At 67.8% G+C, this 95,170-nt stretch carries 86 protein-coding genes and 1 pseudogene; 43 read left to right on the forward strand and 44 right to left on the reverse strand.

What is annotated here, in order from left to right; all coding sequences use genetic code 11:
• Positions 1–120 precede the first annotated feature (120 nt).
• Positions 121–1,284 (reverse strand): alpha/beta hydrolase, encoded by a 1,164-nt coding sequence (locus SLNSH_RS15980; RefSeq protein WP_106338014.1) that lies wholly within the window; start codon positions 1,282–1,284, stop codon positions 121–123.
• A 277-nt stretch (positions 1,285–1,561) separates the two neighbouring features.
• Positions 1,562–2,779, reverse strand: a complete 1,218-nt coding sequence (locus SLNSH_RS15985; RefSeq protein WP_106338015.1) for an alpha/beta hydrolase — start codon at positions 2,777–2,779, stop codon at positions 1,562–1,564.
• A gap of 160 nt (positions 2,780–2,939) precedes the next feature.
• Here SLNSH_RS15985 and meaB point away from each other — a divergent pair, with 160 nt between their 5' ends.
• On the forward strand, positions 2,940–3,938 hold the full coding sequence (gene meaB / locus SLNSH_RS15990) for a methylmalonyl Co-A mutase-associated GTPase MeaB (protein WP_106338016.1): 999 nt from the start codon (positions 2,940–2,942) through the stop codon (positions 3,936–3,938).
• Between the two features lie 302 nt (positions 3,939–4,240).
• Positions 4,241–6,046, forward strand: a complete 1,806-nt coding sequence (locus SLNSH_RS15995; protein WP_158266777.1) for a multicopper oxidase family protein — start codon at positions 4,241–4,243, stop codon at positions 6,044–6,046.
• Between the two features lie 379 nt (positions 6,047–6,425).
• Here SLNSH_RS15995 and SLNSH_RS16000 read toward each other — a convergent pair whose 3' ends face one another.
• Together SLNSH_RS16000 and SLNSH_RS16005 are read right to left on the reverse strand one after the other, a co-directional pair.
• Positions 6,426–6,746, reverse strand: a complete 321-nt coding sequence (locus SLNSH_RS16000; RefSeq protein WP_106338087.1) for a c-type cytochrome — start codon at positions 6,744–6,746, stop codon at positions 6,426–6,428.
• Between the two features lie 180 nt (positions 6,747–6,926).
• Positions 6,927–8,180 (reverse strand): PQQ-dependent sugar dehydrogenase, encoded by a 1,254-nt coding sequence (locus SLNSH_RS16005; protein WP_210202524.1) that lies wholly within the window; start codon positions 8,178–8,180, stop codon positions 6,927–6,929.
• A gap of 192 nt (positions 8,181–8,372) precedes the next feature.
• Here SLNSH_RS16005 and SLNSH_RS16010 point away from each other — a divergent pair, with 192 nt between their 5' ends.
• Positions 8,373–9,707: a TIGR03808 family TAT-translocated repetitive protein gene (locus SLNSH_RS16010; protein WP_106338019.1), complete on the forward strand. Its 1,335-nt coding sequence runs from the start codon at positions 8,373–8,375 to the stop codon at positions 9,705–9,707.
• A gap of 239 nt (positions 9,708–9,946) precedes the next feature.
• On the opposite strand, the gene SLNSH_RS16015 is transcribed toward SLNSH_RS16010, so the two are convergent.
• Positions 9,947–10,951, reverse strand: a complete 1,005-nt coding sequence (locus SLNSH_RS16015; RefSeq protein WP_106338020.1) for an asparaginase — start codon at positions 10,949–10,951, stop codon at positions 9,947–9,949.
• A 141-nt stretch (positions 10,952–11,092) separates the two neighbouring features.
• Here SLNSH_RS16015 and SLNSH_RS16020 point away from each other — a divergent pair, with 141 nt between their 5' ends.
• The 3 genes from SLNSH_RS16020 to SLNSH_RS16030 all read left to right on the forward strand — a co-directional run bounded on the left by SLNSH_RS16020 (position 11,093) and on the right by SLNSH_RS16030 (position 13,626).
• Positions 11,093–12,406, forward strand: a complete 1,314-nt coding sequence (locus tag SLNSH_RS16020; RefSeq protein WP_106338021.1) for a UDP-glucose dehydrogenase family protein — start codon at positions 11,093–11,095, stop codon at positions 12,404–12,406.
• A gap of 90 nt (positions 12,407–12,496) precedes the next feature.
• A complete protein-coding gene (locus tag SLNSH_RS16025) occupies positions 12,497–13,324 on the forward strand; it encodes an alpha/beta hydrolase (RefSeq protein WP_106338022.1) in 828 nt (275 codons plus the stop codon).
• 65 nt (positions 13,325–13,389) lie between these two features.
• Positions 13,390–13,626 carry an Lrp/AsnC ligand binding domain-containing protein gene (locus SLNSH_RS16030; protein WP_106338023.1) on the forward strand — a complete coding sequence of 79 codons (237 nt, stop codon included), beginning with the start codon at positions 13,390–13,392 and terminating at the stop codon, positions 13,624–13,626.
• Between the two features lie 57 nt (positions 13,627–13,683).
• On the opposite strand, the gene SLNSH_RS16035 is transcribed toward SLNSH_RS16030, so the two are convergent.
• The 8 genes from SLNSH_RS16035 to mog form a co-directional block, all read right to left on the reverse strand.
• Entirely contained in the window at positions 13,684–14,007 is a 324-nt protein-coding gene (locus tag SLNSH_RS16035; protein ID WP_106338088.1) for a YnfA family protein, read from the reverse strand.
• A 57-nt stretch (positions 14,008–14,064) separates the two neighbouring features.
• Positions 14,065–14,736 carry a GntR family transcriptional regulator gene (locus SLNSH_RS16040; protein ID WP_106338024.1) on the reverse strand — a complete coding sequence of 224 codons (672 nt, stop codon included), beginning with the start codon at positions 14,734–14,736 and terminating at the stop codon, positions 14,065–14,067.
• 130 nt (positions 14,737–14,866) lie between these two features.
• Positions 14,867–15,757 (reverse strand): dihydrodipicolinate synthase family protein, encoded by an 891-nt coding sequence (locus tag SLNSH_RS16045; protein ID WP_106338025.1) that lies wholly within the window; start codon positions 15,755–15,757, stop codon positions 14,867–14,869.
• A gap of 100 nt (positions 15,758–15,857) precedes the next feature.
• A complete protein-coding gene (locus SLNSH_RS16050; RefSeq protein ID WP_106338026.1) occupies positions 15,858–16,709 on the reverse strand; it encodes a carbohydrate ABC transporter permease in 852 nt (283 codons plus the stop codon).
• A 211-nt stretch (positions 16,710–16,920) separates the two neighbouring features.
• Complete coding sequence (locus tag SLNSH_RS16055; RefSeq protein ID WP_106338027.1) at positions 16,921–17,865, reverse strand: carbohydrate ABC transporter permease; 945 nt, start codon at positions 17,863–17,865, stop codon at positions 16,921–16,923.
• A 161-nt stretch (positions 17,866–18,026) separates the two neighbouring features.
• Positions 18,027–19,379 carry an ABC transporter substrate-binding protein gene (locus SLNSH_RS16060; protein WP_106338028.1) on the reverse strand — a complete coding sequence of 451 codons (1,353 nt, stop codon included), beginning with the start codon at positions 19,377–19,379 and terminating at the stop codon, positions 18,027–18,029.
• A gap of 204 nt (positions 19,380–19,583) precedes the next feature.
• Positions 19,584–21,200 (reverse strand): DEAD/DEAH box helicase, encoded by a 1,617-nt coding sequence (locus SLNSH_RS16065; protein ID WP_106338029.1) that lies wholly within the window; start codon positions 21,198–21,200, stop codon positions 19,584–19,586.
• A 266-nt stretch (positions 21,201–21,466) separates the two neighbouring features.
• A complete protein-coding gene (mog, locus tag SLNSH_RS16070; RefSeq protein WP_106338030.1) occupies positions 21,467–22,015 on the reverse strand; it encodes a molybdopterin adenylyltransferase in 549 nt (182 codons plus the stop codon).
• Positions 22,016–22,358: 343 nt separating this feature from the next.
• On the opposite strand from mog, the gene SLNSH_RS16075 reads away from it, so the two are divergent.
• Together SLNSH_RS16075 and cysQ are read left to right on the forward strand one after the other, a co-directional pair.
• Positions 22,359–23,063: a helix-turn-helix domain-containing protein gene (locus SLNSH_RS16075; protein ID WP_106338031.1), complete on the forward strand. Its 705-nt coding sequence runs from the start codon at positions 22,359–22,361 to the stop codon at positions 23,061–23,063.
• Between the two features lie 135 nt (positions 23,064–23,198).
• The gene (gene cysQ, locus SLNSH_RS16080; protein WP_106338032.1) at positions 23,199–24,050 is read left to right on the forward strand and encodes a 3'(2'),5'-bisphosphate nucleotidase CysQ; all 852 of its coding nucleotides are present in this window, start codon (positions 23,199–23,201) and stop codon (positions 24,048–24,050) included.
• Positions 24,051–24,072: 22 nt separating this feature from the next.
• On the opposite strand, the gene SLNSH_RS16085 is transcribed toward cysQ, so the two are convergent.
• On the reverse strand, positions 24,073–24,741 hold the full coding sequence (locus SLNSH_RS16085) for a dienelactone hydrolase family protein (RefSeq protein WP_106338033.1): 669 nt from the start codon (positions 24,739–24,741) through the stop codon (positions 24,073–24,075).
• A gap of 159 nt (positions 24,742–24,900) precedes the next feature.
• Here SLNSH_RS16085 and SLNSH_RS16090 point away from each other — a divergent pair, with 159 nt between their 5' ends.
• Together SLNSH_RS16090 and SLNSH_RS16095 are read left to right on the forward strand one after the other, a co-directional pair.
• Positions 24,901–25,398, forward strand: a complete 498-nt coding sequence (locus SLNSH_RS16090) for a pyridoxamine 5'-phosphate oxidase family protein (protein ID WP_106338034.1) — start codon at positions 24,901–24,903, stop codon at positions 25,396–25,398.
• A gap of 13 nt (positions 25,399–25,411) precedes the next feature.
• Positions 25,412–25,693 (forward strand): helix-turn-helix domain-containing protein, encoded by a 282-nt coding sequence (locus SLNSH_RS16095; protein ID WP_106338035.1) that lies wholly within the window; start codon positions 25,412–25,414, stop codon positions 25,691–25,693.
• An 83-nt stretch (positions 25,694–25,776) separates the two neighbouring features.
• Here SLNSH_RS16095 and SLNSH_RS16100 read toward each other — a convergent pair whose 3' ends face one another.
• The 5 genes from SLNSH_RS16100 to SLNSH_RS16120 form a co-directional block, all read right to left on the reverse strand.
• Positions 25,777–25,998, reverse strand: coding sequence for a hypothetical protein (locus tag SLNSH_RS16100; RefSeq protein ID WP_106338036.1), 222 nt, complete (start codon positions 25,996–25,998; stop codon positions 25,777–25,779).
• A 114-nt stretch (positions 25,999–26,112) separates the two neighbouring features.
• Entirely contained in the window at positions 26,113–26,580 is a 468-nt protein-coding gene (locus tag SLNSH_RS16105) for a hypothetical protein (RefSeq protein ID WP_196240269.1), read from the reverse strand.
• A 255-nt stretch (positions 26,581–26,835) separates the two neighbouring features.
• Positions 26,836–28,383 (reverse strand): SpoVR family protein, encoded by a 1,548-nt coding sequence (locus SLNSH_RS16110; protein ID WP_106338037.1) that lies wholly within the window; start codon positions 28,381–28,383, stop codon positions 26,836–26,838.
• A complete protein-coding gene (locus SLNSH_RS16115; protein ID WP_106338038.1) occupies positions 28,383–29,702 on the reverse strand; it encodes a YeaH/YhbH family protein in 1,320 nt (439 codons plus the stop codon). Before SLNSH_RS16115 ends, SLNSH_RS16110 begins: the two co-directional genes overlap by 1 nt.
• Before the next feature lie 38 nt (positions 29,703–29,740).
• Positions 29,741–31,687 (reverse strand): PrkA family serine protein kinase, encoded by a 1,947-nt coding sequence (locus SLNSH_RS16120; RefSeq protein ID WP_106338039.1) that lies wholly within the window; start codon positions 31,685–31,687, stop codon positions 29,741–29,743.
• 417 nt (positions 31,688–32,104) lie between these two features.
• Here SLNSH_RS16120 and SLNSH_RS16125 point away from each other — a divergent pair, with 417 nt between their 5' ends.
• Together SLNSH_RS16125 and SLNSH_RS16130 are read left to right on the forward strand one after the other, a co-directional pair.
• On the forward strand, positions 32,105–32,377 hold the full coding sequence (locus SLNSH_RS16125; RefSeq protein ID WP_106338040.1) for a DMT family transporter: 273 nt from the start codon (positions 32,105–32,107) through the stop codon (positions 32,375–32,377).
• Positions 32,374–32,853 (forward strand): annotated as a pseudogene (locus SLNSH_RS16130) (cation:dicarboxylate symporter family transporter); the annotation flags it as partial. The gene SLNSH_RS16125 and the pseudogene SLNSH_RS16130, both read left to right, overlap by 4 nt.
• Here SLNSH_RS16130 and SLNSH_RS16135 read toward each other — a convergent pair.
• Positions 32,850–33,770 carry a lipid kinase gene (locus tag SLNSH_RS16135; RefSeq protein WP_106338089.1) on the reverse strand — a complete coding sequence of 307 codons (921 nt, stop codon included), beginning with the start codon at positions 33,768–33,770 and terminating at the stop codon, positions 32,850–32,852. The pseudogene SLNSH_RS16130 and the gene SLNSH_RS16135 overlap by 4 nt on opposite strands.
• A 130-nt stretch (positions 33,771–33,900) precedes the next feature.
• Here SLNSH_RS16135 and SLNSH_RS16140 point away from each other — a divergent pair, with 130 nt between their 5' ends.
• From SLNSH_RS16140 to SLNSH_RS16165, 6 genes are all read left to right on the forward strand, one after another.
• Positions 33,901–34,329, forward strand: a complete 429-nt coding sequence (locus SLNSH_RS16140) for an NUDIX hydrolase (RefSeq protein WP_245422377.1) — start codon at positions 33,901–33,903, stop codon at positions 34,327–34,329.
• A 242-nt stretch (positions 34,330–34,571) separates the two neighbouring features.
• Positions 34,572–35,771 (forward strand): ABC transporter substrate-binding protein, encoded by a 1,200-nt coding sequence (locus SLNSH_RS16145; RefSeq protein ID WP_106338090.1) that lies wholly within the window; start codon positions 34,572–34,574, stop codon positions 35,769–35,771.
• 156 nt (positions 35,772–35,927) lie between these two features.
• Positions 35,928–36,686, forward strand: a complete 759-nt coding sequence (locus tag SLNSH_RS16150; protein WP_106338042.1) for an ABC transporter ATP-binding protein — start codon at positions 35,928–35,930, stop codon at positions 36,684–36,686.
• A gap of 1 nt (position 36,687) precedes the next feature.
• Positions 36,688–37,398 carry an ABC transporter ATP-binding protein gene (locus SLNSH_RS16155; RefSeq protein ID WP_106338043.1) on the forward strand — a complete coding sequence of 237 codons (711 nt, stop codon included), beginning with the start codon at positions 36,688–36,690 and terminating at the stop codon, positions 37,396–37,398.
• A gap of 4 nt (positions 37,399–37,402) precedes the next feature.
• Entirely contained in the window at positions 37,403–38,290 is an 888-nt protein-coding gene (locus tag SLNSH_RS16160; RefSeq protein ID WP_106338044.1) for a branched-chain amino acid ABC transporter permease, read from the forward strand.
• A 1-nt stretch (position 38,291) separates the two neighbouring features.
• A complete protein-coding gene (locus SLNSH_RS16165; protein ID WP_106338045.1) occupies positions 38,292–39,263 on the forward strand; it encodes a branched-chain amino acid ABC transporter permease in 972 nt (323 codons plus the stop codon).
• 79 nt (positions 39,264–39,342) lie between these two features.
• Here SLNSH_RS16165 and SLNSH_RS16170 read toward each other — a convergent pair whose 3' ends face one another.
• The 3 genes from SLNSH_RS16170 to SLNSH_RS16175 all read right to left on the reverse strand — a co-directional run bounded on the left by SLNSH_RS16170 (position 39,343) and on the right by SLNSH_RS16175 (position 42,557).
• Entirely contained in the window at positions 39,343–41,274 is a 1,932-nt protein-coding gene (locus SLNSH_RS16170) for a methyl-accepting chemotaxis protein (protein ID WP_158266778.1), read from the reverse strand.
• The gene (locus SLNSH_RS24920; protein WP_158266779.1) at positions 41,199–41,972 is read right to left on the reverse strand and encodes a hypothetical protein; all 774 of its coding nucleotides are present in this window, start codon (positions 41,970–41,972) and stop codon (positions 41,199–41,201) included. The genes SLNSH_RS16170 and SLNSH_RS24920 overlap by 76 nt, the downstream gene beginning before the upstream one ends.
• Positions 41,973–42,059: 87 nt before the next feature.
• Positions 42,060–42,557 (reverse strand): chemotaxis protein CheW, encoded by a 498-nt coding sequence (locus SLNSH_RS16175; RefSeq protein ID WP_106338047.1) that lies wholly within the window; start codon positions 42,555–42,557, stop codon positions 42,060–42,062.
• Between the two features lie 312 nt (positions 42,558–42,869).
• Here SLNSH_RS16175 and SLNSH_RS16180 point away from each other — a divergent pair, with 312 nt between their 5' ends.
• From SLNSH_RS16180 to SLNSH_RS16215, 8 genes are all read left to right on the forward strand, one after another.
• The gene (locus SLNSH_RS16180) at positions 42,870–43,148 is read left to right on the forward strand and encodes an STAS domain-containing protein (RefSeq protein ID WP_106338048.1); all 279 of its coding nucleotides are present in this window, start codon (positions 42,870–42,872) and stop codon (positions 43,146–43,148) included.
• Positions 43,149–43,151: 3 nt separating this feature from the next.
• On the forward strand, positions 43,152–43,511 hold the full coding sequence (locus tag SLNSH_RS16185; RefSeq protein WP_106338049.1) for a response regulator: 360 nt from the start codon (positions 43,152–43,154) through the stop codon (positions 43,509–43,511).
• Between the two features lie 7 nt (positions 43,512–43,518).
• Positions 43,519–45,663, forward strand: coding sequence for a chemotaxis protein CheA (locus SLNSH_RS16190; protein ID WP_106338050.1), 2,145 nt, complete (start codon positions 43,519–43,521; stop codon positions 45,661–45,663).
• An 82-nt stretch (positions 45,664–45,745) separates the two neighbouring features.
• Positions 45,746–46,588: a CheR family methyltransferase gene (locus tag SLNSH_RS16195; RefSeq protein ID WP_245422378.1), complete on the forward strand. Its 843-nt coding sequence runs from the start codon at positions 45,746–45,748 to the stop codon at positions 46,586–46,588.
• 68 nt (positions 46,589–46,656) lie between these two features.
• Entirely contained in the window at positions 46,657–47,202 is a 546-nt protein-coding gene (locus tag SLNSH_RS16200) for a chemoreceptor glutamine deamidase CheD (RefSeq protein ID WP_158266780.1), read from the forward strand.
• Positions 47,202–48,311 carry a chemotaxis-specific protein-glutamate methyltransferase CheB gene (cheB, locus tag SLNSH_RS16205; protein WP_106338053.1) on the forward strand — a complete coding sequence of 370 codons (1,110 nt, stop codon included), beginning with the start codon at positions 47,202–47,204 and terminating at the stop codon, positions 48,309–48,311. The genes SLNSH_RS16200 and cheB overlap by 1 nt, the downstream gene beginning before the upstream one ends.
• Before the next feature lie 4 nt (positions 48,312–48,315).
• Positions 48,316–48,702: a response regulator gene (locus SLNSH_RS16210; RefSeq protein WP_106338054.1), complete on the forward strand. Its 387-nt coding sequence runs from the start codon at positions 48,316–48,318 to the stop codon at positions 48,700–48,702.
• Between the two features lie 342 nt (positions 48,703–49,044).
• Entirely contained in the window at positions 49,045–50,379 is a 1,335-nt protein-coding gene (locus SLNSH_RS16215) for a TadE/TadG family type IV pilus assembly protein (protein WP_106338055.1), read from the forward strand.
• A gap of 11 nt (positions 50,380–50,390) precedes the next feature.
• Here SLNSH_RS16215 and SLNSH_RS16220 read toward each other — a convergent pair whose 3' ends face one another.
• From SLNSH_RS16220 to SLNSH_RS16245, 6 genes are all read right to left on the reverse strand, one after another.
• Positions 50,391–50,780, reverse strand: coding sequence for a response regulator (locus SLNSH_RS16220; RefSeq protein WP_106338056.1), 390 nt, complete (start codon positions 50,778–50,780; stop codon positions 50,391–50,393).
• Positions 50,777–51,382: a hypothetical protein gene (locus SLNSH_RS16225; RefSeq protein WP_106338057.1), complete on the reverse strand. Its 606-nt coding sequence runs from the start codon at positions 51,380–51,382 to the stop codon at positions 50,777–50,779. The genes SLNSH_RS16220 and SLNSH_RS16225 overlap by 4 nt, the downstream gene beginning before the upstream one ends.
• Positions 51,375–51,920 carry a response regulator gene (locus tag SLNSH_RS16230; protein WP_106338058.1) on the reverse strand — a complete coding sequence of 182 codons (546 nt, stop codon included), beginning with the start codon at positions 51,918–51,920 and terminating at the stop codon, positions 51,375–51,377. The genes SLNSH_RS16225 and SLNSH_RS16230 overlap by 8 nt, the downstream gene beginning before the upstream one ends.
• Positions 51,921–52,047: 127 nt before the next feature.
• Positions 52,048–53,070 carry a flagellar motor switch protein FliG gene (gene fliG / locus SLNSH_RS16235; protein ID WP_245422379.1) on the reverse strand — a complete coding sequence of 341 codons (1,023 nt, stop codon included), beginning with the start codon at positions 53,068–53,070 and terminating at the stop codon, positions 52,048–52,050.
• 122 nt (positions 53,071–53,192) lie between these two features.
• On the reverse strand, positions 53,193–55,061 hold the full coding sequence (locus SLNSH_RS16240; protein WP_146140285.1) for a DUF4214 domain-containing protein: 1,869 nt from the start codon (positions 55,059–55,061) through the stop codon (positions 53,193–53,195).
• Positions 55,062–55,546: 485 nt separating this feature from the next.
• Positions 55,547–55,789 carry a hypothetical protein gene (locus SLNSH_RS16245; protein WP_146140286.1) on the reverse strand — a complete coding sequence of 81 codons (243 nt, stop codon included), beginning with the start codon at positions 55,787–55,789 and terminating at the stop codon, positions 55,547–55,549.
• 194 nt (positions 55,790–55,983) lie between these two features.
• Between SLNSH_RS16245 and SLNSH_RS16250 the strand changes: the two genes are divergently transcribed.
• Positions 55,984–57,252 (forward strand): glycosyltransferase, encoded by a 1,269-nt coding sequence (locus tag SLNSH_RS16250; protein ID WP_106338062.1) that lies wholly within the window; start codon positions 55,984–55,986, stop codon positions 57,250–57,252.
• On the opposite strand, the gene SLNSH_RS16255 is transcribed toward SLNSH_RS16250, so the two are convergent.
• Positions 57,217–57,732: a hypothetical protein gene (locus tag SLNSH_RS16255; protein WP_106338063.1), complete on the reverse strand. Its 516-nt coding sequence runs from the start codon at positions 57,730–57,732 to the stop codon at positions 57,217–57,219. The two genes, SLNSH_RS16250 and SLNSH_RS16255, sit on opposite strands and share 36 nt — an antisense overlap.
• Before the next feature lie 554 nt (positions 57,733–58,286).
• Between SLNSH_RS16255 and SLNSH_RS16260 the strand changes: the two genes are divergently transcribed.
• Positions 58,287–58,907: a response regulator transcription factor gene (locus SLNSH_RS16260; RefSeq protein ID WP_158266781.1), complete on the forward strand. Its 621-nt coding sequence runs from the start codon at positions 58,287–58,289 to the stop codon at positions 58,905–58,907.
• Positions 58,908–58,985: 78 nt separating this feature from the next.
• Here SLNSH_RS16260 and SLNSH_RS16265 read toward each other — a convergent pair whose 3' ends face one another.
• From SLNSH_RS16265 to SLNSH_RS16275, 3 genes are read right to left on the reverse strand one after another with little or no spacing between them, the layout of a single operon-like run.
• Entirely contained in the window at positions 58,986–59,639 is a 654-nt protein-coding gene (locus SLNSH_RS16265) for a PIG-L deacetylase family protein (RefSeq protein ID WP_106338065.1), read from the reverse strand.
• On the reverse strand, positions 59,636–60,481 hold the full coding sequence (locus SLNSH_RS16270; protein ID WP_106338066.1) for a sugar phosphate nucleotidyltransferase: 846 nt from the start codon (positions 60,479–60,481) through the stop codon (positions 59,636–59,638). The genes SLNSH_RS16265 and SLNSH_RS16270 overlap by 4 nt, the downstream gene beginning before the upstream one ends.
• Positions 60,482–60,505: 24 nt before the next feature.
• Entirely contained in the window at positions 60,506–61,795 is a 1,290-nt protein-coding gene (locus tag SLNSH_RS16275) for a class I SAM-dependent methyltransferase (RefSeq protein WP_106338067.1), read from the reverse strand.
• Between the two features lie 177 nt (positions 61,796–61,972).
• Between SLNSH_RS16275 and SLNSH_RS16280 the strand changes: the two genes are divergently transcribed.
• Entirely contained in the window at positions 61,973–63,004 is a 1,032-nt protein-coding gene (locus tag SLNSH_RS16280; RefSeq protein WP_245422380.1) for a glycosyltransferase family 2 protein, read from the forward strand.
• Between the two features lie 28 nt (positions 63,005–63,032).
• On the opposite strand, the gene SLNSH_RS16285 is transcribed toward SLNSH_RS16280, so the two are convergent.
• Positions 63,033–64,514, reverse strand: coding sequence for an oligosaccharide flippase family protein (locus SLNSH_RS16285; RefSeq protein WP_158266783.1), 1,482 nt, complete (start codon positions 64,512–64,514; stop codon positions 63,033–63,035).
• A 342-nt stretch (positions 64,515–64,856) separates the two neighbouring features.
• On the opposite strand from SLNSH_RS16285, the gene SLNSH_RS16290 reads away from it, so the two are divergent.
• From SLNSH_RS16290 to rfbC, 3 genes are all read left to right on the forward strand, one after another.
• Entirely contained in the window at positions 64,857–66,302 is a 1,446-nt protein-coding gene (locus SLNSH_RS16290; protein ID WP_158266784.1) for a glycoside hydrolase family 140 protein, read from the forward strand.
• On the forward strand, positions 66,299–67,510 hold the full coding sequence (locus SLNSH_RS16295; protein ID WP_106338071.1) for a polysaccharide pyruvyl transferase family protein: 1,212 nt from the start codon (positions 66,299–66,301) through the stop codon (positions 67,508–67,510). The genes SLNSH_RS16290 and SLNSH_RS16295 overlap by 4 nt, the downstream gene beginning before the upstream one ends.
• A gap of 122 nt (positions 67,511–67,632) precedes the next feature.
• Entirely contained in the window at positions 67,633–68,172 is a 540-nt protein-coding gene (gene rfbC, locus SLNSH_RS16300) for a dTDP-4-dehydrorhamnose 3,5-epimerase (protein WP_106338072.1), read from the forward strand.
• A gap of 7 nt (positions 68,173–68,179) precedes the next feature.
• Here the strand turns inward: rfbC and SLNSH_RS16305 are convergent, their stop codons facing one another.
• From SLNSH_RS16305 to SLNSH_RS16315, 3 genes are all read right to left on the reverse strand, one after another.
• Positions 68,180–69,499 carry a DUF4910 domain-containing protein gene (locus tag SLNSH_RS16305; RefSeq protein WP_106338073.1) on the reverse strand — a complete coding sequence of 440 codons (1,320 nt, stop codon included), beginning with the start codon at positions 69,497–69,499 and terminating at the stop codon, positions 68,180–68,182.
• A 19-nt stretch (positions 69,500–69,518) separates the two neighbouring features.
• Positions 69,519–70,571, reverse strand: a complete 1,053-nt coding sequence (locus tag SLNSH_RS16310) for an NAD-dependent epimerase/dehydratase family protein (protein WP_106338074.1) — start codon at positions 70,569–70,571, stop codon at positions 69,519–69,521.
• 208 nt (positions 70,572–70,779) lie between these two features.
• Complete coding sequence (locus SLNSH_RS16315; RefSeq protein ID WP_106338091.1) at positions 70,780–72,174, reverse strand: glutamate-1-semialdehyde 2,1-aminomutase; 1,395 nt, start codon at positions 72,172–72,174, stop codon at positions 70,780–70,782.
• 334 nt (positions 72,175–72,508) lie between these two features.
• Here SLNSH_RS16315 and SLNSH_RS16320 point away from each other — a divergent pair, with 334 nt between their 5' ends.
• From SLNSH_RS16320 to SLNSH_RS16335, 5 genes are all read left to right on the forward strand, one after another.
• Positions 72,509–73,594 (forward strand): glycosyltransferase, encoded by a 1,086-nt coding sequence (locus SLNSH_RS16320; RefSeq protein WP_106338075.1) that lies wholly within the window; start codon positions 72,509–72,511, stop codon positions 73,592–73,594.
• Between the two features lie 143 nt (positions 73,595–73,737).
• Entirely contained in the window at positions 73,738–74,700 is a 963-nt protein-coding gene (locus tag SLNSH_RS24925) for a hypothetical protein (protein ID WP_158266785.1), read from the forward strand.
• Positions 74,693–75,757, forward strand: coding sequence for a GumC family protein (locus SLNSH_RS16325; RefSeq protein WP_158266786.1), 1,065 nt, complete (start codon positions 74,693–74,695; stop codon positions 75,755–75,757). Before SLNSH_RS24925 ends, SLNSH_RS16325 begins: the two co-directional genes overlap by 8 nt.
• A 41-nt stretch (positions 75,758–75,798) precedes the next feature.
• The gene (locus SLNSH_RS16330; RefSeq protein ID WP_106338077.1) at positions 75,799–77,232 is read left to right on the forward strand and encodes a hypothetical protein; all 1,434 of its coding nucleotides are present in this window, start codon (positions 75,799–75,801) and stop codon (positions 77,230–77,232) included.
• A 239-nt stretch (positions 77,233–77,471) separates the two neighbouring features.
• Complete coding sequence (locus tag SLNSH_RS16335) at positions 77,472–78,263, forward strand: sugar transferase (protein WP_106338092.1); 792 nt, start codon at positions 77,472–77,474, stop codon at positions 78,261–78,263.
• A 7-nt stretch (positions 78,264–78,270) separates the two neighbouring features.
• Here the strand turns inward: SLNSH_RS16335 and SLNSH_RS16340 are convergent, their stop codons facing one another.
• Positions 78,271–78,561, reverse strand: coding sequence for a hypothetical protein (locus SLNSH_RS16340; RefSeq protein ID WP_106338078.1), 291 nt, complete (start codon positions 78,559–78,561; stop codon positions 78,271–78,273).
• Positions 78,562–78,575: 14 nt separating this feature from the next.
• Positions 78,576–78,737 (reverse strand): hypothetical protein, encoded by a 162-nt coding sequence (locus SLNSH_RS24930; RefSeq protein WP_158266787.1) that lies wholly within the window; start codon positions 78,735–78,737, stop codon positions 78,576–78,578.
• Between the two features lie 192 nt (positions 78,738–78,929).
• Between SLNSH_RS24930 and SLNSH_RS16345 the strand changes: the two genes are divergently transcribed.
• The gene (locus SLNSH_RS16345) at positions 78,930–80,090 is read left to right on the forward strand and encodes a glycosyltransferase (RefSeq protein ID WP_106338079.1); all 1,161 of its coding nucleotides are present in this window, start codon (positions 78,930–78,932) and stop codon (positions 80,088–80,090) included.
• 96 nt (positions 80,091–80,186) lie between these two features.
• Positions 80,187–81,407 carry a glycosyltransferase family 4 protein gene (locus tag SLNSH_RS16350; RefSeq protein ID WP_342587867.1) on the forward strand — a complete coding sequence of 407 codons (1,221 nt, stop codon included), beginning with the start codon at positions 80,187–80,189 and terminating at the stop codon, positions 81,405–81,407.
• Between the two features lie 41 nt (positions 81,408–81,448).
• Here SLNSH_RS16350 and SLNSH_RS16355 read toward each other — a convergent pair whose 3' ends face one another.
• Positions 81,449–82,630, reverse strand: a complete 1,182-nt coding sequence (locus SLNSH_RS16355; RefSeq protein ID WP_106338094.1) for a glycosyltransferase — start codon at positions 82,628–82,630, stop codon at positions 81,449–81,451.
• Between the two features lie 325 nt (positions 82,631–82,955).
• On the opposite strand from SLNSH_RS16355, the gene SLNSH_RS16360 reads away from it, so the two are divergent.
• On the forward strand, positions 82,956–83,825 hold the full coding sequence (locus SLNSH_RS16360) for a glycosyltransferase family 2 protein (RefSeq protein WP_106338080.1): 870 nt from the start codon (positions 82,956–82,958) through the stop codon (positions 83,823–83,825).
• A gap of 10 nt (positions 83,826–83,835) precedes the next feature.
• The gene (locus SLNSH_RS16365) at positions 83,836–85,203 is read left to right on the forward strand and encodes a polysaccharide biosynthesis/export family protein (protein ID WP_158266788.1); all 1,368 of its coding nucleotides are present in this window, start codon (positions 83,836–83,838) and stop codon (positions 85,201–85,203) included.
• Between the two features lie 38 nt (positions 85,204–85,241).
• Here the strand turns inward: SLNSH_RS16365 and SLNSH_RS16370 are convergent, their stop codons facing one another.
• Both SLNSH_RS16370 and SLNSH_RS16375 read right to left on the reverse strand, forming a co-directional pair.
• Positions 85,242–86,630 (reverse strand): HlyD family type I secretion periplasmic adaptor subunit, encoded by a 1,389-nt coding sequence (locus SLNSH_RS16370; RefSeq protein WP_106338082.1) that lies wholly within the window; start codon positions 86,628–86,630, stop codon positions 85,242–85,244.
• Positions 86,631–86,648: 18 nt separating this feature from the next.
• On the reverse strand, positions 86,649–88,481 hold the full coding sequence (locus SLNSH_RS16375; RefSeq protein WP_106338083.1) for a type I secretion system permease/ATPase: 1,833 nt from the start codon (positions 88,479–88,481) through the stop codon (positions 86,649–86,651).
• Between the two features lie 316 nt (positions 88,482–88,797).
• On the opposite strand from SLNSH_RS16375, the gene SLNSH_RS16380 reads away from it, so the two are divergent.
• Positions 88,798–89,505, forward strand: a complete 708-nt coding sequence (locus SLNSH_RS16380) for a LuxR C-terminal-related transcriptional regulator (protein ID WP_106338084.1) — start codon at positions 88,798–88,800, stop codon at positions 89,503–89,505.
• Between the two features lie 186 nt (positions 89,506–89,691).
• Here SLNSH_RS16380 and SLNSH_RS16385 read toward each other — a convergent pair whose 3' ends face one another.
• Together SLNSH_RS16385 and SLNSH_RS16390 are read right to left on the reverse strand one after the other, a co-directional pair.
• Entirely contained in the window at positions 89,692–90,423 is a 732-nt protein-coding gene (locus SLNSH_RS16385) for a Crp/Fnr family transcriptional regulator (RefSeq protein WP_158266789.1), read from the reverse strand.
• Positions 90,424–90,739: 316 nt separating this feature from the next.
• On the reverse strand, positions 90,740–94,618 hold the full coding sequence (locus SLNSH_RS16390; RefSeq protein WP_146140287.1) for a calcium-binding protein: 3,879 nt from the start codon (positions 94,616–94,618) through the stop codon (positions 90,740–90,742).
• Positions 94,619–95,072: 454 nt separating this feature from the next.
• On the opposite strand from SLNSH_RS16390, the gene SLNSH_RS24625 reads away from it, so the two are divergent.
• On the forward strand, positions 95,073–95,170 hold a 98-nt coding region (locus SLNSH_RS24625; RefSeq protein WP_146140288.1), incomplete at its 3' end, for a sugar phosphate nucleotidyltransferase.

A 95,170-nucleotide genomic window follows, 5' to 3' on the forward strand; every position in this document is an offset into this window, starting at 1 on the left:
GATGGCCGGGTCGAGCCCGGCCATGACGGATGTTGGATCGCATCAATCCAGAGCCTCGGCGGCTCCTGGATTGCTTCGTCGCTTCGCTCCTCGCAATGACGAGGAGAGCGGGAGACCGGCTCAGCGGATCGCGGTGGCGGGCGCCGGGGCTGCTCCCGGCGCGGCCAGGGGTGCGGAGCTGACGGCCGCAGGCATGGCGGGCGGCAGGCCGTCGCCGGAGACCGGGGCCGGCGCGCCCGCCTGCGGGTCCACGTAGGACTGCGCCTGCTTGTCCTCCAGGCCCTTGTCCTCCACCCGCACGGTGGCGAGCTGGGCGCCGATGGACTGCACCACCGTGGGAGCCTCCGCGAAGGTGACGTGGCGGAACATGTCCGACGCGCCCTTGGCCTTGGTAAGGTCATAGACCCGGACGTTGAGGCCCTTCAGCTCCTCGACGTGCTGGGGGTTGTTGAGGTCGAGCGCGCCGAGCCGGGTGCGGTCGCCCGCGAGCGTGCTGGACACGGAAAGCGCGCGGTCGTCCGCGGCGGCGAAAACCGAGACCCGCGCGACGTCGCCCAGCCTGCTCATCTGGGCCCGGAAGACTTCCAGGTCGATGTCGGGCGCGGCGAGCATCACCTCGCCCAGGTGGCCGCCGAGGCTGGCCTTGCCGCCGATCGCGGCCTGGCGAAGGGCCTCCATGGCGAGCCAGGTTCCCATGGAGTGGGCCATGATGTGCACGCGCCCGACGCCGGGCGCCTGGCCGAGGTCCTCGATCAGCTTCTCGAGATGGTCGCGGGAGGCGGTGGCGCTCTCCTTGTCGGAACCGTAGGCGAGAATCTGGGCGCGCGAGGGCCAGGTGAAGAGCACCGGCACGCCGGTGAAGCCCGAGTCGTTGACGATCTGCGCGAGACGGAAACGCGCTTCGTCATAATTGGTGTTGAAGCCGTGCACGAAGACGAGCACGTCACGGCTGACGCCGACGCGGCCGGAGAGCTGGGTCGCGATCTCCTGCTGGAAGGCGTCCGCCCCCATCTTGCGCTCGCCCGCGATGGTGAAATGCCGGCTGCGGCTTTGCGGGGTGAAGCTGGGTCGCTCGATGACGCCGGGGGCGTGGCCCGGCGGGATGGTGACCGTCGAGACGTTGTAGCGGGGCACGCGCGCGGATTCGCCACTCTCGGGCTTGCGGGTGGACACCACGAACAGGCGCTCGACGCGCCCCTGCTCCGTCTGGGACGAGCCCAGCATGGCGGACACGCCGGCGAGGCCGCCGGCATTGGCGCCGCAACCGGCCACCGCCAGAGCCATCCCGAGCGCCACGGTGGCGCGCAGCGCGCGGCGGCGCCTCGAAACGGCTAATCCCTTCGTGCAAGACGGCACGGCAACCCCTTCCCGGATCTCACGAAAGGGCCGCGCTGCCTTCGACGGCCCCCGCCCAGTTCGCTCCCCTGCGCTTAACCGAGCGTTAACGGCGCGGGACGCAGCTCCACGGTTCCGCTTTCGCAGCCCACCGTGTCGCAAATGGGACGGGGCGCCCTTTCGCCGTTGTTTGTGGTGGGGTGAGGCGGCTTGGCCACACCCTCCTTCAGCGAGCCACGTTCTCCAGGACCGACGTGGGCGACTCGCCCGCCAGAATGCTGGCCGGGGCGCCCACCACCGTTCCGGCCGCGCCGCCGATGGTGGAGCCGAGCTTCGTGCCCAGCATCATGACGCCCTCGCCCAGCCCCGGGCCGCGCGTTGCGATCCCGTTGTCGCTGGCGAGGCGGCGGCCGATCAGCTGGACCACCTGCGGCGAGGAGGCGAACTTGCCGTGATTGAGGTCGTCGCTCGTCTTGATGTCGGAGAGGTCATAGACGGTGATGTTGCTGGCGCGGAGCCGCTCGGCCATCTCGGGATCCGACACCACGAAGGCGCCAGCGCGCTGACCGCCCCAGACGAATTGCGAGACCTTCAGGGCCTTGTCGTCCCGGCTCACGAAGACGGTGATGGGCAGCTTGAGGGGGGCGATGACGCTCAGCTGCTTGCGGAAGACGTCGATGTCAATGTCCGGGGCGGCGAGCATGACCTGGCCCAGCTTGCCGCCGAAGCGGCCATCGCCCCGAATGGCGGCCTGCCGCATGGTCTCCATGGTCAGCATGTTGCCCATGCTGTGGGCCAGGAGATCGACCTGGGTGGCGCCGGACTGCCGGGCGAGCTGGCGCAGGGTGGCCTCGAGGTCGTCGCGCGAATAGACGGCGCTTTCCCGGTCGTAGGGATAGTCCAGCAGCGCGCCCTTGGAGGGCCAGGTGAACAGGACGGGGACGCCCTTGAAGCCGGAGTCGTGCACGATCTGGGCGAGGCGGTAGACCGCCTCGTCGAAGGTGGTGTTGTAGCCGTGGATGAAGACCAGGATGGTGCGCTGCCCGGGCGGCCGGGCCTGCACCGCCTTGCGGACGCCAGCCATGAACCCGGCGTCGTTGACGAAATTGCGCTCCAGGGTGGCGAAGCTGACGTTCGGGTCACCCTTGGCGCTGGCCGGCCATTCCAGCTCGCCCGGCTTGTGATTGGGCGGGACCGACACCACGAGGTGCGCGTAATCCAGCGACGGCGCGCGGGCGCCGCCGAACATCTCGGCCGGCGTGGCGTCCCGGCGCTGGCGGGTGGTGGCGACGAAGATGGTTTCGGGGCTAGCCCCCGGGACGAGGGCCGCCACAGGCTCGAGCACGCCGACCCGCGGGCCGCCGCCGCACCCGGCGAGCGCGAGGGCGAGCGCGGCGCAAGCCAGCGCCTGCCTCACCGCCGTCCCGAATGCGCCTGCCCGCATCGCCAAGCCCCCGCCCAAAAAGGATCAAGAGTCGTACAAGCGACAACCTGAGCGCGCAATCCGGCGGAGAGGCGAATCCGCGCGAGCGCGGCGCCGGGGCCACAGCCCCGACTTCCGCAGCGGTTGAACGGGTCCGGGCGCCGTCGTAAGCCTGCTGGCGATGACGCCCGCCGCGAATCCGCCCGACATCGACGACCTCGCCGCCCGGATCGCCGCGGGCGAGCGCGCGGCGCTGGCGCGGGGCATCACGCTGATCGAGTCCCGCCGGGCGGACCACCAGGCCGCCGCGCGGGCGCTCGTACAGCGGCTGCTGCCGCGCTGCGGCCGGGCGATCCGCGTCGGGATCACGGGCGTGCCCGGGGTCGGCAAGTCCACCACCATCGACAAGCTGGGCTCGAACCTGACCGCCGCGGGCCACAAGGTGGCCGTGCTGGCGGTGGACCCCTCCTCCACGCGCACCGGCGGCTCCATCCTGGGCGACAAGACCCGCATGCAGCGGCTGGCGGTCGACCCGCACGCCTTCATCCGCCCCTCCCCGTCCTCCGGCACGCTGGGCGGCGTGGCGGCGAAGACGCGCGAGACCATGCTGCTGTGCGAGGCGGCCGGGTTCGACGTTATCCTGGTGGAGACCGTCGGCATCGGGCAGTCCGAGACCACCGTCGCGGATATGACGGACTTCTTCCTGGTGCTGATGTTGCCGGGCGCGGGCGACGAGCTGCAGGGCATCAAGAAGGGCGTGATCGAGATCGCCGACATGATCGCGGTGAACAAGGCCGAGGGCGAGGGCAAGACCCGCGCCCGGGCCGCGGCCGCGGAATACCGGGCCGCCCTGCATATCCTGGCGCCGAAGTCGGCCACCTGGACGCCGCCTGTCGTCACGATCTCGGGGCTCGACAACATCGGGCTCGACGACCTCTGGGCGAAGATCGAGGACCACCGCACGCGCCTGACGGCGACGGGCGAGCTGGCGACGCGCCGCCGCGCCCAGCAGGTGAAGTGGATGTGGGCGATGGTGGAGGACCGCCTGTTCGCCCGGCTTCGCAACGACCCGCAGGTGAAGGCCCGCTTGCCGGACCTGGAGTCCGGCGTGGCTGACGGACTCGTCTCGGCCACGGTGGCGGCGGAGGAGATCGCCGTGCTGGTGGGCCTGGGCGGGTAGCGTAGCCCAGTCAGCCCCGCTTGGCCGTTGACGGCTGGCCTTCCCTATGTTTGCCTGATCATTGTTTTTTAATAATTCACTGAGAGGCGCCCATGATCGTGCGTCGGAGCTGTTTCGCTCACCGCCTCAAGCTGGTCCTCGCTTTCTTTGCTTACATGGCGCCTTCCGGGCTCGCAGCCCAGGTTGAGCTGGCGGATCCGCCGATCTGCACGAGTCGAGAAGGCGATTTCGCGAATGGCGCCCCGAAGCAGCCTGCCATCTGCAGCGCTCCGCCGATCGGCGGCTCCCATCCGGAGCTCAGGGTGAAGCTGACGGCCGCCGAACGGCCGGTGGTCATCCCTCGGGTCTCCCAGGGCGGCGCGGGCGTCGAGCTCATCCGCGTGTCGAACGCCTACACGTATCTCGACGACCCCGCGAAGCCCGGCCAGGGCACGCTGCTCCCGCCGGTGCTGCGGCCCAATGTTGGCGACACCCTCAAGGTCCACCTCGAGAACCGGCTGCCGGACGTCCTCGACCCCCACACGGGCAAGACGGGACCGCAGGTCACCAACCTTCACACGCACGGGATGGTGGTCTCGCCGCTCGGCAATGGCGACAACGTCTTCGTGCGTGTTTTTCCCGTGGCGACTCCGCCCCAGCCCGCCATGCCGGGCGTCACGGACGCCTATGGCGCCTTCGACTACGCGATCCGCATCCCTGGCGGCCCGATCGAGATGCCGGGGGGCAAGCCAATCTCGCGCGCCGGCCTGTTCTGGTATCACCCGCATCCGCATGGACTCAGCCGCAACCAGCTGGCCCATGGCCTCTCCGGCCTGATCGCCCCAGGCGCGGTGGAGGACTACGCGCAATGCAAGGACGGCGGCGGCGCCGTGACCAACTGCGCCAACCTGCGGCGGCACTTCGTGATGCTCCGCGACATCATCGTGCAGCGCAACGGCGCCGACTGGCGCATCGTGGAGCGGCAGGACGCCCCGCCGGTGTTCTGCGCCGCAGCCCCCAACGGGGATTGCCCCGAGCCGGACAAGAAGTGGCTGTTCACGGCCAATGGCGCCGTGAAGCCGCTGCTGCGCATGCAGGGCGGGGAGACGCGCCTGATCCGGCTCGCCAATGTCGGCTCGGACGTGACCTACAGGCTGGCGATCGAGGGGCCGGCGCCGCTTCCCAAGGTCCAGTTGATCGCAAAGGATGGCGTGGCGGTGTCGGGGGCCGACCCGCTGCCCATGCTGCTGATGCCGGCCGCTCGGGCCGAGTTCGTGATCTCAGCGCCTCCCCAGGGCGGCCGTTGGATGCTGAAAACGCTCGGCTACAACACGGGCCCGGCCGGCGACACCTGGCCGGCTGCGGACCTGATCGAGATCGAGGCGGCTCCCGTCGCGACCGCGGCAAGCCAGCCCGCCGTGCAGGCCCAGGCCGTGAAGTTGGAGCCCAAGGTCCCGCTTGCGCCCGTGAAGGTCATGGCCGCTCCGCTTGGGGGCGCGTTCACCGCGGCGCCGGCCGCAAGGCCCGCGCTGGCGCCGCCGTCTGGGGCTCCGCGCCTGCACGCGCATGGCGGCGTCGGGGCCGCGGCCGTCCGCATCGACCCCTGCGCCTATGCCGTCCTGAAACCGGGGCAGCGGCGGGTGATCACGCTGGCCCAGGACGCCAACGGCTTCATGATGGGATACGGCATCGCCGAAACGGGGAAGCCCGACGTGGTGCTCTTCCCGCCGCGGCCTGTCGATATGGCCCGCATCGACGTTTGCGTGAAGCACGGCGGCGAGGAAGTCTGGGAGATCGTCAACACCGCCGGCGAGATCCACAATTTCCACATCCACCAGGTCAAGTTCATGGTGTCGGCGGTGCAATGGGGCGACCCGAAGACGGGCGCCAGCGCGGCCGACTGCATGAGCTTCATGAATCTGCCTGCGGGGGCCGGGCAGTCGTGCGACGTCGCAGGCGTGACCGAGCTCGCCGGTCACGACACGTTCCCCGTCCCGCCCAACGGGGGGCGGCTCACCGTGGTGATCCCCTTCAGGAACACGGTCCAGATCGGCAAGTTCGTCTTCCACTGCCACATCCTCGAGCACGAGGACAACGGCATGATGGCCGTACTCGACCTGCGACGTTGAGGGCCCGCCTCAACGCTCCACCCCGGCGCTCGCTTGGCGGCGGTCAGGCGTCACGCCGGTTGGATGCGGTGAACACTGGCGTCCGGACGGGCCAGCGAGCCTAAGCAATGAGAGAGCATCGCGGGCTTAGCGCCCCGGGGCGTGCAGGCGCGCCCATCCTGGCTGTCATCCCCGGGCTGCGCCCCGAGATCCTCACCCTGTACGGGGGCGTGGATGGCCGGGACGAGCCCGGCCATCACGGAGTTTGGTTCGATCCTCGCGAGCGCAGCCACGAGCGCAGGTCGCGCGCGCCAAGCCCTCTGGATTGCTTCGTCGCTTCGCTCCTCGCAAAGACGGGGTGTTGGATGGCATTGGACAGCCCGCCTGCCATCGAGGCTCCCTACGGTCGCTTCACCTCGACCTCGATGGACGCGTAGTAGGCGGCGAGGTCGGCGATATCGGCATCGCTGAGGTTCGGGGCGACCACGGACATCATGTCGTTCTTGCGCGCGCCGGTCTTGTAGTCCTTGAGGGCCTTGGCGAGATAGGTCTCGACCTGGCCGGCGAGGTTGGGCGCCTCGGGAAGTTTCGAGCGGCCGTCGAGGCCGTGGCACGTCTGGCACTGCAGCGCCTTCTGGCGCCCGGCCTTGGGATCGGCGGCTTTCGCAGAAGCGGCGCAGGCCACGAGAATGGCCGTCACGAGGACGGCGCGGGGGATCATCTTCAAACGCAGGCTCCAAGGTTCACGCCGCCGCCGCGGCTCGCGCGCGGGCGGGACGAGACCCAAGCGCCGCGGCGGCGGCCCTGGATCCCCTTCCCGGCCTGCTGCGCAGGCCGCCGGGGATGACGGCGGTGGTCACAGGGTGGCGGGACCAGCCAGGGGGCTCGTCCCGCCCCAGCGTCAACGCCCTTCGTAGGTGATGCGATACAGGGCGCCGGCGAAGTCGTCGGAGACCAGCAAGGATCCGTCCTTGAGCATGGCCACGTCCACCGGACGCCCGAGATATTCGCCGTCAGGCGTCAGCCAGCCCTCGGCGAAAACGTCCGTCTTGTCCGCCGTGCCGTCCTCCTTGAGCGTGGTCACCATGACGCGCGCGCCGATCGGGTCGGTGCGGTTCCAGGAGCCGTGCTGGGCGGAGAAAATGGCTCCCTGATACTTCTTCGGGAACATGCGGCCCGTGTAGAAGGTCATGCCGAGGTCGGCCGCGTGGGCGTCCATCTCGACCTGCGGGAAGACGACGTTCTGCGGGACCTGGTCTTCCTTGTATTCGACGGTGCGGACCTTGCCGCCGCCGTACCAGGGGAACCCGAAGTTCTGGCCGGGCTGGGTGGCGCGGTTGAGCTCGCCGGGCGGGATCTTGTCCCCCATGCCATCCACCTGGTTGTCGGTGAACCAGAGGGTCTTGTCCTTCGGGCTGAAGTCCATGCCCACCGAGTTGCGGATGCCAGTGGCGAAGACCTCCCGGTTCTTGCCCTCGCGGTCCATGCGGATGATGCCGCCGATGCCCCACTTCTTGTAGAGGTCCAGCTTGTCGGGCGCAGGCACGTTGAAGGGCTGGCCGAGCGCGATGTAGAGCTTGTCGTCCGGGCCCACGCGGCAGACGCGCGCGGTATGGTTGTAGCTCTCCTCCTCCTTCGGGATCAGTTCGCCCTGGGCGACGATCGGGACGGCCACCACGTCCGGGCTCTCGTAGAAGAACTCGGCGGCCGGGAACATCAGCACGCGGTTCTGCTCGATGACGAACAGGAAGCCGTCCTTGGAGAAGCAGACGCCGTTCGGGATCGTGAGGTCGATCGTGGAGGCGAAGGGCTTCACCTCGTCCCCGACCCCGGACTTGCCGCGATCGGTCACCGCGTAGACCTTGTTCTTGCGGGTGCCCACGAAGGTGACCACCCCTTGCGGGCCGACGGCCATGTGGCGCGCGTCCGGCACCAGGGCGTAGAGCGAGATCTTGAAGCCGGGCGGCAGCTTGATCTTGGCGAGGTGCTTCTTGATGGCCTCCGCCTTGGAGCCTGTCTGCGGGATCAACGGGATATCGGGGGTCGCGCCCGTGGTCTTGAAGGCGCCCAGCTTTTCGAGGTTCGAGGGGACGTTCTGGGCGAAGGCCGTGGTGGTCAGCAGCGCGAATGCGGCGGACCAGACAAGGGTCTGCATTCTTGGCATCGATAACCTCCCTTTGCGCCTCTGGCGGACGCGAGCGCGCCTCTGACGGACGCGAGCTTGAGCATGCCTCAACCCCTAAGACTTTGGTAGCGGCCCGTAGTCGTAAATACCGATCGCACGTCCTGGTCGGTCGACCGAGCGCGCCGACTCACGACAGCATCGCCGCGCTTCGAGGCTTCGCCCATGCCTTTCACCCGTCGCAGGCTGCTGGCCGCTGCGCCCGCCCTCCTCACGCTTCCAGTTGGAGGCTACGCACTCGCGCGCCCGGCGCTGGACGGTCTCACGCTCGGGCTGAAGCCGGATGTTCCCGGCATGGGCCCGGCTCTGGCGCGGGCGCTCGAAGAGGCGGCGCGCCGCGGGCTGCCGCTGTTTCTGCCGCCCGGGCGCTACCGCGTGAGCGGGGCCGAGTTGCCGGACAACGCCGCCCTGGAGGGCGCCCCGGGCCTCACCCGCCTCTCGCCGGATGGCGACGGTCCGATCCTGTCAGCGCGTGGCCGGAGGCGTATCTCGCTGACGGGACTGACGCTCGAAGCCGGCGGGGGGCGGCGCAAAGCCCCTTCCCTCCTGCAGGTCGAAGACGTGGCCCTCGCTGACGTGACCGGCTGCGAATTCCTCGCCGGGCCCTCCAATGGCGTTCAGCTGACACGCAGCGGCGGGCGCTTCGAGCGGAATCGCGTGGCGGGCATGGCCGACATCGGCGTTTTCTCGCTGGACGCGGCGCGGCTCGCGCTGCGCGACAACGTCGTGGAGGGATGCGGGGCGAACGGCGTGCTCGTGTGGCGCTCGCAGGTCGGGGACGACGGAACGCTGGTGGAGGGCAACCGCATCTCGCGCATCCGCACGGACCCGGGCGGGACGGGCGAGAACGGCAACGGAATCGGACTCTACCGAGCATCCAACGTCATCGTGCGCGGCAATGTGATCCGCGACTGCGCGCTGAGCGCCATCCGCAACAATGGCGGCTCGGGCGTGCAGATGATCGGCAACAGCTGCCAGCGGCTGGGCGAGGTCGCCATCTACCAGGAATTCGGATTCGAGGGCGGCGTCGTGGCCCAGAACGTGGTGGAGGAGGCCAATACAGGAATCTCCATCACCAACCTGAAGGAAGGCGGGCACGCCGCCGCCTGCGTGGGCAACGTCGTGCGCCGGATCCGACGGCGGGCCCCGCCCTATTCCGCCCAGGTCGCAGGCGGCGTCGGCGTCGGCGCAGAGGGAGACGTGGCGATCACCTGCAACGTGATCGAGGACGCCGAGCACATCGGCGTGCTGCTCGGCTGGGGTCCCTACCGGCGAAACCTTGCAGCGAGCGGCAACAGCATCCGGCGCTGCCCGGTCGGGGTGGGAGTGAGCGTGATCGAAGGCGGCGGACCGGTGGCGATCAGCGGCAACACCTTCTCGGAGACGCCCAAGGGCGCCGTGGTCGGGTTCGACCATGAGCGCGCCGTGACGGGCGACCTGCTGAGGCCGGGCGCGAACGCCCCGGCCGGGGTGCGGATCGAGGCGAACGCGGCGGGATAGTTTTCGCCCGCTCTTACAGGCGGACTGTTTCGGCGGGGCTGGCCTCAGGGCGCTGGCGACTGCATCGTCAGATTGCGGCGCGCCTGTTCCTGGCCGTCCCGCCCGGGCCCCGCGGATGGCCGGGACGAGCCCGGCCACGACGGGTCATGGTTCGATTATTGCGAGCGGAGCTAAGCAATCCAGAGCCTGGGCTGCCCCGAATTGCTTCGTCGCTGCGTCCTCGCAAGGACGGAGAGGGTCTAGGCCAGGGCGCCTGTGGGCCGGGTGGTCCCGACCTCGATGCCGTTCCAGTTGCGCTCCGTGTGGACCACGTGCGGGTCCAGGCGGGCGCGCTCGGCGTCGCCGAGCGGCAGCGTGCGGGCCAGGACAGCGCTGAACATGCATTCGGCGGCGCGCTTGGCGCCGTCATCGGCCTTGAGGGCGACGCCGAGGCCGAGCTCCGGAAGCGCGGCGCAGTAGACGCCCTCGGCGCCGGTCTTCATGAAGACGCGCCGGCCGAAGACCTCCATCAGCACCGTGTCCAGCCGCCCCGTGCCGGCCACGTTCCAGGGATGGGCCGCGGCAGCGTCGCAGATGCCCTCGGCGGCCTTGCGGCGCTCGGGCCCCATGCCCTCGCCCGCGCCGAAGCGGGCGAAGCCGGTCGCGAGCGCCGTGAGCGGGATGGCGTAGGTGGGAATGGAGCAGCCGTCCACACCGCGGACATCGTCGCCGAGCGCGGTCCCCGTCATCTCCTCCAGGGCCGCCTTGACCTCGCGCTGCACCCGGTGCTCGGGCTTCACGTAGCCAGCCGGATCCTCGCCCAGGTGGCAGGCCAGGCAGACGAAGCCGGCATGCTTGCCGGAGCAGTTGTTATGGAGGGCCGAAGGCTTGCGGCCGGCGGCGGCGAGGTCGCGGGCCGCCTGGTCGTTCATCGGCCAATGGGCGCCGCACTCCAGGCAGGCGGCGTCGCGCCCGGCCTTGGCCAGCATGCCGGCGGCGGTCTCCGCATGGGCGGGCTCTCCGGAATGAGAGGCGACGGCCAAGGCGATCTCGGCGGGGGTGAGGCCATAGCGGTCCGCGGCGCCGCTCTCCAGCAGCGGCAGCGCCTGGAAGGCCTTCACGGCCGAGCGGGGGAACACGGGTCGGGCCACGTCGCCGACGGCGAACACCGTCGCGCCCTTCGCGTCCATCACGGCGACCGCGCCACGGTGGCGCGATTCGACCATGGTCCCGCGCGTGACCTCGACCAAAACCGGGTTGTTCATGCGTCTCTCCTGGGGCGGCCGCTCCCTGCCGCCCGTGTCGGCGGCGGAGAATGGCGAACAGCCGCGCCGTTGCCAACCCCGGCGCCTTGCCGCCCCGGAGCGGTCGCTTTAAGACGGTCCGCAGCTTAACGGAGTTTCTCCATGCGCATCGCGATGATCGGATCAGGGTATGTCGGGCTCGTTTCGGGGGCCTGCTTCGCGGATTTCGGTCACACGGTGACGTGCGTGGACAAGGACGCCTCCAAGATCGAGGCGCTGAAGCGCGGCGTCATGCCGATCTTCGAGCCGGGGCTGGACGACCTCGTCGAGACCAACGTGGCGGAGAACCGCCTTTCGTTCACGACCGACCTGCGCGAGGGACTCGACGGGGCCGAGGCGGTGTTCATCGCGGTGGGCACGCCGTCGCGGCGCGGCGACGGGCATGCGGACCTCTCCTATGTGTACGCGGCGGCCAAGGAGATCGCCGAAACGCATCCCGGCCCGCTCGTGGTGGTGACGAAGTCCACCGTGCCGGTCGGCACGGGCGACGAGGTGGAGCGGATCCTGCGCGAGACGCGGCCGGAGGGGCAGTACTGGGTGGTGTCCAACCCGGAGTTCCTGCGCGAGGGCGCCGCGATCGGCGACTTCAAGCGGCCCGACCGCATCGTGGTGGGCACGGACGACCCGCACGCCCGCGAGGTGATGAGCGAGCTCTATCGGCCGCTCTCGCTGAACACGCCGCCCCTGATGTTCACGGGCCGGCGCACCTCCGAGCTGATCAAGTACGCCGCCAACGCCTTCCTGGCGGTGAAGATCACCTTCATCAACGAGATCGCCGACCTGTGCGAGGCGGTGGGCGCCGACGTGCAGGAGGTGGCGCGCGGCATCGGCTCGGACAACCGCATTGGGCCGAAGTTCCTCCACGCCGGGCCCGGCTACGGCGGCTCGTGCTTCCCCAAGGACACCACGGCGCTGGTGAAGACCGGCCAGGACGCGGGCGTGCCGCTGCGCATCGTGGAGACGGTGGTGGCCGTCAACGACCAGCGCAAGCGCGGCATGGCGCGCAAGGTGGTGGCCGCCTGCGGCGGCGCCGTCCGCGGCAAGACGATCGCGGTGCTCGGGCTCACCTTCAAGCCCAACACGGACGACATGCGCGACGCGCCGTCGCTGGCGCTGATCACGGCGCTGCAGGACCAGGGCGCCCGGGTGCGCGCCTACGACCCTGAAGGCATGGAGCAGGCCAAGGGCATGCTCAAGGACGTGGACTACGCCCCGCACGCGTATGACTGCGTGGAGGGCGCGGACGCGCTGGTGATCGTGACAGAGTGGGACGCCTTCCGGGCGCTGGACCTCGGCCGCGTCAAGCGGCTGCTGAAGGAGCCCATCGTGGTCGACCTGCGCAACATCTACCGCGCCGAGGACCTGCGCAAGCGCGGGTTCACCTATGTGGGCGTGGGGCGCGGCAAGGCGGACTGACAAAGCCTGCCGCTTGTGCGCCGGCGGCGACCGACGCCCTTGCTCCGCCGGCGCGCTTGGGATCATTCTCCCCGGCGCTGGGGAGACGCCATGACCATCGACTACGAAGCCGAATACAACAACCGGGCTCGGGTGCCGGAGCATCCGGGCCTCATCGCGGGCTGGGCGCGGGACGCGGCCGCCTATCGCGAGACGGCGCGCGGCGAGTTGGGGCTCGCCTACGGGCCCACCGAGCGCACGAAGCTCGACCTGTTCGGCGACGGCTCGGGGCCGATCGTGCTGTTCATCCATGGCGGCTACTGGCAGGGGCTGGACCGCGCCTCCTTCAGCCATCTGGCGCGGGGCCTCGTGTCGCGCGGCTTCACCATGGCGCTGCCGAGCTACGACCTGTGCCCGGCCGTGACGGTGGCGACCATCGTGGACCAGATCCGGCAGGCCTGCGCCTTCCTGTGGCGGCGTTTCGAGCGGCCGATCACGGTGGCCGGCCACTCGGCGGGCGGGCACCTCGCCGCCTGCATGCTCGCCACGCGCTGGCGCGAAGTGGATCCGGCGCTGCCGCCGGGCCTGGCACACGCGGCTTATGGAATATCCGGCCTCTACGACCTCGCGCCGCTTGTCGGCACGAGCGTGAACACGGCGCTCGGGCTCGACGCCGCCGAGGCGAAGCGGCTGTCTCCGCTGTTCTGGGAGGCGCCGCGCGGCAAGGTGTTCGACGCCGTCGTTGGCGGCGGCGAGAGCGGCGAATACCTGCGCCAGAGCCGCAGCATCGCGGAGGCGTGGGGCAACGCCGGGGTGATGACGCGCTACGAGGCGCTCGAGGGCGAAAACCACTTCACGGTGATCGCGCCGCTGGCTGATCCGGAAAGCCCGATGACGCGACGCCTGGCGCAGCTGGCCGAGATGGCCGGCAATCCCTGATCGGCGCCCGTGACGCGGGGCCATGCAGGCGCTATGGTCCCGCCACAACGAACCGGGACGGGGCGATGCAGACCTTCTTCGTCGAGATCAAGTGCAAGCTGGGCAAGACCTACGACGTGGCGAGCCGCCTCGCCGACGCCGAGATCGCGTCGGAGATCTATTCCACCGCCGGCAATTTCGACATCCTCGCCAAGTTCCACGTGGACGACGAGGTCGACATCGGCCACTTCGTGGGCGAGAAGGTGCAGCAGATCCCCGATATCGTGGACACGCACACGATCATCACGTTCAAGGCGTTCTGAGCCGCGGGGCGGCGGCTTCGTGGCTGCGCTCGCAAGGACCGGCGGCGGGCCCTGCCCTCACCCGCGCGGGGCGAGCAGGATGACTGCGGCGCCGGCCAGGCACACGCCGGCGCCGGCGAGGTCCCAGCGGTCCGGGCGCACGCCTTCGGCCAGCCACATCCAGCCCAGCGACGCCGCGATATAGACGCCGCCATACGCCGCGAAGGCGCGGCCAGCCGCTTCGGTCGGCACAAACGTCAGTAGGGTGGCGAAGAGCGCCAGCGATGCGGCGCCGGGGCCCAGCCAGAGGGCGGAGCGGCCTCCCCGCAGCCAGGCCCACACGGCGTAGCAGCCGGCGATCTCGGCGAGGGCGGCGCCCACATAGACGAAGATGGTGGGCATGGCGCTCAGACTCCGGCGGCTGTCGCCGGACATTGCACGATTCGCGCTCCCACGCGTCTAGACGCCCAGCGCGCGCGCCCGGGAGCTCGCGATGTGCTCCTCCACAGCCTTCACGGCGGCCGCGGGGTCGCGGGCGTCGAAGGCGTCCAGGATGCGCATGTGCTCCTGCATCACGGAGACGAGCAGGCGGTCGAGGATGCGGACGCGCTCCTCGCGGATGAGGCGGATCTTGATGCTGTTCACCCGGTAGGCGTTCGAGATGATCTCGTTGCCGAGCGCATCGATGACCTGGTCGTGCAGGCCCCAGTCGACCTGCTGCGCCTCCGCGACCAGGGCCGGCGTGATGCCCTCGGCGGCCCGGCGCAGGATGTCCTCGTGGGCGGACCGCAGTTGCCGCAAAGTGGCGTCGCTGGCGCTCGTGGCGAACAGCGCCGTTGCTTCCTTCTCCATGAAGAGCCGGAACTGGAAGGCGTCGCGGATCAGGGTGAGGTCGATGTGGGCGATCTGCATGCCGCGCTGGGGCACGGTGCGGATGAGCCCCTCGGCCTCCAGCCGCGGAACAAGCTCGCGGATTGCGCCAAGCGGCAGGCTGGTCAGTTCCACCAGCTCGCGCTGCGAGACGAACTGGCCGGGCCGGATGTTGCGCGCGAGCAGGTGATGCGTGAACGCGTCATAGGCGCGCTCGCGCAGCTTGAGGGGCTCCCGTTCGGCTTCGACCCGGTCGGTCATGGCGGCGTCCCCTCGCCTCCCGGTTCACAACCGTCATTGCGAGCCGCAGGCGAAGCGATCCAGGGGGCGCGCGCGCAATCACCCTGGGCTGCTTCGTCGCCGCGCTGCTCGCAATGACGGACGAGCGTCATCACGCCGCCTTGGCTTCCATGATGCGGTCGAATGCGGCGGTCAGATCACGGAACTGCCCCTCGGTCAGCGGCTCCAGCGGCGGGCAGACCTCGAGCCAGCCGGCGTCGCCGGTGCGGTGGGCGATGAGGCCCTTCACGGCGGACATCACCGGGAACGAGAGGACGAGGTCGACGACGGCCTTCACGCGCGGGTCCTCGCGGCCCTCGTTCGCCACGGGAGCGAGCACCTCCGGCATGAAGTTGGCGCAGCCGCAGATCGTCCCCTGGGAGCCGTTGCGCACGGCGCCGGCGAGCTGGCGCTCGTCGCCGACCAGGATGGCGAGGTCGCGGTGGTCCTCGAGCAGCTTCGCCGTGTTGGCGGCCTCGCCGGAAGAGTCCTTCACGCCGGCGATCACGTCCGGGAAGGCCTGGCGCAGGCGGCTGACAACGACCGGCGGGATGCCCACCGCGGTGACCTGGGGGATGTGATACAGGATCACGTCGCGAATGCCGGGGGTGCGCTCGAACAGCCGGGCGAACCAGGCGAAGACGCCGTCATCCGACACGCCCTTGAAGTAGAAGGCGGGCGCCACGAGCAGGCCCTTGCAGCCGGCGTCCAAGCCCATGCGGGCCTGGGCGGACGCTTCCTCCAGCGAGCTTGCCGCCACGCCGACCACGATCTGGCTCGTCGCGATTCCGGCGCCCTGCAGGGCGCCGAGCATCTTGGCGCGCTCGTTCAGGCCGATGGAGGCGCCCTCCCCGGTGGTGCCGCACAGGGTGACGCTGCGGGCCCCGTGCTCCAGCACCCAGGCGGCGTGGTTGGCGAGGCGCGCGAGATCGACGCTCGCGTCGCGGCGGAAAGGCGTGGAGAGCGCGACCGAGAGGCCGAACCGATCCTTGGATGTCGTCACGTGGGAGCTCCTTGTTCGGCCGGCGCTGATGCGCTCAGCCGGTATGGACTAACATGTCGGTTTCGGGCGCAAGGAGCCCTGGTGGGCTCCCGCGTGGAGATCAGCCGTCCTTCAAGCCTCCGGCGGACAGGCCAGCCACGATCTGGCGTTGGGCCATCACGGTCAGCAGCAGCACCGGCAGGGTCACCAGCAGCGCCGCGGCGGCGAGCGGTCCCCAGGAGATCTGCTCGAAGGTCAGCACGTTGTAGACGGCGGCCGGGAGCGTGCGGGTCTGCTTGCCGCCCAGCACGACGGAGAAGATGAAGTTGTTCCAGGAGAAGATGAAGGCGAGGATGCCGCCGACCACGAGCCCCGGCTTCGCCAGCGGGAAGGCGATGTAGCGGAAGCTCTGCCAGGTGGAGCAGCCGTCCACGAGGGCCGCGTCCTCAAGCTCCGTCGGGATGTTCTCGAAATAGCCGATCATGATCCAGACGATGATCGGGATGGTGATCACCAGGTGGGTGATCATCAGCGCCGGAATGGTGCCCACGAGCCCGAGCCACTGGAAGGCCATGAACAGCGGGATCAGGTAGCTGAGCGCCGGCGTCATGCGGGCGATCAGGATGAGGATGGCGAACTTGGCGGACTTGGAGCGCGCGATGCCGTAGCCGGCCGGCACGCCGACGAGGAGGCCGATGAGCACGGCCCCGCCCGTGACCAGGATCGAGTTCCACAGGTAAAGCAGGAAGTTGTTGCGGGCGAAGACGTCGACGTAGTTGGCCAGCGTCGGCGGGCTCGGAATGAACACCGGCGGCCACGCGGTGTTGTCGACCTCGTTCTTGAACGAGAGCGACAGCATCCAGAGGAAAACCAGCACGGCCGGGGAGACCAGCACGAAGACGGAAAGGGCGAAGCCTGCCTTGGCCAGGATGTTCCTGGGCGTGAGGCGGTTTGAGCCGACGATGGCGCTCATGGGCGGGCTCCGTTCATTGCTCTGCAGTCACGTTCTCTCTCTCCGTCCTCCCCGGCGGCCTGCAGAGCAGGCCGGCAAGGGGATCCAGGGGCAGCACGCGCTGGGCTTCCCCATCCTCGAGATGTTCCGACGTCGCACCCAGTCTGCTGGATCCCCTTCCCGGGGCTGCGCGCCGCCGAGGATGACGAGCGGGAAAGCTCCTGGCCCCGCATCACGCGTTCCACTTCGATTTCTGGCGCGTGTAGAGCAGCAGCAGGCTCAGCGCGACGACGATGCCGAAGAAGATGACCACCACGGCCGAGGCGTAGCCGATCTTGTAGAACTGGAAGGCCTGCAGGTAGAGGAAGATGTTCATCGTCTCGGAGGCCGTGCCCGGGCCGCCTTCCGAGATGACGAAGATGATGTCGAACGCCTTGAGCGCGTCGATCGTGCGGATGATCAGCGCGATCATGATGAAGGGCCACAGCAACGGCAGGGTGATGTAGCGGAACATGTGCCAGCCGTTGGCGCCGTCGATGACGGCCGACTCGTAGGGCTCCTTCGGCAGGCCGGCGAGGCCGCCGAGCACGATGAGCATCACCAGCGGCGTCCAGTGCCAGACCTCGACCAGCACGAGGGTCGGGATGACGGTGTTTGGATTGAAGACCCACTCGGACGGGCCGATGCCCACCAGGGACAGGAGGTAGTTCAGCACCCCGAGCTGGGGGTGGAACATCATCTTCCACACCAGCGAGACGGCGACGGGCGTCGCCATCATGGGCATGACGAAGACGGTGCGCAGGAAACCGCGAAACGGAAACTCGCGGTGGAACACGAGCGCGGCCGCGGTGCCGAGCACGACCGGGAGCGCCACGCCGAGCACGGTGAAGTAGAGCGTGTGCCACATCGCTTCCTGGAAGCGCGTGTCCGCCATCAGCTGCCGGAAATTCTCCATTCCGACGTAATCGATGCCGCCGCCGACCTTCCAGTCCTGCACGGACATGAAGACCGTGAACAGCCAGGGGAAGACGATCACGGCCCCGATCACCACGGCGGCCGGCACCGCGAAGACCCAGTACTTGCGCGAAAAGTCGTGGGGCTTGCCGCTGGGCGTCGTGGCCGCGCGAGGCGCGGCGAGATCGCGGGGGACGGCGGCGGGGGCCGTGGTCTGGCTCATGGGGCTCTCTTTTCGCTGCCGGCTCCGGCGCCTGCTGGCGCCGGGTACAAATTTGCCGTCATTGCGAGCGCTGCGAAGCAATCCAGGGGATCTACATCCGACGTGGATCGCTTCGTCGCTTCGCTCCTCGCAATGACGGGCGACTGGGCGCGGCGCCCCGATCAGCCCTGCTCGGACTTCTCAAGCACCGGCTTGAAGGTCTCGGTGGCCTTCTTCAGCTCGGCGGCGACATCCGCGCCGGAGAGCGTGTTCGTGAGCGCCACGCCGAAGATGTCGCGGAACTCGGTGACGGGGATGATCTGCGGCAGGCCCGGGCGGCCGATCTTGCCGGAGCCGGCCATGCAGTCGAAGTAGTCCTTGGCGAAGGTCTTGGACTGCGTGCCTTCCGGGTTCTTGAAGGGCGACTGGCGGGCGGGAGCGCCGGCGCCGGCCTTCAGCATTCGCAGCTGGTTCTCCTTGTTGGTCGCCCACTGGATGTAATACCAGGCCGGCCCCTTCTTCTTGGACATCTGGGCGATGCCCAGGCCATCCGCGAAGATCGCCGAGTGGTGCGCCTTCGGGCCGGGAGGCGTGATGCCGTAGCCCACCTTGCCGACCACCTTGGACTTGGTGGGATCCTCCAGCGGCGTGGCGAAGCCGATGCCATCCAGCCACATGGCGGCGCGCCCCTGCATGAAGCTCGTCTGGCACTCGTTCCAATTGAACCCGATGGTGCCGGGAGGGGCGAACTCCTTGTTCAGCTTGCGGTAGAACTCGCCCGCCCACACAGCTTCGGGGCCGTCTGTGTTCAGCTTGCCGGTCTTGGGGTCGATCGTCTCAAGGCCCTGGCCGAGCAGCCAGCTGGTCCAGACCGGGATGTTGGCGTTCTTCAGGCCGCGGGAAACGAAGCCGTAGACGCCCTTCGAGGGGTCATTCAGCTTGGACGCCGCGGTGATGATCTCGTCCATGGACTTCGGATACTCGACCCCCTTCGCGGCGAAGAGCTCCTTGTTGTAGTAGAGCATCCAGAAGTCGACGAAGTGCGGCAGCGTGTTGATGACGCCGTCCGCCTGGGTGGCGAAGTTCATCCCGGCCTCGCCGAAGTCGGCGACGTCGAAGTCCGGGTTCGTCATCTCGGGATTGTTGATCAGGGGACGGAGGTCATCCGTCCACTTGCCCTTGTAGGACAGGCGCTTCTGGACGTGCAGCGCGAGCATACAGACGTCGAAGGTCGGGCGGCCCGAGGTGAACTCGATCATCGCCTTCTGGCGCTGCTGCTGCTCGGGGATCTGCTCGGAGGAGACCTCGATGCCGGTGAGTTCGGTGAACTCCTTCTCGTGCTGCTGGAGCAGGTCGCCGCGCGGAGTCTTCACCAGCATCACGTCGATCTTCTCGCCCTTGTAGCGCTTCCAGTCGAACTTGGACTGGGCGTTGGCGCGCGACACGATGGCGGGCGCGGCGACCGCGCCGGCGGCGACGAGAGCTGTGCTTTTCAGAAGATCGCGACGCGACAGGTCGCCGATGAGCTTGGCCATCAAGGTCCTCCCCAGGACGAATTTTGACCCGGCGAAACCGAGCCATGGCCGTCGGCCCGATGAAGCCGCGGTCCCATTCCGTGTTGGGGAGAGCCTAACCGGTTTAAGGCCGGCGTCAACTGACATGTTAGTGCGGGGCCAGTGGCGCTCCACACGAATCGAAAAGGGCGGCCGGAGCCGCCCTTCCCTCAACCTTGGCTGAACTCAGCGCGCGGGCCGGCCTTCGCGGCGCGGCTGGCCGCCGGGCTTGCCGCCCTGCGGACGGGGATGGCGCTGCCCGCGGCCGGAGGCGCCGCCGGCGCCCCAGAGTTCAAGCGCGCGGGCGCCGTCGGAGCCGCCATTCCGACGCGGCTCGCCCTGCCGCTGGTTCTGGCGCTCGCCCCCGCGGTGATCCGCCTGGCGGTGATCGCCCTGACGGTGATCCTGGTTCGGCCGATGCCGCGCCTCGCCCTGCGGACGGGCGCGCTGGTCGTCGCGCTGCGGCCTGCCGCCCTGGCCCTGGGCCGCCGGACGCTCGCCTTGCGGGCGAGCCTGGGCCGAGCGCTGGCCTTGCCGGTTCTGCCCCTGGCCGCCGGGGCGGCCTCCGCGGCCCTGCTGGCCGCGACCGTTGCGTCCGCCGCGGTCGTCGCGACGCTCCTCGCGGGGCTGCGAAGCCGTGCGCTTGGCCTCCTCCTCGGCGGCGGCCGCAAGGCCGGCCGGGAGATCCGCCTGGGGCACGCGCTGGCGCGTCACCCGCTCGATGTCGCGCAGGTAGGCGCGCTCCTCGCGGTCGCAGAAGGAGATCGCGATACCCGCCGCGCCGGCGCGCGCAGTGCGGCCGATGCGATGGACGTAGCTCTCCGGGACGTTCGGCAGGTCGAAGTTGATGACGTGCGTCACGCCGTCCACGTCGATGCCGCGGGCGGCGATGTCGGTGGCGACCAGCAGGCGGGCCTCGCCGGCGCGGAAGGCGGCAAGAGACCGCTCACGGTGGTTCTGGCTCTTGTTGCCGTGGATGGCGGCCGCCACGTGACCCGCGGCGGCGAGCTTGCGCACCACCTTGTCCGCGCCGTGCTTGGTGCGGGTGAAGACGAGCGCACGCTCGATGGACGGGTCATTCTGCAGCAGCAGGTGGAGGAGCGCCTGCTTGTGAGCCGTGTCGACGAGCAGCACCGACTGCTCCACCCGCTCGGCCGTGGTGGCGACCGGTGTGACGGCCACCTTGACCGGGTCCTTCAGCAGCTTGTCCGCGAGCTCGGCGATCTCCTTCGGCATGGTGGCCGAGAAGAACAGGCTCTGGCGCTGCTTCGGGATCAGGGCGATGAGCTTCCGGATGTCGTGGATGAAGCCCATGTCCAGCATCTGGTCGGCCTCGTCGAGGACGAAGGCCTCGATCTTGGAGAGGTCGACGGCGCGCTGGTTGCAAAGGTCCAGGAGGCGGCCGGGGGTGGCGACGAGGATGTCGACGCCGTTGGCCATCTCGCGGATCTGCCGGTTCACCGGCACCCCGCCGAAGACGACGTTGGCGGTGAGCTTGAGGAACTTGCCGTAGGCGCGGAAGCTGTCCGCGATCTGGCTGGCGAGCTCACGGGTCGGGCTGAGCACGAGCACGCGGCAGCCCTTGCGGGGCGTGGGCTTCGGGTCCGCCGAGAGGCGGTTGAGCAGCGGCAGCGCGAAAGCAGCCGTCTTGCCGGTGCCGGTCTGGGCGATGCCGAGCAGGTCCTTGCCGACGAGAACGGAAGGAATGGCCTGCGCCTGGATGGGGGTGGGTTTCTCGTAGCCCTCGGCGGCGAGCGCGTCGAGGATCGGGCGGCTGAGGCCCATGTCGGTAAAGAGTGTCAAGGAAATGTCCTGGAACTGAGGTCGATGGAGTCGGACTCAGACGCCCGGCGCAATTCGCTTGCACCGGTCGGAGGACGCCCCGCGTGTTCAGGGAAGTCTTTGGAAAGCCCAGGGCGGCTGCTTCAGTTTCGAAGCTTGAGCCCAGACGGTCGGCAGGTCGGATCGTTGTGGATCCGCACACGCAGCCTGTTTCGCCGAAAGCCGACGTTCGACGCTGCATATGATTGCTGCGGCGCCAAAAGTCAATGAGGAGCCCGGCGGATTGGTCAGGCCTTGGGCCGAAACGCCTTGCAAACCTCGGGGTTGGTTTCCAGACGATCACCGCCGATCAGGTCGATGCAGTAGGGCACCGCGGGAAAGACAGCGTCCAGGCAGGTCCTGATGGCGGAGGGCTTGCCAGGGAGGTTGATGATGAGCGACCGACCGCGCGTTCCCGCGATCTGGCGGGACAGAATCGCGGTGGGCACCTCGCGGAGGCAGGCGGTGCGCATCAGCTCTCCGAAGCCGGGCATCAGCCGGTCGCAGACCGCCTCGGTTGCTTCGGGCGTGACGTCCCGGGGCGCAGGCCCGGTGCCGCCCGTCGTCAGAATCAACGTGCAGCCCTCATCATCAGCCAACTCCTTGAGTGCGGCCTCGATCGCCGGCCGCTCGTCCGGCACGACCCGCGAAACCGCCCTCCATGGGCTGGCCAGCATATCCGTGAGCGCGGCCACGATGCCGGGGCCGCCCTTGTCTTCGTATTCGCCGCGGCTGGCGCGATCGGAAACGGTCACCACGCCAATGGGGGCAACCGGGGGCTTCACCGAAGTCGTCATGGGGCTGCTCTTTCTTCACATGAAAAAATTTCAATCTGTACGGGAACCATCTTATCGGATCTGCGTTGGGAAGGGTTTTCGCGCGGGCGCGGCGGCCCAACATCCGTCATCTCGAGCGAAATGAGAAGGCAACTCCAAGGAGCAGAGAGACGCAGGGCGCAAGTCACACTCTGAATTGCCTGACCGCACATGGATCAAACCCTGGGCGCGATGAGAGATTGCCTGAAGTTCCAGCGCAGAAAAAGGCAAAGCAGCTAGAACTCTCATGCAACGCCATGCAATTCTGCGTTGACAAAGGCCCCGAATATCGTTTGCTTCCCCGAAAAACCACAAGGGGCGCCGGGTGCGAAGCGTAGACGCAGAAAATATACGGACACTGCCGCTGTTCAAGGACATGGCCGACGAGAAGTTCGAAGCTCTCATTCAGCCGGCCTTCCTCCAGCGGTTCCCTCCTCATGTGACGCTGTTCGAGCGTGGTCTTTCGCCGGACTTCCTGCATATTGTGCTCGAAGGTTCGGTGGAGCTGTTCGCCCGACACGACGACCGCGAAACCACTGTCGGCGTGATCCGGCCGGTGACGACTTTCGTGCTTGCCGCGCTGGTGCGGCAACAGCCGTTGCTCACGGCGGCACGTACGCTCGAAAGCTCGCGAATCCTCATGATCCCCGCCGATATCGTCGTGTCCACGATGCGCTCCGACATCGCGTTCGCGAATGCGGTGGCGGACGAGATCGCCGGCGCCTACCGGGGCATGGTCAAGGAGCTCAAGAGCCAGAAGCTGCGGACCAGCGTGGAGCGCCTGGCCAACTGGATCCTGCGTGAGCAGAGCGGCCATGGCGGGGTGGGAGAGTTCGACATCCCCTTCGACAAGCGCACGCTCGCGGCCCGGCTCGGCATGACGCCGGAGAACCTGTCCCGCAACTTCGCGACGCTCACGCGTCACGGGGTCGAGGTCCAGGGGCGGACGATCCGTATCAAGGAACGCGACTCGCTGGTGAAGCTCGCGAACCCCGATCCGCTGATCGATGACCCCGAGTTGATCTTCTGATCGCGCGCAAGAGGCGCATCCTGGCGATCCGACCCCATTCGGCGGGCCGGACGCCGCGACATCCTCCTCGTCGTTGACGATTCCAGTCGCCCACGCCTGCCCGATTGCGGTAACGGTCTGGGGTCGAGGCCCGCCATGTCAACGTCGCCTGGAGCGTCAGCTCCCCTCCCCTCCGATCTTTTCACGCTTGCGGAAGCGCTCGGCTCCGTGGCCGTCCTGGCAGGGCCGCCGATCATGCGCGCCTATTGCCGCTGCACCGCGGCGCTGAAGGCGGACGGCAGCCCGGTGACCGAGGCGGACCTCGCGGCGGAAGCGGCGATCCTGCCTCCCCTGGCGAAGCTGCTCCCGCATCTCCCGATCCTTTCCGAAGAGCAGGCCTCGGCTGGCCAGGCCCCGCGCTGCGCGCAGGATTTCGTGCTCGTGGACCCGCTGGACGGGACGCGGGAGTTCATCGACCGCAACGGCGAGTTCACGGTCAACATCGGCGTGATCGCGGGAGGCAACCCGGTCGCCGGGGCCGTGTACCAGCCCGCCAAGGGCGTGCTCTGGATCGGCGGCGGCGGACGGGCGCAGGTCATGACCGTCCTGCCCGGCGATTCTCTGCCTCCCCCGGCGGGCCGCAGGGACATCCGCGCCCGCGCCACGCCAGAGCGCGGCCAGGTCGCGCTGGTAAGCCGATCCCATCTCGACGCGGAGACAAAGGCTTTCCTGGCGGCGCGGCCGTGCGCGCAGACGCTGCCGGCTGGGTCCGCCCTGAAGTTCTGCCTGATCGCCCAGGGGGACGGGGACGTTTATCCGCGCTTCGGGCCGACCATGGAATGGGATACCGCGGCCGGGCACGCGGTGCTGGCGTCCGCAGGGGGCGAGGTCGTCACACCCGACGGGGCGCCGCTGCGCTATGGCAAGGCCGACCAGGGCTACCGGAACGGGTCGTTCATCGCCTGGGGGCGCCGCTCCGAGGCCGAGCGGGCGCACGCGGCGCCCTGAGGCGCCGGGCGCGCCGCTTCAGTCAGCGCAGCTTGTCGGCGAAAAACTCGAGCGTACGAGCCCGGGCGAGGTCTGCCGAGGGCTTGTCGTAGCTGGCGCGGGCATCGCAGTTGAAGCCGTGATCGGCCGGATAGACGAAGATCGACATCTGCGGGAACGCCTGCTGGATCTTCTCCACATCCGTCAGTGGAATGTGCTTATCCTTCTCGCCGAAGTGGAGGATGGTCGGGACCTTCGGGATCTGGTTGAGGTTCGAGGCGATCAGGCCGCCGTAGTAGCCCACGGCGGCGGAGACATCGGAAACCCGAGCCGCCGCCATAAAGGCGAGCGAACCACCCCAGCAGTAGCCGACCACGCCGACCTTGCCGGCTTCCGAAGCCGCCTTGACCGCCGCCTGCACGTCCGCCAGCGCACCGTCCATGGTGGTCCTGGCCCGGATCTCCATGCCCTGCTTGCCGTCTTCCGGGCTGTAGCCCAGCTCGACCCTGGGCTGGGCGCGATCGAACAGAGCCGGGGCGATCGCGAGATAGCCCTCGGCGGCGAAACCATCCGCGACGCGGCGGATGTGGTCGTTCACGCCGAAGATCTCCTGCAGCACAACAACGCCGCCCTTCGGCGTTCCGGATGGCTCGGAGCGCCATGCGTCCAGCGTGAACCCGTCTGCGGCCGTCAGCTTGATCCACTCGCCCATCGGCGGCTCCTTCGCGTGTCGGTTTGATCTCGCCCCCACTGCTGCATAGCCCGGCCGCAGCCTCGAATCCAAGCTGAGAGCGGCCGAAAACCAAGCGGAACCGTACCGTCCGGCATGGGTTGTCGCCGCACACCCCTTTTCGCTCACGGGAGAGCCCGGATGGAACATCGAGACGATCAAGCTGCGCGGGACAAGGTGCTGTCCCTCGTGAAGGACGCACACATCGCCATGCTGGCCTCGCGCGGCGAGGATGGCCACCTGCATGCGCGTCCCATGGGAACCAAGACCGTCAACTTCGACGGGTACCTGTGGTTCTTCACAGACATCGATTCGCCGAAAGTGGTCGAAATCCGCCGCGACCCGCAGGTGCTGGTCACCTATTCGGATGAAAGCAAGCAGCACTACGTGTCGATTTCCGGCGTGGCCGAAGTGCTCCAGGATAAGGCCAAGGCCAAGGAGCTCTGGTCGGAAGCGCTCAGGGTGTGGTTCCCGAAGGGAGTGGACGATCCGAAGATCGGACTCGTCAAGGTGAAGGTCGAAGGCGCCGAATACTGGGACAGCCCTTCGAGCACCATGCTGTACGCGTACGGATATCTGAAGGCGATGACGACGGGAGAGAGGCCGAATGGCGGGGAAAACGCCACGGTCCGTTTCTGAGAAGGTCCGAGCGATGTTCACGGGAAATCAGGTCTGGGCGGCGCGCGTGCTGGCGGGCCTGACCCGTGAGGACGCCGCCGAACGGGCCGGAATCAGCCTGGAAGCCCTGACCGACATCGAAGGCCGCGGAGGCGCCCCGCTGAGCGCGGACGAAGCCGTGACCATGCGGCTCGTCGCGGCCCTCAACGAGGCGGGGGTCGACTTCGACGAGGGGCCGGGCATTCGGCTGCGGGCCGCAGCTGGCCGCGACGAAGGCATCCGGACCGAGGACCTGAACGCCGAGAACGACGGCTGAGGCGGCCCACCCCGCCTCTCCAAGCAGAAGGGCCGCCCTTGGGGGCGGCCCGAAGTCGTCCTGCGTGGGATCAGGCGCCGAGGTCAGTCCTCGTCTTCCTCGGCCTCGTCGTCCTCCTCTGTTTCCGCGAGGAGGTCATCCAGGTGATCCGCCAGAACATCGATCTGCTCGCGCGTGGCCGTGAGGTCGAGGACGTCTCCTCCCTCCGTCTCGATGCGCATGCGGAACGCTCCGTCGCTCGGGGTGACGGTGAACTTGCCGAGCGTAGCCGGCGCGGCGTTTTCGGTTCGGGGCTGGGCGGCCATGGTCACTCCTCGTGGCTGGAGCCGTTACAACGCGCCGGGCCTGCCCCGGATCCGATCCGGCGCGCAGAGCCGGGCCGCCGCTGAAGCGGCCCGGAACGGGAACATCGAAGCTCCTTACCCGAAGAGGTACATGAGGACCGGCGTGGCGATGAATCCGCCCGCGACGACCCAGGCGACCGACTGCAGCCGGGTGTCGGGATTGGCCACGCCGCGCACGCCGCGCGCGACCTTGCCGGCCGACATGGTCCAGCCGTTCATGCAGGAGCACAGGAGACGATGCGCGTCGTCCTCGCTCATTTCGAAGAACTCGATCGCGTCGCCGAGGCGATCGCTGGCAAGGCCCTCGGCCCGCAGCACCGGGTCCTCGAACGCCACGGTCAGCGGCGAATCCGGCGAGCGCATCTGCACCCGCTCGGCCGGGGTCTTGGTCTCGATCTCGCCAAGCGAGCGCAACCGCCGCGTGGGATCCTGCTCCAGCAGGGACGCCCAGCGTTCCAGACGCTCGCGCCGGGTCATCGCCGGACGGGCGGCGACCCGCACGTCAGCTACATCGCGCAGCTTGTCGAATTCGCGGTATTCCATGACCTTCTCCCACACAGAAGAAGATCGACTCGCCGGAACGCGACCGGCTTCAGCCGATCCTCGTTAGGAACCCCCGTCCCACCGACCAGAGAAGCTTCCGCCCGAGTTGCGGCAACATTGCGATGGCGTTTCAGTTTGGGACGCCTGAATTGTTGGCGCCCGCTCGGTTTCGGACTGCGGCCCGGGCCGTGGAACGAAAGAGCCGTGAAAGAAAATGGCCGGGCAAGCCCGGCCATTCGGAGTATCGGGGGTTCATCAGCGCCCCAAGGGCTGGGCGCTCGCCCGGTGTTCCTTCAGGACCATGCCGGTTGCAGTGTCGATCTCCTTCAGGAGCACGTCGTAGCCCCAAAGGTCGGCAAGGTGCTGCAGCACGCGGTTCGCGTCGTCTGCTTCCAGCAGGAGCCGGTTGACGACGTTGTGATGGAGAATGAGCCGCCGGTCGCCGGCGAGGTCGACGTCCACGACCTGGATGTCCGGATCGGTCCAGGCCACGTCGTATTGCCGCGCCAGGGCGCGGCGCATGCGCCGGTAGCCGCGGTCGTCGTGGATGGCGTCCACACGGAGTTCGGGGCGTTCGGGATCGTCCACGACGTGGAACATCCGCCATTCCCGCATCAGCTTGGGGCTGAGGAACTGCAGGAGGAAGCTCTCGTCCCGGTAATTGGCCCAGACGTCGCGCAAAACCGCCATCCCGTCGCCGGAGCCGGCGATATCCGGGAACCACTGGCGGTCCTCCTCGGTCGGCTCGGCGCAGATGCGCTCGATGTCGCACATCATTGCGAAGCCGATGGCGTAGGGGTTGAGGCCGCCGTAGCGCGGATCGTCGTACTTGGGCTGGAAGGTGACGTTGGTGTGCGACTTCAGAAACTCGAAGTAGCTGCCGTCGTCGAGCATCCCCTGCTCGTGCAGGCGGCTCATGATCTTGTAGTGGACGAAGGTGGCGCAGCCCTCGTTCATGACCTTAGTCTGGCGCTGCGGGTAGAAGTACTGCGCGACATTGCGCACAATCCGCAGCACCTCGCGCTGCCAAGGGGCGAGCTTCGGAGCCGTCTTCTCCAGGAAGTAGAGGACGTTCTCCTGCGGCAGCTGGAGCAGCGCGCGGCGGCGCTCCTCGTCGCTCACGCCGGAGCGCGGCTTGTCCGACTTGGGAACGGTGCGCCACAGGTCGTTGTACATCTGCTCGTCATGGCGCCGACGCTCTTCGGCCCGGCGCTCCTCCGAGCGGAGGTCGGGCTTGGTGCGCCGCGGATAGCGGTGCACGGCCTGGCTGTTGAGGGCGTGGGCGGCGTCGAGCAGGCGCTCCACGGCGAGGTGGCCGTAGCGCTCCTCGCATTCGGAGATGTAGTTCTTGGCGAAGTCCAGATAGTCGAGGATGCCGTCGGCGTCCGTCCACTGCTTGAAAAGGTAGTTGTTCTTGAAGAAGTGGTTGTGCCCGAACGCCGCGTGCGCGATCACCAGCGTCTGCATCGTGGCGGAGTTCTCCTCCATGATGTAGCTGATGCACGGGTTGGAGTTGATGACGATCTCGTAGGCGAGATCGCCGAAGCCGCGGCGGTAGACGGCTTCGTGATGGGCGAAGTGCTTGCCGAAGCTCCAGTGCTTGTAGAACAGCGGCATGCCGGACGAAGAGTAGGCGTCCAGCATCTGCTCGGCCGTGATGGTCTCGATCTGGTTGGGATAGACGTCCAGCCCGAGCTCGCCGAGCGCGATGCGCTCGCAGGCGTCATAGATCCGGCGGATGGTGTCGAAGTCCCAGTCGTTGCTGTGGAACAGCAGGGGCTTCGGGATCAGATGCATGGTCATCAGGGCGCCCCCACACGCTCCGCCCCGGCGCCTTGGCCGCGGCGGCGGAACAGCTCACGAAACACCGGGAAGATGTCCCGGCGGTGGCGGACCTGGCGCATGGCGAAACGCGGACCCGCGTCGTCCATGGCCTCGTAGGCGCGCCACAGGTCGCTTGCGCGTGAGGTGAGCCCCAGCGACAGGGGCTCGTCCTCGGGCTTCACCTCGAGATAGGCGAAGTACTGCGTCAGCGGCAGGATCTGGTCCTGCAGCAGGGAAACCGTGCGCTCGTTGTCGTTGGGCGCGTTGTCGCCGTCCGAGGCCTGGGCGGCGTAGATGTTCCAGTCCTCCGGGCGGTAGCGCTCGTTCAGGACCCGGAGCATCTCGACCAGGGCGGTGGACACGACGGTGCCGCCCGTCTCGGTGGAGTGGAAAAAGGTCTGCTCGTCCACCTCCTCGGCGGTGTGCGTATGTCGGATGAAGACCAGCTCCACGTGCCGGTAGCGGCGCTTCAGGAAGATGTAGAGCAAGGCGTAGAACCGCTTCGCCAAGTCCTTCATGTGCTCCGTCATGGAGCCCGAGACGTCCATCAGGCAGATCATCACGGCCTGGGCGACTGGCTTCGGATAGGGCGCGAACTGGCGGTAGCGCAGGTCGAGCGGATCGATGAAGGGGATCAGCTTGCGCCTGCGCTGCAGGTCCTCGAGGCGCAGCTGCAGCACTTTCACGCGCTCCGGCTCGTCGCCCTTGGCTTCCAGGCGGGCGATCTCCTCTTCCAGCTCCTGCATCTCCTCCGTCCGGGGACGGTTGAGCGCGATCCGCCGGGAGAGGCTGTTGCGCATGGTGCGGGTCAGGGACAAGTTCGCCGGCGAGCCGGACGTCGAGTAGCCGGCCCGGCGCCAGGCCGGGTTCTCGAGGTCTTCGACGCGGGTCTTGGCGAGATCCGGCAGCTCCAGGTCTTCCAGAAAGAGGTCGAGGAACTCGTCCTGGGACAGCACGAACCGGAAGTCGTCCTCGCCGCCGCCGTCCTCGGACCCTTCCGAGCCGCCGCCCCCTCCCCCGCCCTGCGGGCGCGGAATGGTGTCGCCTTCGGTGAAGTGCTTGTTGCCGGGCAGAACGTGCTCGCGCAGGCCTCCCTGGCCCGAGCGGCGCAGGGAGGGCTCGCGCACCCCGTCGATCGGGATGGAGACCTCGCCCCCCTCCCCCATGTCCTTGATCGAGCGGTCGCGGGACTGGTCCCGCACCGCCCGACGCACCAGGGACTGGGCCCGGCGCAGGAAGCGCTGGCGATTGCCGAGGCTCTTGCCTCCCGGGTTCAGGCGTCTGTCGACGATGTGCATCTTCGCTCCGCTCCGGCCGGGATTTGCAAGAACCCTTGCTACCCTGCCTGCTTGACCCGCATGTACCACTCGACAAGTCGTCGGACCTGGCGCTCGGTGTATCCGCGCTCGGTCATTCGGGCGACGAAGTCGGCGTGCTTCTTCTCGCTCTCGGAATCCTTCTTGGACCCGAAGCTGATCACCGGCAGAAGCTCCTCCACCTGGCTGAACATCCGCTTCTCGATGACGTCGCGGATTTTCTCGTAGCTGGTCCAGGAGGGGTTCTTGCCACCGTGGCTCGCCCGCGAGCGCAGCGCGAACTTAACGACTTCGTTGCGGAAGTCCTTGGGGTTGGCGATACCCGCCGGCTTCTCGATCTTCGTGAGCTCTTGGTTCAGCAGCTCGCGATTCAGCAGCTGGCCCGTGTCCGGGTCCTTGAAGTCCTGATCCTCGATCCAGGCGTCGGCATAGTCGACATAGCGATCGAAGAGGTTCTGGCCGTAATCGTGGTACGACTCCAGATAGGCCTTCTGGATCTCGTGGCCGATGAACTCCGCATAGCGCGGCGCCAGTTCGGCCTTGAGGAACTCAAGATAACGCTTCTCGGTCGCTTCCGGCAGCTGCTCCCGTCGGACTGTCTGCTCGAGAACGTACATCAAATGGACGGGATCGGCCGCGATCTCGGTGGTGTCGTGGTTGAAGGTCGCAGCCAGCACCTTGAAGGCGAAGCGTGTCGAGATTCCGTCCATGCCCTCGTCCACGCCGGCCGAGTCCTTGTACTCCTGCAGGGAACGGGCCCGCGGATCGACCTCGCGCAGGCTCTCGCCGTCATAGACCCGCATCTTGGAGTACAGGTTCGAGTTGGCGTGCTCGCGCAGCCGGGACAGCACGGCGAAGCGGGCCAGCATCTCCAGCGTGGCCGGAGCGCAGGGCGCGCCGGCGAGCTCGGAGCCGCGGATCAGCTTCTCGTAAATCTTCTGCTCTTCCGTCACCCGCAGGCAGTACGGCACCTTGATGACGTAGATGCGGTCGATGAAGGCCTCGTTGTTCTTGTTGGTCTTGAAGCTCTGCCACTCCGCCTCGTTGGAGTGCGCCATCACGACGCCCTGGAACGGGATGGCGCCGATGTTCTCGGTGCCAACGTAGTTGCCTTCCTGCGTCGCAGTGAGCAGGGGGTGCAGCATCTTGATGGGCGCCTTGAACATCTCGACGAACTCGAGCATGCCCTGGTTGGCCCGGTTGAGCCCGCCCGAGTAGCTGTAAGCGTCGGGATCGTTCTGCGACAGGCGCTCCAGCTTGCGGATGTCGACCTTGCCGACCAGCGAGGAGATGTCCTGGTTGTTCTCGTCGCCAGGCTCCGTCTTGGCGATGCCGATCTGGCGCAGGCGCGAGGGGTTCACCTTCACGACCTTGAAGCGCGAGATGTCGCCGCCGAACTCGTCCAGCCGCTTCAGGCACCACGGGCTCATCAGCCCTGTCAACCGCCGGCGCGGAATGCCGTAACGCTCCTCGAGGGTCTTGCCCATCTGCTCGGGATCGAACAAACCAAGGGGGCTCTCGAAGATCGGGCTCAGCTCGTCGCCCGCCTTCAGGACGTAGATGGGATGGACCTCCATCAGCGCCTTCAGGCGTTCGGCGAGGGATGACTTGCCGCCGCCCACAGGGCCGAGCAGGTAGAGGATCTGCTTGCGCTCCTCCAGGCCCTGCGCGGCATGCCGGAAATAGGCGACGATCCGCTCGATCGTCTCCTCCATCCCGTAGAACTCGGCGAATGCGGGATAAACCCGGATCGTCCGGTTCATGAAGATGCGGCCAAGGCGCGCGTCCCGGGAGGTGTCGAGCATCTCGGGCTCGCCGATCGCGGCGAGGATTCTCTCCGCCGCGCTGGCGTACATCATCGGATCGTCGCGGCACCCTTCCAGATAGTCCTGCAAGGACATCTCGGCTTCGCGACGGGATTCGTACGACCGTGCATAGGTCGTGAAGAGGTCAGTGTTCGGATACATCGGCACCCGCTGGCTTTAAGCGCCACAACGCAGCGATAACCAATGGAGCGGACAAGGGTTGCGTCGACTCCACCGGCTGGGCTCGCCAACCCCCGCCCCAGATCAAGCTGGGCGCCGATTGCGGCTGCCACGTGGCGCGCGGGCGGAGGCGGCTTGCCGCATCCCGCTTTCCGAAGGGTAGTATGCGTGTCCGCATCGAATCACCCCCGACGAGACCCATGGTACCATGGTCCCGACCCCGCTTTGCATGATCTGGGCCAATACACAGGCGCTCGAAGGGCGGCGTGACGTCCGCGCCACAGCCCCCTTCGGAAGTAGCCGGAGCCGAGTTCTTCTCCATCCAATTGAGGGTCGAGGCGCCGGGACTTCGAAGCGCGGCGCAGGTTTCTCCCTTTTTTGACCCTGAAAGGAGCCATCTTGGCCTGGCTCGTCTTGCTGCTTGCCGGCCTCTTCGAGGTGGCCTGGGCGGTGCTGCTGAAATATACCGACGGCTTCACGAAGCTGTGGCCTTCGGTCGCGTGCCTCGCCGCCATGGCGGTGAGCCTGGGGCTGCTCGGCATCGCCCTGCGCGACCTCCCCTTGGGCACAGCCTACGCCGTGTGGACGGGGGTGGGCGCGGTGGGCACCGCGATGCTCGGGCTCGTGCTGTTCCAGGAGCCCGCGACCGCCGCGCGCCTGGCGTGCACATGATCCAGAAGATGCAGCGGCTGGGCGCCTCGCCGTCGGTGGTCGGGCTGGTGATCCCGACCGGGTACAGCTTCAACCTGGACGGCACCAACATCTACATGACCCTGGCCACGCTGTTCCTGGCGCAGGCGACCAACACGCACCTGACGTTCGGGCAGGAGATGACCATCCTGCTCATCGCCATGCTGACGTCCAAGGGCGCGTCGGGAGTGACCGGCGCCGGCTTCGTCACCTTGGCGGCCACCCTGCAGATCATCCCGGACATTCCGATCGCATCGCTGGCGATCCTGGTCGGCATCGACAAGTTCATGAGCGAGTGCCGGGCGCTCACCAACCTCGTCGGAAACGGCGTCGCGACCGTGGTGGTCAGCCGGTGGGAGGGCGAACTCGACCCCGGCAAGCTGCGGCAGGTGATGGCCCATCCGATGGAGATCGGCGAAGCGATGGAGCGGGAGCCCGTCGCCCCCGCGGCCCGCTAGGGCGCGAACACCGTCAGGGCCTTCGGCAGCACCTTGAAATGGGCGGGGGTATGCGCGCAGATCTCGCCATCGCAGTTCACAGGTCGCGGCTTGCGCGTCGAAATATCGAACTCGAGACCCCGCACGGTGCGCACCTCCTCCCAGGCCCCGTGCGAGCCCGTACGGAAGGCGCGGATCATCAGGGCGAACTTCCATACGCCGCTGAGCTCGAGGCTGTAGAGGTCGAGGTGCTCGTCGTCGATGGCGGCCTGCTCGGACACAGCCATGCCCCCGCCGTAGTAGCGGCCGTTGCCCACCGCGATCTGGAAGGTCTTCACCCGGATGGGCTCTCCCTTGTCGACGATCGTGGCGGTGAACGGCCGGGCGTTGGCAAGCACTTTCATGGCCGCGAGCGCATAGCCGAAGCGTCCCCAGCGGCGCTTGATGTCCGGGGTGAGAGTGCGGGCGAGCTCGGTCGAGATGCCCAGGCTGGCGACGTTGAAGAAGGGCCTGCCGTTCACCAGGCCCACATCGATGCGCCGCATCTTGCCGGCGACGATCACATCCACGGCGGCGTCGAGGTCCTCGGGCAGCCCGAGGGTGCGCGCGAGGTCGTTGCCGGTGCCGAGGGGGACGATCCCAAAAGGCAAGCCTGTCTCGAGCAGTCCGGGACCGGCCGCGTTCACGCTGCCGTCGCCGCCGCAGATGATCACGCGGTCGACCTCCGCGGCGCGGCGCACGATGTCGGAGGACACTTCCTCCGGGCTGGAGAACGTCTCGACAGAGTGCGCCAGGCCGGCGCCCGACAGGCGCTTGGCGACGGCTTCGGCCGAGCCCGCGCCGCGACGGCTGTTCGGGTTCACCAGCACGAGGGCGCGCGGCGCCTTTTCGGCGGAGACCACCCTCGGACTTCGAGGCTCCTCGACATCACTTGGCATGTGCAGCATCGTTCCCTTCGACTCGTCCGATATGGGGGCACAAACGCTCCGGTCCCAGGGTCGTTGCATGGATCAATCGCAGAGCGCGGCCGCTGCGGGCGGAGCGGCTGAAACGGACAAGGAGCGACGCTTGGATCCGAGCGCGCTGGCCCAGTATGCGGCGCTGCCCTACCGGGAGCGGGATGGCCGGCTGGAGGTCCTGCTGGCGACCTCGCGCGAGACGGGGCGGTGGGTCATTCCCAAGGGCTGGCCCATGAAGGGCAAGAAGCCTCACGAGGCCGCCGCACAGGAGGCGCTGGAGGAGGCGGGCGTCAAAGGCAAGGCTGCCAAGAAGCCCCTTGGGAGCTACCAGTACTGGAAGCGCCTCAAAGAGCACTTCGTGCTCGTCACGGTCCAGGTCTATCCTCTCCAAGTGGCCAAGCAGGTGAAGCGCTTCCGTGAAGCGGGGGTGCGGCGGCTGGAGTGGGTGTCCCCGGGCGAGGCGGCGCTGCGCGTCGACGAGGCCGGGCTGGCCGCCCTGCTGACCCGACTCGACGAGGCGACGCATCCGTTCGCGTAAGCGTCTTCTACTTTCGTCTAATCCGACAGAAAATAAGGGCCAAACGCCCAAAAATGCTCGAGCTTTTGTGAGGGAGGCAGTTGCAAGCGCCTATTCGCGCACTATCCTCCGCTCAGCCGCTCCGCTCAGGGCGGATACCAGACAAGCAAAAAGATCGCGGCTCGGCCGCGGCTTCGGCGCAACCCCGGCGCCGCCAAGGAGGAAGTGACTTGAAACGCACCGCAACGACGGCGGCTTCCGCCGTGAAATCCCTCGCCTTCTCCGTCGCGTTCGGCGCGCTTGCGCTGGCCGGGGCCGTGTCCGCCCAGGCGGCCGACGGCGTCAAGATCGGCATCCTGAACGACCAGTCAGGCGTCTACGCCGACTACGGCGGCAAGTGGTCGGTCGAGGCCGCCAAGATGGCGATCGAGGACTTCGGCGGCTCCGTCCTGGGACAGAAGGTCGAGCTCGTCTCCGCCGACCACCAGAACAAGCCCGACATCGGCTCCAACATCGCCCGCCAGTGGTATGACGTCGACGGCGTGGACATGATCACGGAGCTCACCACCTCGTCCGTGGCGCTTGCCGTGCAGGAGCTTTCGAAGGAGAAGAAGAAGATCGACATCGTGGTGGGCGCGGCGACCTCGCGCATCACCGGCGACGCCTGCCAGCCCTACGGCTTCCACTGGGCCTTCGACACCCGCGCGCTCGCGGTGGGCACGGGCGGCGCCCTGGCCAAGTCCGGCGGCGACACGTGGTTCTTCCTCACGGCCGACTACGCTTTCGGCTACCAGCTGGAGGAAGACACCACCAAGCTGGTGAAGCAGGAAGGCGGTAAGGTGCTTGGCTCCGTGCGCCATCCGCTGAACACGACCGACTTCTCGTCCTTCCTCCTGCAGGCGCAGGCCTCAGGCGCCAAGGTCGTGGGCCTCGCCAACGCCGGCCTCGACACCACCAACTCGGTGAAGCAGGCGGCCGAGTTCGGCATCACCGCCGGCGGGCAGAAGCTCGCGGGCCTGCTGATGACGCTGGCCGAAGTGCACGGCCTGGGGCTGAAGGCGGCGCAGGGCCTGGTGCTCACCGAAGGCTACTACTGGGACAACGACGACAAGTCGCGCGAGTTCGGCGAGCGCTTCTTCAAGCGGACCGGCCGCATGCCCAGCATGATCCACGCGGGCACCTACTCGGCCGTGCTGTCGTACCTGAAGGCCGTGAAGGCGGCCAACAGCAAGGACACCGAGAAGGTCGCCGCCAAGCTCAAGGAGTTGCCCGTCGACGACGCCTTCGCCCAGAACGGCAAGGTGCTCGCCAACGGCCGCATGGTCCACGACATGTATCTCTTCGAGGTCAAGAAGCCCGAGGAGAGCAAGAAGCCCTGGGACTACTACAAGAAGCTCGCCACCATCCCGGGCGACAAGGCCTTCTTCACGGCGGCCGAGAGCGGCTGCCCGCTGACGAAGTAAGCCACGAGGCGAGCTCGCGGCGCGCCCCCTCCCCGCCATGGGGAGCGGGGCGGGGCGAGGGGCGCAGCCCCGCCCCGTCGGCAGGCGCGCCGCCTCCCCCTGCCGCCGTCCCGCCCTGCGGGAGACGGAACTGCAGCCACAACGGGGCCTGCCTGCATGCCAGCGCCAGACATCATCCTCCAGGCCCAGGGGCTCACGAAGGAGTTCCTCGGCTTCATCGCCGTCAAGAACGTGAACCTCGCGGTGAAGCGCGGGTCCATCCACGCGCTGATCGGCCCGAACGGGGCCGGCAAGACGACGGTCTTTAACCTGCTGACGAAGTTCCTGACGCCCTCCAGCGGGACCATCCGCTTCGACGGCGTGGATGTCACCAACGAGCAGCCCGCCGTTGTGGCGCGCCGCGGTCTGGTGCGCTCCTTCCAGATCTCCGCGACGTTTCCGCACCTCACCGTGCTGGAGAACATCCGCGTCGCCCTGCAGCGCCGCGCGGGGCTGGCGACCCAGTTCTGGCGGTCCGACAAAATCCTGAGGCAGCTCGACGAGCGCGCGCGGGAGCTGATCTCCGACTTCAACCTCGACGCCTATACGGACACGCCGGCGGTGGATCTCAGCTATGGCCGCAAGCGCGCCCTGGAGATCGCCACCACGCTGGCGCTGGAGCCCACCATGCTGCTGCTGGACGAGCCCATGGCGGGCATGGGGCACGAGGACATCGATCGCGTGGTCGGCCTGATCCGCAAGGCGGCCGTGGGCCGGACCATCCTGATGGTGGAGCACAACCTCTCGGTGGTCTCCAACCTCTGCGACACGATCACGGTGCTGCAGCGCGGAGAGATCATCGCCGAAGGCGATTACGCGACGGTGTCGCAGGACCCGCGGGTCCGCGAGGCCTATATGGGCCTGGAGGAGGCCTGAGATGCTGGCTCAAGCCCCTATTCTGGAAATCAAAGACCTGGAAGCCTGGTACGGCGAAAGCCACGTCCTGCACGGCGTGTCCCTCGACGTGCGCGAGGGCGAGACTGTCACGATCCTGGGCCGAAACGGCGCGGGAAAGACCACCACGCTGCGCTCCATCGTCGGCATCGTGCGCAAGCGCAAGGGCGCCATCACGCTGCGCGGGCAGGACCTGCTGGCCCTGCCGCAGCACAAGGTGGCGCGGGCCGGCCTCGGCTACGTGCCGGAGGAGCGCGGCATCTTCGCCAGCCTGTCGGTGGACGAGAACCTCACCCTGCCTCCGAAGATCGCCGAGGGCGGCATGTCCATCGAAGAGATCTACCGCATCTTCCCGAACCTGGAGGAGCGGCGCAGCAGCCCCGGAACCAAGCTCTCCGGCGGGGAGCAGCAGATGCTGGCGATCGCCCGCATCCTGCGCACCGGCTGCAAGGTGCTGCTGCTGGACGAGCCCACCGAGGGCCTCGCGCCCGTGATCGTGCAGCGCATCGGCGAACTCATCCGCACCCTCAAGACCCAGGGCTACACCATCGTGCTCGTGGAGCAGAACTTCCGGTTCGCGGCCAAGCTGGCGGACCGCTTCTTCGTGATGGAGGACGGCAAGGTGGTGGACAAGTTCGCCACGGCCGAGCTCGACGCCCGCATGGGCTCGCTGCACGAATATCTGGGGGTGTGAGGCGATGACGACCATCTTCGGCGTCCCGACGGCCGCCCTCTACGGGCAGCTGCTGATCGGGCTCATCAACGGCTCCTTCTACGCCCTGCTGTCGCTCGGCCTCGCCGTGATCTTCGGCATGCTGCACGTCATCAACTTCGCCCATGGCGCGCTCTACATGCTGGGCGCGTTCACGGCTTGGCTGGCCCTGACGAAGCTCGGCATCAACTACTGGGCGGCGCTCGTGCTCGCCCCGATCGCGGTGGCGCTGCTCGGCGTGGTGATCGAGCGGACGACCCTCAAGCGGCTCGCGGGCCTCGACCCGCTCTATGGCCTGCTGCTCACCTTCGGCCTGTCCCTGGTGATCGAGGGTATGTTCCGGCACTGGTACGGCTCGTCCGGCCAGCCCTACTCCCCTCCCCCGCAGCTCCAGGGCGGCGTGAATCTCGGATTCATGTTCCTGCCCATCTACCGCGGCTGGGTGGTGGTCGCCTCCGTCGTGGTCTGCTTCGCCACCTGGTTCATCATCGAGCGCACGAGGCTCGGCGCCTACCTGCGGGCGGCGACCGAGAACCCCGCCCTGGTTCAGGCGTTCGGCATCAACGTGCCCCTGCTGGTCACACTCACCTATGCGGGCGGCGTGGCTTTGGCCGGGTTCGCGGGCGTGCTGGCGGCGCCGATCTACCAGGTGAGCCCGCTGATGGGGTCCAACCTCATCATCGTGGTGTTCGCCGTGGTGGTGGTGGGCGGCATGGGCTCGATCATGGGCGCCATCGTCACCGGCTACATGCTCGGCGTGCTCGAGGGGCTCACCAAAGTGTATTATCCGCAGGCGTCTGCCATCGTGATCTTCGTGGTGATGGCGATCGTCCTCCTGGTGCGGCCCGCGGGCCTGTTCGGTCGGGGAGAATGAGATGACTGCGACGACCGTTTCCGCCGGTCCGGCCGGCGTCCGCACCAATTCCGAGACCTGGGGCCGCTTTTCGGCGGCCGGGCTGGTGGTGCTGCTGCTGGTCGCCCCGCTGGGGATCTATCCCGTCTTCCTGATGAAGCTGATGTGCTTCGCCCTGTTCGCGGCGGCCTTCAACCTGCTCATCGGCTATGTGGGGCTGCTTTCCTTCGGGCACGCGGCCTTCTTCGGAACCGGCGCCTACGTCTCGGCGCACGCGGCCAAGGTCTGGCACCTCGATCCGCTTCTCTGCGTGGTCCTCGGGGCGGTCGCGGGCGGCTTCCTGGGCGTACTGGTCGGCTATCTGGCGATCAAGCGGAAGGGCATCTACTTCTCCATGATCACCCTGGCGCTGTCCCAGATGGTGTTCTTCATCGCCCTGCAGGCGCCCTTCACGGGCGGCGAGGACGGCATCCAGGGCGTGCCGCGCGGCATGCTGTTCGGCGTCCTCGACCTGAACAAGCCGATGGCGATGTACGGCTTCGTGCTCGTGCTCTTCCTGTTCGGCATGTTCGCCCTGTGGCGGATCGTGAACTCGCCGTTCGGCCAGATCCTGAAGGCCATCCGCGAGCATGAGCCTCGGGCCATCTCGCTGGGCTACGACGTGCAGCGCTACAAGCTCATCGCCTTCACGATCTCGGCGGCGTTGGCGGGCATGGCCGGCGGCGCGAAGTCGCTCGTCTTCCAGCTGGCGTCCCTCACCGACATCACCTGGCAGATGTCGGGCGAGGTGGTCCTCATCACGCTGCTCGGCGGCATCGGGACCATGCTGGGGCCCGTGGTCGGCGCGCTGATCGTCGTGACGCTGGAGAATTATCTGGCCGCCATGGACTTCCCGGTCACCGTCCTGATCGGCGCCATTTTCGTCGCCTGCGTGCTGCTGTTCCGCCGGGGCGTGGTGGGCGAGATCGAGCACGCGCTGCGCAAGCGCGCATGACGGGCGCGTCGAGCGCGCAACGAAAAAGCCCCGCGCCGATGGCGCGGGGCTTCCTTTTTGCTGTGCCCGGATCGCGGGCTCAGAACTCTTCCCAGCCGCCCTGCGCCCTGGAGGCCGTCGGCTTGGAGCCGCCGCCGAAGGCCTCAGCGGCGAGGCGGCGCAGCCGCTCGGGCTCGCTGGGGCCCTTCGCCGCCGGCGTGGGCGCTCCCGACTTGACCGGAGCGGGACGCGCGGGCGCGGCCGCAGGCTTGGGCGCAGGTTTCGCCGCAGGCCTCGTGGCCGGAGCGGAGGAGCCGCCGCCCGCCGCGTAGCGGACCGGCTCGCGACGGAGCTCCTGGCGCGTCCTGAAGGACGCCACGAGCCCGTTCAGGCGCTGGATCTGGCTGGAGAGCGAGGCCGCCGAGGCGGCGCTCTCTTCCGCCAGGGCCGCGTTCTGCTGGGTCATCTCGTCCATGTGGGCGACCGCCTGGCTCATCTCCTCGATGCCGTTGGCCTGCTCGGAGGTGGCCGCCGAGATCTCGTTGACGGTCCCGGCCACGCGTTGCGAGGCGTCGACGATCTGCCCCAGCACGTCGCCTGCGGAGCGGACCAGCTTCACGCCTTCCGAAATCTCCTGGGTGGAGGAGCCGATCAGGCCGGTGATGTCCTTGGCCGCCTCGCTGGAGCGCTGGGCCAGGGTCCGGACCTCCGACGCGACCACGGCGAAGCCCTTGCCGGCCTCGCCGGCCCGGGCGGCTTCCACGGCCGCGTTGAGGGCCAGGAGGTTGGTCTGGAACGCGATGTCGTCGATCACCGAGGTGATGTCGGAGATCTTCTGCGAGGCCTGCTCAATGCGGGTCATTGCGTCCACGGCCTGGTTCACGATGGCGCCGCCGTTCTCGGCGACCCGCATCGCGTCCTCGGCGAGTTGGACGGCGTTGCGGGACGACATCGCGGCGGCCTTGACCGAGGCGGCAAGCTGCTCGGTGGTCGCGGCCGTTTCCTCCAGCGACGAGGCCTGGTCTTCCGTGCGCTTGGACAGGTCTTCGGCGCCGCTGTTGATTTCCGTGGCGGCGGTGGTGACGTCGAGCGACGTGACCTGGATGGTGCCGACGGTCTCGGACAGGCGCTCCACCGTGCCGTTGATGCTGCGCTGCAGCTCCCCGAACACGCCTTCGTAGGCGCCGTCCACCATGCGGGTGAGATCGCCTTCGGCAACGGAGCTCATGACCGAGGCGAACTCCGTCACGGCGGTCTCGACAGCATTGGACACGTTGTTCAGCCCGCTGGCGATCTCGCGCACGAAGCCGGACTTGCCTTCCAGGCTCAGGCGCTTGGAGAAGTCGCCGTGGGCAGCGGCCGAGACCAGCGAGGCGATCTGCGCCTGGGCCTCGAGGTCGGCCGTGAGGTCGCGCCACTCGATGGTGTGGCCGATCACTTCCCCGCCGCGGCCATGGATGTACACCATGTCGATCACCAGCGTGCGGTCGCCGACGATGTAGCGAGCTTTCCGGTTCTTGCCGTCGTCGGCTATCACCTCGCGCTTCAGGTTCGGGTTGCGCCGGTAGAAGTCGATGTGCTGCCCCACGAGCCGGTCAACCGCGTAATCGGGCTGGGCCTGCCGCATGGCGGGCTCCAGGGCGAGGAGCAGCCGCCGCAGGTTTTGGCTGACGTAGACGATCCGCTCGCTGGGATCGGTGATCATCATCATCGTGGGCGAGCCGTCCATGGCCGCGACCGTCAGCGCCTGGTTCTCGCCGAGCGACTGCAGGTGCTTCAGAGCCCGAGCGATTTCGCCGACCTCGTTGGTGGCCTCCGTGTGCCGGATCTCAGCCCTGTAGTCGCCATTCTGGAAATGCTGGATGGCCTCGATGACGTCGGCCACCGGGCGGCGGATGGAGCGGACCACCAGCAGGGCGGCGCCAAGCGCGCCGGCCACGCACAGCCCGGACAGGATCAGCTTCCAGGCCGCGTCGGCTTCGATGCGCGAAATGCGCGCCGCGAGCAGCTTGTCGACCAAAGCTGCGGACACCGCCCGTCGAGAAGGGGTTCGAGCGCGGCGGCCGTGACAGGCTGGCCCGCCTCGAGCGCCTTCAGCACGGGCTCCGCGGCGCCCGCGACCGCCTTGAACTTGACCTTCACCCGCTCGACGTTGGGCCCAATGCCGCTGGCGACCGAGCCGTCCTTGTTGCCCCCGACAGCCGTCGTGTAATCGGATGCGAGCCCATCGACCGAGTCCCGCATCATGGCCAGATCGAACCGCAGGTCGCTTGCGTGGCCCCCGGAGACCGGGCCGCCTTTGGCCAGTTCGCCTCCGGCGCGAAGAAGGTCCGCACCGGCGCTGACGATCAGCGGCAGCCGAGAGACGACCATGTCGCCGACATAATAGCTGTCCAGGTCCGGATCGAGCGTCAGGCCATAGGTGTCCGCGATCTTCTGGATGGCCAGGCGGCCTGCCTCGAGCACTTCGGCGCGCGGCTTGCCGACTGCGATCGCAGCCGAGAACCCGGAGGCCGCAGGGATATCCGACAGCCCCGCGCCGGCGGCGCGATCTGCAGACCCTGCTCCCACATAGGCTTGCCAAACGGGCTGAAGCTGGCGCAGGCCGGCCGCCTCCTCATTCGCCGTATGGATGTCCTTGAGGACCTGGTTGATGAAAAGACCGGTCATCATGGCGAACGGGATGGCCACGATGCACAGAATGGAGACGATCTTCATTCCGATCGTCATATTGGCCGCCCGTTGGACGAGCTTTGTGGTCGCCACCTTCAACCCCCATTGCTGCGTGCGTGAGTTCGGCGTCGCGCCGCTCGGATTTCAGTGTTGGATCGACCCGGAGGTCGCGGCTTCCGGCAGGAAGCCGATCATCGATGACAGGTTGGGGAGCGCGATCACGCGCTCGCCCCGCACCGCCAGGCCGAGCAGGACCTCTTCGACGCCATGGGTCTCTGGAGGAGGCCGCAGGTCGGTTCGAGGGATGTCGACGATGTCGGAAACGGCGTCCACGAGCAGCCCCACCGGCTGGCCGCCGAGATCCAGCACCAGGATGACGCTGGCCCGTGAGATCGCGCAGCGGCCCAGACCGAGACGCGCCTTGAAGTCGAAGACCGTGATCACGGTGCCGCGGAGATTCAGGACTCCGAGGACATAATGGGCCGTGTTCGGGAGAGGCGTTGTCTCCTGCCAGCCCTTGATCTCCCTGACGAGGCCGACCTCCACGCCAAACTGGCGATCATCGACCAGGAACGTGACGATCCTGATGAACTGCGGGGCGCCGGCGCTCGCGATGAGGCCTGGATCCGGGGATGCTTGCATGCCGTGAGCTCCTGCCGCAGCGGCGACCGCTACGCACCTTTGCGTGCGATTCAGCCCCCGCTCAACCGGAGCGATTAGCCGTCACAAATGTGAAAGCTCCGTAAATTTCGTGATTTATATCAACAATCAACACGATCAGTTGACTGCAAGCGGGCTGCGGGCGAGCCACCACGCCTCGTGGCCCAATCGCAAAATTCTTTTGACGTCCGGAAGTTGAGTCCTTTGCATAAATTCAATTCGGGGATGCGCGACTAAAACCTTTGTTAAGTTTCGACGCTTAATTTCGCCAGCGAATAGCACCCGGAGGGCGGCGTGGTCGATCTGACGCTCGGAAGCACGGCGAACCGCGACGAGGTCATGGACCTCTTCAGCAAAATCAAGGACGCGTTCGCCGCAGGCCAGGACATCAAGCTGGATGCCTCGGCTGCGGAGGACATGTCGCCCATCCTGGCGCAAGTCATTCTGTCCGCTGGGCGGACCGCGAGCGATTCCGGACACGGCTTTACGCTGGTTTCACCCAGCCCCGCCATGATCGACGCCTTCCAAGGGTACGGCCTTTTCGCCGACCTCATGACGATTCCGATGGAGTAACCGGTGCGCATTCTGGCAATCGACGACACGCGAACCCTTCGCGAGCTCCTCTGCAGGACGCTGCGCGCCGCCTCCTACGAGGTGGTGGAGGCCGAGAACGGCGAAGAGGGCCTCGCCCGCTTCGCGGACCACCGGCCCGACATCGTCATCACGGACCTGAACATGCCGGTCCTGGACGGGATCGAGTTCACGCGCGCGGTGCGTTCGCGCGCCGACGGCGGCGGAGTGCCGATCATCATCCTGACAACGGAGAGCGGGGCGGAGATCAAGGCCGAGGGCCGCAAGGCGGGCGCCACCGCCTGGATGGTGAAGCCCTTCGATCCGCAGCGTCTCCTCGACATGCTCACGCGTTTCAAGAAGTAGCCCGCCCATGGACGCTCTTGCCGAGATCAGGAACATCTACTTCGACGAGTGCGATGAGTTCATCGGCTTGCTCGAAGGTCATCTCGCCGCCATCGGCGAGGGGCGCGCGACGCCCGATGACATCCACGGCGCCTTCCGCGCCGTCCACTCGATCAAGGGCGGCGCTGGCGCCTTCGCGCTGACGGAGCTCGTCGAATTCGCCCACATGTTCGAGGCCTGCCTGGACGCGCTCCGCTCCGGCCGGGTGGCCATCGACGAGGCGCCGATCGACATGCTCCTCCAGGCGGGCGACGTGCTGAGCGAGCTGATCAGCGCCGCGCGCGACGGCCGGTCGGTTCCGGTCGCCCCGGCGCTGGTGGCGGCGCTCCAGGCGATGGCCGGCGGCCAGAAGACCCATGCGCCAAAAGCCGGCGACGAGATCCGGCTCGACGACGAGCCCGCCCCGGCCCCTGCGGCCGCGGCCAGCCCCGCTCCGGCTGCGGCCGAGGCGTCCGCCGGCAGGGCCCGCAAGGTCACGATCCATCTCAATCCGGAACGCGAATTCTTTCGCCGGGCGATCGATCCGCGGATGATCTTCGACGCCCTGCGGCACCTGGGCGACCTCGAGGTCACCTGCGACACTGCGCAGGTGCCGCTCATCGCGTCTCTCGACCCCATGGACTGCTGGATGCGCTGGACGATCGAGCTCCAGACGGAGCACGGTCCCGAGCACATCGTCGAAGCGCTGGAGTCCTTCCTGGCAGACGAGGAATTCACGATCAACGACGCTTCGCAGGCGGCCGAAGAGGCCCCTGCTCCGGCTGCGGCGCCTGAAGCCGCCGCCGCGCCTGCGTCCCCCACCGCCGAAGCCAAGCCCGCGGCCGAAGCCGCGGCCGAGCCGGCGACACCGGCCGCTCCCGCCGCCGCGGCTGCGCCCGCAGCTCCCGCCCCGGCGCAGCGGCGCACGTCCGGCGGAACGATCCGCGTCGACCTCGAGCGCATCGACCGCCTGATGAACCTGGTCGGCGAGATCGTCATCACGCAGTCCATGCTGTCCGAGCGCGCAGGCGTGCTCGCCAAGCGCGAGGCCGCCTCCTTCGTTGACGCCCTGTTCAGCCTGGCGCGGCAGACGCGCGAGTTGCAGGACAACGTCATGGCGGTGCGCGCCCAGCCCGTGAAGGTCGTATTCCAGCGCCTGCCGCGACTGGTGCGCGAACTCGAGCGCACGCTGGGCAAGAAGGCCCATCTCGTGCTCGCCGGCGAGGACACGGAGGTCGACAAGACCATCGTCGAGGAACTGGCGGACCCGCTGATCCACATGCTCCGCAACTCGATGGACCACGGCCTGGAGCCGCCGGAGGAGCGCATCGCGGCCGGCAAGCCGGCCGATGGCACCATCCGGGTCTCGGCCGAGCATCGCGGCTCGCGCATCCTCATCTGCGTCACCGACGACGGGCGCGGCATCAACCGCGAGAAGCTGGTGGCCAAGGCCAAGGCTCGCGGGCTGCTCGCCCCCGACGCCGAGCCGTCGCCCGAGGAAGCCGACAACCTCATCTTCCACCCCGGCCTCTCCACAGCCCAGCAGGTCACGGACGTCTCCGGGCGCGGCGTCGGCATGGACGTGGTGCGGCGGAACGTGGAGGCGCTCGGCGGGCGCATCACCGTGGAATCGACGCCGGGCCGCGGCTGCAAGTTCACGCTCGGCCTGCCGCTGACGCTGGCGGTGCTCGACGGGATGATCGTGCGGGCCGGCACGGAGCGCTTCGTGTTCCCGCTGTCATCCATCGTCGAGACCATGCAGCTCGACCCGGCCAGCGTGGAGCCGCTGCCTGGCGGGCGCGATATCCTCCAGCTCCGCGGCGAAATCGCTCCCCTGCTCAAGCTGCGGCAGCTGCTCGGCATCCGGGCGATCGGCGACGAGCCCATCGTCGTCATCGTGGAGACCGAGACGGTGCCACGGCTCGCCATCGCGGTGGACGAGATCGTCGGCCAGCAGCAGGTCGTGGTGAAGAACCTCGAGTCCTCGTTCCGCCGGGTGGAGGGCGTGTCCGCCGCCACCATCCTGGGCGACGGCCTTGTGGCCCTGATCCTGGATGTCGACGCCTTGCCGGCGCTGTCCCAGTCGGGCCGCAAGCTGCCGACCATGGCTGATCACCTGGGAGTGGCCGTCTAGGCCCCTCCCCCTCCCCCTAGCCCTCGTCTCGCGCAGCGTTCCCCCCGCGCTTCGCCCATCCAGCTATTGCCGAGGAACGGCCGTGCACGGTCTCGCCGCAGACGAATCCGATTACGCCCTGTCCGATCGCGACTTCGAGCTGATCGCCGGCATCGCGCGCGATCAGGCGGGCATCGTCATCCGCGCTCACAAGTCCGCCATGATCCGGGGGCGGCTCATGCGCCGCCTGAGGGCGCTGCAGCTCCGGTCCGTGGCGGAATATTGCGAACTGCTGCGGAGCAGCGACGGGCACAAGGAGCTGCCCAGCCTGCTCAATGTGCTGACCACCAATCACACGGCGTTCTTCCGCGAGCGGCACCACCTCGACCATCTTCGAAGCGAGGCCCTGCCGGATTCCTATTCGCGCGCCCTGAAACACAACTCCCGCGTGCGCATCTGGTCCTCCGCGTCCTCCACTGGCGAGGAGCCCTACTCCATCGCCGCCATGGTGCACGCGTCCCAGCCGCCGAAGGCGATCGACCTGCGGGTCTTGGCGACGGACATCGACACGGACGTGCTCGACAAGGCGGAGCGCGGCGAATACGCCCGCGAGGTTGTGGAGCGGTCGCCTGCGGACCTGAAGCCGCTGCTGCTGTGCGAGCCGGCCGGAGCCGACACGGTCAGGATCGGCGCGGCCCTGAGGCGTCACCTCACCTTCAAGCAGCTGAACCTCATCACGGAGTGGCCCATGCGCGGCCCCTTCGACGTGATCTTCTGCCGCAACGTGATGATCTACTTCGACGCCCCCACGAAGAAGAGCATCGTCGACCGCTGCGTCGACCTCTTGCGCCCGGGCGGCTGGCTTTACCTCGGCCACTCGGAATCCTTGTCTCCGCCTCATCCGGCCTTCGAGCTGATCGGGCGCACTATCTATCGGAGGCGTTGATGGCCCTGCCCGGAACCTCCCTGCCCCCGTCGAGACGCTCTTTCCAGGATTCAACGGGCGCAACAATCGTGTCCGTTGCGCCTGGCGACCATTACGTCACCGACGACAAGAACCAGATCATCGTGACGCTGCTCGGATCCTGCGTCGCGGCCTGCGCGCGCGACACGATCACGGGCGTCGGCGGCGTCAACCACTTCCTGCTGCCCTCCAGCGACAGCCACGACGTGGCCATGGGCGGGGACGAGGCCATGCGCTTCGGCGACTACGCCATGGAGCAGCTGCTCAACAGCATCTATCGCCGCGGCGGCCAGCGCGGCCGGCTGGAGGTCAAGATCTTCGGCGGCGCCCGCGTGCTGGGCGGCAGCAGCATGCTCAAGATCGGCGAGCAGAACATCACCTTCGTCGAGCGCTTCCTGAAGACCGAGGGGATCCCCATCGTGGCCCGCTCCGTGGGCGGCACCGCGCCGCGGCGCATCCGCTACCAGCCCTCCACCGGCAGGGCCTGGGTGCAGGAGCTCGACAAGTCGAGCGCGGTGAGCGTGACGCAGCAGGAAGAGAATTATCGCCGCAGCTTCGTCCGGCAGCAGCCCGCCGGCGACGTGGAGTTCTTCTGATGTTTCGCCCGGCCAATCCCTATCGCGTGTTCGTGGTCGACGACTCCCGCACGATCCGCCGGCTGATCGGCGCCATCGTCGAGGAGACGGACGGGCTCGTGCTGGCGGGCTCCGCCGAGAGCGCGGAGGAGGCCTGGGAGGTCCTGCGGCAGCCCTCGTTCGAGGTCGACGTCATCTCGCTCGACATCGAGCTGCCGGGCATGAACGGAATCGACTTCCTGAAGCAGATGATGGCTCTGCGTCCGATTCCGGTGCTCGTCGTCTCGGGCCATACGGACGCGGCGGCGGACCTGACGCTGACCGCCCTGGAGAATGGGGCGATCGACTGCATCCAGAAGCCGGATGGGCGCCCGGCCGAGATCGACCGCTTCCTGCGCGACACGGCCGCCGGGCTGCTGCGGGCGGCCCAGAGCAAGCTGCGGAAGGGCCCGACCGGCCCGACGCTGGTCAGCCCGGTGCTGGCGCCCCGCCCCTCCGCAGCCGCCTCCGCGGCCAGCGCGGCGAGCTTCGATGGCGACAACGTCATCTGCATCGGCGCGTCCACGGGCGGCGTCCCGGCCGTGTGCAAGGTGGTCGAGGGCCTGCGCGGCGTGAACTGCCCCATCGTGGTGGTGCAGCACATGCCCCCGAGCTTCACGCCGCGGCTCGCCACCCGCCTGGCCCAGACCACCGGGCTTCCCGCCTTCGAGGCCCAGGACGGCCAGCGGCTCGCGCCGCGGACGGTGTGGGTGGCGCCGGGCGGCTTCCACCTGCACATCGTGCGCAAGCCCGGGGGCTACGCAGCGAGGCTCACGGACGAGAACCCCGTTTCAGGGCACAAGCCGTCCATCGACGTCATGTTCCATTCGGCGGCCCAGGAGGCCGGCTCCGCCGCCTCCGGCGTGCTGCTGACCGGCATGGGCCGGGACGGCGCGGACGGTCTCCTCGCCATGCGCAGGGCCGGAGCGCACACCATCGCGCAGGACGAGGCGACCTGCGTGGTCTACGGCATGCCGAAAGCGGCCGTCACGATCGGGGCCGTGGACCAGGTCCTCCCCCTCGATCGCATCGCCGACCACATCCTGTCCGGCGCGCCGCGCGGCCGGGCGTCGCGTCACGCGGGAGCCTGAGGCCATGGCCGACCTGAAGTCCAAGAAAGTGCTGGTCGTCGACGACCAGAAGAGCATGCGCGGCCTCGTCCGCTTCGCCCTGATCCAGATGGGCATGGAGACGGTGGACGGCGCCGAGAGCGGCGAAGAAGCCATCAAGAAGCTCAGCACCACCCGCTACGACCTCATCATCACCGACCTGCACATGGAGGGCATCTCGGGGCTCGGCCTGCTCAAGGCGGTGCGCTCCCACCCCGTCCTGCGCGGCACGCCGGTGATCATGGCGACCAGCGAGACCTCCTCGGACACGGTGCGCCAGGCCAAGAGCCTGAACGTCGACGCCTTCATCCTGAAGCCGGTGGACGCCAACGCGCTGCAGCAGCGCGTGAAGGCGGTGCTGAAGGTGGCGTGAGAAGCGCCTCGCCGGACCACCGCCCGAGAGGCGGTCGTAGCCGGCAAGCACGCGTTCCGACATGCAAGGTCCGAGGCGAAGCGGTTGCTCGGCCTGCCTGCGTTGTGCGCTCGAACATCATTGTCGAGAGCTGAAGCCGCTCGCCCGCGAACGCGCGAGCCGCTCCGAAAGAATTTGCCCAACATTCCCGGCCCAGTTTGAAAGCCCCTGGACCCAAGGCCGCCGAATTTAGGCGCTCACATTTGATATTTGTGAATTGTTTTATTGCTATGCTCGTCCTGACCCGACTGCACAGCCTGACTGCCTTCCGCAGCCTGGCCCTGGGACAGGACACTGTCGAGTATGCCGCGATTTTTTTCCCGCCCTATGCTGACGCGATTTGGCCAGGCTGAAACCGGCGCCGTGGCGGTCATGCTTGTGATTTTGCTGCCAGTCTTGCTGACCTTCGCTGGCGTCGCTGTTGACCTGACAGGCGCCAACCGCATGAAAAGCAAGCTCGACGTCCTTGCGGACGCGGCGGCGCTCGCCGCTGTCAGCAATGCCGCGATGCTCTCCACGGACAGCAATGCGCAGATCGCCAGGAGCCAGGAAGTCGCCGTCACGACGATGCGAGATTCCGCCGCCAAGGCGGGGCTGGGCTTCACCTCAATCAACGCCGTGGCGACGGTCGACCCGGACATGACCGTCACCGTACGCCTGTCCTGGGAATCGGCCTACCTGGTGAACTTCGGGCGCTTTCTGATGGGCGATCGCCTCCGGGTGTCCGGCATGGCCGAGTCCAAGTCCAACGGCTCGCAGTTCGTTGACCTGGTCGCCATCGTGGACGCGTCGGGCTCCATGGGCATCGGCGCTTCCGCGGAAGACCAGGAGGCCATGGCCCGCACCTTCAAGTTCAGCAAGGACAACGACGAATCCTGCGTCTTCGCCTGCCACACCATCGGGAAGACGGCGCTGCTGCCGTCAACGAGAACCGCGAGCGGTCGCCCCGCGCAATCGCGTTTCGATGTCGTTCGAAGCGCGCTGACGCGCATTGTTTCGGAGGCGGAAAAGATCAGAGGGGAGAAGATCCGCCTGACCGTGTTCACGGTGAGCAATCGACCGCGGCTGGACATTACGCCGACCACCAATCTGGGGCAGGCCAGGCAGACGCTGTCGCAGCTGCAAATGCATGTCGCGGGCGCCGGCACGAATTTCTATGCCTCACTCCCGCAGATCGCGGCCCAATTGCCCAGCCGCGGAGGCAAGGGCATGTCACCCAACGATCGCAAGCTGTATGTAATGCTCTTCACCGACGGCGTCGAAGACGACGTCTATGAAAAGCCGAACCGCCAGGGCGTTTACGAGGGCGACTACGATCTCGACCCCAATTTTCGGAAACGTCAGCCTTCGCACACCACCAAGGAGACCGTGCAGGGGTTCGATGGGTCGTATTGTCGGGCGTTCCCGGAAAGCGCCAACATCATGACCTTGACGACCGACTACGTCATTCCGTCGGAGACGAGCGATGAGCGGTTCATCTTCATTCGCGACAAGCTGAGAGGCAGCATCCGCCAAAACATGGCCCGGTGCGCGACCGACCCGGACTTTGTTTTCACCGCGTCTTCTGGCGAGGACATCCAGAAGGCCATCGATACGATGTACAAGAAGATCACTGCCGGCGCACGGCTCTCGCGATAACGTCCTGGCGTTCAGGCCGCGACCGCGCTGACAGCCCGGTCCATGGCGGCGAGCAGAGCCTCGGCCGTGAAAGGCTTCTGGATCAGGATAGGAGCGCCCGGGCGGTCGAGCTTGGCTTTGGCGCCGGCGTCGTTGGTGGTCATGAGCAGGAAGGGAATGCCGGCCCATTCGGGGCGGCCGTCCATGATGAGCTTGAGGTCGGCCCCGCTCATCGGGGTCATGTAGTAGTCGCAGACGACCAGCCCGTATTCCTTCTGGCTCAGCTTGCGGATCGCCTCGGGGCCGCTCCCCGCCCCTTCCACGTCCAGGACGCCCTGCGCATTGAGCAGCGTGCGCACGATGCGCACGATGGCGTAGGTGTCGTCCACCACCAGGACGGGCTTGCTGCGGTCAAAGCTCACTCGGTTTCTCCGGGATTGTCCTTGGCGGCTTCGGCCGCTGCTGCCTGGGCCTTCTCGGCGGCCCGACGACTACGGAACTCGGCGGACAGGACGCCGAGCTGCCGCACAAGCTCGCGGGCGATGTCGTTGGGCGCGTCCTTCACCTCGGCGCGCACCACGGAGGCGATGGCCTCCGCGTAGCGGCGAACGACCACCATGGGGACGTCCACCTCGCCATGGGCGAGGTGGTCGCACAGCCCCGTGGCCATCTGGGCCGCGACGGTGTAGCCGAATTGCTTGGCCTGTCCGCGAACGTCCTGCGCGAGCAGATGGAGGGCCTCCACCTCCTCGGGGCTCTGCGGACCTGCTTCGCCGAAGCCCTCTACGGATTCCAGAAGAGTCGCGGCCGACTGGGCCATCCACTTGCCGAAGCTGGGGGCGAGCGCGTCGACGGCTCGCTCGGCGCGGGCGATCATGTCGGCGTCGTCGGTCGGCGTCGGCCGCTGCGACTTCACGAGCGCCTTCTCCCGCAGGCGCGGCTTCGGATGAAGCACAGCGTGGTCGCTGTACTCCTCCTGGGATTCGAGATGGGGCGCCGCCGCAGCCGCTGGGATCTCAACCATTGGAGTAACTCACGAGAACGGGCTTGGCCGGAATGATCTGGCTTTCCTCTTCGCCCTTCCGGCGCTCAGGGCCGGTGTATTCGGCCGCCTTGGTGCGGCGGCGGTCTGGGCCGAAATAGCTGGCCGTCTTGATAAAGGGCCGGGGGTGGGCGACGACCCCGAGGATTCGCTGGTGCAGGGCCGTGGCCGAGAGCGGCTTGACCAGGAACTCGGTCACGCCGGCGTCCCGCGCCTCGATCACGCGATGCCGCTCCGAATGCACGGACACCATGATGATGGGCACGAAGGGGTTCACGCTGTTGTCCGAGCAGCGCATCAGCTTGGTCATGTCGATGCCGTTGATGAGCGGCATCTCCCAGTCCGTGAACACGATGTCCGGGTAATGGGATGCGAAGGCGTCCAGCGCGGATGCGCCGTCTTCGGCCTCGAACACCTCGCGCGCCCCGAATCCGTGAAGAAGCGTCTTCAGGATGCGGCGCATGTAGGTGTTGTCATCGACAACCAGGAAGCGAAGTCGGGAATACTCGACGCGGAACATGGAAGCCGTTTCAGGGGTCTGCCCACCCTGAAACCTACTTCCGGCTGCGTTAATTTTCTGCTGCGCCTTTCAGTTGCAAAGCCCTGAGGCGATCATTTCCGGCGCCGCTCCCTCCGGTTGCGCCGCCTCACTCGAGGACAACGTCCTCCTCGTTGCCGGTCTTGGCGATGATGATCTCGCCCCGGTCGGCCATGGCCTTCGCCGTGGCGATGATCTTCTGCTGCGCCTCGTCCACCTCCTTGAGGCGGATCGGGCCGAGGCCGGCCATCTCGTCGTTGAAGATGGTCGCCGCGCGCGTCGTCATTTTGGAGGTGAAGAAGTTCTTGGTGGACTCGCTGGCCCCCTTGAGCGCCTTGGCGAGGTCCGTCTTGTCGATGGCGCGCACCAGCGCCTGGGCCGAGTTGGGATCAAGCTTGGTGATGTCCTCGAAGGTGAACATCAGCGCGCGGATCTTCTCGGCGGACTTGAAGGCGCTACGCTCCAGGGCCTCCATGAACTTGGATTCATTGGTCCGGTCGAAGGAGTTGAAGATCTCGGCCAGGAGATCGTGCGCGTCCCTGCGGGTGGTCTGCGACAGGTTGGCGATGAAGTTGGTGCGCAGGCTGTCCTCGACCTGGTCCAAAGTATCCTTGGACACGGTGTCGAGTTGCAGGATGCGCAGCATCACATCCGTCGCGAAGTCTTCTGGGAGCATGGCCAGCACCTTGGCGGAATGCTCCGCCTTGATGCGCGAGAGGATGAGGGCCACTGTCTGCGGATGCTCGGTCTTGAGGTAGTTGGCCAGCAGGTGGTCCTGCACGTTCGAAAGGCGCTGCCAGATCGTGCGTCCCGCCGGGCCGCGGATCTCCTCCATGATGGGGCCGACCCGGTCCTTGGGCAGGAGCTTCGACAGAAGCTCCTGGGTGCGCTCGTAGTCGCCCACCACCGTGAGGCGGTTCGTCTGCCCGGCCAGGTCCGCCAGCACCTGCTCCACCAGCGACGCCGGCACGGTGCCGAGCGTCGACATGGCGAGGGAGACCTTTCGCAGTTCGTCGTCGTCCAGGGATTCCCACAGCGCCCCGCCGTGTTCCTCGCCCAGGACCAGCAGCAGGATGGCGGCCCGCTCCAGGCCGCTCAGCTCTTTCAGAGACCTCGCCTCAGCCTGCGCCACGCGCAACGCCTCCCGCAACGGGGCGCAGGCGTCTCGAATCGCGGACGCGCCACCCCTGCATCGAATGACGCGCCCGCCGGTTTACGTCAACGTCGGCGGTCGTCGAGTCGGGGTTCGCCGCCTCAGTAGCCCGCAAACAGCACAGGCCGGCGCTGCTTGAACTCCGCCGACCTGATGATCTCGCCGGCCAGATCCTGCGCCGACATCGCCCCACTCCCCAGGCGCCCGGAATACCGGTTCAACTCCTCGCTGCTGGGTTCACGGCCCAACAGCAATAGGTGGAGCAGCCTGACGGTCGTCGCGGGGTCCACGGCAGAGCCGCCCAGCTTGCGAACAAACTCGTCCGAGCCGGCCAGGCTGATCGCGATCTGATAGGGCGCATCGCCACCCTTCACGCGTTCCGAATAGTCGCGCAGGCCCGCCCCGTCCGCGTTGCGGCCGAGCACCAGGCAGTAGGCGTAGTCGACCTGCTTGGCCGTGTTCGGCGACTGCATCTCGTTCAGCCGACAGACGCGCCAGTTCTTGGCCGCCGAGGCCGCCACCTCGGTGGCGGACGCTCCGGACACCAGCGCGGGATGGGCCTGCCGGAAAGCCGGCGACGCGATCACGTTCCTGGCGGCAGCGGCGTAGGTCAGCTTCCCGAGTTGCAGGCCCTGGAGAAGCGGGCCAGCGAGGACCGGGTCGGGATCCCTGTCCAGCAGGACGCGATACAAGGTGGCCACGAACGCTTCGTGCGAGCGGAACGCGCCCGGCGCACGTTGCTTGAATTCGTCAGACAGGAGCAGGCTGACCAGTACGCTCGGGATCCCGTCCGGATTGCCGGCGATCGTCTTGGACCAGTCCTGGAGGCCGCCTCCGTCCGCGTCACGACCAAGCGCCAGGCAATAGGCATAGGAGATCCGGCGAGGAATGGGGGCGTCGCCCGGCAAGGCGCCCATCTGGCACTTGCGGGACGGCAGGGGCTGCATCGCCGCCTCGGCTGCGGGAGCCGGCACGCTCTCCCCGGTCAGCAACTCGCGGACTGCGTAATAGGCCGGCTTGGGCGCGCCGGTCCGCCATCCGCCGGATCCGTCACCTTCGAGCCGCACGAGGCCCATCGCGGCCTCGAAATTCGGCCACCAATAGGTCTCGTCCATCAGCTCGTAGATGTGGGCTGCCTCGATCTTGTAGAGCGGAGCGAGTTCCCGGATGCGATTAATCCAGCGCCGAAGTCCATCAGCCTGGACTTGATCGCCGCCCTTGCTGCCGAAATCCTGGTTGAATTCGGTGATCCAGATCGGCCTGCCGAATTTCGATACGGCTGACAGGCCCCAGCTCGGATCCTCCTTGTACATGTGCCAGACGGAGATGTCCCATTTGATCCCGTCCTGCTGCATCCGCTCGAAGGCGCCGATGTGCCCCCAACCCGCCGTGCCGATCGCCTTGCGAACGGTGGGATCCGCCGCGACCGTCCCCTCCGACAGGCCGCCGAGCACCGCGCTCACCTTGGCCCAGCGCGGGCCGTAGTAATCCAGTGGGGAGTCGCCCCCGGCCGGTCCCCAGTTGCAATTGTACTGGACGCCGTCGTCCCGCTGCTCGCAGGCGGTGATGATGGCGTAGTTCTCGAGTTCGTTGCCGAGCTCCCAGACCCGCACGTCGTCCTTGAAGCGGGACACCAGCGTGAACGCCAGGTCATAGGCGTCTTTCCGAAGCTGCTCGGGGGTGCTCTTCTTGATGTCGAGCGCCGGCGTGAGGACGGGCAGGATCTCCACGCCGTGCTGCTTGGCGAGGCGGATCAGACTGCCGAGGCGATCCGCCATATGCACGCCCGACACGTTGACCCTGTAGGAGCGCAGCCCTGCCCCGGCGGCCAGGGTCAGTTGCGTCTCCAGGCTCACGCCGGGATAGGCCGTGAAGGGATGGCCATTGACCCCGAACATGACGTCCTTGACGGCGGCCTCGCCACGGCTTGGAGACGTCACCGCCATGACGACCATGAATGAAGCGGCCACAAGGGCCACCAGACGAACACCAATGGAGTTTCGCGCCAAGTGTCTCATCGTTTTCAGGGCCCCGCGCTGGATCCGGCTGCGCTAGGCGCGCATGCGAAGGCGGACTCTAAGGCCCCCCGTCCCAGACAGGGCCACGCCCTTTCGCGTGAGTGGGCCCGCTCGGAGCCGCACTGACGCCCGACGAACCGCCTTTCGGCGGATGCGCAAGCGCGATCCGCCTACGCCGTTGGAGGCAGATCGGAGCGCTCGGGCCGGAGCACGGAGGACCACGGCGGCGGCTGGTTCGCGTCCGATGGGCGCTTCAGTTCCTTCTGGAGGCCAGCCAGGGGCCAAGAGGGGGCTTGCCGCACATGGTTCGGCCCGCCACAGGCATTCCGCCGGGCGGGCCGATCATGCGCGTAGCCCAGAGGGCCGCTCACGAGACAGCGGCTCCCTGACACCATCCGGCAGATGCGGGCTGGCCGATTCCTGAGGGTTCGAGGCGTCTAGAGGGCCGGCGCGGCTTCCGTTTCGTGAGATCCGAACAGCTCGGGCAAGGCCTTCCACACCGCCGCCTGGATGTCGGACAGCACGGCGAGCGCCGAGTCAGGATGCATGTCGTTGGCGAATGCGACGGGGATGAGCACGCGCTCGCCGCCCCCGCCCGCCATGATCGCCGGAGGCGATTTGTCCTGCGCCGAACCGGGCACCGCCACGAGCTCGTAGCGATTTGTCATCGCTTTCGTCATGTGCTCCCCCAAGCCGTTTCTTTTATGGAACCCGAAACTGGACCAAAGTCGAGGGCCAGAGCCTTTCAGGCCCAAGATATACTCCTTGTCCACAGCCCGCCGAGGGAACGGCGTTTTTCCGGGTACAAGGCCCCGCAAAAAGGCGCATGCGGGGTTAAACGGAATGGCGGCCTTCCGGCATCGAGAATCGCGGCATGGACGTTCTGTTCGTACATAACAACTTCCCCGGTCAGTACCGCCACATTGCGCGCGCGCTCCAGCACATGGGCGGCTTCCGGCTTTTCGGGATCGGCGCCAAGACGGCCCCCGGCCTGCCGGGCGTGACCACGGCGCGCTATACGCTCGACGGCATGGAGCCGGCGCGCGACGTCCATCCCTTCGCCCGCCGGTTCGAAGGAGAGATGCGCCGGGCCGCCGGCGTCATTCGCGCGGCGGTGCAGTTGCGGGACGCGGCCGGGATGGACCCCGCGGTGGTCCTGGTCCACCCGGGATGGGGCGAGAACACGCCGTTGCGCAGCCTGTTTCCCCGCGCCCGGATGATCAGCTTCTGCGAATTCTACTATGGGCCGGGCGCTGACGTGGGCTTCGACCCGGAGTTCTCGAACCCAACCCCCATGGATTACACGCGCCTGAACGCCTGGAACGCGAGCACGCTTCTGGCGCTGACCGACAGCGACGCCGCGATCGCGCCGACCGAGTGGCAGCGCAGCCGCTACCCCGCTCTGTTCCGGCCGATGATCCATACGGTCCATGACGGCGTGGACACGCGCGTCGTCCGCCCCGGCCCGGCTGAGCTCTGGGAGCACGGGGACCTGCGGATCGAGCCGGGCGAGGAGATCATCACCTTCGTGGCCCGCAACCTCGAACCCTACCGCGGGTATCATATCTTCATGCGCGCCCTGCCGCGCATCCTGAAGGCGCGCCCAAGCGCGCGCGTCGTGATCGTGGGCGGCGACGGGGTCTCGTATGGCGCGAGGCCGCCACAAGGCCAGACCTGGCGGCAGATCTTCCTCGACGAGGTGAAGGATAGCCTGGACCTGGCTCGGGTGTCGTTCACGGGCGCCCTGCCCTACGACGCCTACCTGCGCCTGCTCCGGCACTCGCGGGCCCATGTCTACCTGACCTACCCGTTCGTCCTTTCGTGGTCGATGCTGGAGGCCATGGCCTCGGGCTGTCTGGTCGTCGGATCCGCGACGGAGCCCGTGCAGGAAGTCATAGCGCACGGGGTGAACGGGCTGCTGACACCCTTTTTCGACCAGGACGCCCTCGTGGAGGCCGTCGTCTCGGCGGCCGCGGAGCCGGAGCGCTACGCTCCCCTGCGGGAGGCGGCGCGCAAGACCGTGGTGGAGCGTTACGACCTCACCACGATCTGCCTGCCGCGGCAGCTTGCGATCATGCGGGTAGGCTCGGAGCAGTCGACGGCGACCCTACTCGCCGCGCCCTCGTCTGCGGGGCACGCGTGAGATCTGGCGCCAGCGCTGGGATCGGGACGGCGTCCGGCCGGCGCGTTGGCCCTGCTCCGGCTCGGGACCGATAGGCCGGTCGGCCAGCCACCAGCACCAGCGGTTGGCGTGACGGATGCTGACGAACTGTGGGGCCTGGGACAAGCTGGAGGAGAGCGACGCACGGGTGCCCGGGCGGCCGCCGAAAGCCGGGACCAGGCGGATCAGCTCGTCGATCGGCATGGGCTCGCCGCGGGCTTCCAGCACGCGCTGGGCCGCCTCGGCCTGGGTGACCCGCACCGCCAGATCGATGGCGCTACCACGACCAGCGGGCGCCGGCGGAGGCGCCTCCGACCCGCCAGACCCGCCCGAAGCCGCCTCCATGCTCCTGATCGCCGAGTCCAGGGCCAGCAACGTCCTATAATCCGCACTCTGCGCCTTCAGCCGCGTGTGCAAGTCTTCCCAAAGCGATTTGAGCGTCTCCAGCGACGTCTCGACCATGGTCTTCCCCCTAGGGTGGGGCCGCGTTGATCGGCGCATTCGCGCGCAGACGTTTCCTCCCTGTACACCCTGACTCGATTTCGAAATGGTTAATAAGTTCGTTTGGACTAGATCGACCGACGCAGAGGGCCTGGAAACACCTCACTTTTTGTGCCCCGGACGTGAAATATCGCCAACCTCTTAATTTGCATTAACGTTTTAAGGCCGTCAGTCCGTCAATTTGACCAACGACGGCAACTTCTGGGTGAAAGACGGTTGATCTCGCTCCTCCCAAACCAATGCGAACCAACCGCCCCTAAACCAAAAGGAACCGTCGGGCCGAAATCAAGCAAGAACATCTGCTTCGCTCGCTTCGGCCAAGGAAGACACAACCCTAGAACAGGGGCGGTCGCCAGTATGACCTTATCTTCATCTGGCGACGGGAACTGCGGAGCTGTCCGATGCAACATATGACTTTCGAGGCGTTGGGGAAGGTGGGAAGCCAAGGGGGACAGGCGGCGCCTGTTGCTGCTTCCGCCTCCACCCATCTCGTCCTTATTGATGATCGCGTGCTCATGCGTGACTGCCTCGCCCGGTGCTTGCGCGCGCTTGATCCTTCGCTCGAGATCCACGCCTTCCCGAACGTGCGGGCCTGGCTCGACGCGGACCTGCAGACGGACGAACCGCCGCTCGTCATGGCCTTCCGCAGCGCCCGCAAAGGCGTGGACGAAGAGATGCAGCGAGAGATCGCCAATCTGGCCAAGGGGGAAAACCCGCCGCCCGTGGTGATCGTCTCCGATGCGGAGGACTTCGAGTCCATCCTCGGCGCGCTCGAGAACGGCGCCCGCGGGTATATCCCGACCAGCGTCAGCCTGGACGTGGCGTTCGGCGCGCTGGGTCTGGTGAAGGCGGGCGGCGTCTTCGTGCCTGCTTCGAGCCTGGTCCAGCAACGCCCGGCGGGAGCCCAAATTCCTGCCCGGATCGAGCCCCAGGATCTGCCCTTCACGAGCCGCCAGGCGGCCGTGGTCAATGCGCTGCGCCAGGGCAAGGCCAACAAGATCATCGCCTACGAACTCAACATGTGCGAGAGCACCGTGAAGGTGCACGTCCGCAACATCATGAAGAAGCTGAAGGCTCGCAACCGGACCGAGGTGGCGTACAAAATCAACACTTTGTACTCGCACGCTCAGCTCTGACTTCAAGCCGTTCAGCATCGAACCGAAAAAGCTCCCGGCGCTCTCGTCGGGAGCTTTTCTTTATTGCGCCCCCCGCGCTCAGAGCACCAACTTGCGGACGTAGAAGCCTTCGGCGAAGCGCTCGGGCGCGCGGCATTCCATCCCACGCAGGCGCGCCAGCCCCAGGAAGGTGTCGTTGTCGAACCAGTCCTTGGAGCGCTGGGTGCCGAAGTGCTTCATGAGCAATTCGCACTTGCGCCGCATGGCGGCCTCCGTGGCGGGCACGAACAGGTTGGGCTGCCCCAAGTCGCCGTCCCACTTGGGGATTTCGTATTCCAGGATCACGTGGTCCCGGAACGCGTTCCAGGTCAGCTCGTTCAACAGGCGATGATCCTGGTGGGCGTCGCCGGCCCGGTGGGTGAGGACCACGTCCGGGGCCGGCGCGACCGCCCGGACATCCCCGACCCATTCCTTGATCGCCTCGCGCTGGGCCGGGAAATAGCTGTCCCGGAAGGCTCCCAGTTCGATCTTCAGGGACGCTGCCCCCGCCGCGAAATCCGAGGCCGACGCCGTGGCCTCCGCGGCCCGGGCTTCCACGGCGCTCAGCACGCACCAGGTGAGGTCCAGCTTCACGCCAGCGGCGATCCATCCCAGGATGGTCGCGCCGGCGCCGATCTCGATATCGTCCGAATGGGCTCCGATGGCGAGCACGGACAGGCGCTCGCCGGGGCGCACGAGGGAGAGCGGCCTCATGAGGCGGCCACGCTCGCCTTCGCGGGGGCGACCTGGGGCGCGGGCTCCGGCGGCCGCTTGGCCAGGAGGTCCTGGCGCTTCTTCCAGGGCATCTCGCCGCGCTCGACCATGTCCTCCAGCATCTGGCGGTCGCGGAGCGTGTCCATCGAGCGCCAGAAGCCCTCGTACTTGTAGGCCATGAGCTTGCCTTCGGCGATCAGGCGCGAGAAGGGCTCCATCACGAGCTCCTCGCCGTCGTTCATGTAGTCGAAGATCTCGGGGCGGAGCAGGAAGTAGCCGCCGTTGATCCAGATCTCGGAACGATCGGAGGTGCGGAACTCGCGCACCATGCCGTCCGGCCCGATGTCGGCCAGGTGGTAGGTCAGCGGCGGCCGGATGGCCAGGAAGCAGGCCAGCGCCCCGCTCTTCTCGAACTTCTCCACCATGTCGTCGAGATCGACGTCGGTCAGGCCGTCGCTGTAGTTCGCGGCGAAGATCTTCTCGTTCTTCACGTGATCGCGCACGGCCCACAGGCGCGAACCGATGTTGCGCCAGATCCCCGTGTCGATCATCGTGATGCGCCAGTCCTCCTTGGGCTCGTCGAGCAGTTCGACCCGCGAGCCGAAACCCGAGACGATGCAGTCCGAGAAGGCCTGCGGCTTCAGGTTCAGGAAGAAATCCTTGACGATGTTGGCCTTGTAGCCGAGGCACAGGACGAAGTCCTTGTGCCCGTACTGACTGTAGTAATCCATCACGTGATGCAGGATCGGCTGGTGGCCCACCGGGATCATCGGCTTCGGGATGCTCTCGGAATATTCGCGGATACGGGTTCCAAGCCCGCCGCAGAACAGCACGACCTTCATGGCGGTTCTCCTCGAAACAGCGGGCTAGAGCGCGCGCGGGTCGATGACCTCGACCTCGGGAATCGGGATCACGAACTTCCCGCCCCAATCGCCGATGTGACGCATCTGCTGGACGATCTCGTCCTTCAGGTTCCAGGGCAGGACCAGCACATAGTCGGGCCTGGCCGCCGCGAGCGCCTCGACGGGCCGGATCGGGATGTGCATGCCGGGGGTGAAGCGGCCATGCTTGTAGGGATTGCGGTCCACCGTGAAGTCGAGGAAATCGACGCCGATGCCGCAATAGTTCAGCAGCGTGTTGCCCTTCCCCGGGGCGCCGTAGCCCACGATGGTCTTGCCCTCGTCCTTGGCGGCGATGAGGAAGGACAAGAGCCGCCGCTTGGTGCGCTTCACCTGCTCGGAGAAGGCGGCGTAGGTCTCGATCCTGCGGAAGCCGAGGCGCTGCTCCCGGGCCAGGAGTTCGAAGACTCGCGGGCCGGTCGGCCGCGCCGAACCTTCATGCGCCAGGTACACGCGCAGCGAGCCGCCATGGGTCGGCAGCTCCTCCACGTCGATCAGCTTCAAGCCGTGGCGAGAGGCCATGCGCTCGACCGTGATCAGCGAAAAGTAGGAGAAGTGCTCGTGGTAGATCGTGTCGAACTGGTTGCCTTCCATCAGCCGCTGCAGATGCGGGAACTCGAGCGTGACAACGCCCTCAGGCTTCAGCAGCAGCTTCATGCCGCCCACGAAGTCGTTGAGGTCCGGCACCTGCGCGAGCACGTTGTTGCCGGCGATGAGATCGGCCTGGCGGCCCTCAGCAACCAGCTGCTTCGCGAGCCGCACGCCGAAAAAGTCGACGACCGTCGGCACGCCCTTCTCCACCGCCACCTTGGCGACGTTGGCCGCGGGCTCGATGCCGAGCACCGGGACGCCGAGCGGCAGGAAATGCTGCAGGAGGTAGCCGTCATTGCTGGCGAGTTCGACCGCGAGGCTCTGCGGCCCCAGGCCGAGCCGGTCCTTGATCGACTCGCAATAGCGCTTGGCGTGCGCGACCCAGGAGGTCGAATAGGAGGAGAAATAGGCGTATTCGGTGAAAATGTGCTCCGGCGCGACGTATTCCTTCAGCTGCACCAGGAAACAGTCGTCGCAGACCAGCACGTTCAGCGGGAAATACGGCTCCATCGCGTCGACCTGCGCAGCCTCCAGGAAGCTTTCGCACAGCGGCGACATGCCGAGGTCGACGAAGCCGTAATGGAGACCCTTGCCGCACAGGCGGCAAGCCGATTGCTGCGACTTGTCCTGCAGCCGCACGTTTGCGAGTGAACCGGCAGTCGACATTTGAACCCCGCGAAATCCTTTTACTTCAGCAATGCAATTGTAGAGGCCGTCGACACCCGTCCAACTTGGCAACTGGGATGCGGCGCTCAGCCTTCGGAGCTATGTTCGATCGATGGTGGTACACCCCGCGTCGATGCTTGTGCTTTGGGATGCCTTTGATCGCGGATGTTGATCTTGGTGCGGGACAGAGACATCCGTACCCTTTCAGAGGATCAAGCGGGGGCGCAGATCACGATGGCGAAAGTCGACGTTCTCATTCCATGCTACCAATATGGGCGGTTCCTCCGATCCTGCGTCGAAAGCGTCCTTACGCAGGACGTGGACGTCCGGATTCTTATTATCGACAACGCATCGACCGACGATTCTGCTGAAATCGCCCATGCCTTGGCGCATCAATACGACCGCGTGACAGTCCGCGCTCGCGTCAAGAACCTCGGCCACACGGCTTCCTTCAATGAAGGCGTGGACTGGGCGGAGGCTGACTACTTCGCCATCCTTTCGCCAGACGACATGATGGCGCCCGGCGCACTGCGGCGTTCCATCGCGATCATGGACGCCCACCCCGACGTCAGCTTCGCCCATGGCCGAGCTGTCTCCATTTTTCCTGGCCAGGCGGCCGCCGCTCCGCCCGAAGCCGGGCAGCCGGTCAGCTGGTCGATCGTCGATGGGCGGGAATTCGTGGGACGGTTCTGCGAAACCGGCGTGAACCTGCTGTCGCAATGCGCCACCCTGGTGAGGACCTCGGCGCAGAAGCGCGCCGGATATTTCCGGCCCGAGCTGCCGCATACCGATGATTTCGAGATGTGGATGCGCCTGGCTTCGTACGGCCCCGTGGCCGAAACGGAGGCTTGCCAAGGCATCAGTCGGATCCACGGGTCCAACATGTCGGCGTATTTCCATTCCGCGCCGACCCGTAACCTTGACCAGACCCGACTCGCGTTCGAGTTCTTCTTCGCGCACGAGGGGCGCCGCTTCCCAGGCAGCGCCGAAATGGCGGATCTCGCCCGCCGGCGTCTCAGCCAAAGGGCGTGGTGGTCCGCCATGTCGCACCTTCTCCGCGGCAAGCCGCGGATGGCCTGGGACCTGTACTGCTTCGCTGCGCGCCTGTCGCCGGTCACGGCCGCCGTGCCGCCGTTGACCTATCCGCTGCGCACGCGCCTTCCGCAGTCGCTGCTGGCGCACATGCGGGGCTTCCGCCTCGGCCGATAACGGCGCGCGGTTCGCTCGTCTGCGACGTTCAGGCGGCGGAGCGCCTCGCGTCGAGATAGCGGACGAGCCGCCCCCACGCCATGGCGCCGAGATCGCCGATGTCGCGAAAGAGCCTGTTGCGTGTCAGCTTGAGGCCGATCACCCATCCCGCCGCTGAGCCCACGATCGCAACCAGCAACTGGGACAGGCTCGCATAGGAGAAGTCCCATCCGTTCGCCGCAGCCATGGCGAGAGGCGCGGCGCACGTGATCAGGCCGAGGCCCAGGTTCGCGATGCAAACGCGCGCAAGGTCCGCCCAGGCAAAGCCGATGCGCCGGCGGACGAAGATCTGAACCACGATGGTGTTGATGGGGATCGTCACGAAGAGGCTCAGCGCCAGCCAGGTCAGACCATTCATGGCGGCGATCACGGTGATCACCGCGCAGATTGGGCGATTGATCAGCGTGGACAGCAGCATCGGGCGCACCGCTCCGGCGGCGACCATCACCCCGTAGGTCACCTGCGTGGGGATCACCATCAGACTGGCCAAGGCCATCAGGCGCACGATCGGGACCACCTCGCCCCACTGCGGGCCGAGCAGGATCCGCACGATGGGCTCGGTCAGCACCGCCACCAGGGCCATGGCCGGAAATTGCAGGCTCGTGAAGTAGGAAATGGCGCTCACGTATTGAGGCGCGAGCGGCCGGTTCGCCCTGGCCTCGGCCGCGAAGGCGGGAAACAGAACCGGCGCGAGGCCGGAGATCAGCACGCGGTCGGGCAACTGCACGACAAGGGTGGCGCGATTGAAGAGGCCGACCACGTGGAAAGGTTGGGTCCTGCTCAAGACAAGAACAGGCAGCATCTCGTACAGCGAGCCCAGAAGGGCCGTGGCGCTCGTGAAGCCGCCGAACGCAACGACCCGACGCCAACCCCGGGCCGACGGCCAGTAATTGCGCCAGCTCCAATCCCGTCCGTTCTTCATCGCCAGCGCCAGAGTGGTCAGGGAGCCGAAAAGCAGCCCCCATCCGAAGCTCAAGATCCCGTAGCCCGCCGCCGCGAGCCCGAGGGTGGTCGCCGCGTTCACCAGGCATGTGGCGACGTTGATCTGGGCGATGCGGCCGAACTCCATCTCCCGGCGCATCAAGCTCATGATCGGCCGTTCGAAGGGACCCGGCAGGAGGGAGGCTGCGATCAGGTACGTGTAAGCGTGGATGTGCTCACCCTGGTAGAAAGACCCGATCCATCCGGCCCCCAGGACGAGACCGACGGCGATGAGAAGCGAGATCGCCAGCATGGCGGTGTATGCGGCCCGGACGTCGCCCGATCGCAAACGCGGCTGCTGGACCAGGTAGCCGGTGGGGATGTCGCGCACTGTTTCCGAAAAGGCCACCACCATGGCGCCCAGGGCGGAAACGCCGACTTGCTCAGGCGTGAGGAGGCGCGAGATCCCGGCGACAAGCGCGAAATTGGTGAGCAGATTCACGTAACGTTCGGCGGTGGTGTAAACGAGCGCGCGCCGGATACTGGACATAGGGTCTCCAATGATCTCGCGCGTTCGACCAGCGACGCCGGGCATCGCTCCGCCATGTTACATGCGCGCCGCACTCTGCGACGAGACCTCCCTTTCGTAGCGTGATCTTTCGGCGAGTAGACCTGCCGCTTTCTGCAAAGCCGTCCCCCCTAAGAGGTAGGCGAGCCTGAGCCCGGGCAAGAGTTTGCGCGCGTGGGGCCGCCGTCTTTGGCCCCGCGCTCGCATCGGAAGAACCGGTGGGCTGGCGCCCCGCCCTTATGGATGACTGTATCGGACGGCCGAGCCGGCGATCATGGCGATGATCAAGGCGCTCAGCGCCAATCTCCATGGAGAATCTCCAGGATGTCTGTGTTCAGACGGAAGGAGCCCTGCCATTTCAGCCGCCGCATGGCTTTGGGCGCCTTCTTGGTCGGCGCGTGGAAATTGCTGTCGCCCCAGCGGGCCACCGCGGCTGGGCCCCAGGAAGCCGGAGCGTTCCAGGGCGCTTCGAACCAGGGGAGCGTCGCCGTTCCCCGCTTCCCGCTGCGGATATCCGCAGATCAACGCCATCTCGTGGACGCGAACGGCGCGCCCTTTCTGGTGCACGGCGACACCGCTTGGTCCCTGATCGGAGACCTTTCCCTGGAAGATGCGGCGCTGTACCTCGACGATCGCGTCCGCCGCGGCTTCAACACGGTCCTCGTTTCTCTCCTGGAACACTATTACTCGCGTTCCGCGCCGCGAAACGCCTACGGAGAGTCGCCATTCCTGAGTGGAGCGGATTTCGGCGCGCCCAACCCGGCCTATTTCGATCGGGCCGAGCAGATGCTCCGCCTGATCAAGGACCGGAGACTGCTGGTGCTGCTGACACCGGCCTATATCGGCGCGGGCGGCGGGCAGGACGGATGGTACAAGGAGATGAGGGCGAACGGGCCCGACAAACTCAGGGCCTACGGGCGCTGGCTGGGCCAGAGGTTCAGCCATTTCGACAATATCGTGTGGGTGAACGGCGGGGACTACAACCCGCCCGACAAGGCTCCTATCCGCGCCATCGCGGAAGGCCTGTTCGAAGCCGATCCCGGGGCGCTTCAAACCGTTCACAACCAGCCTGAAACCGCCGGTTCGGACTACTGGCCAGACGAGCCCTGGCTCAAGCTGGACACCGTCTACACCTACGGTCCCGTCTACCTTCCTGCGCGGCGCATCTTCGCCCGGGGCGGTCGCCCATTCATCATGATCGAGAGCGCCTACGAGTACGAGCACGATGCGACCGAGCAGCGCCTCCGCACCCAGGCGTGGCAAGCCCTGCTTTGCGGGGCAGCCGGCCAAGTGTTTGGAAACAACCCGATCTGGCATTTCAACGGCCCGGGACTCTTCAGCGCTCCTATGACCTGGCGAGAGGCGCTGAACAGCCGGGGGGCCCAGAGCATGTCGCACTTGGCCAAGCTGATGGCGGAACTTCCGTGGTGGACGCTCCGGCCCGACAATTCGGACGAGCTGCTCGCGGGCGGACGCGGAACGGCTCCGAGCCGCGCCGTGGCGGCCAGCTCGCCGGATGGATCCCTTGCGCTGGTCTACACGCCGGATCGTCGCGTGCTGCACCTCGCCACGCGGCTGCTTGGCTCGCAACCGCGCGGCGAGTGGTTCGACCCTTCCAGCGGCGACGTCCACCAGGCCGCGCTGGCGTCCACCGAAACAGGCCTGCTGAGCGCCTCCACACCCGGCCGGAACGCGGCAGGCTTCGAGGATTGGGTCCTGGTCATTCGAGCCGGCGCCGATGTCGCCGAAGGAGCTTCGACGAAGCAATGAAGCGCATCGCCCTTTTCGGTTTCTTTGGCATCGGCAATCTCGGCAACGAGGGATCGCTGGAGGCGGTGCATGCAGTGCTTCGCACCGCAGCGCCCACCGCGGAAATCGTCTGCATCTGCGCCGACCCGGACGTGGTGCGGGCGACGCATGGGATCGCGGCCCAGCCGATCAGCAGCCCCCGCAAGGGCGGATCGGGCTTCCTCGGCAAGTGGCGCAACCTCGCCTATGCGGTCCAGGAGGCCCGTCGCTTTGATCTGATCCTTGTTCCCGGAACCGGCATCCTGGATGACTTCGGCATGGGGCCGTTCGGAATGCCTTACGCCGTCTTCCGCTGGACGCTGGCCGCCCGGCTCGCGGGCGTTCCCTTCGCCTTCGTGAGCATCGGGGCCGGCCCAGTCGTCCATCCGCTCAGTCGCATCCTGGTCCGGGCGGCGGCGTGGCTGGCCGCAAGCCGCACCTATCGCGACCAGAATTCGAAGGACTTCCTCGAGAGCATCGGCTTCCGCACCGGGGACGACCGCGTTCTGCCAGACGTCGCTTTTCTGCTGCCGCCCCCGCCCGCCTCGGACACCGTCGAGGCCAGCTCGACAGTCGGGGTCGGCCTGATGTCCTACTATGGCTGGCGCTGCGATCCCGAGAGCGGGTCTGCGATCTACAGCCGCTACATCGGCCAGATGATCGACTTTTGCGAATGGCTTCTGCGCCAGGGTCGCCGCATTCGCTTCCTGATCGGGGAGGATTCCGATCTCCAGGCCGTTTCCGACGTCCAAAGCGCGTTGCAGGAGCGGTGCGGCGATCTCTCAGGCCGCATCGATCTCGAGCAGCCGCACTCCCTGGGCGACCTCATGCGGCAGATCGGGCAAACGGATGCCGTGGTCGCGACCCGCTTCCACAACATCGTCTGCGCCCTGAAGGTCGGAAAGCCAACCATCTCGATCGGCTATGCGGCCAAGAACGACGTGCTCATGCAGCAGGCTGGGCTCGGAGAGTATTGCCAGCAGCTGGAGCAGCTCGATCCCGCGCGGTTGCAGGAGCAGTTCCTGGCGCTCTGGGCCGACAGGCGCCGCGCCGCCGCGCAAGCTTCTTCGTTCGCCCAAACGGCCCGCCAGGTTCTCGATGTGGAACTCGTCTCGCTGATCCGTGGGCTGACGGAGGATGACCGCAGGGCCGCCGCCGCGGCGCCCGGGCTTTCTCAGGCTCGAGGCTGAGGGGCTCGAGACGCCAAGATGCCGATGCCGAACCAAGACAACCATACGAATTCGCAAACCGGGCGCCGAGGGCCGTATTCCTGTCTCGGCGTGGACCTCGGCCGCCGCAAAGGATAAACGCCATGCGCTTCGTCTCCTCCACGGTCGCCGGCGCGTACCTCATCGAGATCGACCCCGCCCGTGACGAACGGGGTTTCTTCGCCCGCACCTTCTGCGCCGACGAGTTCACCAAGCGGGGACTTGAGACGGACTTCGTGCAGCACAGCACGTCGTACAACGTCCAGCGCGGCACGCTGCGGGGCATGCATTTCCAGCGCGAGCCCCACCAGGAGGCCAAGGTGGTGCGATGCCTGCAGGGAGCCATCTGGGACGTGGTGCTGGACCTGCGCCCGAGTTCGCCGACCTACCGGGCATGGCAGGGCTTCGAGCTCTCCTCCTCCAACCGGCGCCAGCTCTATATCCCGAAGGGGTGCGCCCACGGCTTCCAGACCCTGACGGCCGACGCCGAGGTCGGGTACCTGATCTCGACCCGCTATGCGCCCGAGGCCGCCGCGGGCGTCCGCTTCGATGACCCGGCCTTCGGCATCTTGTGGCCGCTGCCGGTCGCGGCGATGTCGCCCAAGGACGGCGCCTGGCCCCTGTTCGAGCCGGCCAGAGCCTGAGCGGCCGCTACGGGGCGTCGACGAGAAGGCCCGCCCCCAGCGCCGCGTCGGCGGCGGCGCAGATCGACGCAAAGGGCAGGCCCGAGCGCTCCGCCATGTCCAGCAGCGTGTGTCGGCCGTCAGCCAGGTTCAGGGTCCAGAGCAGGGCCATGTGGCGGTCGGGACTGGCTGGCGCCCCGCCGACGCTGCCGTAGAGGCCGTATTTGCCGAGCTGAGGCTCGCATTCGGGCCGGGTGCGCTTCAGCAGCCGGTCGCCCTCCAGGATGTCCAGCGCCGCCACGATCAGGTCGTAGGAAGACGCCAGGTGCTCCGGAGCGATGAAGGACAGGTTGTCGGCCGAGGTGTGGTACTCGGGAAAAGTCCCGAACAGGCTGCGCTGGAACAGCCCTACCGGCAGGTCGAAGCCGGGCGAGCAGTATTGCCGCTCGTCGTAGCCGTAGGGCGAGAAGTCGAGGACGCGGGAGCCGGGCGCCTGGTGGCGCAGCACATGCGCCATCGCGCGGTCGATCACGGCCTCGCCTTGCCGGCTGCGCTTGTAGTTCGGCGCGCCGGCGTCGCCCACGCAGGACAGAACCAGGCCATGACGGATCCGCGCCGCGCGGTCTCGGTTGAGGGCCAGCCAGGCGATCGCGCCGATGGATCCGGGGGCGAAGATGAGGCGGTAGGTGTAGCGCGTCTCCACCGCCTGCAGCCGGTTGGCCAGGGTGGCCAGGAGCGCGAGGCCCGAGCAATTGTCGTTGGCGAGGGAGGGATGGCAGATGTGGGCCGAGAGCAGCACCTCGTCCGCCGTCGCGCCCTGCTTCACGACCTCCCCATAGGTCAGCGATCCGGGCCGGAACTCGGAGTCGACGCAGACCTCGTACTCACCCTCCGGAAGCGCCTCGAGCTGGCGATGGCTCATGCAGAAGCCCCAGCGCTCGGCGTAGTAGGAGGTGCGGTAGGGGATGAGGTCCGGCTGGTCCGGCAGGGTGAAGACGTGCTCGCGCAACTGGGCCAGCGGCAGGCGCGCCCGGACCGGCGCGCTGTAGTTCAGGACGTGCAGGTTGCAGTCGGCGAAGTCGACCACCTTGCGGCCGGACGGATCCTTGATCCAGGCTTCCCGGATCACCCATTCGGGCGGGATGGTCCAGTCGAACACCTGCGTGCCGCTGGGGACTTCGCGCACGGCGATGGGGGCCCGGCCGCCCAGCTCCCGGAGCGTGGCCCGGACGCCGTCGCCGGTGATGCTGCGGCAGATCGGGAAGATACGGGCGGCGAGGTCGTAGATCTCCTCGCCGACGCCGCCCCCCGACAGGCGGGAGGCCAGGTTCGCCCCAGGGGTCGCCATGCCTCGCCTCCCGCGTCGATCACTCGGCCGCCACGCGGGGCGGCTGCGCGACGCGATGCAGCCGGCCGTCGATGACGCCCTCCGCCATGAGCTTGCGGACGTGGCTGATGCGCTGGTAGCGCGGCCCCTCGAATTCCTCGAGGGTCAGGCCGGAGCTGCGGTAGGCCTCGTAGAGCTGGACCGCCCCCTTGCGGACGTCCCACTTGGGCGCGAAGCCGAGCACGCGCTTGATCTTCTCGAAGCTCACCCGGTACGAACGCTTGTCGGGCCCGGCGTCCGCGGCGAACTCGAGCTTGCAGCCGGGCACGACGTCGGCCACCACCTCGGCGATCTCGCGGATGCGGTAGTTATGCTCCGTACAGCCTACGTTGAAGGCCTGGTTGCGCACCGCGTCCGCGGGCGCCGCGAGGGCGGCGATGAAGGCGGCCGAGATGTCCTCGATATGGACGATGGGGCGCCAGGGCGAACCGTCCGACTTCAGGTAGATCAGCTTGCGGGTGACGGCCCAGGCCACGAGGTTGTTCAGCACGATGTCGAAGCGCTGGCGCGGGGAAAGGCCATAGGCCGTCGCGGGGCGCAGGTAGACCGGGCAGAAGCTCTCGTCGGCCAGGGGAGCAATGTCGCGCTCGGACCAGACCTTGGACTCGCCATAGGCGCTGACAGGGTTGAGCGCCCCGGTCTCGTCCATCAGCTGGTCGCCGGCAAGGCCGTAGTTGCTGCAGGACGAGGCCATCAGGAAGCGCTTCACGCCCGCCTGCTTGGCGAGGCCGGCAAGGCGCACGCTGGCCCGGTGGTTGATCTCGTGGGTCACGTCCGGGTCCAGGTCGCCGAGCGGATCGTTGGACAGGGCCGCCAGATGGATCACCGCGTCGAGCCCGCGGAGGTCGTCCACGGTGGCGTCGCGCACGTCCTTGCGCAGGGTCGGGGCCGGGACGATGGAGCCGCCCGGAGCGTAGGTGCAGTCGGCGTAGAGGTCCGTGTCCAGGCCCACCACCTCGTGGCCCGCCCTGAGGAGAAGCGGGACCATCACGGTTCCAATGTAGCCGAGGTGGCCGGTGACGAGAACTTTCATCTTCTTCCCCCTTCAGGCGAAAAGCGTGTCGGTTCAATTCTGTTGGGCGCCAGCTTGACCCAGGAACGCGTTCAGGCTGACAGCGACGAAGGTGGGCGCAGCGCGTCCGCGCATGTCGTCTTTGGAGGTAGTCCGGGCAGACCGTCCCGGGGTCGCCAAGGGTTCGCCTAGCCCGGGGGCCGGCCGGGCGAACCCGCGGCGCCTTCGCCTAGTTGAAGGCGCGATAGACGATGCGCGACGGGCGGCCGACGAGGTGTCGCGCGTAGCCGTCCTCCAGAGCCCGGGCGTAGACCCGCAGGGCGCCGTCCAGGGCGTCCGCCGTCCGCGCCACGTCGTCGTCGGTATGGGAATAGCTGACGACGAGGGACGGACACAGGACCCCGCGGGCGATCATCTCCTGCAACAGCAAGGACCGGTATCCCTGGGACGGCTTGCCGTCGGGATCCGTCGAGGCGAGCACCATGTTGCACGGCTTGCCGAGCACCTTCACGTGGGCCTGCAGGCCATGGGTCGCGATGACCTCCTCCAGGGCGGCGCGCAGTCGCGAGCCGATCGCGTCAAGGTGCTCGATCACGGGCTCCCGGCGATAGACCCCGATATTGGCGATGCAGGCGGCCAACGCGTGCGTCTCCGCCCCGTGCGTGGTCGAGAGCAGGAACACGCGCGGACGGTCCGTGTGCTCGAGGCCGCCCAGCCGCATGAACTCGCGCTTGCCGGCGAGCGCGGACACGGAAAACCCGTTGGCCAGCGCCTTGCCGAAGCATGACAGGTCGGGGTCGACGCCATAGACGCCCTGCGCTCCGTCCAGCCCCCAGCGGAAGCCGGTGATCATCTCGTCCAGGATGAACAGGGCGCCCCTGGCGTGGCAGAGGTCCACCATGGCCTGCAGGTAGCCTGCCGGCGGATCCTCCATGCGGGCCGCCTCCATGATCACGCAGGCGATGCGGCCTGGATGGGAGTCGAACAGCGCCCGCGCGCTCTCCAGGTCCCCATAGCGGAAGCCAACCGTCAGGGCCTGCACCTGGGCGGGGATGCCTGCGTTCATGACTGTCGAGCCGATGAACCAGTCGTCCGTCGAGAAGAAGGGATGGTCCGAGCAGATCGCCACCATGTCGCGGCCGGTGTAGGCGCGGGCGAGCCGCACCGCGCCGGAGGTCGCATCCGAGCCGTCCTTGCAGAACTTCACCATTTCGGCGTTGGGCAGGACGCCCAGGAGCGCCTCCGCGCAGGCTACCTCGATGGCGGCCGGGCGGGTGAAGTTGCACCCGTGCTCCAGCTCCGCCCGCGCCGCCTCAAGCACCTCGGGAAAGGCATGTCCGAGGCCGACGGCGCGGTTGCCCATGCCGTACTCGACATATTCGTTGCCATCCACGTCCCAGACATGGGCCCCCTGCCCGCGCGCGATGAATCCCGGAGACAGGATGGGGTATTGATCATCGCCCTTGGCGTAGGTGTGGGCTCCGCCAGGGATGAGCCGGTGCGCCTTCAGGCGCAGGCGATTGGACTGTTTGAATTCGAGCGACACGGCCGAGCCTGCGTCCGCGCGGAGCTCCAGCTCCGCCTGGGTTGAGTTCGGCGACTCGGCCAAGATGCCCAGCGACATGAACCGGCTCCTCATCGGATTGCGGCTGCGCGTGCGCCGCGCCGCGCAGCCGGCCCAGCCGGCGCGCATCAGGACAGTGAGCGCCCTTTCGGCGCAGGGAGGCGCCACGTCGCGCTTCCCGTTTCCATTAGGCCTCACTGCCGACCGCAGAGAGAGACGGCCAATAGACGAGCGCCTATGTCGTTCGGCTTAGGAGGCCGTGTCCTGGCAAGCGCGGAAATGACCATTGTGACACCCTGCCTGGCGGGTCATCCCCCCATTGGCCCGGTCCGGGGCCCGTTACGAGGCGCCTAGGATAGGGCGCCGCAGTGGCACGATCGGGTGAACATTCGCAATGGCATCCCAACAATACGTGGCCGACTTCTCGCTGGCGCTCCTCAATCGGACCGGCGCCTACCACGTCTGCCGCGACATCATCGTCAACCTTCCGGAGCGGTTCTCGGGAGTGCGCTACTGGCGCGCCGTCCTGCCGCGCGAGCCGCGGGGCCTCGTTCGCAAGCTCATGGCGCGCGCCATGATCTACGAGCTGTCCCATTGGCGCGCGAAGGCGCCGCCGAAGGATGCGAGCGACCGGGCCGGGCCGCCTACCCTGTACCTGGACCCGCTTTACGTCCTGCAGGCGCGGCTGGGAGAAAACGACATCGTGCTGTGCCACGACGTGGGGCCGGTGAACACCGTCGGGCTTTTCGACGACACCACGACGGCGATGTACCGCGCCGCCTACGCGAAGATCCAGCGCGCCAGGCCCGGGATGGTGTTCGTGAGCGAGGCGTCGCGTCGCGAGTTCGTCGCGTGCTTCGGGAGCGACTTCCGGTTCCTGAAGGTGATCCCGCTCTATGTCCGCCCCGGTTCGGACCAGGGCGATCTCGTCGCCCCGGCGGGTGTGGCCAAGCCGTTCCTGCTCACGGTCGGGGCGCTGGAGGTGCGGAAGAACTACCTGCGCGTCCTGGAGGCGTTCGCCCGATCGGGGCTTGCGGAGCGCGGCTACTCCTATGTGTTCTGCGGCCCCCGGGGGAACAACACGGAAGCCATCGAGGCTGCGGCGGCCCGGACTCCCGGAGCCCGCTATCTTGGCTTCTGCAGCGACGCCGAGATCCGCTGGCTCTACCGCAACGCTTCCGGCTTCGTGCTGCCGAGCCTGCTGGAAGGGTTCGGCCTGCCGGCGCTCGAGGCCGCCCAGCACGGCCTGATCTCGCTGGTCAGCACCCATGAGGTCCAGCGCGAGGCGGTCGGGGACGGAGCCGTGATGGCGGACCCGCTTTCGGTCGAAGCCATCACGGAGGGCCTTCGCCACCTGGTGGACATGCCGGAGCCGGAACGGCGCTGGCGTCTGGAAAAGGCCAAGGCCCAGGCCGCCAGCCTGTCCTTCGACCGCTACATCGCGAACTGGTCGGCCCTGCTTTCCGACGCCCGCGCCTAGGCGATGGCCCGTTCACACAGGCCCCCCGGGCTGACTGCCCCCAAAGGGATAGTCGCCTTACCCCGTTCGAGCACGTTCATTCCCTTTGCGGGTCCACCTAGGCTCGCCAGAGGGCCGGCGAGTCTTAGGCCCCGAGGTCACCCATGCCTACGCTTACGCCGTTCCGTCAGGTCTTCAGCATGTTGCGCCGCCAGGGCTCCGGCGGCGCGCCCGCGCGGACCGGTTCGATCTGGGGCGAGGACCTCGCCGAAGCCGGCCCGCTTGCGAGCCTGGGCACGCGGGACTGGGCTTCAACGACGGACGACGAGCTCGTCCTTTACGCGCCCGGGTTGGGCTCGGTCTCTCGCCACAGCAGCCCCGCCGGCCTGGACGCGCTCGGGCAGTGCATCGAGGGGGCCCTCGCGGCGGCAGCGGATCGATTGTCCGAACGCTTCGGCCAGGACCCGGCCGACATCGCCGCCCTGCTGCGCCGCGCCGGGGTGGTCACGGCCGGGACAGGGCTGCGGCTCTCGAGCGACAGGGCTCCCGGCGACGCCGCGCGCGTCCGGATCGCAGAGCCTGCGGCGGCGGCCTGGATCGCCGAGGGCTGCGCGCTCGCATCGCTGGACCGGATCGCCCGGGCCTGCGCGACCCCGGATGTTCGCCAGGCCTCATTCGAAACAGAAGCGAACGACGACGGGTTCGCCAGCGCCGTGGTCGCGTCCGCGGTCGGCTGCGTGAACGTCGCGCACTGGGCGCCGCGCTACGCGGCGATGCACGAAAGCCTCACGCTGGCCGCCTGGCTGGGCTGCCTGCTCCGGGGGCGGTCAGCCTTTCTCCCCGAATGGCTCGCGGAAATCGCCCTGGACTTCGTCGCAGACCCCCACGGCGGCCAGAATGGAGACGTCGGAGACGGCGTGATGGCGGGCCTGATCGCCCATGCTGTCGGCTTCGATCGACTCAGAGAGGCCTGCGCGGCGGCCGTCGCCCGCCGCCGAGCCATTCTCGTCGCCCCGCAACTGTCGTCAGGCTTGCCGTTCGTCGACCTCCCCCCGTGGGACGAAGGACTCGCGTCGACCATCGCCGCGCGCCTCGCGCCCCATCGCTCAGGACTTCGCAATGCTTGATTCCGTGCAGAATCGCCGCCCGCCTGTGGAGCCGCACCCAGCTCCGCACAGCGAATATATCCGGCCCGCCGATCTGGCCCGTTTCACAAAACGAAACATCTCCATCATCGGAGCATGCACGCTCGCAGGCCTGGCACTCGGCGCGCTTTATGTGAACACGGCCGAACCCATCTATCTGGCGAAAACGCAATTGCTGATCGCCACTCGCACCCCGCAGCTGCTGCGCGACCAGGTGGGCGAGGTGGTGTTCTCGCTCGACAATGCGCAGGTGGAAAGCCAACTGGCCGTGCTGCGGTCGGAGAACAATTCGTCCGCGGTTATCGACCGGCTTCACCTGACGGACGACCCCGAGTTCGTCTCTCCCAAGCCCGGCCTGCTCGGCCGCATCACCGGCATGTTCGGCTCGCCTCCGCCCGCGCTCGGCGACTTCGAAAGGCGGCGCATCGCGATCAGTTCGTTCGAGCAGGGCCTCGACGTGCGGCGCGTCGGGCTTTCCTACGTGATTGAGATCTCATTCGCCTCGCGGGAGGCGGACAAGGCCTCCCGCATCGCCAACGCCACGGCGGCCGCCTACATCGATGGCCAGGTGGAGTCCCGCCTCGAGGCTGCGCGGCAAGGATCGGATTGGCTGGAGAGCCGCATCAGCGACATCCGCGGCCAGCTGAACGCCGCCGTCGAGCGCGTGCAACAGCTCAAGTCGAGCCACGACTACCGCGTCGTTCGAGAACCAGAGGCGGGCCCCGACGGGCGCGCCCGGCCGACGCTGGAAGAGCTGGAAGCGACCGCCGCGACCTATCGGAAGATCTACGAGACGTTCCTTCAGTCCTATTCGGAAGCCGTCCAGCGGGAATCGGCTCCGGCCCCGGACGCTCGCGTGATCACCCCGGCGACCCGCCCGCTCTCGAACACCTATCCGCGCACCCGGCCCATCCTGGGGCTGTCCGCGGTCCTGGGCGCCATGCTCGGGTTCGGGATCGCGCTCATCCAGCACACGCGGCGGAGGCATCCGACCTGGGCGGCCGAACGCCGGCCCGAGCTGGCGCGCGAAGGGGTCTAGGCCTTCCGGCCCGGCATGACCGTTACCTGAAGGGCGCTGACATGGAACCTTCCATTCCGGGCCTCATCGTCTGCGCCGTGATCATCCTGATCGGCGCCTTCCTCCGCGCCCCGATCATCCTGGGCCTGCCGATCGCCTTGGCTTTCGGCGCGACCTCGATCGGAGCCGTCAAGGCGCTTGGCGGCTCCACCCCCCTGATCAGCGTCGTCTTCGTTCTCGTCCTGCTCGGGCTGGCCTCCATCCGTCGTTCGCTTCTGTCCGAATGCGCCACCCTCTTCCGGGAACATCCCATCGCGTGGGTCGCCGTGGCGCTGGGCCTGTACAGCTTTTCGAGCGCGATCATCCTGCCGCGACTGTTCGCGAGCCAGACGACCGCCTTCGTGCCTGTGTCGGGCTATGTCGTGGAGGTGCCCCTCGAACCCGTGTCCGGCAACATCACGCAGACGGGCTACCTGATCCTCGGCATTCTGACCTACCTCATCCTGAGCATCAGGCTCCGGAGCGACGTCCTCCTCCGGCGAGCCGGTCAGGGCCTGTTCGCCTTCGTGATCGCCGAAGCCTCCCTGGGAGTGGCGGACGCGCTCGGGAAAATGAGCGGCGCGGGCGACTTGCTGAAGCCCATTCGCTCCGCCAGCTACGCCATGCTCACGGAAGCCGAAGAAGCGGGCTTCGCCCGGCTCGTGGGCGGGTACTCCGAGGCGAGCGCGTTCGGAGCCGCATGCCTGGCCTGCATCGCCTTCTGTTACGTGTACTGGCGCAGGACAGGCTCCAGGCGAGCCTTGGCGCTCGGCGTTCTGATGCTGTTGCTGACGCTGCTGTCGACCTCGTCGACCAGCTATGTCGGGCTCGCGGCGCTCGGCGTTCCTGTTGTCATCAGCTTTGTGCGGGCCGTGCTCACAGACCGCCTCACAAAGGAGGATCTCGCGATCGCGGTCGCCGGGATCTTCGGCGCGATGGCGGTCGTCGGCATCATGCTTCACGACGACCACGCCCTCGATTCCGTGTTCAAGCTCGTGGACTCCACCCTCCTGAACAAGGCCAATTCGGGGTCGGGCCAGGAGCGCACTTATTGGAACATGCGCAGCCTCGCCTCATTCGTAGACACGTATGGGCTGGGCGTGGGATTTGGCAGCTCGCGAGCCTCCAGCTGGGTGGTGGCGGTGCTCTCGCAACTTGGCGTCGTGGGCACTGCGCTCATGATGACGCTTGTTGGACATCTCACGTTCGCCGATCTCAGGGTCGACCCGCGCTCGCCCCTGGCGAAGACGGCCGCAACCGCTGCGGCCGCCCGGGCTGCGGCTCTGACCTATCTCCTCGCCCAGTCCATCAGCGGCGGAAGCGCCGACCCAGGTTTGCTCTTCTTCTATGCCCTCGCCGTCGTCGGCGCGACGCGGCTTCGGCTGGAGGCGCAGCCCGACCGGAGCGCGAGCCCCGTCGCGCAACTTCAGGTCCTGACCGGGCGAGCCTCGCTTTGAGGCTCCTGCCCCTGTTCCGAAACGCGCGACTTCTATCCTGCGCTGGCGGCCGGGCGGCCTTCGGGAAGTTTCATAACCCCTTAGAGCGAGGCTTATCTGCAGCCCTTCACCCACATACCCCTTTTGCTCGCCTTTGAGCGACAAGGCCTTGTAACGACAGTTGCTTTGAAGACTAGGCGTCAGTGTCGCCGAACAGCGTGAGACAACTGAAGTTGGTTCGAAGCGTCATCAAGGACCGGATGCAGGACCAGCCCAGCAGCATGCTTGCGGTTTCGGCCGTGACACGGACCCGGGTGAAGGAGGCGTCCGCCTTGGCACCATTCGCCACCCCAAGCGGCGTTCAGGGTTTCGACCTTGCCGCCGAACAGACGACGACGACCGCCGAACTCGCGCGCCGCGGACCTGATACGGGCGCCGCCGTCGGGGGTTGGCCCAAGCGCGTCCTGGACCTCGCGATCGCGCTTCTGGCCCTCGTTCTCCTCCTGCCGATCATGCTGTTCATCATGGCGCTGATCAGGGCCAAGATGGGCGGCCCGGTGATCTACTCCCATACCCGCGTCGGGCAGAACGGACGCCCGTTCAGCTGCCTGAAGTTCCGCACCATGGTGAAGGACTCGGACCTGGCGCTTCGCCGGCACCTGGCGAGCGACCCGGCCGCCGCGCGGGAATGGCGGGAATTTCGCAAGCTGCACAATGACCCCCGGGTCACGCCGCTCGGCGCCATGCTGCGCAAGTCCAGCCTCGACGAGCTGCCGCAGTTGTTCAACGTCTTGCGCGGGGACATGAGCTGCGTGGGCCCGCGCCCGGTGCCCGCGGACGAGCTCGAGCGCTACGGCGCGCACGCGGCCGACTACGCGCGCGCGCGCCCGGGCCTCACGGGCCTGTGGCAGACGAGCGGGCGCAACCTGCGCACCTACGAGGAGCGCATCGCCCTCGACTGCGAGTATGTCCAGAACTGGTCGCTATGGTCCGACGTGGTGATCCTGGCCAAGACCATCCCGGCGGTGATGAACTTCGACGAGACCGCCTGAGCGCGGCTCAGCGGGTCAGGCGGACGTTGCGGCTTCTTTGCGCGGGGTGCGAGGCCGCCTCCTGGCGGCGCTGCGCGGCGCGCCAGGTCAACAGCACGCCAAGTCCGAAGCCAGCCTGCAGAGCCGCGACCCCGGCCACCACGCGTATGACGATGCGGCTGGCGGGCCATTCGAGAGCCAATCCGGTCGCGAGCAGGCCGAAGAGGGCGAGCGCCGAGGCGACGATCAGCGCCGGCGCTCGGAAGCGCGTTCCCAGGAGGAGGCCGCTCAGGCCGATGGCGCACAAGGCCCAGGTCACGATGGTCTCTCCAGTCAGCCCAGCATCGGCGTTCGATCTCCTCGAATCGCAACAGAGTCTAAGCACTGACGACCAACTTTGGCGAAAAGATAGTTACCGTTTTCCCTAACGCGGAACTGGCCGAGGGTTTTCCCGATCACCGCGAATTGCGCAAACGCCTCGTCATCGCTCGCCACGCACCGAATACCTCCAAAGTGCGTCTCCAAGCGAGGATGGAACGCCATCACCTTTGAAACTCAGCATCTTACTGGAGAAAAGCGCCGGATGAACGCCGCCCACCCCGCCTTCTGGGCGCCGGAAAGGATGAAGAATTTCGCCTCCCCACCAGAGGGGATGGCGTGCGGTCTCCAGTCGGGCGGTCGCTCCGCATGCTGAAACGCGGCAAAGCCCTCGCGGCCACCTGGCTCAACCGGGCTCGCTACGCCTGGCTGCGCGCCACCCTGCCCCCGGGCGTTCCGCCCCGCTCCTTCGAACGGGTCGCCATCGTGGCTCCCCTCGGCCGGCGCAACGGCATCGCGGAAGGAGCGCGCCTTCAATACGCGGCGCTGCGCCGGCGCGGGATCGAGGCCGAGCTGATCGACGCGGCCCCGGCGCTGCGCAACCCGTTCTGGCGCGCCGAGCACAGGCCCGCCTCCCTGTACATCGTCCATAGCGGCGGACCAGAGACAGCGGCCCTCCTGGGCGCTGTCGCGCCCGCGGCGGGGCGGGCCTATCGGATCGCATACTGGGCGTGGGAACTCGCCTCGCCACCGCCGTCCTGGGCCGGCCTCGACGCCCTCGTCCACGAAATCTGGACGCCCAGCCGGCACGCGCGCGACAGCCTTCGGCAGCTCTTCGCCAAGCCGATCCACGTCGCGCCCCACATCGTCGAGCCTCACGCCCGCCGCCGGCGCCAGGCGAACGAACCGCTGACGGCGCTGTGCATGGCGGACAGCCGGTCGAGCATCAGCCGCAAGAACCCGGCCGGCGCCGTAGCGGCGTTCCGGGCAGCCTTCGGAGCCTCGCCCCGAGCGCGCCTCATCGTGAAACTGAACGGGCGCCCGGACGAAGTGGACAGTTTCGCGCGGGATCTCGCGGCGCCGAACATCGAGGTCGCCAGCGGGTATCTGGACGAGGCTGGCATGGACTCGCTGTTCGCAAGGGCGGACGTGCTGCTGTCGCTGCACCGGGCGGAGGGCTTCGGATTGCCCATGCTGGAAAGCATGGCGCGCGGCATTCCCGTCATCGGGACCGGATGGTCCGGAAATCTCGAGTTCATGAGCGCGTCCGACAGCATCCTGGTCCCGTACAGGCTCACGCCCGTCCAGGACGCCGCTGGCGTTTACTCCGGGGGAGAGTGGGCCGAGCCTGACGTGGACTATGCGGCGGCCGCCCTGGTGCGACTGTGCGATGATCCTGGCCTTTGGGAACGGCTGTCGGAGGCGGCCCACGCGGCGGCCTTGCGGGCCTATGACGCGAAACTGCCGATCGAGGCTGCTCCTGCCCGCAGCACAGCATTCGAGGCGTCCCTGGCGAAAGGCGCCGCCTAAGGGGTAGGCCCCTCCCACCTTCGCCCACGTTCATTCGTGGGGGCTGGAATCCTACGCTTCCGAAGGCTCACGCGCTGGGCCACGAGGTCCGCACGCATGCCTTCGAAAGCCTCCCTCGAACCCCGTCCGCCCCGCCGTGCGCCGAAGCTTGTCGTGCTGGATGGCGAGCGGACCGGTCCCCGCCGGACGGCGCCCGTCATGCGCGATTGGACGATCAACGGGCGCTTCCTTGCCCAGCCCGGCACGGGCGTCCAACGCTACGCCTGGGAAATCGTGTCCGCGCTCGATGACCTGATCGCCGACGGATCTCCTTGGGCCCGGGGCCTGAACGTGACCCTGGCGCATCCGCCTCTGGCTTCCGGGGCGCCGATGTTGCGCGCCATCCGCCCCAGGCTCTTGCCCGGGCGACCGGGCCACTGGTGGGAGCAGTTCACGCTCCCGGGCGCCGTGACGGGCGGCCTGATCAGCTTAGGCAACACGGGGCCCCTTTCGGTGCGCAAGCAAATCGTCTGCATGCACGACGTGAACGCCCGGCTTTTTCCGGCCAGCTATTCGCTTCCGTTCCGCGCCCTTTACCGGGTGTTGCAGCCGGCGCTTGGCCGACGCGTGGCGCGGGTGGCGACGGTGTCCCATTTCTCGGCGTCGCAGTTGGAGGCGTTCGGCATCGCGCCGAGGTCGAAGATCTTTGTCGCGCCCAACGGCCATGAGCACGCCCGGCGCTGGTCGTCCCGCTTCGCGCCCGCCATGCTGGCCCGCGGCGGCCCGGACACGGTTCTGATGATCGGCAGCCCGGCGCCCCACAAGAACATGGAGCTGATGCTGGAGGTGGCGCGTCGCCTGGAGCCGGACGGCGTTCGCCTCGCGATCGCGGGAAGTCTCGACCAGCGCGTGCACCAAGGCGGCGCGGCGACCTTCGGCGGCAATGTCTCGAAGCTGGGACGGGTCGACGACGGCGCGCTCGCGGCCCTGATGGCGGAGAGCCTCTGCCTGGCGTTTCCGTCCTTCACCGAGGGCTTCGGGCTCCCGGTGCTCGAGGCGATGGCGCGCGGCTGCCCGGTCGTTTCCTCGGATCGCGCCAGCATGCCGGAAATCGGCGGCGACGCCATCCTGTATGCGTCGCCGGAGGATCCCGAAGCGTGGAGGCAGGCGATCCTGCGCCTGCGGGCGGATGCCAGCTTGCGGAACGCGAAGATCGCCCAGGGCCGCGCCCGGGCGGCGCTGTTCAGCTGGCGGGATTCGGCGGAGATCTATCTCCGGGAAATGGCCGCCCTGGACGGGATCCTGGCGCCGCCCCTGGCCTACGTCGCCCAAGCCTAGGGCGAACCCCGCCGCGGCGGCCCGAGCGGGCAGGCCGGCGCCTAAGGCGCCCCCTCGTCCGCGTGCTGCGCCCACACCTGGTCGAACGCGCTCACCACCTCGCGCCTGAAGCGCGCGGCCGCGAAGCGGGCGGCGTTGTCGGCGCAGGCGGCGGGCGTGATCGCCCCGCCCTCGCGCTCGAAGCGCTCCACCGCGTCCGCGAGCGCGGCCACGGTCTGGCGGTCGAACAGTACGCCTGTGGGGCGCTCGCGCCCGAGCGGGCGCACGATGTCGCGGGCCCCTCCCCGTCCGAAGGCGATCACGGGCGTGCCGCAAGCCTGCGCCTCCGCGAGCGCGATGCCGAAGTCTTCGCAACCCGCGAACACGAGCGCGCGGGCGCGCGCGACGGCGCGCACGTAGTCCGCCTGCGGGAGATAGCCAGTGAACTCGACGTTGGGACCGGCGATGTCGCGCAGGCCGGCGGCCTGCTGGCCCTCGCCGACCACGAGCAGGCGGCGGTCCGGCATGGCGTTGAAGGCCTGGATCACCAGGTCGGTGCGCTTGTACGGGGCCAGGAAGGAAGCGGTGACGTAGTAGTCGTCCTTCTCGGCGACGCAGGTGAAGGCGTCCAGGTCCACCGGCGGATGGACCACGTCCGCATCACGTCCGTAGATGCGGCGGATTCGGCTGCGCACGTAGCTGGAGTTGGCCAGCATGCGGTCCGGGCCGTGGGCCGTGCGGATGTCCCAGGTCCGCAGCCCGTGCAGGAAGAAGCGGAACAGCAGCCCCTTGGGGCCGAACCCGAGCCGTCCCTGCTCCAGGTAGGAGAACTGCTCGTCCCACGCGTATCGAATGGGGCTGTGCACGTAGCAGAGGTGAGGCTGGTCCGGCCGGGTCAGGACGCCGCGCGCGAAGGCCGCCGAGGACGAGATCACGGCGTCGAAGCCGGTCACGTCGAACTGCTCAATCAGGAACGGGCAGAGGAAGAACAGCGACCGGTAGTAGCGCCCCACCCAGGGCAGCCGATTGGCCGGGGACGTGTGGAAGCGGACGCCCGGGAAATGACGGGCCTTCACCTCGTCGCTCAGGAAATCGAAAAGCGTGAACACCTCCGCGTTCGGGAAGATCCCGCAGAGTTCCGCGAGCACCCGCTCGCCGCCCCGAAACGACGGGCACCAGTCGTGGACGATAGCGACCCGCTGGGGGCGCGTGATGGGACCGGCCTGAGCCGGCGTCCCCCTCATATCCTCGACCACCGCGGCGGGCCTGAAGGATCGGGGCTGTCTCAGAATCGTCAACGCGCAAGCATCCTCTTTGCATCGGCCGCGATCGCGACTTCATTCACCCCACCACCGTCCGCCGAGGCGGCGCGGGCCCCAAGACGGCCCAGAGGCTTAGCAGCCGGGGCAGCCGGCTGACGGCCTCGCCCGAAGGTGGTACCGCGCCCGCCCCGCAGGCCTCGGACCACCGCTTAAGCGGATGTTCGACCGGCGCCTTCGCGCCGCTACGCTCGGCCAAGCCCCGCGCCTCGACGCGGCGGCGTGTGTCGGTCGGCGAGAAGGAAGGCGCATGAAACTCGCGGTGATCATCGCGACCTATGGCAGGAGTTCGCTCGTCAGCCGCACGCTGGCCCACCTCGAACAGCAGACGCGGGCGCCCGACCTCGTGATCGTCTCGGCGCCGGACGCGAGCCACCTCGAGCCCTTCACGCCCAGCCGCTATCCGTTGCGCGCCGTGTTCGGCCCCCCGGGGCTGACGAAACAGCGCAACCGAGGCCTGGACGCGCTTTCCGAGCCCTTCGACATCGTCACCTTCTTCGACGACGATTTCCTTCCGGGCCAGGATTACCTGGCCCATGTGGAGCGCGGCTTCGCCGAGCACCCCGAGTGGGCCGCCATGATGGGCACGGTGATCCGTGACGGCATCATGGGCCCGGGGCTCTCATTCGAAGAGGGAGTGCGCCTGCTCGCGCAAGCCGAGGCTGGCTCGCCCGGCGACCGGGTCCACTCACAGCCTTCCGCCTATGGCTGCAACATGTCTTTCCGGGCCGCCAGCATCGGGTCGCTCCGCTTCGACGAACGCCTGGTGCTCTATGGCTGGCAAGAGGACGTCGACTTCAGCCGGCAGGTCGCGAAGCGCGGGCGGATCGTGCAACTCGAGTCCCTGCTCGGCGTGCATCTGGGGGTCAAGTCAGGACGCACGAGCGGCGTCCGGTTCGGCTATTCCCAGGTGGTCAACCCCATCTACCTGATGCGCAAGGGCACGGTCCCGGCTTCGGTGGCCTTGGCCCAGATGGGCCGCAACCTGGCGGCGAACATCGTCAAGAGCCTCAGGCCCGAGCCGTTCGTGGACCGCCGCGGGCGGCTGCGCGGAAACATCATGGCGGCCGCCGACGTGCTGCGCGGCCGCATCGACCCCGAACATGTCCTGTCCCTTTGAGGAGTCCCCCATGACGGACACGCGCAGCCGCCGCCGGCTGGCCACGATCCGGGCCGGCGTTTCCGCGCTCGCCTTCCTGCTGTGCGGCCCCGTCGCGCGCGCCGCCGACACGGCCTACATGCTGGGCCCGCAGGACAAGGTGCGGCTCAAGGTTTACGAGTGGAGGGCCTCCAAGGACGAGATCTTCGAACTCGAAGCCTTCAGCGACGAATTCGTCGTCGGTCCGTCCGGAATGCTCTCGCTGCCCCTCGTTGGCGAACTGCCTGCCCAGGGGCTGACGACCGAAGCCCTTGCGAGCTCGCTGGCGGATCGTCTGAAGCGGCGCCTGGGACTCGTGGAACGGCCCGACGCCTCGGCCGAGGTCGTCCAGTTCCGGCCGTTCTACGTCAGCGGCCAGGTCGACAAGCCCGGGGAATATCCCTATCGCCCGGCCATGACGGTGCTCCAGGCGGTCTCGCTCGCGGGCGGCCTGCAGCGGGTGTCCGACCCCGGGATCATCCGGCTGGCCCGCGAGGCGATCTCGTCGCGCGGCGACCTGCAGATCCTCGCCGGGGAGATCAACCAGCTGCTCGTCCGCCGCTCACGCCTGGAGGCCGAGATCGCCGGCCAGCAGGACTTCAAGACGCCTCCCGAGCTGCTGGGCCGCGCCAACGACGCTGCGATCAGCCTGCTCATGCAGCAGGAGCGCATGATCATGAAGGCGCGCCTGGAAGGTTATCGGACCCAGCTCGGCGCCCTGGACGAGCTCAAGACGTATCTCCAAAAAGAGGTCGATTCGCTCGGCGCGCAATTGGCGACGGAGGACACCCAGCTCAAGCTGGTGCAGAAGGAGCTGCAGAGCGTCGCCTCGCTGGTGGAAAAGGGCCTCGCGGTCTCACCTCGCCAGCTGTCGCTCGAGCGCACGGTCGCGCAGATCCAAGGCGACCGGCTCCGGGTCGAGACCGCCGGCATGCGGGCGCGACAGGAGATCAGCAAGGCGGACATCTCCATCCTCGAGCTGAAGAACAAGCGCTCCAACGACCTGCTGGTCGAACTTCGGACAACCCAGGCGAAGCTGGAGGAAACGAGCCGGAAGGCCAACACCACGGAGCAGTTGCTGCGGGAGTCGGAGTACACTGCGCCGCAATTGCTGGCCGAGCGCCTGAAGGCGACCATGGCGCCGCCGAGCTACTCGATCGTGCGGAAGGTCAACGGCGAGCCGGTGGAGACAGCCGCCACTGAAACCACGCCCATTGAGCCGGGGGATATCATCAAGGTCCAGCTGGCCCGCTTCGACGCCACGGCGGAAGGACCTGCGGCCACCCCCGCCCCCGCCCCGGCCTCGGCCGGCGCCACCAAGCTCGGCGCCATGGAGCGGCCGAGCGTGAGCCAGAACTGAGAGCCCCGCCCGGGCGTGCGCGCGGAGGCGCGCCGCCGTCAGGTTTCCCGCATGCCTCGCTCGAGCAGCAGCCTCAGGGGCTGCAGGATGTAGTCGAGCACCGTGCGCTCCGTGGTCGCGATATAGACCTCGGCCGGCAGGCCCGGCACGAGCTCCACCTGGGGCGCGATCCGCTTCAGTTCCTCGCGGTCCACGGCGACCTTGGCGGCGTAGTAGCTTTGACCGGTCCGATCGTCCGTCATGCTGTCCGGAGAGACCTGGATGAGCCGGGCCGGAATGCGCAGCAGGCCGCGCTGGGTGTAGGACGGAAAGATGACGTGGGCCGGCTTGTCGAGCTGGACCTCGTCGATGTTCCTGGGCGACAGGCGGGCGTTGATGATCAGCGTGTCGTCGGTCGGGACGATCTCCATGATCGGCTCCCCCGGCCGAACGATCCCGCCCAGGGTCTTGAAGCGCAGGTTGAGGACGACGCCGTTCACGGGCGCCCGCACGACGGAGCGCTCGAGCTTGTCCTGGGTCTTGCGGACGGTCTCCTCGGCGTCCGCGCGCTTCGATCGAAGATCGGCCAGCTCGCCGTCGATCTCCTCCAGGCGCTTGGTGTCCAGGGCCGCGATCTGGGCGCGGATCTCGCTGATCTGGTCGCCAGCGCGCGCGAGGTTGGCGGAGAGCTCGCCCTCGGCGCCCTGGCGGTCGGCCTCCGACCGCTGCAGCGAGAGCAGGCGCGGCAGCTTCTCGTAGCCACGCTTGTACAGGTCGTCGGCGACCGCGATCTCGCGGCGCAAAAGCGCGAGCTGCTGCCGCACGGCGCCGAGCTGGGTCTCGAAGCCGACGCTCTGGGCCTGGAGCTGGGCGATGCGCTGGTTCAGGACGTTGCGCTGGGACTGGAGGCTTCCCTGGCGCGTCCTGAAGAAGGCGAGCTCCTGCTGCTGCACCTGCCGGCGAATGGCGAAATCCGGGTCCGCCTTGTCGGGCGCGACCAGGACGGGATCCTCGAAGGCGATCTGGCTCGCGCCCGCCCGCTCGGCGTTGAGCCGGGCCTCCTTGGCCGCCAGGGCGAAGACGCGGGTCGAGAGCGCCACGATGTCGGCGCGGTTGGCGACGTCGTCCAGCATGACGAGCGGCTCGCCCTTGTGGATGTGATCGCCCTCGCTGACCGGCAGGGCGCGGATGATGCCGCCTTCCAGGTGCTGGATGGTCTGGCGCGTGCTTTCGGGCGCCACGGCGCCGGACGCGATGACGGCGCCGGAAAGTCTGGCCGTGGCGGCCCATCCGCCGCAGACGCCGAAGAACAGCACGGCCGCGGCCACAAGCACCCTGGACAACGCGGACAGCTCCGCGCCGAGGCGCAGGCGCCCGCTTTCCGGGTAGAGCGCCAGGCTCGGTTCGCGCCGGAGGGCGGGTGGGCGGGCCACTGCGTGGTCTGACATGGCGGGCTCCTGGCGCGCTCAGGAGAGCGGGGTCGGTTGAATGTGGGGCGCGCCCGGGAGGGCGCCGACGGCCGCGCGTCCGCCCTGGCCGGCCTGCGCCGGGACAGGGGCGGATGTGGGCCGGGGTCGTTGCGGCTGGATGGGGCGGAGCGTCGCCAGCACCTCGTCCCGGTCGCCGTAGAGGTCCACGCGCCCGTTTCGCAGGACGAGCAGCTTGTCTGCGGGCTTCACGATGTGGGGCTGGTGGGCGACGATGATCACCGTACTGCCCCAGGCCTTGGCGATCTGCATGGCGCGGATGAGTTGCAGCTCGCCTTCTGCGTCCAGGCTGGCGTTGGGCTCGTCGAGCACGATGAGCGGCGGCCGGTCGAATAGGGCCCGCGCCAGGCCGATGCGCTGGCGCTGGCCGCCGGACAGCATGGCCCCGCCCGCGCCGACCTCGGTGTCGTAACCCTCCGGCAGGCGCAGGATCATCTCATGCACGCCCGCGGAGCGGGCCGCCTCCACCACCTTGGCGGGATCGGCTTCCGGGTTCAGGCGGCCGATGTTGGTGCGCACCGAGCCCTCGAACAACTCCACTTCCTGCGGCAGGTAGCCGATGAAGCGCCCCACCTGGTCGGAGGGCCAGGCGAAAACGTCCTGACCGTCGAGGCGCACACGCCCGCGGGTCGGGGGCAGGATGCCGACGATCGCCCGGCACAAGGTGGACTTGCCGGAGGCGGAGGGGCCGATGACGCCCAGGATCTCGCCGGCCGGCAGCTTGAAGCGGATGTTGTCGAGCAGCGGATCCTTGCGGCCGCCGGTGTAGTAGGTGAGGCCCTCGCACGACACCTCGCCCGCGGGCCGCGGAAGGGGCATGGCGGCCGGGCGCCGCGGGACAAGGCGCATGATGGCGTAGAGCCGGTCGTAGGAGTCCCGGGCCGCCACGAACTGCCGCCAGGCCCCGATCACCTGCTCCACCGGGATCAGGGCGCGCGACAGCAGCATGGAGGCCGCCATCATGCCGCCGCCCGAGAGTTCATTGCCGACCACCAGATAGGCGCCCAGCGCCAGCACGGCGATTTGCGCGCCCATGCGCAGGAAACGGGAAAGTCCGTGCAGGGCGGCGTTGCCGTCCGCCGCCCGCAGCTGATCGCGCAAAGCCGGCTCGTTGCGCTCGTTCCACTGCTTCAGGAAGGTGGGCAGCAGCCCCATGGCCTCGAACACGTCGGCATTGCGCACCGCCGTCTCGGCGCGCGCCATGTTCTGCGTGATCCTGCGGCTGGCCTCGCGAAGCGCCCTGCGGGAGGTCGTCTCCGCGATGGCGAGGATGGTGAGCGCCGCCGCGACCGCAAGGACGGCCACGAGCCCCAGCAGGGGGTGGATGAAGCTGATAACGATGATGAAGACGGGAGCCCAGGGCAGATCGGCCAGCGCCTGAACGCCCGGGCCGCTCAGAACGGTCCGGATGGTCGTCAGGTCCTGCAGAGCCTGGGCGGAGGGCGGGAGCCCCCGCAGGCTCGCGCGCACGCTGGACGAGATGAGATCGCCCGTCAGGCGCCGGTCGAGCCAGCGGTTGACGCGGGCGAGCATCATTTCCCGCACGGCTTCGAAGAGCCCCATCATGGCGAGCGCGAACAGGGCCAGCACCGTGAGCATCACCAGGGTCTCGACCCGGCCGCTGCTCAGGGCGCGGTCGTAGAGCTGCATGGCGAACAGGGGCGGCGTGAGCGCGAGGACGTTGACGCAGCTGCCCACGAGGACGAGCCGCCACAGGGCCGAGCGGCACTCGCGCAACGCCTCGTGGAGGGTCTGGGCTTCTGTTCCGTCGTCATTGGAGCGCACGTGGCCTCGGTCACGGAACAGAGCCATGGTGTCGCTCCCCAGCGCCAATCGAAACCGCGAGGGCAAGAAGCCCAGGGCGCACAGGCGGCCTGTTCACAGGTCGGCCCGACGCCGAGTGGTTCATTGTCTTCGGAAGGACATGCCGATCAACACGGCCTAAGGAGATAGGCCTCCCGTGGTAGGCGCTCGCGCTGAGCAACTCGCCAATCGAACAGCTACAACTTCCAGTCTAGTACCAGACGCCGGATGTTCAGGCGCGCGCCGGGCAGGCACCATAATGTTGTACTTTAATAAATATGTCGGGATGGATAACCCTTAAGATCGTGCACGTAGGGAGCAAACGATGCCAGCGCACCCGGACCGTCGCGTTCTTCTGGTTGCGGCTAAGACAATTTGGCGCGACCTCCTGGCTGCTCATCTCACGCGAGAGGCGCCGGACTTCGCGATCACTTGCTCAGACCATGCGCCAGCCGAACCGGAAGAGGGGCTCGCGCCCGAGTTGATGGTCTTCGTCCTCAACGACAACGAACTGCCGGAATTCCTGCGCGAGTTGGATTCCATCCGAGCGCCCTTCCCCGGGAGTTCGGTCGCGGTGATCTCCGACTGCGAGGATCCGCGGGTGGTCTCGGACGCCGTCAAGGCCGGGGTCGAGGGCTACCTGCCCATGTCGATGGCGGCCGACGCCCTCGCGCACGCGTTGCGGATCCTACTCGCGGGGGGCGAGTTCGTGCCGTCCGCCGCGCTCGTGCGGCTGGCCGCCGAGCGCTCCAACCGCCAGCCGCGGTCGCCGGACAGCGGGCGCGCGCCCGCGCCGCACGCCGCGTTCAGCCGCCGCGAGAGCGATGTCCTGGCGCTGCTGCGCCATGGCAAGGCCAACAAGGTGATCGCGTCCGAGCTGAAGCTGCGGGAGGGCACGGTCAAGGTCCACGTGCGCAGCCTGATGCGCAAGCTGAACGCCCGCAACCGGACCGAGGTGGCGGTGTTCGCGGCGCAACCGGCATCGCAGGAGCCGGCCGTCTCGCCGACGCGCGAGACCCGCGTGGAGAGCTGAGCTCAGTCGAGGCCCGGCGCTGGACGCCGATCGGCTCCGACCGCAGGAGAGGTCGGAGCGCCAGCGGCGCGCAGACGATTGGCCTCATGACCAATGGGGGAAGGCTGCAAGGAAGTTGCGCAAGCCGGCCGGCACGTCGGGGGCTCCGCCGTCGCAATACGGCGGAATCGTCGACGAGAGCCGGCTTCAGCCCGGGCGCGCCTCCAGAACGGGGCGCATGGAGGCGCCGTGCGGCGGCGGGGCAGCCGGCTCCACCGGCGTCACCTGGCCGGACCCCGCGAGCCAGCGCGTGTAGCCCAGGTCCAGCGTGCTGATCCGGGCGAGCTTGCCGGGATCGATGATCTGGAGATCATGCCCCACATAGGTCGCGATCCGGTCGCGCTTGAACTCCCGCAGCGTGCGGCTGACGTGGATTGGCGTGAGCCCGAGGGCGTCCGCGATATGGGACTGGGTCAGGGGAATGCTGAACGGCCGGTCGAGCGGGCCGCTGATGCGCCGCCGGCAATAGAGTTCGTGCAGGAAGTTGGCGATGCGCTCCCGCGCGGGGCGGCGGGCGACATCCGACAGACGCTCGCGGATCAGGACCTCCTGGCGAACGACCTCGGACACGATGCGCAGGCCGAGGGCCGGCTCGCTCATGACCCGGCCGAACAGAACCGCGCGCGGATAGACGCAATAGACCACCGGCGTCAGGGTGGCGCAGCCGACCGCTGCCCCGTCGCGCCCGCTGCTGGCCACGCCGATGAGGCTACCCGGCAGTTCGATGGCGTTTATTTGACGACGGCCGTCTTCGAAAAGACGGTAGGAATAGGCCCATCCGGAGACGATGCCATAGATATCGTCCGTGCGAGCGCCGGGGGCGAACAGCTCTTCCCCCGCGGACAGGTGCTTCAATGGTACAGGACGACCGGCCAGCATCGGAAGTTCATCAGGCGAAAAAGGAGTGCTCTCCTTTTTCTGGAACGACGACATCGCGATATCTGCAGTCATCTTACGCCCCCTGACCGAAGCGCCGGTGCCCGACGCCGCGTAAATGAAGGTATGAACTTCGTTAATGGACTATACTTTTAGATGTAACCTTCAATTAAAATTGTGCTTCATACTACCTGCGGTTGCAATTGCCCATATGAGGTAATCGGTCCAGCGCGCGTTAACGCACATTCGGACTAGTTACAGTGGACTAGCTGGAGGGCGGCCGGACCGGGGCGGCTGGCGGCCGCCCCGGTCCTTCGGATCAATGCTCCTCGATGGCCGTGTAGCCGAGGGCGAGATTGATGGCCGCGATGGTGGTCGTGCCCGAGGTCCCGGATGTCAGGCCCTCGATGGTGATGGTGTCGCCAGCGCCGAAGTCGATGGTCGTGTTCACGCCGTCATCGACGACATTCGCGACGACGCCGGTCTCGTGGATTTCGACCACATCCTTCTGGGTCGCCGAGAAGTCATGAATGACGTCGGCGCCGTTCGCCTGGTTGTCTTCGGTGAACACGAAGCGATCCGTGCCCGCGCCGCCCCACATGGCGTCGTTCCCGGAGCCGCCATAGAGCGTGTCCGCTCCGGCGCCGCCGTAGAGGCTGTCGTCGCCCGGGCCGCCATGGAGGATATCGTCCCCCGCGCCGCCATCGAGCGTGTCCGCGCCGCCGCCTCCGTAGATGACGTCCGCGCCTGCGTCCCCGCTGATGAGATCGGCGCCGGCGCCTCCATAGATCGTGTCGTCGCCAGCTCCGCCCGAGATCGTGTCGAGGCCGCCGTTGCCATGGATCTCGTCGGCCCCCAGGCCGCCGGCGATCGAGTCATCGCCCGCCCCGCCCGAGATGGAGTCGTCACCCGACCCGCCGTCGATGGTGTCATTGCCGCCACCACCGTAGATCGTGTCGTTTCCGGCCCCACCCAACAGGGAGTCGGCTCCTGCGCCGCCGTCCATCCAGTCGGCGCCTGCGCCGCCATCCAGGCTGTCCGCCCCGTCGCCGCCATAGAGGACGTCGTCGCCAGTCCCGCCCGAGAGCGTGTCCGCCCCGTCATCCCCGTAAAGCGTATCGGCGCCCGTGCCTCCCGTGAGGGAGTCGTCCCCAAGGCCACCGTGAAGTTCGTCCGCCCCGGCTCCCCCGAGCAGCGTATCGTTGCCCGCATCGCCGAACAGGGTGTCATTGCCCAGGCCGCCGTCGAGGCTGTCCGCCCCGTCGCCGCCATAGAGGGAGTCGTTGCCTTCCCCGCCGAGCAGCGTGTCTGCGCCTGCGTCGCCGTAGAGCGCGTCATTGCCAATGCCGCCGTTGAGCGAGTCCGCATCGTCGCCGCCATGGAGCTGGTCGTCCCCGGCTCCGCCGAGCAGCGTGTCGGCGCCTACGTCGCCGTAGAGCGTGTCGTTGCCGAGCCCGCCATCAAGCGAGTCCGCTCCGTCACCTCCGTGAAGCTGATCGTCGCCGGCTCCCCCGAGCAGCGTGTCATTGCCCGCATCGCCATACAGGGTGTCATTGCCCAGGCCGCCGTCGAGGCTGTCCGCCCCCTCCCCACCGTACAGGGAGTCGTTGCCCTCGCCGCCGAGCAGCGTGTCTGCGCCTGCGTCGCCATAGAGCGCGTCATTGCCGATCCCGCCGTCGAGCGAGTCCGCGCCGTCGCCGCCATGGAGTTGGTCGTCGCCCGCTGCGCCCAGCAGCGTGTCATTGCCCGCATCGCCATACAGGGTGTCATTACCCAGGCCGCCGTCGAGGCTGTCCGCCCCCTCCCCACCGTACAGGGAGTCGTTGCCCTCGCCGCCCAGCAGCGTGTCTGCGCCTGCGTCGCCATAGAGCGCGTCATTGCCGATCCCGCCGTCGAGCGAGTCCGCGCCGTCGCCGCCATGGAGCTGGTCGTCGCCCGCTGCGCCCAGCAGCGTGTCGGCGCCCGGATCGCCGTAGAGCGTGTCGTTGCCCAGGCCGCCGTCGAGGCTGTCGGCCCCCTCGCCGCCGTAGAGGGAGTCGTTGCCCTCGCCGCCCAGCAGCGTGTCCGCGCCTGCGTCGCCATAGAGCGCGTCATTGCCGATCCCGCCGTCGAGCGAATCCGCGCCGTCGCCGCCATGGAGCTGGTCGTCTCCGGCCCCGCCGAGCAACGTGTCGGCGCCCGCGTCGCCGTAGAGCGTATCGTCGCCCAGGCCACCATCGAGGCTGTCGGCGCCATCGCCGCCATAGAGGGAGTCGTTGCCTTCGCCGCCCAGAAGCGTGTCGGCGCCGGCGTCGCCATAGAGCGCGTCGTTGCCGATCCCGCCGTCGAGCGCGTCCGCCCCGTCGCCGCCATGGAGTTGGTCGTCGCCCGCCGCGCCGAGCAACGTATCGGCGCCCGCATCGCCGTAGAGCGTGTCGTTGCCCAGGCCGCCGTCGAGGCTGTCGGCCCCCTCGCCGCCGTACAGGGAATCATTGCCTTCGCCGCCCAGAAGCGTGTCCGCGCCGGCGTCGCCATAGAGCGCGTCGTTGCCGATCCCGCCATCGAGCGAGTCCGCGCCGTCGCCGCCATGGAGCTGGTCGTCTCCAGCGCCACCGAGCAGCGTGTCGGCGCCCGCGTCGCCGTAGAGCGTGTCATTGCCGAGGCCGCCGTCGAGGCTGTCGGCGCCGTCACCGCCGTAGAGGGAGTCGTTGCCTTCGCCGCCGAGCAGCGTGTCGGCGCCGGCGTCGCCATAGAGCGCGTCGTTGCCGATCCCGCCGTCGAGCGCGTCCGCCCCGTCGCCGCCATGGAGTTGGTCGTCGCCCGCCGCGCCGAGCAACGTATCGGCGCCCGCATCGCCGTAGAGCGTGTCGTTGCCCAGGCCGCCGTCGAGGCTGTCGGCCCCCTCGCCGCCGTACAGGGAATCATTGCCTTCGCCGCCCAGAAGCGTGTCCGCGCCGGCGTCGCCATAGAGCGCGTCGTTGCCGATCCCGCCATCGAGCGAGTCCGCGCCGTCGCCGCCATGGAGCTGGTCGTCTCCAGCGCCACCGAGCAGCGTGTCGGCGCCCGCGTCGCCGTAGAGCGTGTCATTGCCGAGGCCGCCGTCGAGGCTGTCGGCGCCGTCACCGCCGTAGAGGGAGTCGTTGCCTTCGCCGCCGAGCAGCGTGTCGGCGCCGGCGTCGCCATACAGGGCGTCATTGCCGAGCCCGCCATCGAGCGAGTCCGCGCCGTCGCCGCCATGGAGCTGGTCGTCCCCGGCTCCGCCGAGCAGCGTATCGGCGCCCGCGTCGCCAAAGAGCGTGTCATTGCCGAGGCCGCCGTCGAGGCTGTCGGCGCCGTCACCGCCGTGCAGTTCGTCGTCTCCGGCGCCGCCGAGCAGCGTGTCGTTCCCCGCATCGCCGTAGAGCGTATCGTTGCCCAGGCCGCCATCCAGGCTGTCGGCGCCGTCACCACCGTGGAGCAGGTCCGCGCCCTCGCCTCCCAGGAGCGTGTCGTCACCTGCGCCGCCGGAGAGGGTGTCGTTCCCGGCGCCGCCGTCGAGCAGGTCGTCGCCAGCTCCGCCATTCAGCACGTCGGCCCCCGCGCCGCCATGCAGGACGTCATTACCCGCGCCCCCATCCAGGGTGTCGTTTCCAGCGCCGCCATAGAGGGTGTCGTCACCCGCGCCTCCGTCGATCAGGTCATTGTCGGCGCCGCCGTGAATGACATCCGCCCCGGCGCCGCCGTAAAGCGTATCCGCCCCGCTGCCGCCGTGAATCTCATCATCGCCGGCGCCGCCGTCCACGACGTCCGCGCCTGCGCCTCCGTGGATGGTGTCCGCGCCAGCGTCCCCGTAGAGGCTGTCAGCGCCTGCGCCGCCACTGATCCAGTCGTCCCCGCTTCCCCCATGGACGAGATCATCGCCAGCGCCGCCATAGACCGTATCGTCCCCAGCCCCGCCGTTCAGATTGTCGGCGCCGGCCCCGCCCCTCAACAGGTCCTCGCCCTGGCCGCCATCGAGCGTGTCCGCGCCTGTGCCGCCGAACAACTGGTCATTATCGATTCCGCCGGAAATCGAGTCATCGCCGGCGCCGCCATAAACGGTGTCGTCGCCGGGACCGGAGTCGACCGTATCGTTGCCGGCAAGAGCGTAATAGAGATTTGGAGGCAACGCCGCCAATATGTCCGAACCCGGGAATACATCATTGCCAGGCGTGCCAAATTGAGGGGTGACGGGCGGCATCTTCGATCTCCTCTCCAGGTTTTACCGTTTCGCTTTGATGGCAAATTCTTTGTCTTGCTTGCCGCCGCCAAGCCTCTGCCGGCCTCAGCGGCGCAGGAAGACCATATTCTTAGAGCAATGAAGCCTCATTAACCTCGATTAAGATCGCGAACACACGACTTCTATTTGCTTGCGCCGAGCGAATACATGACCGTGAGAGCGGCCAAGTGGTTGAAAAATCGGGGTTCTGGCGTTCGGAGCCCGAGGTCGGCTCTCGCTTGGGCGGAGGCCTGCCTCGGGTCGCCTGCATGGACGCGGAAGTGGTAGGGTCGGCGCGCCGGCGCCGCCGGCGGGACGAGGCAGGACCCGGCGGCTTACCGACTTTCGCGCGCCTCGCGTCGGCCGTTAGCACTTTTGAGGCTGAAGGCCGTTATGCTGGGTCGGGCTAAGAGTCCCTCCCATGAGGACATTCTCGATGAACCCGCCATCCGCCACCATCACGCCGGCCATCCTGTGCGGAGGATCGGGCACACGGCTGTGGCCGGCTTCGCGCAAGAGCATGCCGAAGCAGTT

It is taken from the genome of Alsobacter soli (assembly GCF_003004785.1).
GTDB classification, from domain to species: domain Bacteria; phylum Pseudomonadota; class Alphaproteobacteria; order Rhizobiales; family Beijerinckiaceae; genus Alsobacter; species Alsobacter soli.

Bases quoted from the DNA above. Each gene is read 5' to 3' on its own strand.
- SLNSH_RS15980 (WP_106338014.1), bottom strand. From the start codon at position 1,284: ATGGCTCTGGCGGTGGCCGGTTGCGGCGCCAATGCCGGCGGCCTCGCC.
- SLNSH_RS15985 (WP_106338015.1), bottom strand. From the start codon at position 2,779: ATGCGGGCAGGCGCATTCGGGACGGCGGTGAGGCAGGCGCTGGCTTGC.
- meaB (WP_106338016.1), top strand. From the start codon at position 2,940: ATGACGCCCGCCGCGAATCCGCCCGACATCGACGACCTCGCCGCCCGG.
- SLNSH_RS16000 (WP_106338087.1), bottom strand. From the start codon at position 6,746: ATGATCCCCCGCGCCGTCCTCGTGACGGCCATTCTCGTGGCCTGCGCC.
- SLNSH_RS16005 (WP_210202524.1), bottom strand. From the start codon at position 8,180: ATGCAGACCCTTGTCTGGTCCGCCGCATTCGCGCTGCTGACCACCACG.
- SLNSH_RS16010 (WP_106338019.1), top strand. From the start codon at position 8,373: ATGCCTTTCACCCGTCGCAGGCTGCTGGCCGCTGCGCCCGCCCTCCTC.
- SLNSH_RS16015 (WP_106338020.1), bottom strand. From the start codon at position 10,951: ATGAACAACCCGGTTTTGGTCGAGGTCACGCGCGGGACCATGGTCGAA.
- SLNSH_RS16020 (WP_106338021.1), top strand. From the start codon at position 11,093: ATGCGCATCGCGATGATCGGATCAGGGTATGTCGGGCTCGTTTCGGGG.
- SLNSH_RS16025 (WP_106338022.1), top strand. From the start codon at position 12,497: ATGACCATCGACTACGAAGCCGAATACAACAACCGGGCTCGGGTGCCG.
- SLNSH_RS16030 (WP_106338023.1), top strand. From the start codon at position 13,390: ATGCAGACCTTCTTCGTCGAGATCAAGTGCAAGCTGGGCAAGACCTAC.
- SLNSH_RS16035 (WP_106338088.1), bottom strand. From the start codon at position 14,007: ATGCCCACCATCTTCGTCTATGTGGGCGCCGCCCTCGCCGAGATCGCC.
- SLNSH_RS16040 (WP_106338024.1), bottom strand. From the start codon at position 14,736: ATGACCGACCGGGTCGAAGCCGAACGGGAGCCCCTCAAGCTGCGCGAG.
- SLNSH_RS16050 (WP_106338026.1), bottom strand. From the start codon at position 16,709: ATGAGCGCCATCGTCGGCTCAAACCGCCTCACGCCCAGGAACATCCTG.
- SLNSH_RS16055 (WP_106338027.1), bottom strand. From the start codon at position 17,865: ATGAGCCAGACCACGGCCCCCGCCGCCGTCCCCCGCGATCTCGCCGCG.
- SLNSH_RS16060 (WP_106338028.1), bottom strand. From the start codon at position 19,379: ATGGCCAAGCTCATCGGCGACCTGTCGCGTCGCGATCTTCTGAAAAGC.
- mog (WP_106338030.1), bottom strand. From the start codon at position 22,015: ATGACGACTTCGGTGAAGCCCCCGGTTGCCCCCATTGGCGTGGTGACC.
- cysQ (WP_106338032.1), top strand. From the start codon at position 23,199: ATGTCAACGTCGCCTGGAGCGTCAGCTCCCCTCCCCTCCGATCTTTTC.
- SLNSH_RS16085 (WP_106338033.1), bottom strand. From the start codon at position 24,741: ATGGGCGAGTGGATCAAGCTGACGGCCGCAGACGGGTTCACGCTGGAC.
- SLNSH_RS16090 (WP_106338034.1), top strand. From the start codon at position 24,901: ATGGAACATCGAGACGATCAAGCTGCGCGGGACAAGGTGCTGTCCCTC.
- SLNSH_RS16095 (WP_106338035.1), top strand. From the start codon at position 25,412: ATGTTCACGGGAAATCAGGTCTGGGCGGCGCGCGTGCTGGCGGGCCTG.
- SLNSH_RS16100 (WP_106338036.1), bottom strand. From the start codon at position 25,998: ATGGCCGCCCAGCCCCGAACCGAAAACGCCGCGCCGGCTACGCTCGGC.
- SLNSH_RS16105 (WP_196240269.1), bottom strand. From the start codon at position 26,580: ATGGAATACCGCGAATTCGACAAGCTGCGCGATGTAGCTGACGTGCGG.
- SLNSH_RS16110 (WP_106338037.1), bottom strand. From the start codon at position 28,383: ATGACCATGCATCTGATCCCGAAGCCCCTGCTGTTCCACAGCAACGAC.
- SLNSH_RS16115 (WP_106338038.1), bottom strand. From the start codon at position 29,702: ATGCACATCGTCGACAGACGCCTGAACCCGGGAGGCAAGAGCCTCGGC.
- SLNSH_RS16120 (WP_106338039.1), bottom strand. From the start codon at position 31,687: ATGTATCCGAACACTGACCTCTTCACGACCTATGCACGGTCGTACGAA.
- SLNSH_RS16135 (WP_106338089.1), bottom strand. From the start codon at position 33,770: ATGCCAAGTGATGTCGAGGAGCCTCGAAGTCCGAGGGTGGTCTCCGCC.
- SLNSH_RS16150 (WP_106338042.1), top strand. From the start codon at position 35,928: ATGCCAGCGCCAGACATCATCCTCCAGGCCCAGGGGCTCACGAAGGAG.
- SLNSH_RS16155 (WP_106338043.1), top strand. From the start codon at position 36,688: ATGCTGGCTCAAGCCCCTATTCTGGAAATCAAAGACCTGGAAGCCTGG.
- SLNSH_RS16160 (WP_106338044.1), top strand. From the start codon at position 37,403: ATGACGACCATCTTCGGCGTCCCGACGGCCGCCCTCTACGGGCAGCTG.
- SLNSH_RS16165 (WP_106338045.1), top strand. From the start codon at position 38,292: ATGACTGCGACGACCGTTTCCGCCGGTCCGGCCGGCGTCCGCACCAAT.
- SLNSH_RS24920 (WP_158266779.1), bottom strand. From the start codon at position 41,972: ATGACGATCGGAATGAAGATCGTCTCCATTCTGTGCATCGTGGCCATC.
- SLNSH_RS16175 (WP_106338047.1), bottom strand. From the start codon at position 42,557: ATGCAAGCATCCCCGGATCCAGGCCTCATCGCGAGCGCCGGCGCCCCG.
- SLNSH_RS16190 (WP_106338050.1), top strand. From the start codon at position 43,519: ATGGACGCTCTTGCCGAGATCAGGAACATCTACTTCGACGAGTGCGAT.
- cheB (WP_106338053.1), top strand. From the start codon at position 47,202: ATGTTTCGCCCGGCCAATCCCTATCGCGTGTTCGTGGTCGACGACTCC.
- SLNSH_RS16210 (WP_106338054.1), top strand. From the start codon at position 48,316: ATGGCCGACCTGAAGTCCAAGAAAGTGCTGGTCGTCGACGACCAGAAG.
- SLNSH_RS16215 (WP_106338055.1), top strand. From the start codon at position 49,045: ATGCCGCGATTTTTTTCCCGCCCTATGCTGACGCGATTTGGCCAGGCT.
- SLNSH_RS16225 (WP_106338057.1), bottom strand. From the start codon at position 51,382: ATGGTTGAGATCCCAGCGGCTGCGGCGGCGCCCCATCTCGAATCCCAG.
- SLNSH_RS16230 (WP_106338058.1), bottom strand. From the start codon at position 51,920: ATGTTCCGCGTCGAGTATTCCCGACTTCGCTTCCTGGTTGTCGATGAC.
- SLNSH_RS16245 (WP_146140286.1), bottom strand. From the start codon at position 55,789: ATGACGAAAGCGATGACAAATCGCTACGAGCTCGTGGCGGTGCCCGGT.
- SLNSH_RS16250 (WP_106338062.1), top strand. From the start codon at position 55,984: ATGGACGTTCTGTTCGTACATAACAACTTCCCCGGTCAGTACCGCCAC.
- SLNSH_RS16255 (WP_106338063.1), bottom strand. From the start codon at position 57,732: ATGGTCGAGACGTCGCTGGAGACGCTCAAATCGCTTTGGGAAGACTTG.
- SLNSH_RS16260 (WP_158266781.1), top strand. From the start codon at position 58,287: ATGCGTGACTGCCTCGCCCGGTGCTTGCGCGCGCTTGATCCTTCGCTC.
- SLNSH_RS16265 (WP_106338065.1), bottom strand. From the start codon at position 59,639: ATGAGGCCGCTCTCCCTCGTGCGCCCCGGCGAGCGCCTGTCCGTGCTC.
- SLNSH_RS16270 (WP_106338066.1), bottom strand. From the start codon at position 60,481: ATGAAGGTCGTGCTGTTCTGCGGCGGGCTTGGAACCCGTATCCGCGAA.
- SLNSH_RS16275 (WP_106338067.1), bottom strand. From the start codon at position 61,795: ATGTCGACTGCCGGTTCACTCGCAAACGTGCGGCTGCAGGACAAGTCG.
- SLNSH_RS16285 (WP_158266783.1), bottom strand. From the start codon at position 64,514: ATGTCCAGTATCCGGCGCGCGCTCGTTTACACCACCGCCGAACGTTAC.
- SLNSH_RS16290 (WP_158266784.1), top strand. From the start codon at position 64,857: ATGTCTGTGTTCAGACGGAAGGAGCCCTGCCATTTCAGCCGCCGCATG.
- SLNSH_RS16295 (WP_106338071.1), top strand. From the start codon at position 66,299: ATGAAGCGCATCGCCCTTTTCGGTTTCTTTGGCATCGGCAATCTCGGC.
- rfbC (WP_106338072.1), top strand. From the start codon at position 67,633: ATGCGCTTCGTCTCCTCCACGGTCGCCGGCGCGTACCTCATCGAGATC.
- SLNSH_RS16305 (WP_106338073.1), bottom strand. From the start codon at position 69,499: ATGGCGACCCCTGGGGCGAACCTGGCCTCCCGCCTGTCGGGGGGCGGC.
- SLNSH_RS16310 (WP_106338074.1), bottom strand. From the start codon at position 70,571: ATGAAAGTTCTCGTCACCGGCCACCTCGGCTACATTGGAACCGTGATG.
- SLNSH_RS16315 (WP_106338091.1), bottom strand. From the start codon at position 72,174: ATGTCGCTGGGCATCTTGGCCGAGTCGCCGAACTCAACCCAGGCGGAG.
- SLNSH_RS16320 (WP_106338075.1), top strand. From the start codon at position 72,509: ATGGCATCCCAACAATACGTGGCCGACTTCTCGCTGGCGCTCCTCAAT.
- SLNSH_RS24925 (WP_158266785.1), top strand. From the start codon at position 73,738: ATGCCTACGCTTACGCCGTTCCGTCAGGTCTTCAGCATGTTGCGCCGC.
- SLNSH_RS16325 (WP_158266786.1), top strand. From the start codon at position 74,693: ATGCTTGATTCCGTGCAGAATCGCCGCCCGCCTGTGGAGCCGCACCCA.
- SLNSH_RS16330 (WP_106338077.1), top strand. From the start codon at position 75,799: ATGGAACCTTCCATTCCGGGCCTCATCGTCTGCGCCGTGATCATCCTG.
- SLNSH_RS16335 (WP_106338092.1), top strand. From the start codon at position 77,472: ATGCAGGACCAGCCCAGCAGCATGCTTGCGGTTTCGGCCGTGACACGG.
- SLNSH_RS16345 (WP_106338079.1), top strand. From the start codon at position 78,930: ATGCTGAAACGCGGCAAAGCCCTCGCGGCCACCTGGCTCAACCGGGCT.
- SLNSH_RS16350 (WP_342587867.1), top strand. From the start codon at position 80,187: ATGCCTTCGAAAGCCTCCCTCGAACCCCGTCCGCCCCGCCGTGCGCCG.
- SLNSH_RS16355 (WP_106338094.1), bottom strand. From the start codon at position 82,630: ATGAGGGGGACGCCGGCTCAGGCCGGTCCCATCACGCGCCCCCAGCGG.
- SLNSH_RS16360 (WP_106338080.1), top strand. From the start codon at position 82,956: ATGAAACTCGCGGTGATCATCGCGACCTATGGCAGGAGTTCGCTCGTC.
- SLNSH_RS16365 (WP_158266788.1), top strand. From the start codon at position 83,836: ATGACGGACACGCGCAGCCGCCGCCGGCTGGCCACGATCCGGGCCGGC.
- SLNSH_RS16370 (WP_106338082.1), bottom strand. From the start codon at position 86,630: ATGTCAGACCACGCAGTGGCCCGCCCACCCGCCCTCCGGCGCGAACCG.
- SLNSH_RS16375 (WP_106338083.1), bottom strand. From the start codon at position 88,481: ATGGCTCTGTTCCGTGACCGAGGCCACGTGCGCTCCAATGACGACGGA.
- SLNSH_RS16380 (WP_106338084.1), top strand. From the start codon at position 88,798: ATGCCAGCGCACCCGGACCGTCGCGTTCTTCTGGTTGCGGCTAAGACA.
- SLNSH_RS16385 (WP_158266789.1), bottom strand. From the start codon at position 90,423: ATGCTGGCCGGTCGTCCTGTACCATTGAAGCACCTGTCCGCGGGGGAA.
- SLNSH_RS16390 (WP_146140287.1), bottom strand. From the start codon at position 94,618: ATGCCGCCCGTCACCCCTCAATTTGGCACGCCTGGCAATGATGTATTC.